We start from the raw sequence: 90,748 nt of genomic DNA on the forward strand, positions 1-90,748 counted from the left end.
ACCAGGCACAAACTTGCATCCCAATTAGGGCATAGCTTCACCCTAGTTAGGATGCCCATATTACAAGCTTGAAGCATACTGATAACCTCAATCAACGTTAGTTTCAATCTGAAAACTTGAGCTAACAATATTAAGAGAGGTGGATTCTAATGGCACTAGCACAGGCATATGGACAAGGGCAAGCAAACCCTTTTGATGGCGTTCTTGAGGCATACGGTATGGGGCAGCAATTTCGCCAAAACCGCGACCTATTACAAGCTCAACAAGCCGAGCAAGCACGCAAAATCCAAGCGCAGCAGCAATTAGAGCAATTAGACTGGAACGACATGGGCGCGGTTCGTCGTGTGGTTGCTCAATTCCCTGAATATACAAAAGGCGCAAAGGACTACTACGATGCGCTTGAGCAAAAAGAGCAACAATCTATGTTGTTCGATATGAGCACAAGCATATCAGCACTAGGTAGCGAACGGCCAGACTTGGCGGTTCAGAAAATGCGTGACAAGGCAGCAGCGTATAATGATATGGGGTTGCCTGACAAAGCAGAAGAATATTCACAAATGGCTGAATGGATGGCAACAGACCCACAGTCAGCTAGAAAGTCATTGCTGATGAATTACTCGCTACTAGCAGGCAAAGATGCAGGTGCAGCCTATGACTCATATTCGGGCGCAAATATCGCAGAAGATGCAGCGCCAGTTGATAGAGCCAAAACACAAGCAGAAGCGGATGAAATAACAACACTAACACCAGTCAGAAAAGACGAGATTGAATCTAAAACGGCAGGTAATTATGCGACCGCCAAGAAAGATTTGGCAACAGCAGGTGAAACTACGGCCTTAATCCCTTACAAGCAAGCTGTATTAACTTCTGAGGCATCAAATAACACGGCTGGTGCAACGCTAAAAACCACGCAAGCTGAAGATATACCTATTGCTAGGGCTGATGCTCAGGCACAACAGGCGGTCGCCAATCAGTTAGCGCAGCTTAAATTGCAGTTGCAAAGCGAGGCAAACCAAGTGACTAGAGATAGGCTTGGTGTTCAGATTAAAAACCTTGAGTTCAAACAAGCTCAGTATGCGGCTGGATTGACCACTAAGCAGATTGCAACCAACCAAAAGAACCAAGAGCGTTTAGCGCAATATGAAAGTCAAAAAGAGGGTTTGGCGCAATCTCGAGCAACTATTACTCGTCTGCTGAACAATAAAGGCGCCATGTATGGGCTATTTGGTGGTGGCGCGGTTGGCCCAATAGCGGGCAAGGTACCGTCAGTTAGAGCTGCTACAAAAGCGTTTGAAAAAGATATTGAAACATTAAAGAGTCAGGTGTTTTTGACACAAGTTGAAAAAATGCGAGGGCTTGGCGCACTTACTGACTTTGAAGGCAAGAAATTAGAAACCGCAATTGCTAGCCTTGATCTTGATATGGGTGAAAAAGAAATGATGAGAAACTTAGCTATCATCCATGACAGTACAAAACTAGCAGAGGAGCGTCTAGGCACTAAGTACAAAGACCTGCTAGGCGAAGTTAGCACAAATCAAACGGGCTCGACAGTAGGACGTAGTTATATGCAATATGCTTATTAACTATTTTGGCTTTATTCAAGCATAATAATAAGGCTAGCAAGTAAACTAAATTGCTGAACCTTATTGTTTTGTTTATAGTGCATAAATAAAACAAATATTGGTGATACGGATAGTGTTGGTTTGACAGCTCATACTATCCGTCATTAAAGGTCGACACATGGAATATCTATTACTCGCTATTGGAATTCTTGCTGGCATTACTGCTTTGGTATTACTATTTTATCTAGCAAAAATACTTTGGCGTTTTGGTAAATATTTAAAAGGTAGAGTACCTGCTCTTTGGTATATTTATAGCGGATTTTGGGCCCTAATACTATTAGCTATCTTGATAACTATTTTTGTAAGTACTATCAACGTCTATATAGAGAAAAAAGAAGTGAAAGCTAAAGACGGTTTTTTAAAAGCTAATTCTAATCTCATAGATAGCGCGGCAACTGACCTAATTGAGCTGAAGTATTTAACAGATAGAACGTTTTATGTGGATTCTGATGTTGATGAATCAGCACAATGCATACCAAGTCTCATTGAGCTAAAAAAACATTATGACGATAGCAGTAGTGGACATTTCGATTTAAGCTATGCAATTGCTGAACGAGCTGAAGAGCTGAAAGAAAATTCAATAGCTTGGAATAACCTAACTCAAAAAGAAAGAGATAGGATATCTTTAAAGATTATTGATTGCGATAAAGCGCTAGGGTTGCTGACTGATGATGAATATGAAAGACAAAAAAGACTTGTGTTAGTAAAATTACAACCAATACCTAAAAATGAAGTAAAGAAAGAAATTGAACGCCTACGAGAAACTGGTATGAGTGATGCAGAAATCATGGACACATTGCTTATCCATAAAGATTTTGGAGCAAACTTACAACTTCTTGCTCAACGTCTTGAAGACACAGGCTCAATAGATCCTTTATATGGCGTTGGTAATCGTCTCGGTTTGAACACGCATGATATGGGACCATCGGCTAGCATGACCAAACTGCAATCAAGACTTGATGAGCAGTATGAACGTTCAGAAGCTACAAGAGCTAAGATAGACAATATGATTACTAGTCCAGAAATTGATTACAGCCAATATAAAGCTACTGAACCTCCTTTAGTAAACATTGAAAGGCCAGAAATAAGCAAAGAAGATTATGTTCTGGCTAGTGATGAGGAAGATGCGATAGTGGTCGAATAACGGACGTATTAATACTTATGAAGTTTTGAATTAGTAGTTACATAAGTAGACGACTTAACAAGTAGAAGAATAACCCGCCCTTGAGCGGGTTTTTGTTTTTTATCGACTACAAACACTGATAAACACTTATCGCAAGACAAACTAGCACCCTAACTAGGATGCGAACTTACCCCAACTAGGATGGCAGCCCACTAAGCTTTTAGCATACTGATAACTCAAATCAACGCCAAGTAACGGCATGACACAGGAGTTAGCAATATGCTAAATGTATCAAACAATCCGCAAAGTTCAACCCAGTTACATCCGCAAGGGCAGACGCGCATTAAGACAGCGGCATCCCTAATAGGTGTTCATCATCAGACACTTCGCCGATGGTGGAAGGCTGACAAGTTCCCAAGACCGATTGATATCAACGGCATTCTACTATTTAGAAATGCCGATTTACTAGCATGGCTTGAACGCCAACACTCAGCTAGCAAGGGGGCTTAATCATGACTACTACAGCCACCGCCCCAGTGACCAACCAGCCAGCACCTAAAACACAGATTGACACTGTTAGAGCGCACCTGATGACAGGGGCAACAATCACTACTTGGGATGCTTACCGCCTTTATCAAATCACATGCCTAGCACAGCGCATTCATGACCTAAGAACCGCAGGGCTAACCATTCAAAGCGAGATAGTCACGCACAATGACAAGCGTTTTTCGGTCTATTGGCTTGATGAGCAGACATTACTTGAAAGCGAACTATCTAACAGCGAGGGGAACTAAATGAATAACCACCCTAGCATATCAATCGACACCCCAGCCAGCCGCCTAGTGACCGTGGATAGTCTGTACTTACGTCTTATGTATGACCGCATACAGGACATTTACCGCGATACTGACCACCTAGCCACCGCGCTAGATGCTATCAAAACAAAAGATGAGGTTAGCCAAGGCGTTCTTGTGGCAGTCAAAGCCGCACTTTATGCCAATAGCGAGCTGGCAGGTATTGTTAGCGACATGTTTTGTGACCACGCATTACCGTACCAAGCGGAGGCAACAAGCCATGAGTAATAACGATCTAGTAAACGAAGTTATAGACAGGTTAAAAAATGAAGGGTTTTTGATGATAACTGATGAATTTATAGATCAGCTAATCATTACCCTACATGCTAACGTGACCGCCATTAATAGTCTGACTGAGATAGTAGAAGTAGAAAATAAAATGCTAGCTCTACGCGGTTCACTACCTACAGGTAGCAGACAAGTGGACTCACTCAAAGGGCTATCCAAACGCATAGCAGAAATAGCATTCAACGTGGAAGGGGTGAGAGATGAGCAAAGATAAGAAAAACGACCTAACATTCTGTGATGTGGAGCACGATAGCCAGAATGTCACGAATTTGAGCCTTTATCATAAGAATTTGAGTGTAAATAGCCAAAATTTGAGCCTAAATGCTGCTATTTTGAGTCTTATTTGTGATATTACAAATAAGATCAATAAATTAGTGAAAAACATAAAAAATTGCCTGTTTTTTGGCAGTGAAAAAAAAGGATGTAACAGGGGAGATTACCCATTTTTAGGTAGCTTTTTGACATCTAGTAATAACGGAAACGATAGCTTTACAAGTCATGATAACAAGCGTTACTATAGGGTCCTCTCAAAACTTATTAGCGACTTGCCAAGTCGTAAACCTTTGGCTTTTTTTGTGCCTGATAATAGCGCAGCCTCTCAAGCTGTTACTATCCATTCAAGCATGGCCCCACAAGCGCACCTAAGCGCCACAAGGGGGCAAACCATCATATCTAAGGTAAGCAATTTACTGACCGACTATGACGGGTTGACGCTGCAAAATACAATAGCCGAAAGGCGAATATGCGGGGCGGTTTCTAATAAGACCGAGAGTAAGACCCGTCACCCTATACTTTTACCGTATAGCGTGGCATTCACTCAAAACTTATTAGGAGTTATCCATCATGGGTAAATCAATCAGCACGACCTCAAACACCCAAACTACTAACACCACACCAGCCACATTCAAGGCAGGTGACAGCGTTCTATGCCCGTCATTAAGTAGCAGCCCTTTTGTGCTTAGCAATGATCCACGCGGTAAACGTGACTTACTGGCACTTACTCACGATGGCAGTTATTTTTACTATGATGCTCAAGGCTATTTTGTCCCAGCATGTGACAAAGAAACAGGCGATTATCAGCCGTCACTATTTCACGACACGCCGGCCAACAGAGCAGCCATAACCACCTTGTATGCCGTTCCCGGTACAACCTCAATAAAGCTTATAGACCTAACCGATCATGACGATGATGAAGTTATTTTAATGTCGTCTTGTATGTTGTCCGATACTGCTTGTGAAGTCTTGGGCTCTGCTGAGGTTATGCATGATATTGGTCAGCTACTCTACCTAATCTATAACGAGGAGATATCTCCTAATCAAGCCAAGTCAATGGCGCGCCTTGTGCATGATACTACTGATAGATGGCATAACATTCTTTCTCGCCTACTCGATACGCTCAATAAGCCATTAGAACAAACTAAGTTTGGCAAGGTAGAGGGTTAAGAATATGAAAACAATCCGGCAATTAAGACAAGATCATATCGATAGCAAAATGGGCGAACAAACCCACCTAGATTGGTTCGATGCTTTATTCACTACTATCAAAGATGATCTTAGAAGTGGTGATATTCACAAAGCGCAAAAACTTGCAGACATAGGGCAATATTTAGCACAAGACTTTCAGCATTATTCTGAAGATGAGCTGGCTGGCCTAATTGCTGAAAAGGAGGGTTTATGAAGACTTACCCACCGAAGCAAAGCCGTAAGCACGCTAAGCGCAAAAGCTACTACAAGAAATACAGAGCTACGCGCAAGCCGAACCAGTCACAAGCAAGGGGGAACAGATGACCACCACATCAATAGACACCCATGAAAAAGCCCGCGCATTTAGCGCAGGCTTTGAGATGATAAGTAGGTTTAATGCAGCTACACGGCAAGAGCTGGCAGATGACAATACATTATTAAACTTATATAACCTATGTGAGCAGTTATGCTCGCAAGATAAGCTATTGCACCTTGATAGTAATATTAACATAACCACGGGCTTTGACATAGGCAAGACAGCACCCACAGCTGGCACGATAGGGCTAGTATTGAGTAATAACCAAGATCAACCCGTAACCCTTGCCAGCGTCACACCTAACAGCAATCATAAGCCGTTAATCATTGACCGTATGCAGCCGTCTGCCTTAATCATTGGCACGTTAGACAGTGGTAATGAGATTATAGCGATTGATGATGTACTAGAGGACGTTATAAAGCTGGCTTACTACCTCATAGCTGATAACGTTACGCTACTGGTAAGCCTTGATAAGCTGCTATTCAATAGCATGGTCAGTCATTTTGCCGAAGTTTATCCCGTGACTATCTTTACTACCTTAGATCAAAAAGACAAAGTTTGTAAGCCGTTCAAGGGCGAGAACGTCAAAGCCATTGTTACCAGTGATAGAAACGTACTAGAGCATTTAGAGTATGGCAATCTAAGCTATAGAGATATATTAGCCCTTCATGATACAACCATACTCGATCTACAAGCTGAGATATGGGGCGAACCTGAACCATTAGCCAATGATCCTAGCAAACCCACACCATACCCAATAAATGCTTTCACAGGACTACTAAGGCGAGTTATTGAGTTAGTGGCGTACTACGCACAAGTGCCGCTTGCCATGGCAGGTCAGTGCGTTTTAGGGTCACTAGCACACATGGGTCAGCGGTTTATTGATGCACCTTTTGGTCATAGCCATATGGCAGCTTGCTTGATATTAATAACGGAAGGTGAAAGCGGTAGCGGTAAAACTCAAGCAATGGGCTTAACTCACTTCAAAATTAAAGAGTATGAGCGCCAGAAGTACGCTAGCTATTTAGATGACGTATCAACGTGGGAAAGTGATAAAGCTAGTTTAAAGGGTAAAGAGTTATCTACATTCTTAGATGAAAACCCAAGGCCGCAAAATCCTAAGACATTATTTGATGATGCAACTATTGAGCCGATACTCGATAGGTTTATTAGTGGTGAAATGAGTAACGCATCGTGGACCACAGATGAAGCAGGGCAATTCTTCAATGGCCATACGATGACTGGTGACACTGCAGGCAGCGCATTGTCTGCAATTACTAAGCTATATAGTGATGGCGAAGTGTCTCGTTTACGCTCGCAAAAGTCTGCTTATGCCACGCCGCAAACAGATGCACATGGCGTACGCATGACACTACTGCTACAAGGTCAACGGGTAGTGTTAGAGCAGGCATTAACTGATCCTTTAATGAACGGACAAGGGTTTTTAGCCCGTGCCTTAATTGCTTGTCCTGAAGACTTACGCGGTCAAAGAACTTGGGACGATGAGCAGCGCAGGAATGACAGCCCCTATGATAATCCTGATTTAATCGCCTACTGGTCACGCTGTCATAGCTTACTTGATCCACTGCCAGCCAGCCTACCAAATGACAGTACAGGCACACCGCAGCGTATCAAAATGAAATGGGGAGATGGTGCGGAACAGGTCTTCTATAAACATATGCAGGCAATAGAGAATCGCCAAGCACAAGGGCAGACATTGGAGTACCTAAAAGCGTATGCATCACGGATGGCAGAGAATGCTAGTCGTATAGCATCATTGATGGCGTTCTTTGATGAGCGCAAGGTAGTAACCACTGATGATATAACGCGCGCCTTTATGCTAGTGGAATACTCAACAGCCGAACGCTTGCGCTATCTTGATGCAACGCCAGCAGGTGAGCAGAACGATAGTGAGAAACTAAGTAGCTGGCTAGTCGATAAAGTGAGGGGTAAAAACCCACCTATATTGAATAAGTCATTTGTTACCCAAAATGCACCCAATGCACTAAGAGGCAAGAAGCTTAACGGCTTACTTGAAGACTTACAAAGCGTAGGACATATCAGGTTGGAAAGTGACGGGCGCAGGCGTTTAGTTTGTATCAATCCTAAACTGATCAATTAACCTTAGCTAACCCTAAAAAGCTGCTAAACTTGCTAAACTTTACATAGCCCTTGCTAGTCAAGGGCTTAACTTTAGGTAGTGCGCTGCTAAGCATTGCTAAACTTGCTAAACTTTAGCTAAGAATGGCTAACTTTAGCGGAACTCTAGCAACTTTAGCAGGACGTTAGCAGATGCTAACTAAGCTACAGGCTATAATTGATAAGGCTTACGGGAACTTTAGCAACTTTAGCGACTTTTTCTAGGTATAAAGCTATATTGGTGGGCGTTTATCGTCTGCCTTTTTTGTGGCTGTAGCAATTAAAGCATTGTTTATGTAGGTATAAATTAAACCATGTTATAATCAAGGTTATAAATTGCCTAATGATTTAGATAACAACCAGAGATTAGACATGCCAGCAATTGCTATGACTCACAGCTTAGATGACTATCTTAAACTGAATATCTCACGCTATCGTGAGCAGCTGAGACAAGGCAATGCTCAGAGCATCGAATTCAATTACAGCTATCGCAGCAGATCCTACCAATACTCTGTTCAGTTATCTAAAACATCATGCAACTATGGCGGTCATCGCTACTGGTGGTTATGTCCTAAATGCCATAAAAGAACATCAACTTTATATTGTGCTGGCTTATATGTTTGCCGTCATTGCATTGGCGCAAATTATGGTAGTCAGCTACAACAACCGATAGACCGCCTATTCAGTCGTGCAGACGCAATCAGGCAGCGTCTAGGTTGGCAATCAGGCGTTGCATACGGTAATCAAGGCAGACCCAAAGGAATGCACTTCACGACCTACTACAGGCTAGTGAATGAGCATGACAGATTGACCGCTAAAATATGGCAATCAACACTTGATAAACTAGGGTGCACCAGTTGAGGCTAAGTAATGAAAATACCTGACTTAAATGACTTAATGCAAGATTTGCAGCTAGCTAAACAAATCGCTATCGATGAGCGCAACCCAAACGCTGTAGTTATAGCGACGATGAGTCAAGCGAAGTTATTGTCCCTCGATAGACCAGTGATTAAAGATGTTGTTGCTGACGATGTGACTACTCTTAATGATCTTATTAGTGAGATAGTAAGCGATAAACAGAAAAGAGCCGCATTTAATGAAAGGCTTGAGTATGTCCGTAATGAGTACTAAGAAGCTGACACGCTAACTGAATTAAGCTAAATGGGTAAGTTCAACCTTTGGGCTATCCATTCTTTCTGTGACTATACAAAAAGATAACCCCAAATGTGGTGATATCTATTTCAAGTGTAGGTCGCTTTCTACATTGTCAAAATCTGACATGCCCGCATAAAAAAACCATATAAAAAAATAAAAATTTTGAGCAAATGGTGGTCAAATTGGTGGTCAATTTACTATTTTTAAATATAAAAACTATATATATCAATGGTTTAATAGGCAAAAAAAGGCCCACAGAGGAGGTGCTGTGGGCTGAGGAAAACAGGTCATGTATGAGCTACACAGACCGTGGTCAAGAGTTGTTGTAATTATTGGTGCTCTCTACTGTTATTTATAAAGGTAGTAATTATCAATACAATAGACAGAAATGTTTAGCCATTTATATTTACTGATTTAAGTGTACAAGTGTTTTGGTACAGTTGCTATGATAGCGCAGTTTAATGCTGTCTGGCAGTTTTGGTTACAGTATATTACGTTGTAAAAATCCGAAAGATGCCAAGAACTGTATGAAGTACCGATATTTAGAGTAAGTAGCGTAGCTTTATGATGAAGTCATTGATAAGGGCTTCCAATAATTTCAATACGTTATGTCGATAGGAAGTCATAGAAGGTCACCTAGTCAATTTTGGTGCCTTTGATAACTCAATCACTGTAGAGATGGCATGACGCCTTGCCCGAAAAATGCTAAGCTATCTGCCATTATTATGTTCACATTAAACTGGGTTTGCCATGACTGACAGCACGCATTTGCATACGCAGGAAGAACCGCCAAGTTCGCAAAATACCAAGAGTATTTTTAACTTGCCCAACAACCTTACGATTGCGCGTATCCTAATGATCCCGCTATTTGTGGCGATTGCCTATTGGCCGCCAGCTATGGGTATTGGTATGCCAGCGATTTCAGACAATGTCATTGCGCGCGTTGGAATGAGCGAGTTTAGTGATAGCTTGTTACGCCATTTGTTATTGACCAGTGTCTTTATCATTGCCGCGATTACTGATTGGCTCGATGGGTATTTCGCTCGTAAACTAAATGTCATGTCAGCCTTTGGTCGCTTTTTAGATCCTGTTGCTGATAAATTAATGGTGGCTGTCGCACTGATCGTTCTCGTACAGTGGCATCCTAATATCATAATGGCGATAGCGGCTATCGTCATTATCTCTCGTGAAATTGCGGTATCGGCACTACGCGAATGGATGGCGGAGTTGGGTAAGAGCACTAGCGTCGCAGTCTCCTACGTTGGCAAACTAAAAACGACGTTTCAGATGGTGGCAATTACGGTACTATTGCTTAATTGGCAGTCGCTTGAAACCATCGGCTACGTACTAATGGTCGCTGCTGTGATTCTTACTTTATGGTCGATGATGATTTATCTAAGAGCTGCTTGGCCTTATTTGAAGCAAAGCGGTTAGCATTAAAATAAAGAAACAGAATATATAACAGAGAGAATAAACCACAAAAAACGCCAGTGATAAGTGCACTGGCGTTTTTTTAATGTTTGTTTTCAAGTTATTAATAAATTCGAGATGCCATCGATCCTAAAAATTATAGCTCTATAGAGAAATTATCACCTAAGCTTTTTTCTATGGCATTGTCTGTGACCGCTGCCGCTGTCATTTTGACTGCGCTAGCAATAGCATTACCGTTTGCCCAGTATTCAGCACCTTGCGGAACGACTTTGATTAATTGAACTTTTGGATCTTCTTTGCCTTGTTCAAAATAGGCGTTGTACGCCATCGACCATAGCTCATCCAGTTTGTCTTTATCTTCTACTAGCTCGGCCTTGCCTGTGATAGATAGATATTGTTTATCATCTTGACTGACATACGCCAAGTTTACTTGTGGGTTCTTCTTAATGTTATCCACTGTTTCAGAAGGACTGTGTCCAATGAACCAAATCTCTTTGGCACCAATGCTTGTCTCAGTCGTATTCATCGGGCAGGAATGTAAATGGTCTTCATGAGTGCGCGTGGTCAACATGGTATATTCGATTTCGTTTACCATCGCTTGGACTTTATCCATTTGTTGTTGTTTGCTCATAATAGTTATCCTTTACTATTTAGAATGTAGGGGAGAGTCATATTTAAAACAATTATTAAAAAACGCCAATAAACTGCTGCCTACTGACGTCTTAAGTTATTAAATCTTATAGTTAGACTATTAAAAACTACAGTGTGATTGAAAATTGCTCACCGATATCTTCGGCTGTTTTACCGTCTTGTACTGCTGCCGTTGCCATCTTAAACATATTGACAGTTGAGCTACCACTTAACCAACACTCGACACCATGTGGTATGACTTTGATCAATTGTACGTTTTCATCTTCTTTACCATGCTCAAAGAACGCATTGTAGACAGGTGACCATAATTCATCTAGTTTGTCTTTATCAGTTGGTAGCTCTGCATTTGCACTAACCGATACATAGTCTTTCTCATCTTGGGTGGCATAAGACAAGCCGACTTTTGGACTATCTTGGATATCTTTCACCACGTCAGATGTTTTGTCACCAATGAACCAAATCTCTTTGCCACCGATACTGGCTTCGCTGGTAGTCATTGGCCATGCATGAAGATCACCTTTGCTATTTACTGTGCTCATCATGGCAAATTTTACATCTTTGATGACTTCTTGAATTTTATTAATCTGGTCTTGCTTGCTCATAAATTATCCTTATTGCATTAAAATTTACGTTAGAATTATTTGAAGTGTTATTGGTATTTGTTTTTCTTATCTGCATACAGAATAGCGATAGACCATGACTCGTTTATATAGTTTGAGCGTAATGCGATGTTAGTGTTTGTAAGGTATATAAAGGTTAGGTAAAAATTGTGACAGTGCAAATTTATATCGTTTATGTCTGGGCAAATTATTTAAAAATAATCAAAAATCTTGTTTTGATAGCTCATTGATTCACAAATAATAAGTAGTGGTAGCACGTAACTTATCGGCAATTTATCTTGGTTTAGACCTGCTTATTACAGGGCTTCTTGTTATAATACCCAGACCATTTACTTAGCATGGCAGAGATGCCTTGATCTTACGGATTATGCCTTTATGATGACCATCGCCGGACAACCGTTTCTTACCGATTTTCAGACGCAGCAACTCATCAGTCAGTTCCAGCAAAAAACCGAGCTAAATGTCAGTCAAATAAGTACACAGCAAGTTTATGTGCTATCACGAGAGCTATCTGGTGATGAGCATAAAAAAGCGCTAGATTTGCTAGCGGTTGACCAGTCAACAACGCTCAATGCGCCGCAAAACAACCAACTACAAGTCATCGTTGGGCCACGTTTTGGTACGATATCGCCATGGGCAAGTAAAGCGACAGATATCTTTAATAACTGTGAAATCGAGATCAATCGTGTTGAGCGTGTCGTTGTTTATACGTTGACAATCGAAGGTGAGGCAAGCACGACTAATAAGCTACCGACTGCCGCCGAGCAGCTGTTGTTTGACCGTATGACTCAGAGCTTGGTTTACGACTTGAGCGATGTGAGTAAATTGTTTGACGATCAAGCGCCAGCATCACTGAATCATGTCGATGTGATCGGACAAGGTCAGGCAGCATTAGAATCAGCCAATACAGAGTTTGGCTTTGCGTTATCAAGTGAAGATATCGACTATCTGATGAATGCCTATGTCAATGAGCTAAAGCGCAATCCAACGGACGTTGAGCTGATGATGTTTGCTCAGGCTAACTCAGAGCATTGCCGTCATAAGATATTCAATGCTCAGTGGACAGTTGATGGCGCAGTACAGCCAAAATCACTGTTCCAAATGATTAAAAACACTTACCAGTCGAATCCGCAAGGTATCTTGTCTGCTTATAAAGACAACGCCGCGGTAATGGCTGGCTCTGATGGCATGCGCTTTTATCCTATTCCAACCGACGCGATGGATGCCAATGCTATTCATCCTTACGACTTCCATCAAGAAAACATCGATATCTTGATGAAAGTTGAGACGCACAACCACCCAACAGCGATCGCCCCTTATTCTGGTGCAGCGACAGGTGCTGGTGGTGAGATTCGTGACGAAGGTGCGACTGGTCGTGGCGGTAAGCCAAAAGCGGGTCTAACAGGTTTCCACGTATCACATCTACATCTCCCAGAGCTTAGTGAAAAATGGGAGCAGTCAGGGCAATTGAGCACGCAGGATTATGGTACGCCAGATCGTATGGCAACCAGCCTTGAGATTATGACTGAAGCCCCATTAGGCTCAGCCAATTTCTCAAACGAGTTTGGTCGTCCTAACCTATGCGGTTACTTCCGTAGTTTTCAGCTGGATACGTCAGCGGCAAAAGACGGCAGCGAGATGCGTGGCTATCATAAGCCAATCATGCTGGCAGGTGGTTACGGCAATATCAAACGCAACCTGATTGAAAAAAATGCAATCAAAAAAGGCGATTTGCTAATTGTTCTTGGTGGCCCTGCGATGCAAATCGGTCTGGGCGGCGGTGCCGCATCGTCGGTCGATAGTGGTGACCTTGATGAAGGCTTAGACTTTGCCTCAGTTCAGCGCGATAACGCTGAGATGGAGCGCCGTTGCCAAGAAGTCCTTGATCGCTGCTGGGCCCTCGCTGGTGATGATGTCGATGTAAGCAATAACAGTAAAGACGGCAACCCAATCGTCTCACTACATGATGTAGGGGCAGGTGGTCTGTCTAATGCAATGCCAGAACTGGTCAATGACCATGAAATGGGCGCGCATCTGAACTTGCGTAAGATTCCATCGTTAGAAGCTGGCATGTCGCCAATGGCTATCTGGTCAAACGAAGCACAAGAGCGTTATGTGCTAGCGATTCGCCCAGAGAGTAAAGATCAGTTCGATGCGATCTGTGCTCGTGAGCGCTGCCCGTATGCCATCTTGGGCGAGGCGACTGACATCCGTCAGCTAATCGTTGATGATGAGCTATTGGATGAGCAACCAGTCGATATGCCGATGCAAGTACTGCTAGGCGGTACACCAAAAATGCAACGTAGCTTTGGTCGTACTGATAGCACGTTACCTGCATTAGAGCTTGGTGACGTGAATCTAGCTGAATCAATCACCGATGTATTGCGTCATCCAACCGTAGCTAGCAAATCATTCTTGATTAGCATTGGTGACCGTTCTATCACGGGTATGGTCGTGCGTGATCAGTATGTGGGCCGCTATCAAGTGCCTGTATCGGATTGCGCGGTGACAGCTTCTGGCTTAGTGGCGCTAGATGGTCAGCCAATGACTGGCGAAGCCATGAGTGTCGGTGAGCGTACGCCTGTTGCGCTTATTAGTCCAAAAGCCTCTGCACGTCTAGCAGTCGGTGAAGCGATTACTAACATCGCTGGTGCGCGTATCGCTCAATTGTCTGATATTACGATGTCAGCGAACTGGATGGCCGCGTGTGGTGATGACGTAGAAGATGCGGCATTGTTTGACGCCGTCCATGCCGTTGGTGAAGAGCTATGTCCAGCACTCGGTATCGCTATCCCAGTCGGTAAAGACTCGCTATCTATGCGTGCCAACTGGACTGACAGCGATGGCGAAAGCCAAGACAAATCAGTTGTGTCGCCAATGAGTTTGGTCGTGACTGCGTTTGCCCCTGTCGTTGATGTGGCAAAAACTCTAACCCCTGAGCTAATCAATGGTGACAGCGCGTTCTACCGTATTGATTTGTCAAAAGGCAAGCTACGTCTAGGCGGTTCAATCCTAGCGCAGACAATTAGCCAATTGGGTAACGATTGCCCAGATTTAGCGCAGCCAAGCGACTTGATCGACTTCTTTAACTTTGTACAGGCAGGTAATGAGCAAGGCGTCATCAGCGCGTATCACGATATCGGTGATGGTGGTTTACTCGCGACCATCGCTGAGATGCAGTTCACCAGCCGTCAAGGTATCAAGCTGTCACTGACCGATGACAACTTACTCGGTCAGCTGTTCAGTGAAGAGCTGGGCGCAGTCATCCAAGTATTGCCAGAAAACGTCGCTACCTTGATGGAGCTGGCAGAGCAAAACAACGTGAGCGACATGCTAAGTCTCGTCGGTCAAAGCTCGGAAGAAGACAGCCTGCTTATTCAAACGCCAAGGCTCATGGGTGATGATACCCTACGCTTTAGCCGTAGTGAGTTACAGCAAGCATGGACACAGGTCAGCTATCAAATTGCAAGTCGCCGTGATAATCCAGCCTGCGTACAGCAAGAGTATGACTTAATCGCTGATGCGAGCCATCAAGGGTTAATCGCTGCGCCAAACTTTGATCTGAATCAAAAGGTTGAAGAGCCGTATCTAAATAGTCGTGAAGACAAACCAAGAGTCGCTATCTTGCGTGAGCAAGGTGTCAACGGTCAGACTGAAATGGCAGCAGGCTTCACACAAGCTGGATTCGAAGCGGTCGATGTACATATGAGCGATCTACTCAGTGGTCGTATAAATCTACGTGACTTCGACGGTCTGGTTGCTTGTGGTGGCTTTAGTTATGGTGACGTACTCGGCGCTGGTTCTGGCTGGGCGAACTCTATCTTGTTCCATGACGAGCTACGTATGCAGTTTGTCCGCTTCTTCGCTCGTCCTGATACCTTCTCACTAGGTGTCTGTAACGGTTGTCAGATGATGGCGCAGTTAAAAGACCTTATCCCAGGGGCAGAAAATTTCCCACGTTTCGTCGCTAACAAATCCGCTCGATTTGAAGCGCGTACGGTCAACGTAAAAGTTGAGCGTACCAAGTCTATCCTGTTTAAAGGCATGCAAGACAGCATCTTGCCAATCGCTGTGGCGCATGGTGAAGGCTACGCCACGCTAGACAATACTGAAATCGACGGTATGGCAAACCACGGTCAGCTGGCCATGCGTTATGTCGATAGCCAAGGTCATCCAACTGAGACGTATCCGCTAAATCCAAACGGTTCGCTTGGCGGTGTCACAGGCTTATGTAGCACCGACGGTCGCGTCACTATCATGATGCCACATCCTGAGCGTAATCTAAAAGCGTATAACCATAGCTGGAAACCAGAAGAGTGGGACGAAGATGGCGCGTGGATGCGTATGTTCCGCAATGCTCGCGCCTGGTTTAGATAGTCGCAAACCTCTAGCAATTGCTGATAGTTTTAGATAGCTGTTTGTTAAATAAGAAGGTGGGCTTAGGCTCACCTTTTTTGTGTTTGGGGTTTGGGTTTTTAGAAATAGGGGTTAGCATTTATATCGTGTTTTCACGGATATAAGTAATAACACCCATGCTAAAATTGCGGTGAACAAAGACTCAAAATAAGGAAGAATAAAATGTCAGAAATTACAGATATCAATGAGCTATTGAGTTCGATGCAGCCAGCATTGGTCGATGAGTTATTTGTGTTTTGTACTGTAAAAGGGGAGCTAGCAGAATATATAAAATTAGCGCCAATCGCGACGTTTATGGAATCAGAAGGGCTGACTTTGGTATTAACAAAAGACAAGGCTGACGAGGCGAATTTGCGTTATGAGGGCTTGTTTCGGCAAATCACTTTGACGGTGCATTCAAGTTTAGAAGCGGTCGGTCTAACCGCAGCCGTATCAACCAAACTGACCTCAAAAGGTATCAGTGCTAATGTGATAGCCGCCTACTATCATGACCATATATTTGTATCGGATGACAAAGCGGAGCAGGCGCTGTCTGCGTTAAAAGAGTTGAGTAATATATAGCATTTTTGACGATCGTTTTTCTCACAGCTATTCATCCTTTACCTCTCTTCTTAGCTTTTAATATTCAAAAAAAACGGCACTGAAATCAGTACCGTTTTATAAGTTGTGACAATTTAAAAGTTAACCACGATTCTTCAAATGCTAAATCGCCAAGATCAATCCCAGCTTAAAATCACCTTACCGCATTGCCCACTTTCCATGATGTCAAAGCCTTCTTGAAAGTCGTCAATGTGCATGCGATGGGTAATGATTGGTGTCAAATCAATACCGCTAATCAGCATTTGCTCCATCTGATACCACGTCTCCCACATCTCACGGCCATAGATACCTTTTAGGGTTAATGCCTTAAAAATAATCTTGCTCCAATCTACCGTGGTGGTGTTAGGTAAAATACCCAACAGAGAGATTTTAGAGCCGTTGTACATGTTATTGATCATCGAATCGAAAGCCTGAGGCGAGCCTGACATCTCAAGCCCAATATCAAAGCCGTGCATGTTTAACTCATCGATAGCACCTTCGATAGTTTCACCCTTGGCTGGGTTGATAGTCATCGTCGCGCCCATTTTTTTGGCAAGCTCTAGGCGATAATCGCTGATATCACTGACCACAATATTACGCGCCCCTGCGAAGCGGCAAATCGCTGTTGCCATTGATCCAATCAGTCCTGCACCCGTCACCAACACGTCTTCACCAAGGACAGGAAATGATAAAGCGGTGTGAGTGGCATTGCCAAAAGGGTCCATAATGGCCGCCATCTCATCGCTGATGCGATCATCGAGTTTGATGGCATTGTCAGCAGGTATCACCAAATATTCGGCAAACGCGCCATCGCGGTCGACGCCCACGCCTATGGTGTTTTCGCACACATGTAGCTTGCCACGGCGGCAGTTACGGCAATGTCCGCAAGCGATATGGCCTTCGCCTGTGACTCGGTCACCTACTTCTAGATGCTTGACGCCATCGCCCATTTCACTAATGACACCGACGTATTCGTGCCCGATGATCATTGGCGTTTTTATGGTTTTTTGTGACCACTCATCCCATTTATAAATGTGCAAATCTGTGCCACAAATGGCAGTCTTTTTGATTTTAATTTTAACGTCATTGATGCCGACCGTAGGTTCTGGCATGTCTTGCATCCAGATGCCTTTTTCGGCATGGGCTTTAACCAGTGCTTTCATACTTTTCTCTTTTTTAACTGCATTTTATTTTTGAATTTAGATAAATACCGAACGGCGCTTAATCAATCACTTTCATTTGCTTGGCGACTTTGATAAAGGCAGCGATACACTGATCGAGCTGCTCGCGAGTATGAGCAGCAGAGAGCTGCACACGAATGCGAGCCTCATTTTTGGGTACGACAGGATAAAAGAATCCAATCACATAAATGCCTTCTTCAAGCAGTGCATCTGCCATTTGCTGCGAGACATTGGCGTCATAGAGCATCACCGCACAAATGGCCGATTCGGTAGGCTTGATATCGAAGCCCGCATCTTGCATTTGCTTTACAAAATAGGCGGTATTTTCATGCAATTGGTCTTGTAGGGTATTGTCTTGCGATAGCATCTCAAAAGCTTTTACCCCAGCGGCAGCGACCATAGGAGGGATAGAGTTTGAAAACAAATACGGGCGTGAGCGTTGGCGCAGCATCTCAATCATTTCTTTTTTGCCAGTGGTAAAGCCGCCAATAGCACCGCCAAATGCCTTGCCTAAAGTACCAGTAATCAGCTCAACATCGCCACGTAGATCAAACAATTCAGTCACGCCGCCGCCAGTGCGACCGACCACGCCTGCTGAGTGTGACTCGTCAATCATCACCATGGCATCATATTTCTGTGCCAACGCATAAATCTCATCCATCGGCGCCACGTTGCCATCCATAGAAAACACACCATCGGTGACAATCAAACGAAAACGCTGTGCTTGCGCCGCTTGCAATTGCGTCTCTAAATCTTGCATATCTGCATTGGCGTAGCGATAACGCGCGGCTTTACACAGGCGTACACCATCAATGATTGAGGCATGATTTAACGAATCAGAAATAATGGCGTCTTCACTGGTTAGCAGTGGCTCAAAGGCACCACCATTGGCATCAAAACAGGCCGCATAAAGAATCGTATCTTCGGTATTAAAAAACTTAGAAATTGCCGCTTCTAATTGCTTATGTAAATCTTGCGTACCACAAATAAAACGCACCGATGACATACCATAGCCTGAGTCTTCAATGGCTCCGATAGCTGCCTTTTTAATCTCAGGATGGTCAGACAATCCAAGGTAATTATTGGCACAGAAGTTAAGCATCTCACGGCCATCAGCAATCTTGATGAGTGCATCTTGCGGAGAAGTGATAACGCGCTCGTTCTTATATAGCCCTGCCGCGCGTATGTCACTGATTTCTTGTTGTAGGTGTTTCTGAAAGGCTTGATACATAAATATTCCTTTTTTAATATTATTGGTGTTCGTTTGATAATAGAGGTATGGGGACTGGTAATAGAACTAGGCGATCAAAGCCAAGCTATCAAATCTGCGCAGCATCTTAGCCATTATTAAAACCAACGATAAAACTAAAGATGCGTGAAGCCCAACGAGATGGTGTGAGCAGTGAGACTATCTATAACCCTGTGAGCGGTGATTTTATCACTAGCCTATTGCAATAAATAGCCTAAATAGTTAGTAGATAGGCCTTCTCTTATAAAGTTATGTAGTGCTGTTTGGTTGTAGTATTGGTCTCATAGCGACTTAGCTATGTCTCATCAAACATAAGACCTCAATTTGCGCATTTTTATCATCTTGGTTGGTAAATACCGTCTATCCAATTATTCATCTTTGGGACGTTTCTGAGCCTCAGCGATCAACTCATGAATCTTGGCGCTTTCCTTTAGCACACAAGCATCATAAGCAGAGAGCTGCTCAGGTTCTTGTTCCTCTTTCTTCTCTTGCTCTTGTTTGGCCTTCTCTTCTAGATACTTTTGTAGATCATCTTGCTCATCTGTTTGAGAGTTATTCATAGTTTATGCCTCCTGATAACCTGTATTCTTTAATAAAAATCATCCCGACCAGCATACTTCTTATTTAGCGCCTGCAATATCGCATAGGTCTCGTTATCCATATTACCCGTTGGCTGCTGCGATCTGAAGTGCAGCTGAAACGCATAGACGACATCGCGACTGGCCTTGTCCCACGTATCGGTATCGTTAATTTGATAGCCGTATTTGCGAAATGCTTGCTTAATCTCAGGTATCGTGGCCGACGCAAATCCATCTTGATTTATAAAGAACTGCTTATCAAATTCATCATACCAAGCGCCAATGCCGTAATCGAAATACAGCTGCTTCCATGGGAATTTTGCACCAGGGTCTATCTTGCGCGAGGGTGCCATATCCGAGTGTCCGATGATATTCTTCGGTGAGATGTCATAGCGCGTGGCGATATCTTGCACCAGCTCTGCGACCTTTTTAATCTGCAATACATCAAATGCCACATAGTGCTCATAAGGATGATAGTCGAGCGTGCCCTCTTTTATCGCGTCTCGATATTCAGGTTTGATACCGCTATTGACGATCTCGATGCCGATAGAGGTATCGTTTAATATCGTCCGTCCTGCAAAGCCACCATCCCCTGCATGCCAAGCGCGCTCGTTCTCTGGTACTAGGTTATAGATTTTATTGTCATCATTGTCTAATACCAGATAGTGCGCGCTCACATTACCCATGGTCAGCGTCTTTATCGAGCGCTCATTATCCGAAACTGTATAGTGCAAGACGATGGTTTTGACACGCTCGCTTTTGCCAGTGGCTTGGTATGTTTTGCTATCCACGATGTAGCTGTCAGTAGTGGCTACTGGAGAGGTAGTCGTGACGCAGCCAATCAACGGCAGTGTTAGGCCAAATGCTAAGAAACTATTTTTTACCATGAAGTGCTCTGTATGGGAAAGTTGCGGTTATAGCATCGTTTGTATTTGATACTACTGGTGTTTATGTCGCTCGACAGGTAAATACTGCTTGTTATTAATTAGTATTAGGATTGACGTTAGGGTTAACCGCGATTTTTTTATAACCAATCGCCCCAAGCAGAATAAAAAGTCCTAGCAAGATATAAGCGTTGAACGATAGCGCTGCTGGTGAAAATGGTAGCAGCAATAGCGATATAAAGACCACACTGATGAATACAGAAACGTAGTTAAGCAAACCCGCCTGTTTCTTTCTTCGCTCATTGATGAGGTCGGCGGTCGTGACATAAGCAAAGCCAACCGTGATGCCCAAGGACGCCATCGTTACAATGTCGAGTAGATAGTTTCTACCTAGCCAAGGAGAGAGTAAGCACACCAAGCATATCAATATAATGGTCTTTTGCTTACTAAACTGATTGTTTTTATCTGTAAACACACTAGGCAATAACGACGTGTCGCCCATAGACTCTAAGAGCTTAACCGATGACAATATAAAGCCATTGATGCCGCTCATTATCGAGCCAATCATGGCTATCGATAGCAGCCAGATGCCGATACTACCAATCCGACTGTCTATGCCTTCACCTGTCGCCCAGTGGCTGTCCTTGATCGCTTGATAGTCAAAGCTCATGTTTAGCGCAGTAAAGTAGTTGATTAAAAAGTAAAACAATACACCAGCGATGAGTGAAATTAGGATAATGCTCTTGGTCTTGGTTTTTGAATCGCTAATAGCCTTTGAAATCTGCGGTGTGGTCTCAAAACCGACATACGCCCACGGCATAACGGCCAAGATAGGCAGCCATGCCAAGCTGGTGACAGAGCCGCTAGACATATCAGCTGGTAAAAATGCTTGGGTCGTTGGTGTCATCCAAAGTGACGCAAAAAACAGCGCAGTGACTGATAGAATCATAAAAAGGGCGATATAGAGCTGGATTTTTGCGCCAACTCGTACGCCTTTTAAATTGATATAACTGAATAAAATAATAGCCGCACTGCATAGAAATACTTCACTGGCGTAGACTTCCCAACCAGCAATCGTATATAGATAGCCTAATTGTAAGCCACTAGGCAATAAATATCGTAGCAGCAACGCAACGGCCGATATATTGAGCGCGATAATAGAAATATAGCCTATCGTAACGCCCCAGCCATAGATATAAGCATGTTTGCGATTGATGTATTTTTCAATCCAATAGATACCGCCTGACTCATTTTCTGGCGTTTGGGTCAGCAAATTAATATAGGCACGCGCAACCATATAAATGGCTAAAGTACCGATAATAATAGCGACAGAAGAGCCCAGTAGCTGTGACTGCGGCAAAAATAAATCGCCTGGCATGACATAAGCACCCCAGCCGATAATTGCGCCGACGCTAATCGCTATTGCTTGTAGATAGCTGATACTTTCTGTCTGTTCACTCATGGATTGCTCCTTCACGATCATAGATAGAAAAGGAGGGAGTGTTTATTATAAAGCTAACATAGAACATGAAAAACCTTTGATGCCATTACGCAGGGTAGTGGTTATCTCTTATAAATAGAAAAGTCATACTAAAGGTTTTTGTCGAGTGTTACCTTTTCAATCCTGTTGGATTTTTTTAGCCAGAACCTTTTTCCAACTGTCCTCTAAACAGTCAATCGCAAGCCAAGGTTCAATAATGTCTGCATGATATTTTTCTTTTGAATTAGATAGCTTCCACAGCTTTTCTAACGTAGCAAACGGATAAGGGCGCTCAACCAAATACACAGGTAAGTCAGCATCTATAATGCCATCTTGAACGACTTTGAAATACCAGCCAGAGATACCTTGCTTGCTGACCCATGCTGCGATATTTGGCACTTTGGTAAACTGGCCGATCTGATCGTTAATTTTGTAGCAGGGACGGCGCGGCTGGACGATACGTAGCTGGACGTTATTATCATTATTGCTATCTTGACCGTTTTCAACATGCCCACCATATTGAAAAACGTCACCAATACAAACGGTAGATTCGGTCATTTCAGGCAGACCATTGACGGCTTGGGTAGTGAGATTTTCGCCGAGCGTACCGACTCGTACCTTTAGGTCAAATTCTGTATTGATTTTCTCATAAGTTGCAGGTGCCAGTTGATGTACAGCTTTTAGTGGGCCACCATGATGTTTGCGATCAGCTTGCTCATCAGTGGTTAAGCCCATAAAGTTGACCGCAACAGGTGATTTGACTGGCGCTTTATCAATGGCGCTCATTTCTTCACGAGCGAATGGCATTACTTTGCCAGCGCGAACACAAGTGAGAGTAGCGATATGTAGAGGCAGGTCTTGATTAAAGTCTATTGGAGTTTGCTCAGGTGATGAAATTATCGATTCTTCGTTCATAAGATTTCCTAGTAGTTAGAATGAATAAGCGAGGGCTGTTTAACTTTAGCGGCTGATCTGTACTCAATGATTTATCTGATTATACTGGTTCATAACTGTAAAATTTATATAAAAAAAGACCAGAATAAATATTCTGGCCTTTTTAATCTAGTGCTTCTTGTATGACGCGATGTTGTATCTAATAGTCTTATTTGTTTTTGTTACGACGACCAGCGGTTTTCTTTTCGCGCGGTGTGGCAACCAGTTCAGCCAATTGGTCAGGTGATGACCATAGACCTTCTAAGTCATAAAACTCACGTGCTTGTGGGGTCATGATATGGACGACAACCGCGCCCAAATCAATCAATGTCCAGTCAGAGTCGATACCACCTTCACGGCCAAGCGGCATAAAGCCCGCTTTTTTAGCATCAGCGCCAACGCTATCAGCCATCGCACGTACATGGCGTTTTGAGGTACCATCAGCGATGATGATGCGCTCTGTTACGTCAGTCAATTTTTCTACATTCATTACAGTGATGTTTTTTGCTTTCATATCATCTAGAGCGTTTTGTACTAGGGTCAAGCATTCTGTTAGGCGTTCTTCAGTCATGGTGTTGGTCATAAATTTTAATCTCTTGAATCATAAATATGTAAAATAAAGGGGTAAAACGTCAATTTGTCTTATTCAACTGATCATAGGTTGTCAGTCACGCATAGAAACAGGATAGGCAAAAAGACACAGATAAGGCGATTTTAACGGAATTGGGCAGCAGAATATAGCTGATGGACGATAATATATTGATAAACAGCAGGACTTAGCCATTTAGCTAATGGATTAGATTCAGTATTGCTAATGATATCATTTATTGGTGCTATAGATGCGATTTGCCTCTCAGCGACTGGTATTTTATTTGTTTGATGCTCTAACTTATGCAACTGCTCGCGTATTTGCGTGCTCGATACAGCAGTAATAGGTCGTGTATCTATATAAATGCGTCCTTGATTGGTGTTTTTCAAGTCAGCTTTTAAGCCAGTACTATTTGGATCATTGCTATTTGTGTTTGAGCTATCCGTCGAGCGCTGAGTGGGTGGAATTAATAGCTCGATCATTGATTCTGTTGCATGTGGTTGCAGTGACAATGGGAGTTGCGACTTTAAGAAAGCAATATCTTGCGCGTTCGCTGTATGGTTTTTAGAAGGCATAGTGTTGTCAAAAGTTTTTTCGTTAACGCCAACACTCACATCGGTACTGCTCTGACGATTGAAAACCCATAGATTGACATGATCAGTGAGACGTAATCCATCTTTCCATTTATTCAAACTGTGGGCGCTGTCCATACCCATGATAAATATTAGATTATCATTAGGGTATTGCTGTCTCAGCGTACGTACGCTATCGATCGTATAGACAGGCGGCGCTTGCCACAGCTCTAGCTCGCTAATTTGTATCGGCGTATTTTTTATTGCTAGTTTCAACATCGCTAAACGATGGTTAGGGTCTGTACTCTGCGTCTTAAATGGTGAGCGGGCATTGGGCAGTAAAGACACATGTAGGGGGCGCTGTTCCTGCTTTGCGATTGGCAGTAGGTGCTGATAGACAGACATTGCTACTTCTAGATGACCATTATGTACAGGATCAAACGAGCCGCCAAGATAGGCACGAATGGCAGGTGCAGGTGTTGTTTCTTGATGGTTGTTGCTCGTATTTGGCATAAATAAATGTATAAAAGTAGGTATGGCGCACGTAAAGGTTTCTGCACCTTGCTCTTTTACTGGCTAACCTTGTTTAGGTGAAATGATTTAATGATAGCGCTATTGTAGAGGGCGCACGAACATCTGTCACCACGATGCTAATAAAAAACCGACCATCATAATGACAGTCGGTTTTGTATAGAACTTTAATTAGCGAGTTTTACAGCAATTAAATCAAATCGCTATATGCTTGGATAGCAGTCAGCGCGATGGTATAGACGATATCATCGACCAAGGCACCACGTGATAAATCATTCACTGGCTTATTCAAGCCTTGTAGCATAGGTCCGACACTGACGACATTGGCACTACGTTGTACCGCTTTATAAGTAGTGTTACCTGTATTTAGGTCAGGGAAGATAAAGACGTTGGCTTGACCAGCGACAGGTGAGTCAGGTGCTTTTTGTTTACCTACGCTCATGACTGATGCTGCATCATATTGCAGTGGGCCATCGACTTTGAGGTCTGGTGCGCGCTCACGAACGATTTGAGTCGCCCGAGCGACTTTTTCGACATCAGCGCCAGCACCTGATGAGCCAGTAGAGTAGCTGATCATCGCAACTTTTGGATCGATACCAAAGGCAGCGGCAGACTGTGCTGATTGAATGGCAATTTCAGCCAACTCTTCAGCGTTAGGATCTGGGTTGATCGCACAGTCACCATAGACGACCACTTGCTCAGGCAACAGCATAAAGAATACTGACGACACGAGTGAATACTGCGGCGCGGTCTTGATTAGCTGGAATGCTGGGCGTACCGTATTGGCAGTGGTATGAATCGCACCTGAGACCAGACCATCTACTTCGTCTAGCTGTAGCATAATAGTACCTAGATAGACGGTGTCTTTTAGATATTCGGCAGCGACTTCTGCAGTGGTTTTTCCATTACGGCGATCTACGACAGCAGCGACATATTTACTCATATCTATATTGTCAGGATCGATAATTTCTAACCCTTCAGGCAGCGTTAGATCACGGTTCTTGACAACCTGATCGACTTCACTACGCTTAGCAATTAGTACGCAGTTGGCGATACCGCGACTCTGACAGATACAAGCAGCTTCGATTGTACGTGGTTCAGCACCTTCTGGTAGTACGATACGTTTTTTAGCATGCTGTGATTTTTTAACCAACTGATGGCGAAACGCTGATGGTGACAAGCGTGGCTCATGGTCGCGACTGAAGTATTCTTTAATCCAGCTCAGATCCAAATGCGCAGCCACATAACGAGCGACTTCATCAGCGCGTTCTGTATCATCACTTGGAATTTCAGAGCTCATATGCATTAGGCTTTGTACCGTTTCATAACTGTCATTTTCGACACTCATAACTGGTATGCCAGTTTTGAGTGCTGACTGCCAAAGCTCAGCAACTGTCTCGCTTGGCGTGACACCACCGGTCAGTACCAGACCTGCCAATGGAATCCCATTAATACAGGCCAGTCCAGCAGCCAATAGCAGATCATCACGATCGCCAGGCACGACGACTAACGTACCACGCTTAAAAACTTCGTTGACGCGTGCCACGGAACGAGCAGTTAGGCTAATACGATTAATACGACGTATTTTTGCTTCTCCAACATTTAGCCAAGTAGCATCAAGCTCTGTTGCGATATCCCATGTGCGGGGTACGGACAGTGAGTCACTAAAAGGTACAACACCGATGAGACGGAATACTTCAGTGTTGAACGAAGGCGATAGGCGCTGAACTTCTTGTAGGAAATTCGGATCTAAGCTGACAACTGCCTCACCAGGTGCGACAGGCTGGTTATCAAACGTGTTGGGCACGTCTTGTACGCGCATCAATATCACACCAAGAGTACGTGAATTGACAATACCACCGAAATCACGGGCATGGACGTCCAGTTTGTCTGCTAAATAAGCAGGCTTACTGATATCAGCAGTACTGACAAATATAACCTTGGCATCTAGCGCGTGAGCAAGAGCACGGTTGACCTGCGAGGCATAAGAAGTCTCAGTAGTCGGCACTAGACCTTCACAGATAATGACGTCATGACCGTCATCGATGGTGTGATAATTGGCAATCACTTCTTCCATCAAGTCATCAAGATTGTCATCACCTAGCATACGCTCGACGTGTTGACGGCTGATAGACTCGGGTGGCTTCAGGCCAAATGCATGCATGGTCAAGGCACTTGAGCTGTCTAAGCTGTGCTGTTTGTCTAGCGTATCGTCTTGCAAAAACGGCTTCATAAAGCCTGCTTTACTACCGTTATAGTCAAAGGCACGGATGAGGCCCAGTGCGGCTGACGTCACACCGATACCGCGACTAATGGGAACAAGTAAAATGGTTTGCATAATAGGTCCTACAATTTATTTTATTTTAGGCTTCGAATCATTCTGAGCAGCATAAAAATGCCAAGCGCTTTATTTTATACCTTCTAAACGCTTTATAAGCGTCTAGAAGATAAGCGCAAGGCATGATAGTCGATAGGCTTATACTAATTTTAATGCGTCACGAGTTTCTTGGGCAATGCGGCACTCTTCATCGGTTGGTACCACCCATAGCTCGATGCTGCTATCGTCTGCGTGGAAGTTGCCCTCACTACCACCAAACAAGCTTGCATTCTTATCAGCGTTTACTTTGATACCGAAATGACGCATCACTTCTAAGATACTGGTACGAGTAGTGACTGAGTTTTCACCGATACCACCTGTAAAGATAATGCCAGTAAATTCTGGCAGTGCGCAGCTTAAGCTGGCAAGATATTTACCGACGCGGTAACAGAACATCTCGATAGCGAGCTTGGCATCTGCATGACCTTCGTTTGCTGCTTGTTCGACCGTACGTAGGTCATTAGACAATCCTGAGATACCCAATAGACCACTTTCACTATTAAGCATGGTATCCACTTCTTCCAAGCTCATACCGAGCTGGCGTTTTAAGTGGATGTGAAGGCTTGGGTCAACATCGCCACTACGTGTACCCATCATGAGTCCCTCAAGCGGGGTTAGACCCATACTGGTATCGAGACTCTTACCGTCATAAATAGCAGTTGCTGAGCAGCCATTGCCTAGATGGGCTGTTAGCCAGCCATGAGGTCCTTTTGACTCAGTGATCTCACTGGCGCGCTCTGAGACATAGGCATGAGACGTACCATGAAAGCCATAACGGCGAATTCTGTGTTCTTCGTACAGGGCCTTTGGTATTGGATAGCGGAAAGCAACAGGAGGCATGGTTTGGTGGAAAGCCGTATCAAAGACGACAACTTGAGGGATATCAGGATAAATCGCTTGTACCGCTTCGATACCTAAAGCATGGGCAGGGTTGTGTAGAGGTGCGAGTATTTTTAAGCGTTTTACTTCGTCCAGTACGTGTTCATCAACACGAACCGCTTCAGAGTACTCACGGCCACCATGAACCACGCGATGACCAACTGCGATAAAATGATACTGTTCTAATAGCTCAAGAATTTTTTGTAGTGCTAACTGATGACGACCACCTGAGATAGGAATTTCTAACTTCTCACCATTTAGTGTCGTGTGTTTGATACGGGCAGTATCGAGTCCTAAGTTTTCGGCAAGACCAGTGATACGAGTAGAGTTGTCGTCACTAATCAATGCGTATTTGATAGAAGACGAACCACAGTTGAGAACTAAAGTGGGGTTAGTTAGGGTTGATGTTTCACTGTTCTTATCATCAAAAGTGTTACTTAGGTTGGCGCTCATACTCTATCCTTAGATTGGTTTTTATAAAGGGCAAATCAATTATATCGTTTGCTTGATATAAAAAAGACGTCTATTGCCACGTCCTGTTTTACGATCATCAAGTTCTACATCGCTGATATCCCAGGTGCTGCAGTGAACAGTCACAGCTGAGACATAATGTTATTACTATATGGAATTGATGAGGCTGATAACCGTTAGATAAATAAAAGTCAGCCATATCCATGCTGAGCATATCAAGCAAGGATGTTGCTGATTCTATTTATATTGGGGTTACTATTTCTGACATTGCTATGCATCCATGCTTATGAATTAATGCGTATACATTTCAGGCTAGCATCCTATTGCCGCCGCAAACTGGGAATATAATGTAACACACTTTTGTTTCTACACCATGATAGGGGTAAGGTTTAAAGTGTGTGATTAATAAGGGGCTAAAAGAGAGATAAACTAATTGTAATCAGTAGGTTGTAGGTATGTTAAGGGATGAGTTGAATAGACGGTCGTGCAGTACTATTACAGATAAAATTGTAAGAAATATTGTCAAGACATCCCAATGTCATGCATTCATCTCTAAACCTGCAGACGATATTACTATAAAAATCCGAATGATGTTTTAGAAAATATCCAACATCACGCAAATTTATTCACCAATCATATTCAGTATCCTTACAGCTTTATGTAATAATGCTATGATTAAAATGGTCATAACGTCAGCACGGTAGCTGTGGGTTTGACCATCTGTTTAGTTTTTATTTATCACGATTTACTATCGTCATTATGCCGTTGTAAGCTCATAGGTTATCTATTATATGTCTACTACACACCGCCCATCAGCAGCTAACCATGCTAGCTCATACGTTCGTACCAGTCGTCAGATTGTCGCCACTTTGTTTATAGGTAGTGCGGTTATAGTAGGATTGTCAGGCTGCGGGCAAAAAGGCGATCTGTATCTGGCAGACTCCAGTAGCCAAACGATAGAAGGCAATGCATCTATACTGGATAGTACTAGTCATCCACAAGATGCTGCCTTTGCGGGCATCGATGATGATAACTATCAAAAAACTCGCTATCTAGAAGAGCAGATGGTGCTACCTGAGCCTAGTACTGACCCCAACGACTACTAATTTCTTAAGCCAGTAATCGCTAGGCTAATAATTGCTAAACTGAGCTGATAAGTAGCGGTTAAGTGCTTCTTAGTTAAACCGTTTAATTAACGGTTTAACTAGCTGTCGATTTTTTACTACTGAATGGGTTAAATAGTTTTGCTAGCCAAACCCTATCTCCACTGTTATTTTATTTCCACCCTTGATAATCTGATTATATTAGAGATGTTTATATGAGTCCTTCTGAACTACCTGCTGACTTGAGCGATTCTACCACTGGTGAGTCTGTTACTATCCAAACTGAGCAAGGGCTATATGTTGACCCTAAAGCGTTGAGTGCTCACTTGCCAGCGCTAAGCTATCGCGACGATGCGCTGTATATGGAGCAGGTCAATATTGATGAGTTGGCGAAACAATATGGTACACCATGCTACGTGTATTCAAAGCAGGCAATATTAGATGTTTATCAAGCCTATACCGATAGTTTTGCCAGTCTGAATCATCAGGTATGCTATGCCGTAAAAGCAAACTCTAATCTTGCCGTGCTTGGTGTCTTAGCGCAGGCAGGTGCTGGGTTTGATATTGTCTCTCGCGGTGAGCTGATGCGAGTGTTGGCAGCAGGTGGCGCAGCAGCACGTGTGGTATTTTCAGGTGTTGGCAAAACGTACAGTGATATCGAATATGCGTTGACTCAAGGTATCGGCTGTTTTAACGTCGAGTCTATCAGCGAGCTGACTTTGATCAATGAAGTCGCAAAGTCACTTGATAAGCCTGCGCCAATCTCATTACGCGTCAATCCTAACGTCGATGCCAAAACCCATCCATATATCTCAACTGGTCTCAAAGACAACAAGTTTGGTATCACTCACGAAGATGCACTAGCGGTCTATCAGCAAGCGGCTGACCTATCACATATCAACATCGTTGGTATTGATTGTCATATCGGTTCGCAGTTGACAGAGGTAGAGCCATTTGTTGCAGCATTAGATAAAGTTATTGAGCTGATACATAGCTTGCGTGATGCTGGCATTGAGTTACAGCATATCGATTTGGGCGGTGGTTTGGGTGTGCGCTATATTGATGAGACGCCTGTATCTATCGATGAGTTTGCTCAAGCATTATTGCCAAAGCTTAGCGAACTTGGTTTGACCGTGTTCTTTGAGCCAGGTCGTAGTATCGTTGCCAATGCTGGCGTGCTGTTGACCCAAGTGGATGTACTCAAGCCGACTGAGCATAAAAACTTTGCTATCGTTGATGCCGCTATGAATGACTTGATTCGTCCTGCATTATATCAAGCTGAAATGGCTGTGATTCCAAGTGTATCACCTAGTGCTGGTATCGATACAGATGGTACGCAGCCGTGGGATATCGTTGGTGCGATTTGTGAGACGGGTGATTTCTTGGCAAAAGATCGTTTGTTATCATTGACCACAGGCGATGTATTGGCTATCACTGGCGCAGGTGCTTACGGCTTTACCATGAGCAGCAACTACAATTCACGCCCACGTGCTAGCGAAGTAATGGTGTCTGGTGATAGTCATCAGCTTATTCGTAAGCGCGAAACGATTGAAGCATTATATGCAGATGAAATGTTGTGGCAGGATAAATAGCATCATAAGCAGTATTGAAGTTGCTAATATCGATATAGTCATCGACAGTTATATTTAATGACTATTTTGTTTAGATCATTTTTGTTTATAACTGTATTGATGAAAGAAAACCCACTGTGATGATAACAGTGGGTTTTTTTGTGCGTAATGCTAAGTCCAATCCCAAGCAAGTTAGTTGTAAGATAGACATATAACTCGATATTTGATAGTGGTGATAATTATGATTGTACCTGACAGCGTGCTAATATAAGGCATACATAAAAATAGGATAGGACATCAAAGATATGCTAATAGAGTTTACTAAAATGCATGGGTTGGGTAATGATTTCATGGTCATTGATTTAGTGACCCAACGCCTCGATTTGACCAAGGACTTGGTGCAGTTATTGGGCGATCGTCATCTAGGTATTGGTTTTGATCAATTGCTCGTGGTCGAGCCACCTATGCGCCCTGATGTCGACTTCAGTTACCGTATCTTTAATACTGATGGCACCGAAGTCGAACAGTGCGGCAATGGCGCGCGCTGTTTTGCGCGTTTTGTACAAGCACGTAAACTATCATTCAAGCAGCGTCTGCGTGTTGAGACAGCTAGCGGTATCATCTCTCTGACCACTGATCGCTACGGTTGGGTAGATGTCGATATGGGCAAGCCTAAATTTGAGCCAGATGAAATCCCATTTAGTCCAAGAGCGACGACTAAAATTCAAAACACTTATCATCTCGATGTAAATGGTACGCCTGTACAGCTGTATGTTGCCAATATGGGCAACCCGCATGCTGTAATAAGAGTTGATGACGTACTTGATGCAGAGGTTGAGACTCTAGGCAAGGCAATTGAGTCGCACCCTGCATTCCCAGACCGCGTCAATGTGGGCTTTATGCAAGTGATGAACCAGCGTCACATACGCCTACGTGTATATGAGCGCGGTGTAGGTGAGACACAAGCTTGTGGTACGGGCGCTTGCGCAGCAGTGGCCGTTGGTATACGTGAAGGTTGGCTTGATGAGGGTGAAGAGGTTCGCGCGCAGCTATATGGTGGCAGCATGATTATCAAGTGGCAGCCAGGCTATTCGGTCACGATGACGGGCCCGACCGCTTTCGTTTATGAAGGCGTGTTTAGTCCAGATGGCCTGATGGCACAAGCGGGTCTCAAGCCTAATGCTGAAGGCTAATACCTGTTGCTAGGTCAATCGTATAACTGCCAAGGATGGTTCTAATATGGTTATGTCTACTAATAAAGAAAGCCAAGCGGCTAGTTCATTACCTTGGCTATCTACTGAGCTGGCTGCCACTATAGAGTCCGATGCTGCATTACGAGAACTACTCGCACCTGTGCATCGCTGGCTCAATACGCTGTCTGTGCGCAACCATTCATCGCATACTTTGACTGCTTATTTCGCTGGTTTAAATCAACTAGCGTTATTTTTACGCGGGAAACGTTTGACGTGGACACGCTGTGATAAACGGCAGCTTGCCCAACATATCAGTCAACGCCTTGATGAAGATAAGCTAGCGCTTGCCAGTGTTCAGCAAGAGCTGTCTGCGATTCGGCATTTTTATGGCTGGATGATTGAAGAAGAGCTAGCACGTATCAACCCAACCACTGGCTATCAGCTAAAGCGTAGTCCTAGACCGCTGCCTTCTATCGCTGATGTCGATTTACTGACTCAACTACTTGATCAAGAGATTCCTGATACACCAGAGCAAGCGCGCCTATGGTTACGTGACAAAGCTATGTTTGAATTGCTTTACAGTAGCGGCTTGCGTGTTGGCGAGTTGGTCGCACTCGATATAGCAGATATAGATTTGTCTGACTTACGGGTACGCGTCACAGGTAAAGGAAATAAAACACGTTTAGTGCCATTAGGGGGAAAGGCAGCAGAAGCGATTAGACGCTATCTACCACATCGTAACCTGTGGGTAGAGCAGATGGATGACGCATTATTTATCAGTGAGAAGCTCGGTACCAGACTATCAACACGCGCAGTGCAGCAGCGCTTGAAAGTTGCTGCTACTCGCGCAGGTATTGCACAGAATATGTATCCACATTTATTGCGTCATTGTTTTGCATCACATATGTTGTCTGGCAGCGGCGATTTGCGCGCCGTGCAAGAGATGCTCGGGCATAGCGATATTAGTACCACGCAAATTTATACCCACGTTGATTTTGCAAAATTAACGCAAGTTTATGATCGCGCCCATCCACGAGCAACTCATACTCAGAATGAAGACTTGTCCTAGTAGTTAGGCACGACATCCACTAGATTCCATAATTTAAGCTAAACGATGGCAATCAAAAATAGGTAGTTTTTGGCGACCTTGCTCTTGCGTTTGCTTGTCTAATGACGCCATGACGATGGCATATTGTTTATCCAATTCACTATTGTCATAGCTTGCGATAATACTGCTGTCAAATGCTGTAATGGCTGCATGTCCCCATGTCTGGCGCGTGCTACCGTCTTTGTATAGATGATCGCCACCTTGTGCCGCGCCAATAACCATACATTGACTATCTAGCGCGCGAGCCTGTAACAGCAGTGACCAGTGTGCTTGTCCCGTTAAGTAAGTAAAGGCAGAGGGTGCACTCAATAGTTCAGCACCGGCTTGTCGTAGACGCTGCGCCAATGCTGGGAAACGCAAATCGAAACATACCATCATGCCGAGTTGATAGACTGCATTATCTACTGCTAGTGGCGCAATGACGGTCTGTGTACCTGGCTCAAAGGTCGCCGCTTCATTATAGCTGCCATGCTTATCAGCTACAGTTGCAGTAAACAGATGAATTTTGTCGTAACGAGCAACACGTGTACCGTCTGGTGCAAACAGCTGACTCACTTGGCGTAATCTACCATCAGGAACGATAGTACCATCGGGGCGATAATGACAGGGCAACGAACCCGCTAGTACATGTATACCGGCAGTGCGTGCGTAGTCTGCTATCGTCGCTGATAAGTCATCAAAGCGCTCGGCAGTAGTGGATTGCTGCCCCATGCTACAGCAGTTCTCAGGCAATACAGCGAGCTCAGCCCCTTGAGCTTGTGCGTCTGTGATGGCGGCTTGGATATCTGCTAAATTATTCTCAACATTCTGCTGACTATTCATTTGAATAGCAGCGACATTAAGTTGATGGTTGTTTGGATTCATGAAAATATTCCTATTGGGTGTGAGCTGTGTTACCCATTCAACCGTCGCTTATTTATTATAATATTTACGCGGAAATGAAGAGACTGCTCGTGTTTATAGATTGGTTATACTTATTAAGATAGTAGTCTGCTATAGACAGCACATCAAATGTATCCGGACAGAACATAAATTATCATAGCAAAATTGTGACAAAAAATGCTATCGTCATGTCCTGATAAGATTTAAGTCGTTACCTTAAATGACAGAATAAACAAAATATCACCAAAATCGGAGTGCAATAAGCCGCCCATGAGTATGTCGTTCGGATTGGCGACCACGCTGAGCAACTCACAAAAGCTAACCCCGCAGATGCAGCAAGCCATAAAATTGCTGCAGCTCTCTAGTCTTGAGCTTGCACAAGAGGTTCAGGCAAAGCTAGATAGTAATCCATTGCTTGAACGTATTGAAAACGATGACGAATACGATAATGGTAATGATGAAGCAGAGGAATGGAGTGAGTCATTAACACTAGATAGTTGGAATCAAAGTAGCAGTACTGACTCGTTTGACTCAGCGCCGGATACCAGTGCAGAGTATAGTGGTGATAGTTTAGATAAGCTTCAGCAGTCTAATATCGATGATAGTGCGATAGATATGGATGGCTACAGTAGTTTCAATACTGATAGCTTTGATACGGGTAACTATGCTTCTGCTACAACAGGAACCGGTAATAGTAGAGTGGCTGAAGATTTTGATAGTGATCAAGGTGGTACTTCGTCTACCATTCAAGATCATGTGCGTTGGCAGCTGAACTTTAAACGCCTCTCAGAAGCTGATACGTTGATTGCAGAGTATTTAATAGACTCCATGGATGATATGGGCTTCATTCGAATCGACATAGATGAGCTGCTGCAGAGCTTTGATACGATGGCAAATTTCTATCAATGGGATGAGCGTGTTGAGAAACAAGAAGTTTTAGCAGTATTACGTATTATTCAGTCCTGTGATCCAGTTGGTGTAGGGGCGCGTCACCTAAGTGAGTGCTTATCGATTCAACTATCAAAGCTAGATACTCACACCGAATACCTACCAGAAGCCCAAGCGTTGCTATCAGCAAGCGAGCATTTAGTCAGCAATAATATTAAAGCATTAACAGAACGTACAGGGCTTGCACCAGAATACATTACACCTGCTCTAACGCTACTACGTACTTTAAACGCGTCACCAGGGCTACTGTTTCAGTCAAGCCAGCCCGACTATGCCCAGCCGCCTGAAAGCTACGACATTCCTGATGTTTTAGTCACACCTGTCAGAAAAAATAAGACGACAAGCAACTCTGAAGCAGCAGAAGGTGGCTGGTATGTGCGTCTCAATCCAGACACTTTGCCAAAACTACGCGTAAACCAAGAATATGCCAACTTAGTCAAGCGCGGTGATGATAGCCCTGATAATCAATATCTGCGCGAAAATCTTACCGATGCTAGGCTGTTTATTCGTAGTATCGAAGAGCGTAATCAAAACCTATTAAAAGTAGCGACCAGCATCGTACGTTATCAGCAAGAATTCCTGCAGCATGGTGCAACCGCCATGCAACCTTTGATATTAAAAGCAATTGCTGAAGAAGTTGATCTACATGAATCTACGGTCTCACGCCTTACCACCAGCAAAACCATTTTGACGCCGCAAGGGCTATTTTCTTTGAAACACTTCTTCTCATCTCATGTGAGTGGTGCGGATGGAGATATCTCGTCGACTGCTATCAGTGCCATGATCAAAAAGCTTGTCGCTGATGAAGATCCCAAAAAACCCTTATCAGACAGTCGTATCAAAGATGAGCTGTTAACAGATGGTATCGATATAGCTAGAAGAACTGTCGCTAAATATCGTGAAGCGATGAATATTGGCTCGTCTACTCAGCGCAAACAGAAATACTAACTATATAAGCCTGTTTTTTACAACGCTAATGACTATCTGTCTATACGATATAAACGAGATATAAAAAATAAAATTTTTTGATTATATAGAAACCTAAAAGAAACAACAGTTTTTGTTACACTTAATTACAATTAAATGGCTTGCTACTGGACGACTTTCATGACAAATTAGAGTCATACCAACAACAAAAACCAAGTGCCGATTTATAGTATTCATTCACAACTAACAAAGGAGACGATAAAGGGATACGTCGACACATTACTATATGCATCGGCATAGTTGATGGTAAGGCAGGATGACAAGAGCAAGAATGCTACCTCATCTGTTGATTGTAAGTCATGAATAAAAGGACAACAATATGAATGTTTCTATCAGTGGTCATCATATCAGCGTTACCGAAGCTATGGACACAGCAGTACGCGAAAAGCTTGAAAAAGTAGAGCGTCACTTCGATCAGATACAAAGTATTCAAGTGATTTTATCGTTAGACAACAGCGGTGCTAGTGATGGCGGTAAAAAAAGCCATAAAGCTGAAGCGATTATGCGTGTCTCAGGTCAAGAAATGTTTGTTCAAGCGTCTGAAGATGATATGTATAAAGCCATTAACGAGATGGCAGATAAGCTAGATAGACAAGTGCGTAAGTACAAAACCCGTCAAGAGCGCAAAAAAACTCAGGGTGCAGGACGTGATGGTCGCTATCAGGATCTAACCCCTGCAGAAGCAGTACCAGCTGCATAGTTCAAGTTTTAAACTTTGAACGTTATTGTTACAATCTAGTGAAAGTAAACTAAGAGAATAAAAAATTTATAAGTAGCTGCTGCACTAGTTTGTAATCGACATAAAAAAGACCTCTAACGTATAAAACGTTGAGGTCTTTTTTAGTATTAAGGAATGTAAATGAGTAAAGGGTTGCCGTTTGCTTAAATTTAATTATCTAAATACTATTAACCACCACCAACAGCTTGTACTACTTCGATATCCATACCTTCTACCACACGTAATTGAGCAAGTTCACTTTTTGGCATTAGCTCACCATCTACTTCTACAGCGTAACGGCCTTGACTAAGCCCAAGTTCATTAATAACTAGCTGCACAGTTTGATGAGTGGTTTGTAAGCTTTTACCATTGACACTGATAGTGCTCATATCAAATACTCCCTAATATTTTAAAATTCCTGTTTATATGTTACGTATCTTTTGACTAATAAAATTTATTTTATAGATAACTAAGACTACGATCTAAAATAAACTTTGAACAGACTAGCTAACTGAGTCTTTTTAGTCGGAATGTAGAAACGGCAAGCCATAGCCAGCCTACAATCATAAGAATGCCACCAATAGGCGTAATCGCACCAAACCAACGCGGTGCACCAAGCGTCATTGCATACAAGCTACCAGCAAAAATAATAATGCCAATTTGCAACAACCATGCTGTCGTTTGAGTAATATATTTCAAACGAATCAGTAAACCGGCAAATAATAGTCCAAGCGCGTGTACAAACAGATACAGCGTTGCCGTATGCCACCATTCAAGCTGTTGGATGCTGACACGACCTTCTAGACCGTGTGCACCAAACGCACCTAGGGCCACGGCGATAGCCATATTAACTGCTGCAATACCGATCCAATTTAACATTGCACAACTCGTACCATTTTGAGGCTACTGAATATCATCTGGCAGAATTACACTATCAATAGTCATAGCATCACGAATCTTATCCATGGCATTTTTCTCAATCTGACGGACGCGCTCAGCTGAGATAGAGTAAACTGCTGCTAATTCATGCAAGGTGGATTTTTGCTCAGAGAGCCAGCGCTGTTCGACAATATCGCGTGAACGATCATCTAAAGTGCCCATAGCCGCGATGAGTGCCGATGAGTTGTTTTCTTCCCAGTCTTCTTCTTCTAACTGCTCAGCTGGATCGATACCATCTTCCAAAAATAGCTGAGGGGCGTAGCGACCATCGTCATCGTCGCTCGACTGCGCTTCAAACGAAGCGTCATAAGAGGTTAGACGTGATTCCATCTCCAGCACTTGTTTGCGCGTGACATTTAAGTCATTAGCGATAGCATCTGCTTCTTCTAGTGTCAGTTGGTTATTGGTCTTCTTGAGGCTGCGTAAGTTAAAGAACAATTTACGATGAGCCTTGGTAGTTGCAACCTTGACAATACGCCAGTTACGAATCACGAACTCATGAATTTCAGCTTTGATCCAATGTACAGCAAATGACACCAAGCGTACGCCTTTATTTGGGTCAAAGCGTTTGACCGCTTTCATCAATCCTAAGTTACCTTCTTGGATTAAATCTGCTTGTGGCAATCCGTAACCTGAATAGCTACGTGCAATATGAATCACAAAACGTAGATGCGACATCACCAATAGGCGAGCAGCTTCAACATCACCCTCATCATAGTAGCGATGCGCTAGCTCTTGTTCTTGTACTGTTGTCAAAATAGGAATTTGATGGACAGTATTGATATACGCGCCTAGGTTAACCCCTGGTGCTGACAGATGAGTTGGCATAGCGGGTACTAAGTCGCGCGTACTAGTATTGCCTAATGTACTCGCATCGTAAGGCGGTCGCTGGGCTGCGGCTTTCAATGCAGCATCGCGTGCATCGTTTTTTATAGGAGCTGCGTCATCTTTTGTATTTGTATTCACAGCATCAGTAGAATTATTAGCCATATTCTTGACCTTGGTTAAATAGTTAAGCAAATAGTCAGATAAAATCTTTATGATTTAATTGTAAAGGATAGCAGCGCTTAGTTGCTATCAGTTTTAGTAATGATGAAGTGATATATTGTAGCGAAACGCTGTAATGATGTGCCATCACCTGACAAGTGGTCAGTAACTTCATTAACCACCAAATCCAAACAGTCTGCCGCCTGGGATTGTCGGCTTTGTCTACAAAACGCTGCGATATCAGCTTGCGAATTAGGGTCAGTTGCAACCACATATAAAGAATCACCAGCTACTACATCACGTAGTGCGACTTTGGTTTTTAACAGTGGCATCGGGCATGCAAGACCGCGTCCATCAACAAAGTTTTTTATATTTAGTTCAGACGGCTCTGTGTTTACACTATCTGTTTCGTGACTTTTAGTCGGTAGCAGTTCTAGTAAACTAGCAATATCGTTCTGCTGTGTATCAGAAAAGTTCGCTGATAGTTGGATAAAATTCGATACACGTTCGATGGCTGGTTCACTATCAGCAGACATAATTTAAACCTTGTAGATATCTATAGTTTAATTAGTAGTATTAGCAATAGGCTTCGATATTAAGTACGAACATAATCTATCAATTATAAACTACGAGATCGTCATAACAGTCATCTAGACCTACTATCATTGTTACTTATTATACCAAATAGACAATGTATAGTTGCAGTTGAATATAATCAACGCTGCGTTCGGTTCACTAGAATCATCTGGCCAAGAATTACAAAATTGGCAATTACTCGATTAACCATCATACGGTTGAGACTGACCTAATAATCTAATAGACCTAATAAATAGTTACCTAATGAATAATTACATAGCCATGTTGCGCAATCGTGACGGGTGGCTAAGTTATTGGTAGTTGAGTGCATTGTAGAATTGACCTTATATAAACAAGCTCGTATAGTCGAAAAGAAGTCGTCAATCATCTTATAGGATATGCACTTGTACCACGCTAACAGAACGAAGCGACCTGACAGCAGTAATAAACCTTTAATAGCCAAAAATTCCGTAGGCTTGCCACTTATATTGTCTAAGCAAAAAGGTAACCATCACTTTATGAGTTTAGCTTTGCCAAATAGTATCAAAGTAGGGTTATCAGTGATGCTACTAGCCATAGCTAGTGGTGCGCATGGTCGTGATAGTCAGACGCAGCCATTTGCTGATAGTTCGTGGCAAGTCACAGATCCGCAAGCACTAGATTTACCAAATTTGCGCGGGCAGAGATTAAGCTTTGCTGAGCAATACCAAAACAAGATGCTTGGCGAATGGTCATTACAGAATATCAATGGCCGCGTCAAAATGGAACATGATCCTTGGGTGCAGGAAACGATAAAAAATATGACGTGGCGTCTCAATGCTCAAGCCCGCCAGCAAGCACCACTTGGCGTCGTCATACTCGATAACCCTAGTATCAATGCTTTTGCAGCGCCTGGTGGCGTAATTGGTATCAACACAGGCACGATACTGGCTGCTAGTAGCATGGATGAGCTGGCAAGCGTCGTTGCGCATGAAGTTGCGCATATCAGTCAGCGACATTATGAAAGTGGCGTTGACGAACGTAAAAAGGCCTTGCTGATGCAGATAGGCGGTATGCTAGCCGCGATTGCTGCCTCAGCAGTTGATGGTGATGCAGCCGCTGCGGTAATGGCGGGCAGTCAAACAGCCTCTATGAATAGCAGTATGGCGTTTAGCCGTAGTAACGAACGCGAGGCTGATAGAGTAGGTATGCAGATTATGACCCAAGCGGGTTACGACCCTCGTGCGATGCCAAGATTCTTTGCGACGATGAATCAACAGAGGCAATTAAACCAAGTTGAAAATCAGTTTTTACCGAGCTTTGTGCGCTCGCATCCGTTGAGTAATGAGCGACTGAGTGAATCGCAAAGTCGCGCCCAGCGTTATCCATCGCTCTCATTGAGCCAACAGCAGCGCCATCAAGCACTGTTTGATTTGTTGTATTGGCGCGTACAAGTGACTGGTAAACATGCCTCTGAAGTCACACTGACAACGGCTGCTAAAAACAGCCTTGGGGCCAAACTTGCGCTAATGCATTGGTATGGAGAGCAGCAGCGCTTTACAGATGCTAATAAGGTATTGGCTGAGATAAAAGCGTTATCAAGTACGCAACGTCAGAATTTGGAGCCGCTACTGTCGATTACGCACAGTCAGCTATTGAGTGAACAGGGTAAGTGGCAACAAATCGTAGACGTCTTAGAAAGCCAGCAGCGTCTATACCCTGAACGCCGAGACTTACGCCTTTATCTGGCTGAAGCGCTGACTAACAGTAATCAGCCGATAAAAGCTCAAGCGTTGTTAAAGCCATTAACAGAACAGCATTCAAGTGATCGTTACGCATGGCAAAGTTTGCAACTCGCCAACGAAAAACTTGCTAAGACCACTACGTCACCACAACTAGCCAATATCGCGACGATTAATACATTGCGCTATCGTAGTTATGATCAGCTATGGAATGGACGCTATGAGAGTGCACTGACCTCTTTGACGCAGGCCAAACAGTTGACGGAAGATCTGCAAATCACGGAACAAGCCAATAGTGCGCGTCCATTACTAGCGAATATTAATGCAGAAATTAAAGCAATAAAAACCGCCAGAGACTTTAAGCCCTAAGCGGTTAATGAAATAGGCGGTTTTTGGTAGCCAATCGTTTATAGGTCAGACAGCTAACTTTACGGTAGCAGTTTAGCTGTTGATGAATCACACAAACGCTATCGTCTGATAATTAAAGAGTATCTATTAGAAATTAACCTTGTAGCGCGTCTTTAACCATTTTAGAAATCAAGGCAGGATCAGCGCGGCCAGCTGTTTTGTTTTTGAGCACACCCATGACACTGCCCATATCGCGCATTGATGTAGCACCTTGCTCAGCGATTTCAGCCGTGACCAATGCCATAATCTCGTCTTGAGTCATTTGCTGCGGCATGAACTCGTTGATGATATCAATCTCAAACTGCTCTTTAGTAGCCAAGTCATCACGGCCGTTTTCTGTAAATATCGTAAGTGACTCTTGACGCTGTTTTAGCTGCTTTTGCAGAACTTCTAGTACTTGTGCATCATCAAGTTCTGTCTGACGGTCAATCTCGATTTGCTTCACTACTGACTGCACGTTGCGCAGTACTTTAACGCGCTCAAGATCACGAGCTTTCATGGAAACTTTGATATTGTCTGCTAACGTCTGTTTAAGTTGGCTCACTGCTATTATCCTTATCGATCCATTAAATGCTATTCGGTAGATGTTGATTGTTAAATTTATAGAATTGAACCTGCTGATGATGGCTTTAATAAAGAATTATGTCAGCAGTAATAATAAAAATTGTAGCATAAAAAACGCCACTGATATCAATTGATAACAGTGGCGTTAGTGTAGCGCTTGTACGTAGCTAAATCAGATTACTGATTAGTACATACGAGTGGTACGAATAGTTTCGCGTTGTAACTTCTTCTTATAACGCTTTACGGCAGCAGCTTTTTTACGCTTGCGTACTTGCGTTGGTTTTTCATAAAACTCACGCTTACGTACGTCTGACAATACACCAGCTTTTTCACAAGCACGTTTGAAACGACGGATAGCGATATCAACTGGTTCGTTTTCTTTAACCTTAACTGCAGGCATGAAGACTCCTCGATTAGGATGAGATATAAGGGCATTAGTTTGGCTGTGTATTAGTATTTAGCCGTAATATCTCAAGATTACAGGCATCAACTCAAACTAGGACAATTCTCACGCATTAGCGTAAGGGCAGGTATTCTAATAAAAAATACCAACAAAGTCAATGATTTTAAGGATTTATTGCCGATAAGTAATTCAATTAGATAACAATTTGAATTTAGCTATCAATCTATGAATTCAACATATATACAATGCATTATCAATAAAAAATCCCTACCGTCTATAACGGTTTGATTGGAGTTTATGCTATGATAATTCCCATATTGTAGTAAGCCTATTAACCGTTTTGTGTGTATTTTATTGAGGATGTTAGAATGAAAAAAACAGTATTTAACACGGTATTAAGCACGGCACTTATCGTAGCTTTAGGTGTGAGCGTGAGTGCTTGCGGCGGTGAAGAGCATGAAGAAGTACTAGCAATCGATCGCGTTGATGAAGCTGCTGAGCTTGCGATCAAAAATTCGCCACCAGTTGAAGATATGGACTTCCCAGAAACAGCACCAATGCCAGCAGCTGATGCAGCTGGTACAGAAGCTGAGGGTACAGCTACTGCAGAAGCAGGAACGGCTGACACTGAATCTGCGACTGCAGAAGCAACAGCTACCGATAGTGCGGATGCCGCTGCTGCTCCTACTGATAGCGCTGATATGGCGACTACTGACGATACAACGGCAGCCACCGCTGAGTAATCTAGTGCTGAGTTGACTATTAAACAGTCATTAGTAGTATACGTAAGTATTTTGAGCCTATATAACGCATTATTAACTGATTGCAGACTGACTAAGTAAGGGTAAAACTATGATTGATATACAACCGTATATGAACAAACTGAAATTGTCTGTAATCGGCATGAGCGTAGTATTTGCAGTGAGTGCGTGTAGTGGCGATAATACAGCGACTGAAGAGGCTGCATCAGCCAATGAACCAGCTACCGCTATGGAAGAAACAACTGTAGCTGAGGATACGATGCCTGAGCCTGCGGTTGAGCCAGAAACAGAGCCAAAAGCAGAAACAGAATCTGCTGATGTGATAGGTGAAGAGGTGGCGACACCGGAAACCCCTACTGAGCCTGAAGTCTTGGCTGCAGATGCGGGTGCCAAATTGTATGAATCAAACTGTCAGGTTTGTCATGCTGCTGGCTTACTCAATGCACCAAAATATGGCGACTCGGCGGCTTGGGCGGCTCGTCTGACCAAAGATAAAGAAACGTTGTATATGCACTCGGCGAAAGGTTTTAATAAAATGCCAGCGCAAGCGGTAAATGGTGTCAGCGAAGCACAAGTTAAAGCGGCTGTTGATTATATGCTAGCGTCGGTAAGCTGATACAGTATATTAGAAGATGTCAGCTATTGAAATTTGCTAAACTGGCCGTCATTGTGACTGACAATGACGGTCTTTTTATGCACGTTTTTTGTCATCCCTATTTTAAAAATATGACAGCTGTACTAAGCGAATTTGTGATACTAGTGCTAGGCTGGTTGTATTCGTTACCCAGTTTCTCAAATTGATGTAAGATAAAGAGTGCGGCAAAAATAGCACGAAAATGAAAGTATAAAGGCAAAAATATGAAAGTATTGGGCTTAGAGACCTCTTGTGATGAGACGGGGCTGGCGATTTTTGATAGCGAGCAAATAAACAGCGACAACCAAGGTCTGGTCGGGCAAGTGCTGTACTCTCAGATTGAGCTGCATGCACTTTATGGTGGCGTTGTGCCTGAGCTTGCCAGTCGTGATCATATTCGTAAGCTAGTGCCGTTACTCAATGAGCTTCTAGAACAATGCGATATGAAAAAAAGTGACATCGATGCGATTGCCTATACTAAGGGGCCTGGCCTGATTGGTGCATTGATGACAGGCGCGTTATTTGGTCGTAGCTTGGCGTATGGCTTAGATATCCCAGCGATTGGTATTCATCATATGGAAGGGCATCTTTTAGCGCCGCTGATGGGTGCGAACCCTCCAGCATTTCCTTTTGTCTCGCTACTGGTATCTGGTGGACATACGTTACTTATTGCTGCTCATAGTGTGGGGCAGTATGAGATCTTGGGTGAGTCGATCGATGATGCAGCAGGTGAGTGCTTTGACAAAGCCGCCAAAATGCTAGGTCTACCTTATCCGGGTGGTCCTAATATTGCCAAGCTGGCAGAAACAGGTAACCCTGATGCTTATGCACTGCCAAGACCGATGCTCCATCGAGGTCTAGACTTTTCATTTAGCGGTATGAAAACGGCCGTACATAATTTGATTAAAGACACACCACTGTCTGGTGGTTCAGGCAATAGTACTGATAGTGATCCACAAGTCCGTGCCGATATCGCCGCTAGTTTTCAGCATGCGGTAGTCGATACACTGGTAAAAAAATGCGTTAAGGCACTTAAGCAAGCAGATATGAGCCGTCTGGTTATTGCAGGCGGCGTCAGCGCCAACACCCATTTGCGTGAGATGCTAGAAGCTGAGTTGGCTAAGATCAATGCGACGGTTCATTATGCACCGCCTGCGCTATGTACGGATAATGGTGCGATGATTGCGTATGCAGGTTTTGAGCGTTTGCAAGCAGGACAGTCTGATGATTTGGCCGTTAGCTGCATTCCGCGTTGGCCAATGACAGAGTTACCAGCTGTATAAATGAGCATCTGGTCCAATACGTCTATATAAATTAAGGACTGTCTATGCAGTGGCTTGCTATTGGTTTGGGCGCAGCATTTGGTGCTTGCTTGCGGGCGTGGCTATCGCGTTTCAATGCCTTACACGGTTGGGTTCCACTCGGTACACTGAGCGCCAATATCCTAGGCGGACTATTGATAGGGCTTGCGCTAGTATGGTTTGAGCGTATGGGCAGCAACTTATCTGATCATGTACGCGTGTTTGTGATTACTGGTTTTCTGGGCGGATTGACTACGTTTAGTACGTTTAGTGCAGAGGTGTTTGGCTTTATCCATGACGGACGGTTACTAGCAGGCTTAGCGCTCATCGGTTTACATGTTGGGTTAACATTACTGGCAACCGCGCTGGGGTTTTATTTCTTTAAGCTAGTTGTATAATTTGTGTTTATTATGCGATCTGGTATTACTATACGGAGTCAGCCTACTCTGCACTAAACTCTTTAATATATAAAGAATAATTTTAACTATAGATATGTTCGTCCTCTATCGAGAATGGCAATATAATTCCTATCTTTTCAAATTCTGCATATAATTCATTTAGATCTAGAATTTTGTTTTTAGAACGAACTTCTAATCTTCCTTTCTTAGAACTAATGATTAGATAATGACCTGCATTATCATACCCGAAATTAAAAGGTGCATCGCTCGTTATTTTTTCAAACATATCTTTAGTAACCAAAGTATTTCGATTGTTTCGATCTATAAATATTAAGCTCATGGTAATCTTCCTATAGTTAACTTCATTGAATTAACAATAGCAGCTATTATCTTTGGACTACAAATTTAATTTTAAAGTATGGTTTTTTGCTAAGCTAAAATCATTCATACAGGTTTAACGATCCCTTCCAATAAACTGGCAAATCCCTGCATGTACGCTATATCTTGACCTGAGGTACGCGTCGCAGCATACAGCTGACAATGCACACCTTTTCCCAATGGTCGCGAGACGACCCAACCTTTTTTCTCGTATTCAGCAACTACCCAATCAGGCAATGCCGCTACGCCACGTTCACTAGCAACCAGCTGAATTAGCATCGCGGTTAGCTCTGTCGTACGAACATTATCAAAGCTTACTTGTGCTGGCGTCATAAAGTTGGCGATGATATCGAGGCGTTTGGCTTCTACCGGATAGGCAATTAATGTCTCGTTAATCAAGTCATTAGGGTCAATAAATTTCTGAGCAGCTAAATCATGTGTTGGTGACAGCACCAAGCGGCTCTCATACTCAAATAGTGGCTGATAACTGATACCGTCGAGCGGCAAATCACTGGTAGTGATAAGCAGATCAATATCACCTTCTATTAGCAAATGATGCGGCTCAGGCTCAAACCCTGTGGCAAAGTCTAATTCGACATCTGACCATTCGCGGCGATAGTGGTTAAGTATCGGCATGAGCCAATCAAAACAACTATGACATTCAGATGCTAGGCGTAATCTACCTGCTTGACCGTGTGCTAAGCGTTTAAGATTAGATTTGGTACGGGTAACTTGCGGTAGGATATTGTCTGCCAATGCCAATACTGCTCTACCTGCTGGCGTAAAGCTAAGCGGGCGCGTCCGGCGATTGACCAAGCTGATATCGTAATAATTTTCAAGCTCTTTTAATTGGTGCGAAACGGCCGAGGCAGTAACATGCAACTCATCTGCCGCTGCTGCAAGTGAACCGTGCGCCCGTAGCGCGGTTAATGTATTAAGATGACGTAGCTCAAGCATAATATAACCTAACCGCTAAGGTGAGAAAAATTCATTATAGTCAATATAGCGCTGACTTTCACTCATAGTCCATTATTAATAAGCAGTTAATAAGCAATTAGTCAGTAATCAACATCTAGCGCTTGCGTAACAGCAACTGTGAGATAACCACCAATACTAGCGAGGCAACCAGCAATAACGTACCAATGGCGTTGACTTCTGGCTTGAGTCCTACGCGCACCATAGAATAAATGCGTAGCGGTAAAATCTCATAGCTAGGCCCTGTGACAAAGGTTGACACCACTACATCATCTAGCGACAAGGTAAAGGCCAGTAACCAACCTGCCATGACTGCTGGCAAAATAACGGGAATCAAGACGGTGCGCACCATGGTTGATTCATTGGCACCCAAGTCACGTGCCGCCTCCATTAAACGCTCATCTAAACTACTTAATCGTGCAAAGACGGTAATCACAACAAAAGGCAGGCAAAAAGTAATGTGCGCCAATAGCAGTGAGACAAAGCCCAATTGCAAACCAATCAATAAAAACAATGCTAGCAATGAAATAGCCAATACAATCTCAGGCGACATCATCAGGACAAATAGTAGCCCGTTTAGTAAGCCTTTGCCGCGGAAATTATAACGGTGTAGCGCCAGCGCGGTGAGCGTGCCTATTAAAGTCGAAACAGTGGCTGCCACCAAGCCTAAGACAATAGAGTGCCAAAACGCATCGAGCATCGCTTGATTGTTAAATAGTGACTCATACCACTTTAAGCTAAATCCGCCCCAGTTGTAGCCAATCTTTGACTTGTTGAAGGACATCACCACCAAAACAATGATGGGCAGGTATAACAAAGCATAAATCAGTCCGAGATAGCCTTTGGCGGTGATACTACCAATCTTGAGCGTACGATTTTTTTTATTCGGTGAGCTATAGGACATTAGGCCACCTCATTAAAATCAGTTTTGCCAATGCGGCGGCTACTGGCGCGGTAGGCAAGTAATAATACCGCCATCGCCAGTGTCAATAATACGCTGGCTGCTGCACCAAAGGGCCAGTCTCGCGCATCCAAAAATTGGTTTTTGATGATATTACCGACCAATAAGTTACGAGAGCCACCCAAAATGTCTGCCACATAAAACATCCCCATGGCAGGCAATAGCACTAACAGTACTCCAGAGATAATCCCAGGTGTCGTTAATGGCAGTACCACATGCCAAAAAGTCTGTGCTCTAGTTGCCCCCAAATCTTGCGAGGCGAGTAGCATATCATTGCGCAAGTCAGTAAATACTGCATATAGCGGCAGTACCATAAACGGAAACAACAAGTAAGTTAGTCCTGCAATCACCGCGCCTTGAGTATATAAAATATCGATAGGGGTATCGATTACACCAATTGCCAGTAGTAATTTATTAATCAAACCATTATTAGCAAACAGTAATTTGAGTGCATACGTTCGTACCAAAGAATTGGTCCAAAATGGCAGTATTAGTAGCAGCATCAACAATGGCTGCCATCGCACCTTTACTTTGGAGATTAGCCATGCAAAAGGATAGCCAAGCAGTAGGCAAATAACCGTAGTGATACCTGCCATCCACAGTGAATGGACAAATACTTCAAAATACAACGGATCAATCATACGTACGTAGCTGTCGATGCTGACAGGTAAGCTGATGAATGCGCTGCTATCGCGGGTCAAAAAACTAACAGCGATGACTAATATATTTGGCAATAGCGCAAATATCAGGAGCCAACCCCAAATTAGCCAAAGCGTGACGGTACGAAATGGACTTTTACTACCTAAGTGGTTGCGATCCATCAGCTACCATCCTTTTGTACAGTCGTGTCTGAGACAGTTTTAGAGTCTTCTGGCAATACCCATTCCCAGCCATCTACCCATGAGACTTTGACACCTTCGTTTAGTTTGTAATCAAAGCTCGGGTCGTCTTCATCGAAAAACTCAGAAGCCTTAATGATATGACCATTTGCCAATTCGATAATTGAGTCTAACGTGCTGCCTTTATAGTTACTCTCGATGACACGGCCTATCAATCCACTATGTTCATTATCTTTTGGGTCATATATTCGTAAGTCCTCGGGGCGCAGTAATAAATTAACGATATCGCCCACTTGCACGTCATTGGCAAAACTGGGACGACGTAAGTTACGTAATGTGGTTAGCTCTTCTTGCGCCTGTGCTTCGCAAACTTCGACCTCGATACGTCCGTTGGTCACTTTACCATCGCGATCTGGCTGGTTTGGATAAACACCTTTGACCTCAGCTCTAAACAAATTGGTCTCGCCGATAAATTTGGCAGTAAATAGGTTGGCAGGAGTTTCATAAATCTCGATAGGCGTGCCGATCTGCTGGAAGGTGCCGTCTTTCATCACGGCAATACGATCTGACATCGACAGCGCTTCTTCTTGATCATGGGTCACGAAGACAAAAGTGATGCCCAGCTCACGTTGCAGGCGCTTCAGCTCAGATTGCATTTGTAGGCGCAGTTTATGATCGAGCGCAGATAATGGCTCATCAAGCAACAGCAGTTTAGGACGGTTAATCACTGCGCGTGCAATAGCAACTCGCTGCTGCTGACCGCCAGATAAATCTTGCGGCTTGCGGTTGGCTAGATGCTCTAGTTGTACCATCGCTAGCATCTCGCTGACGCGTCTTTGGATTTCATCTTTCGGTACTTTTTTTAGCTTTAGTCCATACGCTACATTTTGAGCGACGCTCATATGAGGGAACAACGCATATTGTTGAAATACGGTATTGACCGGACGCTTATCGGCGGGCAACCCTGCCATCTGTACACCGTCCAAATATATTGCCCCAGCATTTGGCTGCTCAAAGCCGGCAATCAAACGCAGCAACGTCGTCTTGCCGCAGCCTGATGGGCCAAGTAGGGTCAAAAACTCACCATGTTTGATATCGAGATTGATGTCTTTTAGAACTTCGGTTCGATCATAAGTTTTTTTTAGACCAGTCAATTGCAGCAGCACCTGATCATCATGAGATGACGCAGAGGTGTTATGTGTACGTTGAGATAAATCGGTCATAATATCTGTTCCTAAGCGTCCAATATCTATATACAGCTGACTGTCATCAAAGGGATTGGCATGAGCGTAAGCACGATCTGAATGCAGCGTATTATAACAAACCCTTGATATAAGTCAGTGCAAGTTCGTTATAAATTACGCGAGTCATACTGTCGTAGCAGCGATATGGACAGCTGTATTTTTGGATGTGATTGTATTCACGCAGCGATATTTAGACAAATTTTTTTACCGTTTTTTGGTTTTTATTCCTATACAATCACGTTATAGCTGACAAACATGGCTAGCCTAATATTTTGGCGATGATTAGCCGGTCTGTGCTTAAGTACATTTGTACAAAACAGCTTATAACTCTAATATTATTGATGATAAAGGATCTCTCATGCCTACCGATATACGTCCATCCACAGGTCAAGAAGCGCTTGAGCTTTTAAAAGCAGGTAATGCACGCTACGTTGATAGCCTCACCAGTACCGATCAATATATGCAGCGTCGTCCAGAGTTGGTCAAGGACCAAAATCCGTTGGCCATTATTTTGGGCTGCTCAGATGCACGAGTACCCGTTGAGATTGTTTTTGATCAGGGTTTGGGAGATTTGTTCGTTATACGAGTGGCGGGTAACGTCGTTGCACCATCACAGATTGGCTCAATCGAGTTTGCCGCTGAAGCCTTTGGTACACAGTTGGTGGTGGTACTTGGACACTCAAATTGCGGTGCTGTCACTGCTTGTGTTGAAACGCTGATTAATCCTGAGCAGAACTATTCACCTAATTTGCAATCTATCGTTGATCGTATTCGCCCAAGCGTTTACAACTTACACGAACTGGCAACTGCCAATGGTCAAGACGTCGATGCTGATGCACTGGTCGATCGCTCTATTCGCGCTAACGTACGTATGTCAGTCAGTCAGCTAAAACATGGGTCACGTGCACTAGAAGACCTGACCAATAGTGGTCAGCTACTTGTTGTCGGTGCTGAGTACGACTTAGAGACAGGAAAGGTGCGCTTTTTGGATAGCTAGGCAGTTTTAGATAGCTGGTCGGGGCGTAGAGAAGAACATACCTTGTTCATATTCTTACAAAACGCTATCAGTTATTTCGCTGTTTTTTATTATGATAAGAGAACGACGCAAATTGTGACGATCATGATTTGTGTGTTTATGCATTTATTTTTTGAATTATATTAGGATAATTATGTCTACTACATCTAACAACAATAATGACGCAATAGACCAGCCTGCTAGCAGCGTTAGTACGGACGGTGTCCAGCCAATTTCATCACAGACCACAGGTTTTACCTTTAACCACACCATGCTGCGTGTCAAAGACCCTGCTAAGTCATTAGCGTTTTACACTGGTGTCTTAGGTATGACATTACTTGCTGTCAAAAAATTCCCTGATATGGGATTCGATTTGTATTTCTTGGCTAAATTGACCGAGAGCGAGCGCGAAAACTTGCCAACAGGTGACGACCTAGAAATCTTTGCTTTCCGTCAGCGTGGCATTTTGGAGTTGACGCATAACTACGGTACCGAGACAAAAGCTGATTTTAGCTATCATGACGGTAATCAAGATCCACAGGGTTTTGGTCATATTTGCTTTAGCGTTCCAAGTTTGGATGAAGCGGTTGCTTGGTTTGATAAAAATGACGTCGAATTCAAAAAACGTCCAGAAGATGGCAGCATGAAAAACATTGCCTTTATCAAAGATGTAGACGGCTACTGGATTGAAATCGTGCAAGCTGATTTGATGGGTTAACTGTTAGGACGACCGCATCTATTGAAATAAATGTACTGATAGGAATAAATAAAACAAAGGAGTATCACCCAAATGCCTACTTCTGAGGCAGAAACAACGCTGAGTGCTGAGACAGCTACGCAGTCTACGACGACAGATGGAATAACGTATCAAAGCATCCTTGGCTCAGCAAACGATATATGGGTTAGCTTCGTTGAAAGAATCCCATATTTTGTTGCATCAATCATCGTTGTCCTAGTTTTTTGGTTCTTATCCATTGTCTTCAAAAAAATCGTTCACAAATTATTAGGTAGCCGTAGCCGACATCAGAACTTGGTGAAAGTATTTCAGCGGGTAGGCGGGGCACTCATTTTCTTTATTGGTTTTATGATAGCGATGGTTATTGCAGTACCAGGATTTACCCCTGCTAAGCTGATCGGAGCGCTTGGTATTGGTTCGGTCGCTATCGGTTTTGCTTTTAAAGATATTTTTCAAAACTTGCTCTCTGGTATTTTGCTATTGATCTCAGAGCCGTTTCGTATCGGTGATCAGATTGTCTCAGGAGAATATGAAGGAACGGTCGAAGATATCAAAATACGGGCAACCACCATCAAGACCTATGATGGTAGGCAAGTAGTGATTCCAAACTCAGATCTTTATACTTCAGCGCTGACCGTCAATACCGCTTATAAGCAGCGCCGTCTACAGGTTGCAGTGGGTATTGGTTATGAAGATGATATCGAAGCTGCCAAAGCTGAGATTATAAAAGCACTAGATAAGATAGAGAGCGTCTCAAAGAAAGCAACGCCAAGCGTGATTGCCACTGGTTTTGGTGGTTCGTCCATTGACCTAATGGTACGCTGGTTTATCGAAGACGGAACACAAGCTCATAAGGTCGCCTCTATTCATCAGGTAATTGTAGGTATCAAAGATTCGTTGGATGCAGCGGGTGTGAACATTCCATTCCCAATACGTACGATTGATTTGAGTGATCCTTCAGTAGGTGCTATCGTTAATAAAATGAACGAGCAGCAAGAAGCTATGAATACGAACAAAACAGTGGCAGAGTAGTGCGCTTATTGGATATTCAGTTGAGATCAAGAGTTTAATTTCTATAACAACTCAGACAACGAAAAAACCGCCATACCCAGTGATATGGCGGTTTTTTCGTATTTATTTATCTACTAAATTATCTATCTACTATAGGTATAAAGACTTATTCAGATTTTGCTCTAAAGTCAGTATGGCACGATTTACAGCTTGCACCAACTTGTCCAAAGGCAGGTTTGACGTCGTCCATGCTAGTAGCGTTTTGGGCGGCAGCATTTAGCTCAGCAGTGACTTTTTGGAAGTTTTCAGCTTCGGCACTGAAGCCGTCAGCATCAGACCAAACTGCTTCGGTAGCATTGCCTACCGCTTCTGGGTCTTCAAAATGGCTCCAAGGTTTGGCAGCATCTTCTGCCAAGAACGCAGCTTGTTCTTTAAATACTTCAGCATCAAAGGTATCAGGTGCTTTTGCCATATCACCCATGACGCCAACTGCGTCGCCCCAGTTTTTCATGCTATCTTGACGCGCTTGTACGTCGGGGTTAGTCCCTGTTGACGTGTTGCAGGCCGTTAGACCGAGTGCCGCCGCCATCAAAGTAACGCTAAACAGAGACTTGAAAGATTTGTTGGTATGAACCTGTGCCATATGACTTACTCCTTTAAACTTGGCTAATAGTAAGCGCAATTAGAAACGCTCGCTTTGACTTAAAATATAGTTATACAAAATACTGCCTAAAATTCTTTTGAGCACAGTTGCTAATAAAGAACGTCTTCTATTGTAACGGTTATCTATGCAATGGGGATGATATAGTTGTTATATCCTCGTAATATTTTAAATAAGCATAACTTAACATGGTTATGATTGGTTGTGGTGTTTGTTTGACAGTTACGCAACGTATTTCTGTACGATAACAACGTGAGAGTGGGTCGTTTAAATAGTGCTGACAATGAAAAAGGCCAGCGATAGAGGCTGACCTTCCCAAAGTTTTTAGAGATATGAATATCGCGATATTGATAAAACCTAATTTACAAAGCCTACAGTGCCAACCAATCACGCGGTTTTAGATAATAATCAGTCAACTCAAATTCAGGCGTCCCTTCAGTAGGCTCAAAACGATAATGCCAGCTGGCAAGCGGTGGCATACTGACTAGAATTGACTCGATACGTCCATTGCTCTGTAGCCCAAATAGCGTGCCACGATCATAGACCAAATTGTATTCGACGTAACGGCCACGGCGATAGAGCTGAAACTCGCGCTGCGCTTCGGTATAAGGCGTATTTTTACGTTGTTCAAAAATCGGCATGATACCGTCAAGATAACCGTTGCCCACTGCCTTCATAAAGTTAAAGCAGGTCTCAAAGTCCCAGCCGCGACTTTCAGTACTAACATCATCATAAAACAGACCGCCAATACCACGCTGTTCATCACGATGGCGCAGATGAAAATACTCATCACACCACTGTTTAAAGTCAGCGTAGATATTATCTCCGAATGGTGCGCACAGGTCATGACAGACTTGATGCCAATGTACGCAGTCTTCCAATACTGGATAAAAGGGCGTTAAGTCAAAACCACCACCAAACCACCAGATAGGCGCTTCGCCTTCCGCTTCTGCTACGAATAAACGCACATTGGCATGGCTCGTAGGTACGTTTGGATTTTTGGGATGGACTACCAGTGACACGCCCATTGCTTGAGCTTTGCGTCCAGCGATATTAGGGTGACGTGCAGTAGCAGAGGCAGGTAGGTTATGTACATGAATATGGCTGAACATGACGCCAGCTTTTTCGATGACTTCGCCATCAACCAATACGCATGACCGACCGCCGCCGCCTTCAGGACGTTCCCAGTCATCAGGAACAAAAGTCGCATGCTCGTTGTTATTAGTGCCGCCATCGCGCTCTTGTGCTTCTAGTGCTTCACAAATACGCGCTTGTAAATCAACTAAAAACTCGCGCACTTTCATAATGTCATCATGGGTTGGCGTCGTCACTGACGCGACCGTTGATAAGTCTGTTTCGTTATCTGTATTTGCAATACTCATATGATATCTATTTATTCAGGTGTATGGCTGTATTAAGGTCTGTGTCGTGAGAGACATCTTTATCAAGATTGATATTCTTATCAAACAAGTGGCCCATGCGATCACGTTTGGTTGCTAGATACTCAGCATTCATATCGTTGACACCGACCAATAATGGCACACGTTCAACAACATCAATACCATGCTCAGTCAGATAAGCAACCTTGTTTGGATTGTTGGTGATGAGCCTGACGGCATCAACCCCAACATGGGCAAGCATCGGACTACACATGTCGTAGATACGTGCATCAGCAGGCAAGCCTAACATGAGATTGGCATCCAATGTATCATGGCCTTGATCTTGTAGGGCATACGCACGAATTTTGTTGGTCAAGCCGATACCGCGACCTTCTTGACGCAAATATAAAATCGCTCCGCAACCTGACTCTTGAATCGCTTGCATGGCAGTATTCAACTGTGGTCCGCAATCACATTTCAATGAGCTAAATGCATCGCCTGTTAGACATTCAGAATGAATACGAATGAGCGGTACTTGCTTTGCTGCTGATTTGTCTTTTTGGCTCAGTATTGTGTCATTTGAGGGTCGGCTAGCCATATCAACTGTCTTTTGATCGACCACAGGCAGACCAACGGTCAGCATAACATGCTCTTGACCTTCGCTATTTTCGAAGATATGAATATCAAACTCGCCATGACGAGTGGGTAATTTGGCACTAGTGATAAATTGATATGACATTGCTGTCCTACATAAGCCTAAAGTTGTGGCGGTGAAAATTATGTTATTGCTGTTTGAAACGAACGCTGTTTGAGATAGTTACTGTTCGAGATAACGACTGTTTACGAGATAAATATTAGTCGAGATGAGTATGTCACCTCAACTTTACTGCTAATACCAAGATAATACCAGTATAACCTGCTCACAAGGACAGCGTGCTCATTGTGTTTGTTATAAAAACACACAAAGTTCACAGACGACGCACGATGATTAAAGCGACAATTAAAAAAAAATGCTATTATGCCATACTATTTTGACGGATACAGTGACAAGTCTTTACCCTTACATTACTATGTCGTCACTAACGTCCGCTATTGATGCGAAATAATAGGGCATAATGTCACCCCTTAGTAGTTAATAGCATAAACGCATCAATATTTTGATATCAAAAGGGCGGTGTTGACGCGTATTCTATTATGATAGCGTGTCACCTGTCGTAAGTAGCGCAGCTATACAAATACGAAAGTTGCATGAATAATTATATGGTCGATTACATCAATAATGATGTAGGTATTATTGACGTCCTTTAAATATAGTCATCGCTATATTTAAAAGACATGTCTTGTCAGCAGATTGGTAGGTATCGTACGGTTTATGCAGCAGTCACCTCATTCTCCAAAGTCTCAGTTCCTATCTACATCAGTGCTGGATTCTGCTGCTCAGCTATCGAGCTTACAGCAGACCTATACTGTGATTCCACGCGTGCGTCCTCATACGCCATTGCTTGATGCAATTGATACACCCACTGAACTTAGCACGCTTTCAACGGCCAATCTTGTTACGCTGGCTGATGAGTTGCGCCTTTTTTTATTGTACTCAGCTGGTCAGAGCGGTGGGCATTTTGGTGCCAATTTGGGCGTGGTTGAGCTGACTATCGTTTTGCATTATTTGTTAGATGCGCCGCAAGACCAAATCGTTTGGGACGTGGGTCACCAAGCCTATGCTCACAAAGTATTGACAGGTCGCCGCGAGCAGCTAGGTACTATCCGATCTAAGGATGGTCTGACAGCATTCCCTGAGCGCGCAGAGTCTGTCTACGATACATTCGGTGTCGGACACTCATCGACCTCTATTTCAGCTGGTCTGGGTATGAGTCTTGCACTGCGTTATCAAGGCCGTGAGCAAACTGTTGCCTGTATCATCGGTGATGGTGCGATGACAGGCGGTATGGCATTTGAAGCTATGAATGATGCAGTACAGCAAGATGCTGATTTGCTAGTCATTCTAAATGACAATGATATGTCGATATCTTGCTCTATTGGCGGATTTTCAAGACATTTGGCTATGCTTTGGGAGTCGGGCTACCAAGTGGATATCTCTGAGTCAGGCGAGCCAGTACTTTGTCATCGTCCTGATATGCAAGCGTTTGATCGCCGCAAGCGTCACAAAGAAATGCGCGACGTTCCGCAGCTAGAAGATAATTTATTTAAAGCCATTGGTTTTACCTATTTTGGTCCATTTGATGGTCATAATATCCCTGAACTACTGCGCGTATTGTCACTGGCCAAGCAAGTAAAAGGTCCAGTATTGGTGCATATCTATACTACTAAAGGTAAAGGATTTGCATCAGCAGAGTTAGATCCAGTGGGCTATCATGCAATCAGTAAACTGCCGGTCGAAAATCATGAAGAGCATAAAAGTTCTAAAGCTGATTCTATAGAGCAGCCAAAGAAACAGCCAAGCACAAAACCAACGTTAAAATATTCACAAGTGTTTGGGCAGTTTTTGTGTGATAAAGCGGCCGAAGACGATAAGTTGCTAGCCATCACACCAGCCATGGAAGAAGGCTCAGGGATGACAGATTTTGCTCGTCATTTTCCAGAGCGTTTTTTTGATGTGGCCATTGCTGAGCAACACGCGGTCACGCTAGCGGCTGGGATGGCGACTCAAGGCGTCAAACCTATTGTCGCGATTTATTCAACGTTCTTGCAGCGCGGATATGATCAGCTGATCCATGACGTGGCTTTACAAAACCTCGATGTTATGTTTGCCATTGATCGAGCGGGCTTAGTTGGCGAAGATGGTGCCACGCATGCTGGTGTGTTTGATTTTGGATTTTTGCGTTGTGTACCTAATATGGTGATTGCAGCGCCGAAAGACGAGAACGAATGCTACCATTTACTCAATACTTGCTATGAATATCCAGGCTGCACGGCCGTACGTTATCCACGTGGTACAGGTACAGGTGCTGATATTAAGCAGCCAGCCCAAAACTATAAAGTTGGTGAAGCGGTCGTTGAGTTAGTATTAGGTAAATCTGATGCGCCTTACAAATTGGCATTATTGGCTTTTGGTACGATGGTAGCAACTGCTCAGCAAGCCGCAGAAATCTTAGCAGACGATTCAGCGTTAGAATGTCAGATACATGTGGTCAATATGCGCTGGGTAAAACCGCTAGACACAGCAATGCTTGAAACGTTATTGGCGCAAGGGGTCACTCATATAGCAACCCTAGAAGAGCACATGATTATGGGCGGCGCAGGTAGTGCGGTAAATGAGTATTTACTCAACAAGTCGGACGCCTTTAAGACAAATCGTCCAGCTATTGCTAATATCGGTATTCCTGATCGCTTTATTGCACATGGTTCCCAAGCAGAGCAGTGGGCTGACTGTGGTTTAGATATTGAAGGCGTGCTCAAACAGTTTAAGATGCTGTTATCGTAGATACTATATTTAACGTTACAATATTATTTTAAAAATTAATGCGCTAAAAAGGCATTAATAAAAACAGATATATGCTCCTTAAACAGAGCAAACGCCTGCTAGCCGTAGGTGCTAACTTTTTTACAATTTGCGCAGTTTAGATGATCGCCAAAATACGGGCTTGGTCAGCGTGACGGTTTTTTCGTTTTTATCGAACAATTTTAGTATAATGCGGTTGTCGTTTATAAGTTTTTACGTATAAAAGACACGTTTTTAATCGCATAGATGTAGTGTGATGCGGCGGCTGTTTGGCATGTTGTGGGCACAGAGTTGGTCTTATTTTTTATATTCATTCATTAAGCAAATAGGTTATTTATGGAACCCATGGTCGTCATCGCAGCGCGTACTGCTGAAAAAGTTGGTAAAGAGATTTTATATGCGCATCAAAACCGTCACAAAATCGAGTTAGATATTGAGTCTAAAGGGCTTGATGGCTTGGTTACCCGCATTGATCGCTTTAGCGAAGAGCTTACCATTGAGACGCTAAAAGCCAGCTATCCTAATCATTCATTTTTGGGTGAAGAGTTTGGTATGCAAGAAGGTCGCGGCGAAGATGCTGACTGGTGCTGGATTATCGATCCGCTAGATGGCACTAAAAACTTTGTTCATGGTGTACCACAGTTCTGCGTATCCATCGCTGTACAGCACAAAGGCGTCACCCAGCATGGTGTGGTCTATGATCCTGTTCGTGATGAGATGTTCTCAGCGAGCCGTGGTAAAGGCGCACGTTTAAATAATCGCCGTATGCAAGTGAGCGAACGCAAAACTATCGACGGTGGTTTCTTTACGACAGGTCATCCGCTTGAGCGTAAGCGTAATGGTGAAGTAGTTTCTTTTGCCAAACAGCACTTTGAGAGCTTACAAAAGGTCTCTGAAGCAGGTGGTCAGGTTCGTCGTATGGGTTCAGCAGCGCTTGATTTATGCTATGTGGCTGCTGGTCGTTTTGATGGTTACTTTGAGATGTCAATTAAGCCGTGGGATATTGCGGCAGGTGAATTGATTGTGACTGAAGCACGCGGTGTTGTAGTGGATCATACTGGCGCACACAACTCTATGACCTCAGGCTCGATCTTTGCTTGTAACGTTAAGCTACTAAAACCATTGATGCAAATGGTTGTGCCAGCTTGGGGCGACGTTATTTAAAAGCGGCGTATCAAAAAGAAATATTATCTAAAGTTAATATACCTAAAAATGATTACAGCTGGTAGTCGCTTTCAGAGCACATACCAAAAAGCTGGTTCCATTATGGAGCCAGCTTTTTTGCTTCTTGACGTGTCTTATCTTTTACCGTGACACCTTGAAACTCAAGTTCTTTGCTGGTTGTCTCTAACAGGTCGAGCTCTTCTTCTATATGCATCAGCATGTCTTGCATATGTGGTAGGGCCTTACTACACGCTGTGATGCCAAATTCTATCTTATCTAAGTAACTGGCTAAAGTGATGTTCATCGCTTGACCATTAAAGACAATAGAAGCAGGGTACAAAGACTGCAGACGTGCGCCATTCCAGTACAATGGCTTTTCAGAGCCAGGTACATTTGAGATGATGAGATTGAATGCTTGTTTTTTAGGAAACAGACCAGTAGCCAGATTGATTCCTTGCCACAGATAGGAGACGACACTGTAGTTGATTACTTGCGCTTGATTCATGCGGCGAAAGCGACGTTTACCGTTGTTCATGCTACGGTGAATAAGTTCCATTCTGCGTAGTGGGTTGTCTAAATGGGTGCCCAAATTCGCTAAAACAAATGACAACTGATTACCAGATATACTATTGTCGGTACGTAGCGACATTGGAACAAAAGCAATAAGAGGCTTGGTTGGTAACGCATCCATCGCGATTAAGTAACGACGAATAGCGCCTGCACATACTGCTAGCACCACATCGTTCCTACTAATTTTGAGCCTTTCAGCGATATCGTTAAAACGCTGTATGTCATAAGACTGAGCAGCGACTCTTCTTGAGGCCGATATACGTCTGTTCAAAATACTCATTGGTGCATCAAAGGTACTAACATACCCTTCATCGCCGTAATTTTTTATATTGTCTATCACTTCTGCAAAGACAGGTTTGATGGTTGATATTTGTTCTTTTAAGATGCGTCTAAACGATCTTTCCTTGGGTAAGATAGCGTTTACTTGGTTGCGATGGCGCGCCATTAACGACCAGACAGGCAAAGTAACCGGTTCAGTCGGCGACTGTGACAGGGATTTTTTGACCAGACGCATCGCTGCGATTCCATCAACCAAAGAGTGATGAATCTTAAAGTACCAAGCAAAACGTTTAGGTCCGCCTTCAACTTCTGGCTGAATACCTTCAATAACGTGACATTCCCACAAAGGCATAGCACGATCTAACAAACGCCCATGCTCTCTTGAGACATACATCATTAGCTCGCGAACACGCCCAGGACTTGGCAAAGCGACATGATGCAAATGATGCTCAACATCAAAGTCTTTATCTTTTTTCCAAAAAGCTAAGTGTTCAAGTACCTGATTAAAAGGAAAGCTGGGCGGCACATCGGATTCTTGCATTTGTTTTACCAATTGATAGACAAAATCGCTATCAGCATTATCTGGTAATTCAAAGACAAACAGTCCACCAACGTGCATGGGCTGTTTACGCGACTCAAGAAGTAGGAATAACTGGTCGACTGCTGTGAGAAGTCGCATAATAAATCCTTTTATGACGATAAGTGTTATACGAAAACTATAACAAGTAGATATTCAATGAAATAACATTTTTATTATTTTATAGAGCGTATTAAGTAATCAAACATAGCACTGACAGCACTATGCGTAAATAATCAATACGCTCTATTATGACATGTCATCCATACTTCAAATTATTGAAAGAAGTAACCTGTCTGAGGTGAACTGGCCGTAGCCATCTTACGCATTGGCATACGACCTGCCAAAAACGCAGCGCGACCTGCCCACATAGCATGCTTCATTGCGTGTGCCATCATTACCGGGTTTTGTGCGTTGGCAATGGCTGAGTTCATCAGTACACCATCACAGCCAAGCTCCATGGCAAGTGCAGCATCAGACGCAGTACCGACACCAGCGTCAACCAATACTGGTACCTTGGCATTTTCAATTATGATACTAAGCGTGTGACGATTGAGTAGACCGAGTCCTGAACCAATCAAGCTACCAAGCGGCATGATAGCGACACAGCCCATGCTTTCTAATTCTTGTGCGACGATAGGGTCATCTGACGTATAAACCATTACTTCAAAACCATCATCGATCAATACTTTAGCCGCTTTTAGCGTTTCCATAACGTTTGGGTATAGGGTTTTTTCATCACCCAATACTTCAAGCTTAACCAAATTGTGACCGCCCAATAGCTCGCGAGCAAGCTTGCAAGTACGAATGGCAGTTTCGGCGTCAAAGCAACCAGCAGTATTAGGTAATATCGTATATTTATCAGGTGAAATTACATCTAATAAGTTGGGCTCATCACTATTTTGTCCAATGTTGACGCGGCGAATCGCAACGGTCACGATTTCGGCTGCTGAAGCGGCAATAGCTTCTCCAGTCTCTGTCATATCTTTGTACTTACCTGTACCGACTAGCAGACGCGAAGAAAAAGTACGGCTACCGACAGTAAAGGTATCTTGTAGAAGTGGTGTTGGATTAGTAATGCTAATGTTCTCTGACATAACGGAAAATCCTAATATCGAGCGGGAGAAGGGGACAGACAAAGTATGATGGGTAATCTAAGCGATCTAAAAGTTATAATAAATAATGGCAAGCTGTCTGCAAAAAAATCGCATGATATGCTAACTCTTATAGCCACAATATGTGATAGGTATAAAGCATCAATCACATAAAATAATACCCGTCTAAAACAAAATGCTATTATAACAAACTCATGCAACCTTACTGGCAGTCTTTTTTGATTCGAACTGTTAAGGACAAGGCATCCATCATGCTTGGCGTGCGTTATTTTTATCTTATCTTCATTTATTGGGTCGTCTTTATGATGCAGTTGCCATACAGTTTTGCGAAACGCCATCAGGTTTTGGCCATACTTGCGATAGATCCTGAGTTGCCACCGACATTGGTACTTACCAAAGCTACCTCATTATCAGCGATCAATGAAGCGGTGCGGTTTTTACAACAGCAAGGCGTTCGCGGTGTACCCACTTACGAAAGTGTCAGCGCGGATGATTTTGAAAAACGTATGAACGCGGTTTATGCTGGCAATACAGGAGAGTCACAGCATATTGCTGCTGGACTTGAAGACCACCCTGATCTCGATAGCTTGGCAGATAGCGTTCCTGAGACTGAAGACTTGATGGATCAGCAGGACGATGCACCTATTATTCGCCTGATCAATGCCTTGTTGTCCGAAGCTATTCGCTTAAGTGCCTCAGATATTCATATCGAAACCTTTGAAAAGCGCTTAGTTGTCCGTTTCCGAGTTGATGGTGAGCTAAAAGAAATCATCGCACCAAAACGCCAACTGGCTCCGCTGCTAGTCTCGCGTATTAAAGTAATGGCTAGATTGGATATCGCTGAAAAGCGGGTACCGCAAGATGGTCGTATCAGTTTAAGATTGGCAGGGCGAGAAGTCGATGTACGTGTATCGACCTTACCATCAAGCTTTGGTGAGCGTGTGGTGATGCGTCTATTAGATAAGCAAGCGGGTCGTCTTAATATGACGTATTTGGGGCTTTCTGATAATGACTATACTGAGCTAAAGCGCTTAATTCACCGTCCGCATGGCATTATTTTGGTGACAGGGCCGACTGGTTCGGGTAAAACCACGACGCTATACTCTGCATTGACTGATTTAAATGATCAAACTCGCAATATCTTAACTGCTGAAGATCCGATTGAGTTTCAGCTTGATGGTATCGGGCAAACACAGGTCAACAATAAAGTCGACATGACGTTTGCTAAAAGCTTGCGCGCAATGCTGCGCCAAGATCCTGATGTGGTAATGGTTGGTGAAATTCGTGATTTAGAGACAGCAGAAATTGCTGTACAAGCTTCTTTGACAGGACACTTGGTATTATCGACACTACATACCAATACTGCTATCGGTGCGGTCACTCGATTGCAGGACATGGGGGTTGAACCATTTCTGTTATCGTCGTCGCTGATTGGCGTAGTAGCGCAGCGTTTGGTGCGTACCTTGTGTTCACATTGTCAAAGCTGGCAAGATGCCGATACTGAGCAAGCCAAAATTTTTACTGAAATTGGCATTGGGTCAGTGCAAGAGAATAATGTCGAACCTATAGCAAATGAGTCGATTCGTTTGCCGAAACCAGTGGGCTGCGATAAATGTAACCAGTCAGGGTTTAAAGGACGTACCGCTATATATGAAGTCGTGCCAATCGACGATACATTACGCCGTATGATTCATAGCAATACAGCCGAGTATGAACTAGAAGAGTATGCACGCCAGCAAACCCCCTCGATTCGTGCAGATGGTTTACGTAAAGTCATAGAAGGGCGCACGACATTGGAGGAAGTGCTGCGAGTGACGAAAGAAAGCGCGCTAACGGACGACACGAGCTTGGTATAAATACTTGTAAAAAACATAGGCATAACAGATAAAAATAACTGACGTGAGTAGCCAGTTATTTTAATATTTTTCTGATTTTGAAGCTTTAGCGTTTTTAGTCGCTATTATTTTGCAGCCATACATTCAATTTCAACGCTTGCGCCAGCGGCTAGTTCTGACACACCAAAAGCAGAGCGTGCAGGATATGGTTTAGTCAATTCAGCCTTGTAGACTTTGTTAAAGTCACCAAAGTCATCCATGTCGGTCAGCATGACCATACATTTAACAATGTCAGACTTTCGGTAGCCATATTTTAATAGCGTGTTATCGATATTATCTAGCACTTGCTTGGTTTCAGCCTTGACACCACCTTTGACCAGCTTTCCATCCTTAAAACCAATTTGTCCCGACATATATAATGTATTGCCCACGCGTACGGCTTCTGAGAAAGGATAAGTACCGCCATCACCTAAGAAAACAGGGCTAGAATTAGCAATGCTAACAGCCGTCGTCGTGTTGGCATTAGCGTTATGAACAAAACCCAATGAGCACATAGCGACGAGCGATAGCGTAGATAGGGAAGTACTAAGTTTAGACATACTGTTTCCTCATTGAATTTATTAGTTATCAATTGTGTATTAACTACTGATTGTCACTATTCTGTTTAGTAGATGACGTATCATTTTCTTCGATTGGGGTCTCAGTGTCATCCTCTGCGACTTTTTCAGACGCTTTACCTTGGCGACGTGCCTCTAGTTCAGCCTTTGGTATCCATGCCCAAATCATCTCAACCACAATTGGGTCACGGTCACTGTCAGACTCACGATCTTTAATGACACAAGGGATAACCATCTCACCTTTTGGTGTGTTTAGAATATCCAAACGCTGTTCATCAGACAAGCTTGCCACAGCAGCAATTTGACCTTTTTTGATTGGACGATAGAAATTTACCGAGTAAGACTTAATCAGTAGAATACGATCAGAGGGTAAGTTTAAACCCAAAATAAACCCCGTAGCTGTTTCAGCCAGTAACGTGATGGCGACCGCATGGATAGAACCGATATGGTTTTGGACAGCTTTATTGTTGTTGAGACTGACGACGACTTGGTTTGGTTCTACCGTCTCATAATAAATGCCAGTGGTGCCGACATATGGGACGACCTTGCCAAAGGCTTTAGATAAAATACTTGAGCGTGCACCAGCAGGCAGGTATTTAGTAACTGATAACAGTTTAGTAAATTGATTGCTAATTGGTTTTAGCGTGCTACTGGGTTTCTCAACTGATGATTTTGTGCTGTCAGATGCTTTGGCTGGCAGTTTATTGGTCAACTTGGTGGGTAGTTTTTTTAATAATCCTGGCATACAAAATTCCTTGACGTAAATGAGTTGAATGACATTCTTAATACGGCTCTTTATGATAGTGGCGAAAAATATAGATTATAAAAGTCGCTGCAAATACTATGTTACATCAACCATTGTCTTCCTACTATTATTAGCATGAACTGCTGCGCTTATAAAACAATAGTAGCGTGGCTATGTTGCTAGGTTATATCATCAGTTTAGATCGCCACTTAAAGTAGCCTAGTTATCTTATATATCAGTATTATTTGGACATTAGCATTATTAAGTGATTGGTATAGGCAGTTCAATATAACTTAGATACAAGGAAGCCGAGAGAAAGGGCTACAAATAGTGGATTAAGCGAGACTGATACCGTATCTAATTTATAGAGGGCTGACTATAGTTACCATGCCAATAGACAGCCACGTTATAATGACAAAATGTTAGCATGTCTATTTTAAACCTGTTTTCAATGCCGCTGGATAACGTTATGCCTGATATGTCTGCTCATGAACCGACCAATATTATTTATACGGGTGTTGCTGGTACAGGTAAAACCTATAGATTGCTGCAAATCGCGAAGCAATATACCGACTATCTACCCAAGACTGAAAATGAGGACTTATTAGAGCAGCTACTACAAGGTCTAAGCTGGCGCGAAGTGTTATGTTTGGTATTTTTAGACCTACGTGCTGAACAGCAAGATTTGTTAAAGGTTCGAGAAATTATTGATCATCCTTTTTTTATGACGAAGGCTGCTCAGAACTCACGTGATAAAAATCTGGATAGTACAGCTTGGTTAGAGTTACGCAGACATAGTCCTACGAACTCTCAAACAGTCAGTTTTGATAATCGTGCTAGCCAAGCTTATTTTGATAAAGACAATAGTGGATCGTGGTATTTATTGCCTGAAAGTATGGTGCTACTAGAAGATTTATCACAGCAATTAGTAGAGTTTCAGCAGGCACAGCGTGACAACCAAATCCATCAGAATCAAAACATCGGTCAGCAGCGTTTTAGTATGGTGAGCTTCCATCAAGCCTATGGTTATGAAGAGTTTGTAGAAGGTATACGACCTGTCATGAGTGGCGCCACTCAAGCAAATAATAGCTCCGCTAATCAAACTCAAATGAGTTACGCGGTGCAAGATGGAGCATTTTTAAAACTATGTCAACGTGCCGCCCGTGACCCTCAGCAGCGTTATGTAATACTAATTGATGAAATTAACCGTGCTAATGTATCACGAGTGTTTGGTGAGCTTCTTAGCTTGATAGAGCCTGATAAACGAGCGGGCAAGCCGAATGCGATGACAGTGAGTTTGGCGTATTCTGGGCGTGCTTTTAGTGTTCCTGCCAATGTCGATATTTATGCCACTATGAATACCCAAGACCATTCTTTAGCACCACTGGATATGGCGTTACGCCGACGTTTTCGTTTTATTGATTGTCCACCGCAGCCTGATTTACTATCGACGATTTATGACAGCAATGACACTGATACTGGCCTATCTGACGGTTCAGAAGCAAGCGCGATAGATTTGAGTAAATTACTAACAGGCTTGAATAGACGTATCGTGCAGACATTGGGAGTAGAAGCGCAGTTGGGACATGCGTTTTTATTCGCAGTCACTCAGTTAGAGCAATTACAAACGGCTCTCGTTGAACAAATTATTCCCCAATTGGCTCAAGCAGCTGGTGGTCAAATGACTGTGCTGCAGTATATCTTTGGGGATGAGCAGCAACCAACGAGCAAGCAGTTCGTACAGGACGGACAAGCATTGATGAGTGACGACTTGTATAATCCGATGAGCCACCAAAACAACGCTTCTTCTGAACACCAAATGTTTGCAGGGCAGGGTTCTTTTCTTAGTCAATCTATGAGTATGAATAGTTATACTATCAATGCCGATCTGATCGCTAAAGATGGTGAGTTTAACAATGCTGCTATCTATCAGCGTTTGTACTAGCAGGGTGGCTGTTCAGTGATAACGAATAATCCATATTACGCCAAGGAACATTCTATTAGGGTAATTAGTCGTCAGACTCGTATTCCTAACAGTAGTGTCATTACGATGAATGTTATTACCGTGTTTGAGCATCAACGTCTGACCGTGCATGATTTTTTGCAAGCATCTGATTTCGATTGGCTAATAGCGCAAGAGTTTGCAGTATTTACTATCAAGCGTAAGCAAGGACAATGGCAGATTAAAGTTGGGCATTATATCGGGATTATTCTACTACCCAGTGGCATGACGCTTGAGATATTGCCAAAGCTAAACCAGTCTACTCAGACCAGCGATATTGTCCAGACCCGTTACTGGGTACAAGGTATGCTATCGGACTTGATACATCTTGATACGAGCAACAATCGTAAGCTACCCAATACGAAGAATTTTGGTCAATTTAGTTCTCAGTCCACTCCTTTACCGTTAAAAGCATTGCCTATATCAGACTGGCTGATTGAGCAATTTTTGCAGCGTTTGATTGATTATCAACCAACCAAGCATTATCAGGCTCAGATTGACAATCAGGCATCACTGCAAGGTCGACTGCTCATCAAAGAACAACTGCGTCACAATAGTATGCAACCGCATAAGTTCATCTGTGAAAGTAGTGTATTAAGTCATGACATGTTGGCCAATCGGTTGATTAAGAGTGCATTGGTTTACTTAATGCCTTTATTACCCCAGCTTGTTTCTTCAAAACTGTTGCAGCCATGGCAGCAGGTGTCTACGCTAAACAACCGTGAAATACAGCAGATAGCAGTAATATATGCTCAAGCAAAGCGTCAGCTAGACGTTCAACCACTTCAAAAGCAAAAACTGCATGCCGCGCAGCAGTTAGTAGACCTAGCATATTGGCTATTGAAACAGGCGACGGCTGCGACAGGCAACGGTATCGATCCAAGTAAACGAAGCTGTTCTCAGCTAAAATTGTGTTTGTTGATTGATATGAATCAAGCTTTTGAACAATGGGCAAGTCAGCGTATCGCATCAATGTTTCAGCAGATCAGTAGCAACTATCGTCCTTTGTATCAAACCCAAAGTGTCTGGCTAAACGATGCTGAGGGATTGGCGTGCTTATCTATACGGCCTGATTTACTGATATTCAAAACTGTCTCTGATGATTATCAAAACCAGAGTAATACAGCAGCTAGTCAAATTACAGCTCAAGACAAGACCAGAGGACGCTACAGTCACGTCATCGATATTAAGTGGAAACATTTACCGCATGCCGCTGCAATTAGTGCAAGCGACGCTTATCAATTGACCAGCTATGCACAAGCTTACTTAGCAGGACAGGTCTGGTTGGTTTACCCAGTGCTAGGAGGTGATAGGCAGCCAGCGGAACTCAAGCAACAAATTCACCGTGGCAGTGGTGATACTAAAGGCGACATTAGCAATGATGTCAAAAACAGTGCATCAGCTAATGCCTATTTATGGTTAATGCCGTTTGATGTTTTGACGGGTACACTCAACGGTGACGTGCTGCCACATCTGGACAAAATATAATACGGTTGTCAATGACAGATAGATAAACAAAGGGTCTTACTACCGCTATTTTGGCAAAATTGACGTAATTTTAAAAAAATTAGCGATTATTTTAAATTAATTGAAAATAGGTGTTGACACAATCGCCTTTACCCCTTAATATGTGCACCTCGATAGCGAGGAACATTAACAAGTTAGCGGTATTGCCAACAACGAGTTAATCAACAAATTATCGTGATAATAGAAAATTTCGGAGTGTGGCGCAGTTTGGTAGCGCATCTGGTTTGGGACCAGAGGGTCGTAGGTTCGAATCCTATCACTCCGACCATCTATTTCAAGAGCCTTACAGGCTTTTTTTTATGTATAACGGTTTAGTTTTTGATATAGTGAAATATATCGTAAATTAAGTTTAGTATATAAAAGTCCTCTAAGAGCGCCTGTAGCTCAGCTGGATAGAGCATCTCCCTTCTAAGGAGGTGGTCGCAGGTTCGAATCCTGCCAGGCGCACCACTTAGCCTGCAAATCTTGCCTATTCTTTGGCAATAATTATGGCGGTTGTAGCTCAGTTGGTAGAGCCCCGGGTTGTGATCTCGGTTGTCGTGGGTTCGAGTCCCATCAGTCGCCCCATATTTTGTTTTATCTGCATGTAAATCCTACCTTTATATGAAAATATAAATAATAGCACTCGCCCTTGATGGCGATTTTTTTGTGTCTATTTGATTTTAACTCTCTATTACTTCTATAAGAGTAAACATATCAAATTTAATAGTACTTTCAATACTAGATAAACTCCTACCCTTTTATTAAAATTTTATACAGACTTTCCTTAAGGTTTAGTATGACCGTGTCTACTTTATCACTATTTAGTAATGCTAATAAGTAATTAGACATGAAATTCTAAATCGTGCATCATATTTAAGTATTATTGCGCCATTGTATTGACTAGCAAATATCTATTGGAGTGAGCACTGGCATATGGCAAACCGACAGAGCATGATGTCGGGAACGTTATTACCTTTTTAGAATAAACCGTTATTAATCTGTATTGTTGAGGAATTGATTGATGGACGCACTAAGTGTATTGCTGCAAAACGTACATTTATTTGAAACTAAGTATTATCGTCTAAATGGTACTGGCAATTGGTCTTATTCTATCACTAGAAAAGACACTATTTTATTCTACTTAGTAATGTCTGGCGGGTTTTGCATCGATGTTGGAAATGGTCTACGAGAAGCTCACGCTGGTGACATGATCATGATTCCGAATGCGCATAAACACGTAAGCTACGCACTCAACTACCATGGTGAAGTTGCCGAACCGCTCGATAATCTACTAAGCAATTGCAAAGATGGTACGCTTGATATCAATGGTGATGGAGATCCCAATTCATCTTTGATACTGATTGAATGCAAATACGACAAAGAGATGATTAATCCTTTACTGTCGGTGCTGCCATCGATATTACCTGAGCTTAATGATGCCGCTGATGGTCGGTTTGAAGTGATTGATGTAGAGATTAAGCTGCTAACCCTAGAGTCTGAGCGTGAGCGTATGGGAAAAACGGCTGTGATCAACCATTGGGCAAGTATTATGATGATTGAGTGTTTGCGCGTATATATTGAAAGCTTGCCTGAAGCCACAGAAAACTGGCTCACAGCTATGAAGGATCCGTTTTTGACTAAGGCGCTAGCCGCGATGCATGGGGCACCGAGTGAAAGCTGGACCATTCATCAGCTTGCCGAAGTAGCAGGAATGTCGCGCTCCAGCTTTGCGCAGCGTTTCAAAGATACTGTCGGTATGCCACCACTGACTTATCTGATTGATTACCGCTTACGATTGGCCGCTCGCTATTTACGCTTACAGCAAAACAGTATTAGCCGTATCAGCGAGATGGTGGGTTATGCTTCAGATTCGACCTTTAGTCAGGCGTTCAAACGTGTATATGGTGTCTCGCCAAAAGCATATCGTCAGCAGTATCGACAGAACAACCTTGCATAGCTCTAGTGGCTGTTTATTCAAGTTATCTAAGTAGAATCTTGATTAGAAGCGCTAATGTCATTTATATGTCCTTGGCGCTTTTTTTTAATTTGTGAGTACATATCATTTATAAATGTTGAGTCACTCATAGATATAAGATCTCTGGTAACTTGCTATAGCTATTTTAGTTAAGGGCAGCTGACAATGAGTCTGTGTTCAGGTACTATGGATTGATGAGTCGTCGAGACAGAAACGTTGATTTTATAACGCATTATATGTCCTTATACGATGTGCATATATAAGGATCGAGACGATGTTTATTTTCGCTGCTAATGGTATGCTATGACTGAACCGACCGCAAAGCTAAATGTAGGAAACAAGGGCCAACAAGAGACTACTACAACTGCTAAAATAGAAAGTAATGTTAATAAGAGCACTGCTATAGAGAACCCGAATGTCGACAAAGAAACGCCAAAAAATGACACGGTAGAGACACTTGATAAAGCGGCACTCTTAAAGATGTTTACCTTGTTAGATGCCGACGAGGCAACAACTGAATTAGTAACGTCTGAAACATCCGATAGCCTTGCTGTAGCTGCAAAACCTGCTGCTCAAGAAACCGATGTCGCTACGCAGCGTGTTGCGCTTTATCATACTCAGCATGAGCGTACTCGATTGTTATATATGGCATCCGCCAATACGCGTCCTACTTATTTAGTACAGACCTTGAAGCCGCAATTTTCAGAATATCAGCAGTACTTACTGGCGCAGCAGCTTGATAAACGTGGCCTGATGGATACGGATAAGCTTGAAAGACTCTGGCAACAGCTACATGTGGTTGATGACATCATTGCAGATATCGTGCGTCATATGCCTGCACAGCAGCCCGCTGGGTGGCAACTGACGACTCAAGATGGTCGCAACCCATTGTGCTTTGCTACGGTTGGTAAGTTAAAGCATGGCAAGCCGATTCGCGATCAAGGCAGCCTTAACAGTTATGTACTTGGGCACTTTGGCGTGAGTAGTTTTACTTATGATCGAGGCTATTATATTGGTCATGTGGTTGGTTATTTATTTAGTTGTTATTACTGTGCTCATCTGTCGATCACTTATGGCGTTACAGCCCTTGGACAGCAAGTCGTCGCTGATTATGATTATGCCAGTCTGGAGACGCCGTATATGGTCAGGCTATTACAAGGTCTTGACGGTTATTGCAAAAAACGTATTTATCAGTTGGCTGTCATCTGTGCACGCTTGAGCGTTTTTGCGAGTGATAAACGCATTGAAAGAATGCTGATCGCTGAGGTCAATGATTTTGATAAGAAACTACAGCAGCAGCATTTGGATGTTTTGTTATTACAAGGTTTGATGCCTGATAGTAATGATTCAACGCCACTGTTTTGAGTTCGACATAACAAGCTAATAGATTGCTGTTAAATCACACATTATAACTGTCTAACTGTAAGCCCTTTAGGATATCTGTTGCCATGCCTGCCTATCACTTCAAAGCACTTGATGACCACGGTGTTGTCCAAAAAGGCTTGCTAGAAGGGGATTCTGCGCGGCAAATTCGCCAGCAGCTGCGTGATAAGCAGTGGACACCAGTTGAAGTCAACCCTGTCAACGACAAACAAAATCAAAGTAAAAGCCGCTATAAAAAACCATCTGCATACGAGCTGGCGTTGCTGACACGTCAATTATCTGTATTATTGGCAGCGGGTATCCCACTCGAAGAAACCTTAGCAGCGGTTGCTAAGCAATCACCAAAGACTCATATCAAATCCTTAATGCTTGCAGTGCGCTCACATGTCTTAGAAGGGCTGAGTTTAGCACGTGCCCTGCAACAAGCCGCTAGCTTTCCACCGTTATATATCGCCACGATTGCCGCAGGCGAAAAATCTGGGCATCTTGATCTTATCCTCAATCAGCTAGCAGACTACACCGAAAACCGTTTTGCCCTACAAAAGAAAATCCAAGGGGCAATGGTGTATCCGATTGTCCTAATGGTCATGGCAGTTGCGGTAATTATGGGACTAATGAGTTTCGTCGTACCCAAGATTGTCAAAGTCTTTGAGCAATCTGAGCAAGCGCTACCTCTCATTACCCAAGTCGTTCTCACGCTATCGAATATCATTACTCAGTGGTGGTGGTTGATACTATTGGTATTGGCAAGTACCGCTTTTTTATTCTACCGTTTTGCCCAAACGCAGGCAGGCAAATTATCAATTGATAGTGTGGTGCTTAGATTGCCCATATTAGCTAGATTGTCCAAAGGACTGAATGCCGCACGATTTGCTAGTACCCTTGCGATACTAGTACGTTCGGGAGTACAGTTAATTGAGGCATTACATATCGGTGCCGCGGTCACGACCAATTTACATATTCAAAAAACCATTATCACTGCTGCTGACAGGGTGACAGAAGGCTCTAGCTTGTCTAGTCAACTAGAGAAATCTACTTATTTTCCGCCGATGATGGTACAGATGATAAAAAGTGGAGAAAACTCAGGTGAGCTTGAAGGTATGCTTAGCCGTGCCGCCAATATGCAGGAGGCAGAAGCTACCAATTTTATCAGCACCTTATTATCACTACTTGAGCCTCTAATGCTGGTACTAATGGGTGTAATAGTCATGATTATTGTGATGGCGGTTATGCTACCCATCGTCAATATGAATGATTTAGCAGGCTAGGTTCATGCGCTAGCCAGTGAACTATCATATTCTTTACTTATAGCTAAATTTCAATCTCCAAAATCTCTATCTAACTATTTTTTATTCTATTCTGATCACTTAACTTGCTTACTAAACCTTGGATTAGCTTTCTTAAGGTTTGCTTACTGTTGTATATTGTTGACCAGACGATATTTCTACTATGGTGAATAAGCGACTCGCGCTATAGTAAGCGCGAGTTAATAATCGCACATTTGGGTCAGCCAACATTTAGCTTCGGTTAAAATAGTAAACCCAAACTCAAACTGGGCGCAGCGCTGGATAAAAATAAAACCATGGTTTATAGTGACGATAGTTTTAGAGCTCATTGATGAGAGCCACGATAGAACGCCACTTTTACTGTTTACATAACTGCGATGACCAAAGCGATGATTATGACTAATAAATTCCAAGTAAATATGACGCCAAAAAGTGCTATTCAGGATACGCAATCCCATTCAAATATTGCAAATGACCACAAGATAGCTGCTTCAGCCATGCACTGCAGTGCAGCGAGAGAGTCTGGTCAAGCAGGGTTCACTCTTATCGAGATTATGGTTGTTATCGTTATCCTAGCCATTCTTGCTGGCTTGGTGGTACCAAAAGTAGTCGGTCAAAGTGATAGGGCCCGTGTTAAAACAACTGAGACTGCGCTTGCTACTGTCTCAAACGCGCTAGATATGTACAAGGTTGATAATTCGCGCTATCCGACAACTGCTCAAGGTCTAGAAGCGCTTACGACACCGCCTGCTGATGCAAAAAACTATCCTGAAGGTGGGTATATCAAAGGTGGTTATCCAACCGATGGCTGGGAAAATGAGATGCAGTATGTTGCACCAGGTAGTGAAGGGCGACCTTATGATTTGTTTTCGTTGGGTGCTGATGGGCAACAAGGTGGCGAAGGGCAAGATACGGATCTTTATGCTCAGCTATAAAGCGTAATAATAGACGTATAGAGTATAAACTCTGATACTGATATAGCTTTGTAGAACGAAATACTCATTCATCAATGCGCTTTCAATAATTTATAAATATCAACCAATATCTCCCTATTGGTTGATATTTTTTATCAGTAGAAAAACTGCCTACTGTCCAATACAAGCTTGATAGTCAGTGCTATAAATATATCTAGATGTTCAGCAAAATAGTCATCGCAGACTGCAATTAAAGGTAATCACCTATGTCGATCCAAAAGCCTAATAAGTATTTTTCTAAAAACCTTTATAAATTGGTTCTAACCGTTGCAAGTACTTCATTGGTAACGGTTCTGTCAATGACATCGGTCAATGCACAAGCAGCAGGGCTAAATGACTTATTTAAAAATAGTTCCTCAGCAAAATCGAAATTCTTACCAGTGGATGAAGCCTTTCAGGTGGTTAGTAACACCAAAGCGACTTCCAAAGGTACACGGTTGTCGATCAGCTTTGAGATTACACCAGGGCATTATGTCTATAAGGATAAGCTTACGTTGAGCTTCCCTAAAGGAATAAGCGCCACGCCGTTCACTTTTAATCAAGCGCCAGTATCAGTCGATGATCCGACCTTTGGTCAGGTTCCTGTATTTACGCAAAGGAGTGTCATTGCAACCACGACGTTGACGACGAGTAATGGTAAGGGAGCCAAAAACGCACCTATTATTATTGGTTGGCAAGGGTGTGCAACCGCTGGACTATGTTATCCACCAGAAAAAGTTAAAACTAAGATAGATATTGCAGCAACACGCAGATAAATATCGAGCAGATTGATCCATATATCGGTAATAATAGGTAGCCATTCATGTCCATCAAGACATCACGAAAGTCCTCATCATCTAGCGTATCTACTCATTCAAAAAAATCCCGTATCTTAGCGCTTGCTATCGCTAGTGGTTCATTGTTGACAGGTTTATCAGCGACATCAACGGTACAAGCAGCAGGGTTAGGCGACCTTTTCGGTAGTAGTGAAAGCTCATCAAAGTCAAAGTTTTTGCCAGTAGATCAAGCGTTTCAGGTGAGTACGAATAGCACCCCTGTCCAATCTGGTACGCGGTTGGCCATTAACTTCGATATCACTCCTGAGCATTATGTCTATAAAAAGCAAATCAAGCTCACGCTACCCGCTGGCGTGACGGCTGCACCTTTTACTTTTAGTCAGACACCTTATTCAATAGATGATCCAACCTTCGGTCAGGTGTTGGTATTTGATCAAGCAAATATGGTCGCTACCACCACACTGACGAACAACAGTGGTAAGAATATAGAAGATGCTGCTATCGTCGTCGGTTGGCAGGGATGTGCAAAGGCAGGACTGTGCTACCCGCCTGAAAAGATTAATACGACTGTCAGTATTGAAGCAGCCTCGGCACAGGCAACGGTAAATAGCGATAGTACTGCAAATAGCGATAGTACTGCGAGTACAACTAATTCATCTGAAAATGATACCGAGACACCAGAAGAGCCAAGTACAGCAGTTCTTGATAACGCTGTACCTGATGATGCGCAAGCACTGACAGAAGATGGCGCTATTGATTACGACTTAATAGATGAAAGCGCTGTAGAGTATGATTCTTTAGACAGTAGTGCGGCGATGAGTACGATTTCTGCAGCAGACAGCAACGTATCAGGTGAGATGACTAACGGCGCAAGTGTCTCAGAAAATAGCTTTGTCGACGGCGATCCTTTTGGTTTGGCCTCTCATCCATGGCTAGCATTAGCTTTATTGTTTTTAGCAGGCTTAGGTTTAGCTTTGACGCCGTGTGTTCTACCGATGCTGCCTATTGTGGCGAATATTGTCGCCCGTGAAAAAAACCCAACGATCAAACGCGGTGTCGTCTTGACCACCAGTTACGCGATTGGGGTCGCGACTGCTTATGGTATTTTGGGTGCTGTTATTGCAGTCTTTGGTGAATCTTTAGGTATTATTGGTTGGCTACAAAACCCTGTTATTCTCATCAGCTTTGCCATTGTGTTTGTGCTGCTTGCGCTATACATGCTGGGTCTTTTCAGTGTGCGATTGCCACAAGCGATTAGTCAAAAAATGCAAGGATTAAGTCAAGCAGGCGACAGTAAGCTTGGTAGTACAGGCGGCAGTTTGATTGCTGGATTTTTATCAGCGTTAGTCGTCTCGCCTTGCGTTTCCGCACCATTGTTTGGGGCATTATTAGCGGTTTCTACTATTGGTAGTCCTTTGCTCGGCTTTGCCGCTTTATTTATGCTTGGGTTTGGTTTGTCAGTGCCACTTATTTTGATTGGTGCTACCCAAGGTAAGATTATGCCAAAAGCGGGCGAGTGGATGAATTGGGTCAAACAAGGTTTTGCTTTATTACTATTTGCTGTGGCCTTGTTATTGATTGAACGTGTCTTTATATCGCCAGTTATGCTTATGGTATGGGCGTTATGGTTTATGGTTGTGGCAACATGGGCGTGGAGTTGGCTGGGTAAAGGTCGTATGCTGACCCAAGCATTGAGCCTTATCGCCGGTATCTGGGCAGCCTGTTTAATTATTGGCGCTGCACTGGGCAATGACGATAGCTTGCGTCCATTAGCATCATTAGGTGCAGTACCGATGATGGTACAGTCAACATCTGGTCAACCAGTAAATAATGGTAGCACCACGGATAAAACGATCACTACGTTGGCTGAGTTAGATGCCATTGTAGCAGCCAATCCAAATGTGATTGTCGATCTGACAGCAGAGTGGTGTATTGAGTGCCGCATTATGGATAAGAACTTGTTTCATAATCGTCCAGCTCAAATGCAAGATTGGCAACTAGTGAGGCTTGATATCACAGAGACAACCGAAGACTCAAAAGCCATTTTGTCACGTTATAAACTGTTCGGACCACCCGCGCTGCTATACTATCAAGAAGGTCAGCTGACACAGCAACAAGTCGGTGAGATAGGTCGCATAGAGTTTGAGCAGACATTGGATGCGCTGAATGACTAATGTTTAACAACTAATACTTAAAAAATAAGCATGATTTTTTGAAAATTCTTAAGAGTTTTAACAAGGCCAGTATACTAAGAAAGAGTATGCTGGCTTTTTTAATGTCATTAAATTCATATAATAGAATATTTTCTAAGTACTTGTTATACAGGTGATTATATAGATAGGCGCTTATTTTAACTATCGATAAAGCTAGTATCATGCTTATATTTTCATTACAATAAAGAAACAATGAAGCAGGGGCAGTCATTTTCGCTTTTTCTGCTCCTAATATCTGCGATTAACTGACATGCTCAGTCAATTCTATTTTAGCGATAACGCTAATGGCTATATTAATTACCTCATATACTCTGCTAGCACTACGCTAGTTAGATAAAGGACACTTATGTTTGCCCATACTATTACTCAGCGTCAACATCAACCGTCTTACCAGAATGCAAATATGCCTCTTCGTATTGCAGTTGCTCTTGCGTTGAGTTGTACCGCGATACAAGTACAAGCTGCTGATGACTCTCAAACCTATAACGAACTGCCAGCACCCGAAGCTGCGTTTGAATATGAGGATCTTGACCTATCACAGGATCTCGATAACAATGTGATGTCTTCTAATGTGAGCACACAAAGCAGCAAAATAATCAGTAAAGAATTTATTGCTAAACAAGCCGAACTATTTTCTGAATGTACTCAAGTACAGTCTAGTGCGGCTCGTTTAGCCTGTTTTGACAAGGTAGCTGAGCAAGGTAAAACACCAAGTTATACCACAACCAAACAACCTGTTGATTTGGCAAAGACATTTCAAAGCACGATCTCAGGTAACCCAAAGGTGATCTTAGCTGAGTCACAAACAGAGATGAGTGGTACAACAGTTGAGAATGCAGACACCATCTTAATGACCAATCAGCAGTCCGCAGTCAGCAAACTGCAGGAAAGTGATAGTGTAGAAGTAGAGACTGACACGAAGACAGAGGCACAGATTTTAGAAAATGTCGGTGTTACTCAAACAGACATCGAAAAATTCTCACCACTTAGCCTATCTTATGACTTAGATCAAAACAGTGAGCGTGGTACTTGGACAGTAAGACCATATCGACCAACATATTTACTGCCGTTATTTTATACTTTAGACCCCAATTTAAGTCCAAGCACACCATCACAAGAAGCGGAGCCTTTTGATTCTAATGACATACGAGAAACTGAGCTAAAATTCCAGTTATCTCTAAAAACAAAGGTTGCAGAAGACTTATTCGATACCAGTGCTGATTTATGGTTTGGTTATACCCAAGAATCACATTGGCAAGTTTACAACGAAGATAATTCACGTCCGTTCCGTGCTACCGATTATCAACCTGAAATATTCCTAACTCAACCTGTGACAGCAGATCTGCCTTTTGGTGGACGTTTGCGTATGTTGGGTGCAGGTGCTGTCCATCATTCGAATGGACAAGATGATCCGTTATCACGTTCATGGAACCGAGCTTATCTGATGGCGGGGGCAGAATGGGGTAAGCTCTCAGTTATACCGCGCCTATGGACTCGAGTAAATAACGAAAGTAGTAGCGATGATGACAACCCAGATATCGAAGATTACATGGGCTATGGTGATATCAAATTCTTATATGACTTATCAGATCAGCAAAGTATTAGTGGTACGTTGCGTTATAACCCAAGTACCAATAAAGGTGCGGCGCAAATCGACTATATCTATCCTATATCAGATAATGTTAATGGTATGGTGCAGCTATTCCAAGGATATGGTGAATCGATTATTGATTACAATCATGAAAACACCTCTATCGGCTTTGGTATCGTACTCAATGATTGGAAAGGGATTTAATTTGAGAAAGGCATTAATATAGGTGAAATTTATTAAAAGTTATGACAAATAATAATTTATGCGCCGTTTAGCGCCTTATCAAACTGGACTATGGTTGGCAGAGTATATAGATATGCGCTGCCAACTATGCCGTATTTATCATAGTACACCACAATCTAAACTACTGCAGCATCAAGCGCCGTCTAGCCTACAGGGTATAACGGGTACGCCGCCCACACGGATAGCCTCAAAGAAACACTCTTTTCTGACTGATATCATCCATCAAGCGAATAGCTATTTAAGCAGTGGTTTACTTTGTGCTTACTGTCACAACGATATTACTTGGTTACCAAGACTTTTTGAAGTTGATATCGCTTCTAGCGTATCTCTATCTATTCAAGCCTCTACTTACTACGAGTATCCAATACGTCAAGCTATCCGAGCATTTAAGCACCAAGAGGATATGACAAAATTGCCGTTATTATTACATGCCTTACGTCAATTACCGCGTCCACACGGTTGTCATCGCAATAACAGCGTGATTGTTGCTATGCCAACGACGAACCAACGATTGGCCAAACGTGGGTTCGATCCTGTTAGTATCTTATCTGCCCAATTGTCTAAACATTGGCAAATTCCTATATGGCAAGGTGTTAAGCGTATTGATGATACAGTGAGCCAGCAAGGACTGACTCGTGCCGAGCGTCTTAGTAACTTAAATAATGCCTTTGCACTAATCAAAAAGCCTTCTGTAAAACGCCTACTACTATTTGATGACGTATCTACCACAGGTGCAAGCTTACAAGCATTAGCGCGAGCGTTCATTCCACCTGCAGCAGTAAAATCAACAACGGATAATAGCTACAGTAGTTATCAAATTTCTGCTTACGTATTAGCACATGGCAGCAAATCTTGAACCCAATATATCTTTATCAGTAATATCTAATTATTGCTATATTGTTATAGCTACATATATTTATTTGTTTTTCTTAGCTAAATATCAATTTGGCAAATTAGTTGATAAGTCAATGGTATCAGCCTTGCTTATAGGCTATTCCAAATAGTATTCATTAAATACTATGGAATGAAAATTGCATAGTATCGAAAAGGTGTATGTAGAAAATCATAATTGTAAGACAAAAATATATACTCACAATCAGTATGCTATATCTAAAAGACAGATAATTGTAGTTTTAAATAGGAACACGATGTGAATGCATCTTTGAACACTCTATTACCTAAGCTGAGGAACGTCAGTTCAGGTTTTACCTTGATTGAATTGATGGTAACCATTGCTGTGCTCGCCATTATTGTAGGTATTGCAGTGCCTAATATTAGTACTCAGCTTGCAAACCAGCGGGTTAAATCGACGGCGGCTACGCTTACCAGTGCATTAAAAGAAGCTAAGGTAGAGAGTCGTATTCTTCGTCAACCTTTAAGCTTAACATATGATAGTAGTACTAAGACCATCAACGTCCAGAACATAGTATCGACCCAAGTAGTTGCTACAATAGCTAGTTATAGGTATGACAGTAGAACGACCATAAACTCAACAGTTAATACTAGTCAGTTTAGGCCTAATAAAACTGCTGATGCTATTACCTATACTATTTGTGATATCAAAGAGATGGCTGACCCTAGACAAATTGAGGTTAGTAGCGTAGGTAATATCGTGAATAAAATGGGTGGAACATGCACATGAGTATGTATAGTTCTCAACGCGGTGTAGGTTTGATAGAAGCCATGGTTGCATTGTTACTATTAGCTGTGGCTGTCTTAGGGTTTAGTGCTATGCAACTAAACGCTGTAAAAGCTACTGATGAGAGTTTTATGCGTACTCAGTCAATCTCTGCAATAAAAACTCTATCAGAGAGTATGCGTATACTGCCTGATAGTAGTCCGCTTTATAGAAAGCAGATAAATGATATTTATAAAAGTAGTACTTATAGTAATGAAAGCATTATTGGCTCTTATTGTACGAAAGCTGACACTTATGCATCGACTGCAAAGAATTGCAACACTGCAAACTGTAATTCGGAAGAAATGGTCAAATATAATGTTAGTGCTATTGTAAAGTCAGCTTGCTCTAAAGATATTGCTCTAAACGTAGAGGTTTGTCCAAACACGAGTGGTGTCAATGAGCGCCAGTGTATTATTGCAAGCTGGAATCAGACTAAGCCAACCATGACAGATGAGAGTGCTTCGTGTACCGATGCGAATGGCAGTTATAAACCTGAAGCCTCATGTTTCATTATGGAGGCCTACTGATGTCCGTATTACATTCAAATATACCTAAACAATCGATGAGTAAGTTATTAAAAGTACAACAAGGTTTTACTTTAGTAGAGCTAATGATTTCTTTAGTTCTAGGGCTATTAATATCAGCAGCAGTTATGCAAATTTATATCGCTAATGTCAGATCTGCAACCCTGCAAGAAGCAGGATCTAGTGTTATTGATGCTAATGTCTTTGGGATACCAATAATAGAAGACCACATCCGCTTGGCAAACTTAGGACTTGCAGGAAAGGTTGATGATACTAGTGAGGGATCTGGAATAGTTTTAACTCAAACTGGCAATCTCAAAGGTATAAAATTAACAGGAAATAAAGAAGTTCCTATCGCTTTGTTGACTAATACAGGTGATGTAACAGCTGTAGGCTCAGGCAATCAATGGTCAGCAAAGACGGCAACCAATACTCCTAGTGGGCAACTAACCCTTCAATTTAGAGCACCTCAAGATATGTACGATTGTGAAGGGAACCTAGCCCTAGGACCTAGAGAGGTTACCATTAACAATGTTAAAAAAGTTATTGATGGTCAAATAGTTATCGAAAGGTATTACCTACAAGCACAGGATAGTGCTAAACCAAATAACTTATCTTTGTTCTGTGATGCCGGTAAGTATATCACTGAAGATATGGACAAATACGAAGAGCAAGGTAGGTCAGGTAAAAGTTCAACTGTATTTGTAGAGAAAAATGTCATAAAAGATTTTGGAGACAAAGGTGAGGTGATTATTCAAGAAATGGATTACTTCGATATTTTATTGGGTACTAAAGACGGGAGTGTCGTTAGGTACTATACCGTAAAGCAATATACAGACTCCATAACTAAGCCTGAAATTATATCTATAAAAATTGGTGGTATTATACGTTCTAATAATGTGGTGCAAACATCAGCGTTGACCAATGAATTCCAGGTTCTCGGAAAAACTATAAAATTGAAAACCGATGCCACCGATGTAGAAAAAAAATATTTACGCTTTGTTTTCCAAAATGAAATTGCTTTAAGAAATGCTAGGCTAAATCTCTAATGACAAGGTATAAACCCATGAAAAAGTTCTCATCTGTGCCCAGTAGTCAGCAAGGTGTAGCCTTGATCGTGGTTTTATTGTTTTTGATCTTAATTACTTTGGCAGGTGCGATAGCGGTAAAGAACAGTACTACTGATCTGAAGCTAGCGACTAGCGAGCAGGCTGACACGCTGATGTTAAACACTGCGGATAACACTAATAAAAGTATAGAGCAAATAATAAATATAGATCAAACTGACTCAAAAGCCGTGGTACAAAAGAGTATCGCACTTAGCTCAGCTGGTATGTTCGGTTACTTTATGAATTTGGGGGCAGAGGACAATAGAGGTGATCAAATAGTCTTCTGTTATCGACCACGCGATGCATATTTTTTTCAGATGAATGAAGCTACCGTGATAGATCCTAGGGGTGGTAGTAAGCTAGTTACAGGTGCTTCAAGTTCAGGTGGTTTCTGCAGAGTCAGTAACGTATCAGACTTTAGTAATGCTCGTAATAACGTTATGACACAGGTAGCAGTGACGAGACCTAGCAGTGACATGATTGCTTCAGAGCCGTTTGAGTATGTGCCGACGCAGCGCACTATTACCACGTCTGATGCCACTAGTACTTCACCAAATTTTCGCGTATTTAGTACCTCATTCTTACCTGGAATGACCCAAGCAGGTGAAAAAGAAATTTTAGAATGTCTAAAAAAGCCGAATCAAAACGCAGCTGATTACGGTTATGCAGAAAAAGATAAAGACGGCAATGATGTCACGAAATACTATGATCAGACATTAACCCAATGTTTAGCGAGTAAGGGCGTACCAGCAAAAACCTTAGTCGAAGATGTCAAACTAGACAATTTGCTGACATCTGAAAAGTGTTTAGATTATGGTAAAGGGAGTTCAAGTAATAAAATCAGTGCAGCCTGTCAAAAACTATTGAACATATCTGCTTCTGGAGCGCCTAAATGAGGATGTTGTCTAAAACTGTTCTACTTGATACTGCTTTAACCTATACTCCAAGGAGTACCCTATGAAAAACTTTAGCTCATCATCAGTATCACTATGTACTCCTCGGGTGACCTTTAGAGTATCGGCACTGGTTCTAGCTTTGTCTGCAGTTGCTCTCTTTACTACAACACATACCCAAGCTGCGGTTAGTTATGACTCAAAAGGTGCTGCCACATATAGTACCTTAGGAGACTTATCAATTTATCAACCGCCTGTAGGCGAGACGAAGCCCACTGTCATGTTGATGTTAGATAAGTCAGGCAGTATGGGTAACTTTACTCAGAATGGTATCCGTATTGATAGTTTATGGGATGATTATGGTAGCTCAAACTATCAACGATCAGATTATACGGTAACAGAACCTGTAGAGGTTACAAGAACTGAGCGCGTTTGTGTTGCTTATTTTTTGGGTTTTTGTTTTAGATATGAAGATCGAATTGTCACAGTGATTGAGAATGTAAATACTACTTATCGTTATCACACGCCTACATTACAAGACATATATGGTAAGCCTTGCTACTATAGCAATGATAGTAAGACAGTGGTGCAAACAGCTTTAAATGCTGGCGCCTATCCTGCAAACTTTAGAGAGAATTTTGTTAGAGAGAGTAGGATAGAAAATGGTGAAAACTACGAGATAACTTACTGTATAGATACTACTGTCACAGATACTCGAACTGTCGCTGAGATTGCTGCAGGTGACGTACCTACCAATTGGCGCTTAGATAGACTAAGTGCGCTTAAAGTAGCTGTATTCAAATTACTACGCAATCCAAAAATGGATGAGAATATAAGTATTGGGGCAGGGTCATATGGTTATAACAAGGATGTTTCAAGTACTGCTTCTAGGTTTGGAAAAATAGGAATAGCAGCGAAGCCGTTAACTACTGTGCAAAAAACAAGTTTAAGAAGTTACATAGCTAGGCTGGAACCACGTGGTGGTACTCCTACGGCTACAGCTTATACAGAGTCTGGAGCCTATGTCCTTGGTACGTCAACATCTAACGTAGGTAATGAATACAGTGGTTTTTTGAACATTAGCAATGATAATGTTATTCGTAATAGTACTAGTTACATTAAGCCTGAAAGCTCTCAATGTGCGGGTACAGGTATATACTTATTGACAGATGGTTCTCCAAATAATAGTACAAGTAATACGCAAACTTCAATGAGACAGTCGCTAAATACGAGTAGTTTTAGCTGTAGCTCAGCGATGACAAATGCCAGCGGCAATAGCAATGCTGGGTGGGACTGTATTGGTGACTATGCGAAAGCTATAGGAAACAAAGGTATCAAGACAGCTATGGTCGGTTTCGGTAGTAGCTTTAATGCCTTTGATAATTCTAGTAACTATAGCTCTATACAGTCAGTACTATCCGACGGTACTCCTTATGAAAAGAAATACTACCGCTGTGATCTATTAACTGATAAAGATGCTAAAAACTCCTGTAATCTAGGTATGGAAGCCAGTGACGACAAGACTGGATTTACTGGATTCTCGGGTGTTGGCGGTTTTGGTGAAGGTGGGTTTTATTATGCAAAAGATTCCAAAGATATCGTAAATAGCGTTTTATCATTTGTCTCCAAGCTTGATAATGATATAGCCAGTATTCCTTCTGGTACCATTACTATTCCTCAAGATCCACTTAGTGCTCAAAATATCCAACCTTATGCATACTTACCAATGCTAGAGCCAAAGGTGAATAGTAGTCTACTGGTATGGCCTGGTAATCTAAAAAAGTACGAAGTCAATCAGGGAACACTATACGGTAAGTCGGCTACAAGCAGTAGTGCCAATACACGACTGTATGTCAGTATGGATAAAGATGGCAATATAGATAATACAGGTAAGAAGTTTCCTGCAGATTTGAATCCTAATGCACGGGATCTATGGAGTAATAAGAACAATACGGCAGTGGATAAAGATGGTAATACGGTCAATGCCAATGATCGAATAACAGCAGGTGGTTTCTATGCTCAGCTTAAATCTCCTACTGCAGCTAGTAACTCGACTCGTTCGGTCTATGTAGAAAATGGCAATGCCTTAAAGAAGGTATCAGTCTTAAATGGTAAGTTAGTTGGTTTTGCAGATTTAGATAACAGTTATGGTGCAGAGCAAAAATTGTATTTACTAAGCTTTTTAGGCTACGATATTACTATCGACGCGGCATCTATTAAAAAGATTAACGATGCCAGTAATAAAGAGGCTGAGCTTGAGAAACTCATTACTACTCCTAGTGGCGAAGTAAAGGTATTAGGTGGAGTACTGCATTCAGAGCCTACGCTTGTGAGCTACGGCGGTAAGATTAACTCACCTACAAAAAATACTGATTCGGACCCTAACACGATAGATGCGGATGCAGGACAAATCTCGACAAATGATAGTGACCGAAACGATTATATTATGTTTGGCTCTATGGAAGGGGCATTACATCTTGCTAAATCTGATACAGGGGAGGAGAGCATGGCTTTCATTCCCAAACAATTCATTACTAATCAGGTGAAACTGAAAGCTCTAAAAGAAGATGTGGTTAGTACGAATATAACGACAGATAACCCACCCGTATTTGGTGTTGATGCGCCTTGGACTATGACAGGTAAATACGATTATAAATACAATGCTGATGGTAGTGGTAAGGTCACGGCCAATAGCATGAGAATCTATGGTGGGTTGAGTAAGGGTGGCACAGGTCTATACGGATTGGATATCAGTGACATCAATAATCCTAAGAAGTTATTTACCATTGATTCTAGTACCTCGGGTTATGGTCGTATAGGAATGATCATGTCGAAACCTGTAGTAGGTAAAGTTAAAATAGGTACGGCAGCCAAAGAAGTTATTATCTTCGGTGGAGGCTATGACAAATGTTACGAAGACCCGACTTTCAAACTAGGTTCTTCGACGAATAAGTTTAGTAACTGTAGCAATATCACGCAAGCAAAGGGTAATGCCGTTTATATTGCAGATGCTGAAACAGGCGATCTTATTCTGTCATTATCAAATGAAAACGCAGGTGGGAAAAATATAAATGTATCGTCTATGAAGCATAGTATAGTGAGTGAAATTACAACGCTTGACCGTGATAACGATGGATTTATTGATCACTTGTACTTTGGTGATTTAGGTGGACAGCTTTATCGAGTGGATTTGCAGAATGGTAGTAATGTGAGCTCAACGGCTGGTATCAACACCTTTGTACGTCGAGTAAGTCGGATACTCAATACCAGTGGCGATAGTAGCAGTGACGCGCTTTCTAAATCTTTGGCTAATAAAGGCTTACAGTATCGATTCTATGCTCAGCCTTCGGTAAGCTTTTTTGATGATGAGACCTCTAGTGGCAAACGATTAGCTGTAGTAAATATCGCATCAGGAGATCGCAGTAGTCCCTTATCACGTCATCGTAAGGAATTGTCAGAAGCCGATCGACTATTCGGTATTATAGATAGAGATTTGGTTAATAGTAATTTATACGGCAATAATTTTTCGTCTGTAATCAATGAATTGACATTAGATAAGTTGGCGTCTCTACCTTTTGATAAAGTGACTACACCTACAGGCGCAGCAACAGTAGCAAAAACTAAGTCGGGCGTATTGACAGCTATGAAGAACGGCGTCTTTTCAGGTTGGAGTTACCCATTAACCTACTTCGATGGTTACTCTAATATCAAGCACGTCAAGAGTATGGGTAAGGGGTTAGCATTGGGTGGTATCTACTATATGACCGCTTATAGCCCTGAGATGCAGTATGATACGACTATCAATACCTGTTCGGCACAAGTCGTTGGTGGGTCAGAACGTCAATTATATTGCTTACCTTGGGGTATATGCGAAGCTGACTCTTCTGCTAATGGTACAGGTGGCTTTGTAAGAGCTGGTAAGGGAATACAAGAGCTAGCATTGGGTGCATTCAGTAAAGATTCCACGAATGTCCAAGTGCTAATAGGTAATCAAACTTTTTCTGAGCAGGTAGTAACTGATAATCGTACTGGATATGGTGGTAGAGACTCTAATGCTACTGGTCCTAATGTACTGCCACATACGATTGATGGTAGTGGTACACCATCAAAAACAGCAGGGATGGGAACAGGTGGTATCTTTGGCAACATGAGTGGTTACAATCTAACGCCTCAGCGCTGGTATGAAAAATCTCCAGACTAGGATAAGGCATGACTATGCAGACCCAATACTACATGTGTATGAACAGTACTACTTACAAAAGCTATCATCGAGGATTTACTCTTATCGAGGTGATGATCGTCGTATTTATTATTGGTATATTAGCTGCCATTGCTATTCCCAGTTACCGCCAATATGTTGTGCGTAATGCTGAATTAGAAGCGCAAGCTCAGATGCAACAACTACAGATTGAGCTTGAACGCTGGCGGGCATCAGCGTTGACTTATAAAGGGTTTCGCCCCAAGAATATTGATAATACAAACAAGGTAGTCTACAAATACGATGATGCTAATTCTGTCATTTATATACCACGTGGTAGTACCGCCTCCAGTTATAACTATAAGATTACCTTAGTCGATGGCGGTAGTTCTACTAAGTCGTTAGTGACAGCAGCAGGAGTAGATAATGTGACAGGTAGAACTTGGAAGATGCTCGCTGAACCAAAAAAGTCTGGTACTACTGAGTATGCAGATTATTTCTTAATGACCAGTAGTGGAGTGCGTTGTAGAAATAGTAGCGAGGTAGCTATAGCGGCAACGAGCTGTGGTACGAATCAAGGAGATTGGTAATCGTGGTGAATATTAAGAATAATAATTTCTTAAATATCGACATTTATAGTAGTAGAGGTTTTACTCTAGTAGAGCTGATGATCATCGTTGCTATTATTGGAATACTAGCAGCGATCACCTATCCAAGCTACCAAGGCTACGTCGAGCGAACCAATCGAGCTGATATGATGAGTGAGATGCATAATATTGCTAGTACGATCGAAAGCCGAAAGTTGGTACAAGGAAAATATAGTAGCGTTGTTACGACAGATCTTGTAGGTAATTATCCTCAAAATGAGGCGCTTTATACGGTTGCAATATCCCCAAATCCGTTAACATCTGCATGGACTATAGTAGCCACACCCATACCTAGTAAACGAATGAAGAATGATGGCGCAATCAGTTTAGACTATCGAGGCATTAAATGTCGTGGCAGTGATACAAATAAAAAATGTGGTAAGAATGATGAATGGAGATAGTTCTTAAGTGTCATTTTGCGCATAAAGCTGACAAAAAATGTCATCTAACATTATACTAAATATCTGCTAATTACATAAACTGACAATTTTAAGTATTCTAGTAGTAATAATTATACTGGTTTTAATTAGATCAAAGCAAAAATCGTTTGGTATATATTTTATTGCATACAAATATACCTCTTACATCTAAAATCAGATTAACAGTGATAAGTTGGCACGTTATCTGCAACATTAATAATAATAAGGTTAGATGAGTAAGTTAAGTTACTACTCAATCTAACAAACCCTATATTTATGATAGATGGCAGATAGTGATACTAAATAGTGTATCAATCGATTTGTTATCACCTTACTCTAAAGGACGTACTATGAACGCTACCACTCAAAAAGGTTTTACCTTAATCGAACTAATGATCGTTATCGCTATTATCGGTATTCTAGCTGCGATCGCTATCCCTCAGTATCAGAACTATGTTGCTAAATCACAAGTTAGCCGCGTTATGTCAGAAACTGGTGCGATTAAAACTGCAGTAGAAACTTGTATTTTAGAAGGTAAAATAACGGCAGCTAAATGTGATCTTGGTTGGACTAATAGTAATTTATTAGCTGCTACTGATGATGCTGGTGGTGATGGTGATGCTGGTGGTGATACTGATACTGATACAACAACGCAGACAGGTTTTACAGTTGTCTTCCCTACTGATAGCACGTCTAACGCTACTATTACTGGTACATTTGGTCAAAGTGCTGCACAGACAATCACAGGTAAAAATGTTAAATGGACACGTACAGCAGCAGGTGCTTGGTCATGTAGTACTACTGTAGATGATAAATATGCTCCAACAGGCTGTAGTGTTGTATCTGGAACTTAATAATAATTTTTGAAAATTTAATAAAAAAAGAGAGGGCTAGTCCTTCTCTTTTTTTTTATTAAATTTTCAAAAGTACTCACTATCAAGATAAGTTTTCTAAAATGAACCGTAAGATAATAATTAAAAATAGTTTGATCATTATAGTTTCTTTGGCAGTTATACTGGAGATGACTTATTTGTATACTGCTAAGCACAAGTGGTTAGATCAGGCGAGCTATCATCTGCAATTACCTTATATTAAGTCTAGCATTTATTGTTCAGATGCTGCGCCAGATTTTATGTATGAGTTAATGGACAATCTTATCATTGAGCAGAAATCGATGAGTAATCAAATAGTCTATCAAAGTAAAAACGGTAAGCTCTCCCATTGTGAAAGTGGTTGGAAAGATGGCTTTCGTGGTGAACACTCAATAGATGTGGATAGTCGCTTTCGTTATGCCAGTGTATCTAAAGTTGTCACTTCAGCGATAGTATTGAATTTGATAAACCAAGATAAGCTAAATTTAGATCAGAAACTGATGAGTATTATTAATGTTCCAGAGCCTAAAGATAAGCGTATTCATGATATTACGATAGGTATGTTATTAGAGCATAGTGCTGGTTTTGATAGACTTAAAACCTATACCCCGATGTTGACTATGGGTGTTAAACCTTGGTGTCCTACTAATATAGAGAGACTTGCGGAAGTAGAGTTGGACTTTGATCCTAATACACAGTTTCAATACTCTAATGTAGGCTATTGCTTATTAGGAGCGGTAGTAGAAGTAATTACGGGCACTACTTTTCGTGAGGCTGCAGAAGATATATATCAACTTAATAATAAAGATATAAAATTTGTTGATGATAGTTTTTTAGTAGATGAGGTTACTTATGATTATCGTTATGAAAACTTCTATGGCGCAAGCTACTATAAGTATTTTGATTTTAGAGAATCATTATCAGCGGTAGGAGGGTTATCAGGCTCAGCTAAGTCTATGGTGCTACTGACTCGTGATATGTTAAATGAGCAGCCAATAAATATATTATCACGTGCTCAAACACCTTGTGCTATTGATAAGATTGGTGGTTGTTATGGCTATGCTTTAGAACCTTACCAAAAAAGTGGGCATAATTTTATTATATATAATAAATCTGGATTTTTTCCTGGCGTAAACACTGACATTTTCGTTGATGGCCAAGGCGGTATTTTAGCTTTATATCGTGGTGCTAGCACTCCGAGTTACAATGTCAAAAAACAGTTGCATCAGCAGATATATATAAGCCTTGAAAATTATTATGAAAACGATGGAAAGTAATCTTCATTATGATAAAAGCATTTGAAAGACT

General features: G+C 42.5%; 82 protein-coding genes and 3 tRNA genes. 54 read left to right on the forward strand and 31 right to left on the reverse strand.

The window, feature by feature from the left end; genetic code table 11:
• Nucleotides 1-149 precede the first annotated feature (149 nt).
• The 13 genes from ACT3QR_RS09560 to pgsA all read left to right on the forward strand — a co-directional run bounded on the left by ACT3QR_RS09560 (nucleotide 150) and on the right by pgsA (nucleotide 10,395).
• Complete coding sequence (locus ACT3QR_RS09560; RefSeq protein ID WP_444521121.1) at nucleotides 150-1,583, forward strand: hypothetical protein; 1,434 nt, start codon at nucleotides 150-152, stop codon at nucleotides 1,581-1,583.
• 157 nt (nucleotides 1,584-1,740) lie between these two features.
• The gene (locus tag ACT3QR_RS09565; protein ID WP_444521122.1) at nucleotides 1,741-2,766 is read left to right on the forward strand and encodes a hypothetical protein; all 1,026 of its coding nucleotides are present in this window, start codon (nucleotides 1,741-1,743) and stop codon (nucleotides 2,764-2,766) included.
• A gap of 258 nt (nucleotides 2,767-3,024) precedes the next feature.
• Nucleotides 3,025-3,255, forward strand: coding sequence for a helix-turn-helix transcriptional regulator (locus ACT3QR_RS09570; RefSeq protein ID WP_444521123.1), 231 nt, complete (start codon nucleotides 3,025-3,027; stop codon nucleotides 3,253-3,255).
• Between the two features lie 2 nt (nucleotides 3,256-3,257).
• The gene (locus ACT3QR_RS09575; RefSeq protein ID WP_444521124.1) at nucleotides 3,258-3,539 is read left to right on the forward strand and encodes a helix-turn-helix domain-containing protein; all 282 of its coding nucleotides are present in this window, start codon (nucleotides 3,258-3,260) and stop codon (nucleotides 3,537-3,539) included.
• The gene (locus ACT3QR_RS09580; RefSeq protein ID WP_102078599.1) at nucleotides 3,540-3,827 is read left to right on the forward strand and encodes a hypothetical protein; all 288 of its coding nucleotides are present in this window, start codon (nucleotides 3,540-3,542) and stop codon (nucleotides 3,825-3,827) included.
• Complete coding sequence (locus tag ACT3QR_RS09585) at nucleotides 3,820-4,101, forward strand: hypothetical protein (protein WP_444521125.1); 282 nt, start codon at nucleotides 3,820-3,822, stop codon at nucleotides 4,099-4,101. The genes ACT3QR_RS09580 and ACT3QR_RS09585 overlap by 8 nt, the downstream gene beginning before the upstream one ends.
• Nucleotides 4,088-4,738 (forward strand): hypothetical protein, encoded by a 651-nt coding sequence (locus ACT3QR_RS09590; protein WP_444521126.1) that lies wholly within the window; start codon nucleotides 4,088-4,090, stop codon nucleotides 4,736-4,738. Before ACT3QR_RS09585 ends, ACT3QR_RS09590 begins: the two co-directional genes overlap by 14 nt.
• Entirely contained in the window at nucleotides 4,731-5,330 is a 600-nt protein-coding gene (locus ACT3QR_RS09595) for a hypothetical protein (RefSeq protein WP_444521127.1), read from the forward strand. Before ACT3QR_RS09590 ends, ACT3QR_RS09595 begins: the two co-directional genes overlap by 8 nt.
• A 4-nt stretch (nucleotides 5,331-5,334) precedes the next feature.
• Nucleotides 5,335-5,565 (forward strand): hypothetical protein, encoded by a 231-nt coding sequence (locus tag ACT3QR_RS09600; RefSeq protein ID WP_444521128.1) that lies wholly within the window; start codon nucleotides 5,335-5,337, stop codon nucleotides 5,563-5,565.
• 106 nt (nucleotides 5,566-5,671) lie between these two features.
• Nucleotides 5,672-7,789: a DUF3987 domain-containing protein gene (locus ACT3QR_RS09605; protein ID WP_444521129.1), complete on the forward strand. Its 2,118-nt coding sequence runs from the start codon at nucleotides 5,672-5,674 to the stop codon at nucleotides 7,787-7,789.
• A 474-nt stretch (nucleotides 7,790-8,263) separates the two neighbouring features.
• Complete coding sequence (locus tag ACT3QR_RS09610; RefSeq protein WP_444521130.1) at nucleotides 8,264-8,479, forward strand: hypothetical protein; 216 nt, start codon at nucleotides 8,264-8,266, stop codon at nucleotides 8,477-8,479.
• A 197-nt stretch (nucleotides 8,480-8,676) separates the two neighbouring features.
• The gene (locus tag ACT3QR_RS09615) at nucleotides 8,677-8,937 is read left to right on the forward strand and encodes a hypothetical protein (RefSeq protein ID WP_444521131.1); all 261 of its coding nucleotides are present in this window, start codon (nucleotides 8,677-8,679) and stop codon (nucleotides 8,935-8,937) included.
• A 774-nt stretch (nucleotides 8,938-9,711) separates the two neighbouring features.
• Complete coding sequence (gene pgsA, locus ACT3QR_RS09620; RefSeq protein ID WP_444521132.1) at nucleotides 9,712-10,395, forward strand: CDP-diacylglycerol--glycerol-3-phosphate 3-phosphatidyltransferase; 684 nt, start codon at nucleotides 9,712-9,714, stop codon at nucleotides 10,393-10,395.
• A 133-nt stretch (nucleotides 10,396-10,528) separates the two neighbouring features.
• Here pgsA and ACT3QR_RS09625 read toward each other — a convergent pair whose 3' ends face one another.
• Together ACT3QR_RS09625 and ACT3QR_RS09630 are read right to left on the reverse strand one after the other, a co-directional pair.
• Entirely contained in the window at nucleotides 10,529-11,023 is a 495-nt protein-coding gene (locus ACT3QR_RS09625; protein ID WP_444521133.1) for a pyridoxamine 5'-phosphate oxidase family protein, read from the reverse strand.
• Nucleotides 11,024-11,150: 127 nt separating this feature from the next.
• Complete coding sequence (locus ACT3QR_RS09630) at nucleotides 11,151-11,645, reverse strand: pyridoxamine 5'-phosphate oxidase family protein (protein WP_444521134.1); 495 nt, start codon at nucleotides 11,643-11,645, stop codon at nucleotides 11,151-11,153.
• Nucleotides 11,646-12,038: 393 nt separating this feature from the next.
• On the opposite strand from ACT3QR_RS09630, the gene purL reads away from it, so the two are divergent.
• Together purL and ACT3QR_RS09640 are read left to right on the forward strand one after the other, a co-directional pair.
• On the forward strand, nucleotides 12,039-16,040 hold the full coding sequence (purL, locus tag ACT3QR_RS09635) for a phosphoribosylformylglycinamidine synthase (protein ID WP_444521135.1): 4,002 nt from the start codon (nucleotides 12,039-12,041) through the stop codon (nucleotides 16,038-16,040).
• A 201-nt stretch (nucleotides 16,041-16,241) separates the two neighbouring features.
• Nucleotides 16,242-16,640: an ACT domain-containing protein gene (locus ACT3QR_RS09640; protein WP_444521136.1), complete on the forward strand. Its 399-nt coding sequence runs from the start codon at nucleotides 16,242-16,244 to the stop codon at nucleotides 16,638-16,640.
• 155 nt (nucleotides 16,641-16,795) lie between these two features.
• Here the strand turns inward: ACT3QR_RS09640 and tdh are convergent, their stop codons facing one another.
• From tdh to ACT3QR_RS09690, 10 genes are all read right to left on the reverse strand, one after another.
• Entirely contained in the window at nucleotides 16,796-17,821 is a 1,026-nt protein-coding gene (gene tdh / locus ACT3QR_RS09645) for an L-threonine 3-dehydrogenase (RefSeq protein WP_444521137.1), read from the reverse strand.
• A gap of 58 nt (nucleotides 17,822-17,879) precedes the next feature.
• Nucleotides 17,880-19,070: a glycine C-acetyltransferase gene (gene kbl / locus ACT3QR_RS09650; protein WP_444521138.1), complete on the reverse strand. Its 1,191-nt coding sequence runs from the start codon at nucleotides 19,068-19,070 to the stop codon at nucleotides 17,880-17,882.
• A 386-nt stretch (nucleotides 19,071-19,456) separates the two neighbouring features.
• Nucleotides 19,457-19,648 (reverse strand): hypothetical protein, encoded by a 192-nt coding sequence (locus tag ACT3QR_RS09655; protein ID WP_444521139.1) that lies wholly within the window; start codon nucleotides 19,646-19,648, stop codon nucleotides 19,457-19,459.
• 29 nt (nucleotides 19,649-19,677) lie between these two features.
• Nucleotides 19,678-20,553, reverse strand: coding sequence for an N-acetylmuramoyl-L-alanine amidase (locus ACT3QR_RS09660; RefSeq protein ID WP_444521140.1), 876 nt, complete (start codon nucleotides 20,551-20,553; stop codon nucleotides 19,678-19,680).
• A gap of 94 nt (nucleotides 20,554-20,647) precedes the next feature.
• On the reverse strand, nucleotides 20,648-22,012 hold the full coding sequence (locus ACT3QR_RS09665; protein WP_444521141.1) for an APC family permease: 1,365 nt from the start codon (nucleotides 22,010-22,012) through the stop codon (nucleotides 20,648-20,650).
• Between the two features lie 156 nt (nucleotides 22,013-22,168).
• Nucleotides 22,169-22,945 (reverse strand): MOSC domain-containing protein, encoded by a 777-nt coding sequence (locus tag ACT3QR_RS09670; protein WP_444521142.1) that lies wholly within the window; start codon nucleotides 22,943-22,945, stop codon nucleotides 22,169-22,171.
• A gap of 187 nt (nucleotides 22,946-23,132) precedes the next feature.
• On the reverse strand, nucleotides 23,133-23,546 hold the full coding sequence (rsfS, locus tag ACT3QR_RS09675; protein WP_444521143.1) for a ribosome silencing factor: 414 nt from the start codon (nucleotides 23,544-23,546) through the stop codon (nucleotides 23,133-23,135).
• A 131-nt stretch (nucleotides 23,547-23,677) separates the two neighbouring features.
• Nucleotides 23,678-24,637, reverse strand: coding sequence for a nicotinate-nicotinamide nucleotide adenylyltransferase (locus ACT3QR_RS09680; RefSeq protein ID WP_444521144.1), 960 nt, complete (start codon nucleotides 24,635-24,637; stop codon nucleotides 23,678-23,680).
• Between the two features lie 208 nt (nucleotides 24,638-24,845).
• Nucleotides 24,846-26,993 carry a phosphate acetyltransferase gene (gene pta, locus ACT3QR_RS09685; RefSeq protein WP_444521145.1) on the reverse strand — a complete coding sequence of 716 codons (2,148 nt, stop codon included), beginning with the start codon at nucleotides 26,991-26,993 and terminating at the stop codon, nucleotides 24,846-24,848.
• A 138-nt stretch (nucleotides 26,994-27,131) separates the two neighbouring features.
• Entirely contained in the window at nucleotides 27,132-28,364 is a 1,233-nt protein-coding gene (locus ACT3QR_RS09690) for an acetate/propionate family kinase (RefSeq protein WP_444521146.1), read from the reverse strand.
• Nucleotides 28,365-29,173: 809 nt separating this feature from the next.
• Between ACT3QR_RS09690 and lptM the strand changes: the two genes are divergently transcribed.
• From lptM to ACT3QR_RS09710, 4 genes are all read left to right on the forward strand, one after another.
• Nucleotides 29,174-29,488 (forward strand): LPS translocon maturation chaperone LptM, encoded by a 315-nt coding sequence (lptM, locus tag ACT3QR_RS09695; protein WP_444521147.1) that lies wholly within the window; start codon nucleotides 29,174-29,176, stop codon nucleotides 29,486-29,488.
• Nucleotides 29,489-29,700: 212 nt separating this feature from the next.
• Nucleotides 29,701-31,077 carry a diaminopimelate decarboxylase gene (lysA, locus tag ACT3QR_RS09700; protein WP_444521148.1) on the forward strand — a complete coding sequence of 459 codons (1,377 nt, stop codon included), beginning with the start codon at nucleotides 29,701-29,703 and terminating at the stop codon, nucleotides 31,075-31,077.
• 284 nt (nucleotides 31,078-31,361) lie between these two features.
• Nucleotides 31,362-32,249, forward strand: a complete 888-nt coding sequence (gene dapF / locus ACT3QR_RS09705) for a diaminopimelate epimerase (RefSeq protein WP_444521149.1) — start codon at nucleotides 31,362-31,364, stop codon at nucleotides 32,247-32,249.
• A gap of 46 nt (nucleotides 32,250-32,295) precedes the next feature.
• On the forward strand, nucleotides 32,296-33,318 hold the full coding sequence (locus ACT3QR_RS09710) for a tyrosine recombinase XerC (protein ID WP_444521150.1): 1,023 nt from the start codon (nucleotides 32,296-32,298) through the stop codon (nucleotides 33,316-33,318).
• Nucleotides 33,319-33,351: 33 nt separating this feature from the next.
• On the opposite strand, the gene ACT3QR_RS09715 is transcribed toward ACT3QR_RS09710, so the two are convergent.
• Nucleotides 33,352-34,221 (reverse strand): nitrilase-related carbon-nitrogen hydrolase, encoded by an 870-nt coding sequence (locus tag ACT3QR_RS09715; RefSeq protein ID WP_444521151.1) that lies wholly within the window; start codon nucleotides 34,219-34,221, stop codon nucleotides 33,352-33,354.
• 288 nt (nucleotides 34,222-34,509) lie between these two features.
• Between ACT3QR_RS09715 and rpoN the strand changes: the two genes are divergently transcribed.
• Entirely contained in the window at nucleotides 34,510-36,135 is a 1,626-nt protein-coding gene (gene rpoN / locus ACT3QR_RS09720) for an RNA polymerase factor sigma-54 (protein WP_444521152.1), read from the forward strand.
• Between the two features lie 358 nt (nucleotides 36,136-36,493).
• The gene (hpf, locus tag ACT3QR_RS09725; protein WP_444521153.1) at nucleotides 36,494-36,874 is read left to right on the forward strand and encodes a ribosome hibernation-promoting factor, HPF/YfiA family; all 381 of its coding nucleotides are present in this window, start codon (nucleotides 36,494-36,496) and stop codon (nucleotides 36,872-36,874) included.
• 206 nt (nucleotides 36,875-37,080) lie between these two features.
• Here the strand turns inward: hpf and thiS are convergent, their stop codons facing one another.
• The 4 genes from thiS to ACT3QR_RS09745 all read right to left on the reverse strand — a co-directional run bounded on the left by thiS (nucleotide 37,081) and on the right by ACT3QR_RS09745 (nucleotide 39,354).
• Nucleotides 37,081-37,281 carry a sulfur carrier protein ThiS gene (gene thiS / locus ACT3QR_RS09730; RefSeq protein ID WP_444521154.1) on the reverse strand — a complete coding sequence of 67 codons (201 nt, stop codon included), beginning with the start codon at nucleotides 37,279-37,281 and terminating at the stop codon, nucleotides 37,081-37,083.
• Nucleotides 37,282-37,399: 118 nt separating this feature from the next.
• On the reverse strand, nucleotides 37,400-37,771 hold the full coding sequence (locus ACT3QR_RS09735) for a DUF423 domain-containing protein (protein WP_444521155.1): 372 nt from the start codon (nucleotides 37,769-37,771) through the stop codon (nucleotides 37,400-37,402).
• A 24-nt stretch (nucleotides 37,772-37,795) separates the two neighbouring features.
• Nucleotides 37,796-38,659 carry an RNA polymerase sigma factor RpoH gene (gene rpoH / locus ACT3QR_RS09740; RefSeq protein ID WP_444521199.1) on the reverse strand — a complete coding sequence of 288 codons (864 nt, stop codon included), beginning with the start codon at nucleotides 38,657-38,659 and terminating at the stop codon, nucleotides 37,796-37,798.
• 239 nt (nucleotides 38,660-38,898) lie between these two features.
• Complete coding sequence (locus tag ACT3QR_RS09745; RefSeq protein ID WP_444521156.1) at nucleotides 38,899-39,354, reverse strand: sulfurtransferase TusA family protein; 456 nt, start codon at nucleotides 39,352-39,354, stop codon at nucleotides 38,899-38,901.
• A gap of 558 nt (nucleotides 39,355-39,912) precedes the next feature.
• Here ACT3QR_RS09745 and ACT3QR_RS09750 point away from each other — a divergent pair.
• Nucleotides 39,913-41,484: a M48 family metalloprotease gene (locus ACT3QR_RS09750; RefSeq protein WP_444521157.1), complete on the forward strand. Its 1,572-nt coding sequence runs from the start codon at nucleotides 39,913-39,915 to the stop codon at nucleotides 41,482-41,484.
• Nucleotides 41,485-41,617: 133 nt separating this feature from the next.
• Here ACT3QR_RS09750 and ACT3QR_RS09755 read toward each other — a convergent pair whose 3' ends face one another.
• A complete protein-coding gene (locus ACT3QR_RS09755; protein ID WP_444521158.1) occupies nucleotides 41,618-42,067 on the reverse strand; it encodes a GatB/YqeY domain-containing protein in 450 nt (149 codons plus the stop codon).
• 204 nt (nucleotides 42,068-42,271) lie between these two features.
• A complete protein-coding gene (gene rpsU / locus ACT3QR_RS09760) occupies nucleotides 42,272-42,487 on the reverse strand; it encodes a 30S ribosomal protein S21 (protein WP_010195908.1) in 216 nt (71 codons plus the stop codon).
• 371 nt (nucleotides 42,488-42,858) lie between these two features.
• On the opposite strand from rpsU, the gene ACT3QR_RS09765 reads away from it, so the two are divergent.
• The 4 genes from ACT3QR_RS09765 (at nucleotide 42,859) to crcB (ending at nucleotide 45,584) form a co-directional block, all read left to right on the forward strand.
• Nucleotides 42,859-43,233 carry a hypothetical protein gene (locus tag ACT3QR_RS09765; protein ID WP_444521159.1) on the forward strand — a complete coding sequence of 125 codons (375 nt, stop codon included), beginning with the start codon at nucleotides 42,859-42,861 and terminating at the stop codon, nucleotides 43,231-43,233.
• 109 nt (nucleotides 43,234-43,342) lie between these two features.
• On the forward strand, nucleotides 43,343-43,867 hold the full coding sequence (locus ACT3QR_RS09770; RefSeq protein ID WP_444521160.1) for a c-type cytochrome: 525 nt from the start codon (nucleotides 43,343-43,345) through the stop codon (nucleotides 43,865-43,867).
• 242 nt (nucleotides 43,868-44,109) lie between these two features.
• Nucleotides 44,110-45,168 carry a tRNA (adenosine(37)-N6)-threonylcarbamoyltransferase complex transferase subunit TsaD gene (tsaD, locus tag ACT3QR_RS09775; RefSeq protein ID WP_444521161.1) on the forward strand — a complete coding sequence of 353 codons (1,059 nt, stop codon included), beginning with the start codon at nucleotides 44,110-44,112 and terminating at the stop codon, nucleotides 45,166-45,168.
• A 44-nt stretch (nucleotides 45,169-45,212) separates the two neighbouring features.
• Nucleotides 45,213-45,584: a fluoride efflux transporter CrcB gene (crcB, locus tag ACT3QR_RS09780; RefSeq protein WP_444521162.1), complete on the forward strand. Its 372-nt coding sequence runs from the start codon at nucleotides 45,213-45,215 to the stop codon at nucleotides 45,582-45,584.
• A gap of 82 nt (nucleotides 45,585-45,666) precedes the next feature.
• Here crcB and ACT3QR_RS09785 read toward each other — a convergent pair whose 3' ends face one another.
• The 5 genes from ACT3QR_RS09785 to potA all read right to left on the reverse strand — a co-directional run bounded on the left by ACT3QR_RS09785 (nucleotide 45,667) and on the right by potA (nucleotide 49,960).
• On the reverse strand, nucleotides 45,667-45,924 hold the full coding sequence (locus tag ACT3QR_RS09785; protein ID WP_444521163.1) for a hypothetical protein: 258 nt from the start codon (nucleotides 45,922-45,924) through the stop codon (nucleotides 45,667-45,669).
• Nucleotides 45,925-46,028: 104 nt separating this feature from the next.
• On the reverse strand, nucleotides 46,029-46,919 hold the full coding sequence (locus ACT3QR_RS09790; RefSeq protein WP_444521164.1) for a LysR family transcriptional regulator: 891 nt from the start codon (nucleotides 46,917-46,919) through the stop codon (nucleotides 46,029-46,031).
• A 115-nt stretch (nucleotides 46,920-47,034) separates the two neighbouring features.
• Complete coding sequence (gene potC, locus ACT3QR_RS09795; RefSeq protein ID WP_444521165.1) at nucleotides 47,035-47,841, reverse strand: spermidine/putrescine ABC transporter permease PotC; 807 nt, start codon at nucleotides 47,839-47,841, stop codon at nucleotides 47,035-47,037.
• A complete protein-coding gene (gene potB / locus ACT3QR_RS09800) occupies nucleotides 47,841-48,719 on the reverse strand; it encodes a spermidine/putrescine ABC transporter permease PotB (protein ID WP_444521166.1) in 879 nt (292 codons plus the stop codon). The genes potC and potB overlap by 1 nt, the downstream gene beginning before the upstream one ends.
• Complete coding sequence (potA, locus tag ACT3QR_RS09805; RefSeq protein ID WP_444521167.1) at nucleotides 48,719-49,960, reverse strand: spermidine/putrescine ABC transporter ATP-binding protein PotA; 1,242 nt, start codon at nucleotides 49,958-49,960, stop codon at nucleotides 48,719-48,721. Before potA ends, potB begins: the two co-directional genes overlap by 1 nt.
• Before the next feature lie 379 nt (nucleotides 49,961-50,339).
• On the opposite strand from potA, the gene ACT3QR_RS09810 reads away from it, so the two are divergent.
• The 3 genes from ACT3QR_RS09810 (at nucleotide 50,340) to ACT3QR_RS09820 (ending at nucleotide 52,764) form a co-directional block, all read left to right on the forward strand.
• Nucleotides 50,340-50,978, forward strand: coding sequence for a carbonic anhydrase (locus ACT3QR_RS09810; RefSeq protein WP_444521168.1), 639 nt, complete (start codon nucleotides 50,340-50,342; stop codon nucleotides 50,976-50,978).
• Between the two features lie 172 nt (nucleotides 50,979-51,150).
• Nucleotides 51,151-51,714, forward strand: coding sequence for a lactoylglutathione lyase (gene gloA / locus ACT3QR_RS09815; protein ID WP_444521169.1), 564 nt, complete (start codon nucleotides 51,151-51,153; stop codon nucleotides 51,712-51,714).
• A 72-nt stretch (nucleotides 51,715-51,786) separates the two neighbouring features.
• Nucleotides 51,787-52,764 carry a mechanosensitive ion channel family protein gene (locus ACT3QR_RS09820; protein ID WP_444521170.1) on the forward strand — a complete coding sequence of 326 codons (978 nt, stop codon included), beginning with the start codon at nucleotides 51,787-51,789 and terminating at the stop codon, nucleotides 52,762-52,764.
• 145 nt (nucleotides 52,765-52,909) lie between these two features.
• On the opposite strand, the gene ACT3QR_RS09825 is transcribed toward ACT3QR_RS09820, so the two are convergent.
• From ACT3QR_RS09825 to ribA, 3 genes are all read right to left on the reverse strand, one after another.
• On the reverse strand, nucleotides 52,910-53,386 hold the full coding sequence (locus ACT3QR_RS09825; protein WP_444521171.1) for a c-type cytochrome: 477 nt from the start codon (nucleotides 53,384-53,386) through the stop codon (nucleotides 52,910-52,912).
• 389 nt (nucleotides 53,387-53,775) lie between these two features.
• Entirely contained in the window at nucleotides 53,776-54,786 is a 1,011-nt protein-coding gene (gene hemF, locus ACT3QR_RS09830; protein WP_444521172.1) for an oxygen-dependent coproporphyrinogen oxidase, read from the reverse strand.
• A 7-nt stretch (nucleotides 54,787-54,793) separates the two neighbouring features.
• A complete protein-coding gene (gene ribA / locus ACT3QR_RS09835) occupies nucleotides 54,794-55,522 on the reverse strand; it encodes a GTP cyclohydrolase II (protein ID WP_444521173.1) in 729 nt (242 codons plus the stop codon).
• 633 nt (nucleotides 55,523-56,155) lie between these two features.
• Here ribA and dxs point away from each other — a divergent pair.
• Both dxs and ACT3QR_RS09845 read left to right on the forward strand, forming a co-directional pair.
• On the forward strand, nucleotides 56,156-58,225 hold the full coding sequence (gene dxs, locus ACT3QR_RS09840) for a 1-deoxy-D-xylulose-5-phosphate synthase (protein ID WP_444521174.1): 2,070 nt from the start codon (nucleotides 56,156-56,158) through the stop codon (nucleotides 58,223-58,225).
• Between the two features lie 354 nt (nucleotides 58,226-58,579).
• Entirely contained in the window at nucleotides 58,580-59,407 is an 828-nt protein-coding gene (locus ACT3QR_RS09845) for an inositol monophosphatase family protein (protein WP_444521175.1), read from the forward strand.
• 100 nt (nucleotides 59,408-59,507) lie between these two features.
• Here the strand turns inward: ACT3QR_RS09845 and ACT3QR_RS09850 are convergent, their stop codons facing one another.
• On the reverse strand, nucleotides 59,508-60,935 hold the full coding sequence (locus ACT3QR_RS09850; protein ID WP_444521176.1) for a WS/DGAT/MGAT family O-acyltransferase: 1,428 nt from the start codon (nucleotides 60,933-60,935) through the stop codon (nucleotides 59,508-59,510).
• Nucleotides 60,936-61,108: 173 nt separating this feature from the next.
• Nucleotides 61,109-61,930 carry a thiazole synthase gene (locus tag ACT3QR_RS09855; protein ID WP_444521177.1) on the reverse strand — a complete coding sequence of 274 codons (822 nt, stop codon included), beginning with the start codon at nucleotides 61,928-61,930 and terminating at the stop codon, nucleotides 61,109-61,111.
• A gap of 320 nt (nucleotides 61,931-62,250) precedes the next feature.
• On the opposite strand from ACT3QR_RS09855, the gene gspE reads away from it, so the two are divergent.
• On the forward strand, nucleotides 62,251-63,804 hold the full coding sequence (gspE, locus tag ACT3QR_RS09860) for a type II secretion system ATPase GspE (RefSeq protein WP_444521178.1): 1,554 nt from the start codon (nucleotides 62,251-62,253) through the stop codon (nucleotides 63,802-63,804).
• A gap of 104 nt (nucleotides 63,805-63,908) precedes the next feature.
• Here gspE and ACT3QR_RS09865 read toward each other — a convergent pair whose 3' ends face one another.
• Together ACT3QR_RS09865 and ACT3QR_RS09870 are read right to left on the reverse strand one after the other, a co-directional pair.
• On the reverse strand, nucleotides 63,909-64,382 hold the full coding sequence (locus tag ACT3QR_RS09865; RefSeq protein ID WP_444521179.1) for a RidA family protein: 474 nt from the start codon (nucleotides 64,380-64,382) through the stop codon (nucleotides 63,909-63,911).
• 43 nt (nucleotides 64,383-64,425) lie between these two features.
• The gene (locus ACT3QR_RS09870) at nucleotides 64,426-65,145 is read right to left on the reverse strand and encodes a DUF4442 domain-containing protein (RefSeq protein ID WP_444521180.1); all 720 of its coding nucleotides are present in this window, start codon (nucleotides 65,143-65,145) and stop codon (nucleotides 64,426-64,428) included.
• Between the two features lie 427 nt (nucleotides 65,146-65,572).
• On the opposite strand from ACT3QR_RS09870, the gene ACT3QR_RS09875 reads away from it, so the two are divergent.
• From ACT3QR_RS09875 to ACT3QR_RS09980, 22 genes are all read left to right on the forward strand, one after another.
• The gene (locus ACT3QR_RS09875) at nucleotides 65,573-67,090 is read left to right on the forward strand and encodes an McrB family protein (RefSeq protein WP_444521181.1); all 1,518 of its coding nucleotides are present in this window, start codon (nucleotides 65,573-65,575) and stop codon (nucleotides 67,088-67,090) included.
• A 15-nt stretch (nucleotides 67,091-67,105) separates the two neighbouring features.
• A complete protein-coding gene (locus ACT3QR_RS09880) occupies nucleotides 67,106-68,635 on the forward strand; it encodes an McrC family protein (protein ID WP_444521182.1) in 1,530 nt (509 codons plus the stop codon).
• 230 nt (nucleotides 68,636-68,865) lie between these two features.
• Nucleotides 68,866-68,942: transfer RNA gene (locus tag ACT3QR_RS09885), tRNA-Pro, on the forward strand.
• A gap of 105 nt (nucleotides 68,943-69,047) precedes the next feature.
• Nucleotides 69,048-69,124: transfer RNA gene (locus tag ACT3QR_RS09890), tRNA-Arg, on the forward strand.
• A gap of 41 nt (nucleotides 69,125-69,165) precedes the next feature.
• A tRNA-His gene (locus ACT3QR_RS09895) sits at nucleotides 69,166-69,241 on the forward strand.
• A 436-nt stretch (nucleotides 69,242-69,677) separates the two neighbouring features.
• Nucleotides 69,678-70,613, forward strand: a complete 936-nt coding sequence (locus ACT3QR_RS09900; RefSeq protein WP_444521183.1) for an AraC family transcriptional regulator — start codon at nucleotides 69,678-69,680, stop codon at nucleotides 70,611-70,613.
• Between the two features lie 321 nt (nucleotides 70,614-70,934).
• Nucleotides 70,935-71,996, forward strand: coding sequence for a hypothetical protein (locus ACT3QR_RS09905; protein ID WP_444521184.1), 1,062 nt, complete (start codon nucleotides 70,935-70,937; stop codon nucleotides 71,994-71,996).
• A gap of 83 nt (nucleotides 71,997-72,079) precedes the next feature.
• On the forward strand, nucleotides 72,080-73,282 hold the full coding sequence (gspF, locus tag ACT3QR_RS09910; RefSeq protein WP_444521185.1) for a type II secretion system inner membrane protein GspF: 1,203 nt from the start codon (nucleotides 72,080-72,082) through the stop codon (nucleotides 73,280-73,282).
• Nucleotides 73,283-73,797: 515 nt separating this feature from the next.
• Nucleotides 73,798-74,235: a type II secretion system major pseudopilin GspG gene (gspG, locus tag ACT3QR_RS09915; protein ID WP_444521200.1), complete on the forward strand. Its 438-nt coding sequence runs from the start codon at nucleotides 73,798-73,800 to the stop codon at nucleotides 74,233-74,235.
• A gap of 245 nt (nucleotides 74,236-74,480) precedes the next feature.
• The gene (locus ACT3QR_RS09920) at nucleotides 74,481-75,029 is read left to right on the forward strand and encodes a protein-disulfide reductase DsbD N-terminal domain-containing protein (RefSeq protein WP_444521186.1); all 549 of its coding nucleotides are present in this window, start codon (nucleotides 74,481-74,483) and stop codon (nucleotides 75,027-75,029) included.
• Nucleotides 75,030-75,076: 47 nt separating this feature from the next.
• The gene (locus ACT3QR_RS09925; protein ID WP_444521187.1) at nucleotides 75,077-77,224 is read left to right on the forward strand and encodes a cytochrome c biogenesis protein CcdA; all 2,148 of its coding nucleotides are present in this window, start codon (nucleotides 75,077-75,079) and stop codon (nucleotides 77,222-77,224) included.
• A gap of 385 nt (nucleotides 77,225-77,609) precedes the next feature.
• Complete coding sequence (locus ACT3QR_RS09930; protein WP_444521188.1) at nucleotides 77,610-79,058, forward strand: phospholipase A; 1,449 nt, start codon at nucleotides 77,610-77,612, stop codon at nucleotides 79,056-79,058.
• A 58-nt stretch (nucleotides 79,059-79,116) separates the two neighbouring features.
• A complete protein-coding gene (locus tag ACT3QR_RS09935) occupies nucleotides 79,117-79,953 on the forward strand; it encodes a ComF family protein (protein WP_444521189.1) in 837 nt (278 codons plus the stop codon).
• Nucleotides 79,954-80,247: 294 nt separating this feature from the next.
• A complete protein-coding gene (locus ACT3QR_RS09940; protein ID WP_444521190.1) occupies nucleotides 80,248-80,739 on the forward strand; it encodes a pilus assembly FimT family protein in 492 nt (163 codons plus the stop codon).
• The gene (gene pilV, locus ACT3QR_RS09945) at nucleotides 80,736-81,305 is read left to right on the forward strand and encodes a type IV pilus modification protein PilV (protein ID WP_444521191.1); all 570 of its coding nucleotides are present in this window, start codon (nucleotides 80,736-80,738) and stop codon (nucleotides 81,303-81,305) included. Before ACT3QR_RS09940 ends, pilV begins: the two co-directional genes overlap by 4 nt.
• Nucleotides 81,305-82,351 (forward strand): PilW family protein, encoded by a 1,047-nt coding sequence (locus ACT3QR_RS09950; protein WP_444521192.1) that lies wholly within the window; start codon nucleotides 81,305-81,307, stop codon nucleotides 82,349-82,351. Before pilV ends, ACT3QR_RS09950 begins: the two co-directional genes overlap by 1 nt.
• A gap of 17 nt (nucleotides 82,352-82,368) precedes the next feature.
• Nucleotides 82,369-83,307, forward strand: a complete 939-nt coding sequence (locus tag ACT3QR_RS09955; protein ID WP_444521193.1) for a hypothetical protein — start codon at nucleotides 82,369-82,371, stop codon at nucleotides 83,305-83,307.
• Between the two features lie 61 nt (nucleotides 83,308-83,368).
• A complete protein-coding gene (locus ACT3QR_RS09960; protein ID WP_444521194.1) occupies nucleotides 83,369-87,505 on the forward strand; it encodes a PilC/PilY family type IV pilus protein in 4,137 nt (1,378 codons plus the stop codon).
• Nucleotides 87,506-87,513: 8 nt separating this feature from the next.
• Nucleotides 87,514-88,092: a type IV pilin protein gene (locus ACT3QR_RS09965; protein ID WP_444521195.1), complete on the forward strand. Its 579-nt coding sequence runs from the start codon at nucleotides 87,514-87,516 to the stop codon at nucleotides 88,090-88,092.
• A gap of 2 nt (nucleotides 88,093-88,094) precedes the next feature.
• The gene (locus tag ACT3QR_RS09970; RefSeq protein WP_444521196.1) at nucleotides 88,095-88,550 is read left to right on the forward strand and encodes a type IV pilin protein; all 456 of its coding nucleotides are present in this window, start codon (nucleotides 88,095-88,097) and stop codon (nucleotides 88,548-88,550) included.
• A gap of 368 nt (nucleotides 88,551-88,918) precedes the next feature.
• Nucleotides 88,919-89,422 carry a pilin gene (locus ACT3QR_RS09975; protein ID WP_444521197.1) on the forward strand — a complete coding sequence of 168 codons (504 nt, stop codon included), beginning with the start codon at nucleotides 88,919-88,921 and terminating at the stop codon, nucleotides 89,420-89,422.
• A 101-nt stretch (nucleotides 89,423-89,523) separates the two neighbouring features.
• On the forward strand, nucleotides 89,524-90,717 hold the full coding sequence (locus ACT3QR_RS09980) for a serine hydrolase domain-containing protein (protein WP_444521198.1): 1,194 nt from the start codon (nucleotides 89,524-89,526) through the stop codon (nucleotides 90,715-90,717).
• Nucleotides 90,718-90,748 lie beyond the last annotated feature (31 nt).

Source organism: Psychrobacter sp. AOP7-B1-25, from assembly GCF_052376195.1.
Lineage (GTDB): Bacteria > Pseudomonadota > Gammaproteobacteria > Pseudomonadales > Moraxellaceae > Psychrobacter.

Bases quoted from the DNA above. Each gene is read 5' to 3' on its own strand.
- ACT3QR_RS09900 (WP_444521183.1), top strand. From the start codon at position 69,678: ATGGACGCACTAAGTGTATTGCTGCAAAACGTACATTTATTTGAAACT.
- ACT3QR_RS09625 (WP_444521133.1), bottom strand. From the start codon at position 11,023: ATGAGCAAACAACAACAAATGGATAAAGTCCAAGCGATGGTAAACGAA.
- ACT3QR_RS09640 (WP_444521136.1), top strand. From the start codon at position 16,242: ATGTCAGAAATTACAGATATCAATGAGCTATTGAGTTCGATGCAGCCA.
- ACT3QR_RS09770 (WP_444521160.1), top strand. From the start codon at position 43,343: ATGATTGATATACAACCGTATATGAACAAACTGAAATTGTCTGTAATC.
- gspE (WP_444521178.1), top strand. From the start codon at position 62,251: ATGATGCAGTTGCCATACAGTTTTGCGAAACGCCATCAGGTTTTGGCC.
- ACT3QR_RS09735 (WP_444521155.1), bottom strand. From the start codon at position 37,771: ATGTTAAATTGGATCGGTATTGCAGCAGTTAATATGGCTATCGCCGTG.
- rpoH (WP_444521199.1), bottom strand. From the start codon at position 38,659: ATGCCAACTCATCTGTCAGCACCAGGGGTTAACCTAGGCGCGTATATC.
- dapF (WP_444521149.1), top strand. From the start codon at position 31,362: ATGCTAATAGAGTTTACTAAAATGCATGGGTTGGGTAATGATTTCATG.
- potB (WP_444521166.1), bottom strand. From the start codon at position 48,719: ATGGATCGCAACCACTTAGGTAGTAAAAGTCCATTTCGTACCGTCACG.
- ACT3QR_RS09960 (WP_444521194.1), top strand. From the start codon at position 83,369: ATGAAAAACTTTAGCTCATCATCAGTATCACTATGTACTCCTCGGGTG.
- ACT3QR_RS09575 (WP_444521124.1), top strand. From the start codon at position 3,258: ATGACTACTACAGCCACCGCCCCAGTGACCAACCAGCCAGCACCTAAA.
- lysA (WP_444521148.1), top strand. From the start codon at position 29,701: ATGAGTCCTTCTGAACTACCTGCTGACTTGAGCGATTCTACCACTGGT.
- gspG (WP_444521200.1), top strand. From the start codon at position 73,798: ATGCACTGCAGTGCAGCGAGAGAGTCTGGTCAAGCAGGGTTCACTCTT.
- ACT3QR_RS09665 (WP_444521141.1), bottom strand. From the start codon at position 22,012: ATGAGTGAACAGACAGAAAGTATCAGCTATCTACAAGCAATAGCGATT.
- ACT3QR_RS09765 (WP_444521159.1), top strand. From the start codon at position 42,859: ATGAAAAAAACAGTATTTAACACGGTATTAAGCACGGCACTTATCGTA.
- rpsU (WP_010195908.1), bottom strand. From the start codon at position 42,487: ATGCCTGCAGTTAAGGTTAAAGAAAACGAACCAGTTGATATCGCTATC.
- ACT3QR_RS09875 (WP_444521181.1), top strand. From the start codon at position 65,573: ATGTCTATTTTAAACCTGTTTTCAATGCCGCTGGATAACGTTATGCCT.
- ACT3QR_RS09600 (WP_444521128.1), top strand. From the start codon at position 5,335: ATGAAAACAATCCGGCAATTAAGACAAGATCATATCGATAGCAAAATG.
- ACT3QR_RS09785 (WP_444521163.1), bottom strand. From the start codon at position 45,924: ATGAGCTTAATATTTATAGATCGAAACAATCGAAATACTTTGGTTACT.
- ACT3QR_RS09655 (WP_444521139.1), bottom strand. From the start codon at position 19,648: ATGAATAACTCTCAAACAGATGAGCAAGATGATCTACAAAAGTATCTA.
- ACT3QR_RS09790 (WP_444521164.1), bottom strand. From the start codon at position 46,919: ATGCTTGAGCTACGTCATCTTAATACATTAACCGCGCTACGGGCGCAC.
- ACT3QR_RS09680 (WP_444521144.1), bottom strand. From the start codon at position 24,637: ATGCCAAATACGAGCAACAACCATCAAGAAACAACACCTGCACCTGCC.
- ACT3QR_RS09870 (WP_444521180.1), bottom strand. From the start codon at position 65,145: ATGCCAGGATTATTAAAAAAACTACCCACCAAGTTGACCAATAAACTG.
- ACT3QR_RS09955 (WP_444521193.1), top strand. From the start codon at position 82,369: ATGAAAAAGTTCTCATCTGTGCCCAGTAGTCAGCAAGGTGTAGCCTTG.
- ACT3QR_RS09630 (WP_444521134.1), bottom strand. From the start codon at position 11,645: ATGAGCAAGCAAGACCAGATTAATAAAATTCAAGAAGTCATCAAAGAT.
- ACT3QR_RS09905 (WP_444521184.1), top strand. From the start codon at position 70,935: ATGACTGAACCGACCGCAAAGCTAAATGTAGGAAACAAGGGCCAACAA.
- ACT3QR_RS09850 (WP_444521176.1), bottom strand. From the start codon at position 60,935: ATGCGACTTCTCACAGCAGTCGACCAGTTATTCCTACTTCTTGAGTCG.
- gspF (WP_444521185.1), top strand. From the start codon at position 72,080: ATGCCTGCCTATCACTTCAAAGCACTTGATGACCACGGTGTTGTCCAA.
- gloA (WP_444521169.1), top strand. From the start codon at position 51,151: ATGTCTACTACATCTAACAACAATAATGACGCAATAGACCAGCCTGCT.
- crcB (WP_444521162.1), top strand. From the start codon at position 45,213: ATGCAGTGGCTTGCTATTGGTTTGGGCGCAGCATTTGGTGCTTGCTTG.
- dxs (WP_444521174.1), top strand. From the start codon at position 56,156: ATGCAGCAGTCACCTCATTCTCCAAAGTCTCAGTTCCTATCTACATCA.
- ACT3QR_RS09975 (WP_444521197.1), top strand. From the start codon at position 88,919: ATGAACGCTACCACTCAAAAAGGTTTTACCTTAATCGAACTAATGATC.
- ACT3QR_RS09825 (WP_444521171.1), bottom strand. From the start codon at position 53,386: ATGGCACAGGTTCATACCAACAAATCTTTCAAGTCTCTGTTTAGCGTT.
- ACT3QR_RS09670 (WP_444521142.1), bottom strand. From the start codon at position 22,945: ATGAACGAAGAATCGATAATTTCATCACCTGAGCAAACTCCAATAGAC.
- hemF (WP_444521172.1), bottom strand. From the start codon at position 54,786: ATGAGTATTGCAAATACAGATAACGAAACAGACTTATCAACGGTCGCG.
- ACT3QR_RS09820 (WP_444521170.1), top strand. From the start codon at position 51,787: ATGCCTACTTCTGAGGCAGAAACAACGCTGAGTGCTGAGACAGCTACG.
- tdh (WP_444521137.1), bottom strand. From the start codon at position 17,821: ATGAAAGCACTGGTTAAAGCCCATGCCGAAAAAGGCATCTGGATGCAA.
- ACT3QR_RS09610 (WP_444521130.1), top strand. From the start codon at position 8,264: ATGCTCAGAGCATCGAATTCAATTACAGCTATCGCAGCAGATCCTACC.
- ACT3QR_RS09710 (WP_444521150.1), top strand. From the start codon at position 32,296: ATGGTTATGTCTACTAATAAAGAAAGCCAAGCGGCTAGTTCATTACCT.
- kbl (WP_444521138.1), bottom strand. From the start codon at position 19,070: ATGTATCAAGCCTTTCAGAAACACCTACAACAAGAAATCAGTGACATA.
- ACT3QR_RS09935 (WP_444521189.1), top strand. From the start codon at position 79,117: ATGCGCCGTTTAGCGCCTTATCAAACTGGACTATGGTTGGCAGAGTAT.
- potC (WP_444521165.1), bottom strand. From the start codon at position 47,841: ATGTCCTATAGCTCACCGAATAAAAAAAATCGTACGCTCAAGATTGGT.
- ACT3QR_RS09615 (WP_444521131.1), top strand. From the start codon at position 8,677: ATGAAAATACCTGACTTAAATGACTTAATGCAAGATTTGCAGCTAGCT.
- ACT3QR_RS09690 (WP_444521146.1), bottom strand. From the start codon at position 28,364: ATGAGCGCCAACCTAAGTAACACTTTTGATGATAAGAACAGTGAAACA.
- ACT3QR_RS09570 (WP_444521123.1), top strand. From the start codon at position 3,025: ATGCTAAATGTATCAAACAATCCGCAAAGTTCAACCCAGTTACATCCG.
- rpoN (WP_444521152.1), top strand. From the start codon at position 34,510: ATGAGTATGTCGTTCGGATTGGCGACCACGCTGAGCAACTCACAAAAG.
- ACT3QR_RS09660 (WP_444521140.1), bottom strand. From the start codon at position 20,553: ATGGTAAAAAATAGTTTCTTAGCATTTGGCCTAACACTGCCGTTGATT.
- ACT3QR_RS09925 (WP_444521187.1), top strand. From the start codon at position 75,077: ATGTCCATCAAGACATCACGAAAGTCCTCATCATCTAGCGTATCTACT.
- pgsA (WP_444521132.1), top strand. From the start codon at position 9,712: ATGACTGACAGCACGCATTTGCATACGCAGGAAGAACCGCCAAGTTCG.
- tsaD (WP_444521161.1), top strand. From the start codon at position 44,110: ATGAAAGTATTGGGCTTAGAGACCTCTTGTGATGAGACGGGGCTGGCG.
- ACT3QR_RS09855 (WP_444521177.1), bottom strand. From the start codon at position 61,930: ATGTCAGAGAACATTAGCATTACTAATCCAACACCACTTCTACAAGAT.
- ACT3QR_RS09980 (WP_444521198.1), top strand. From the start codon at position 89,524: ATGAACCGTAAGATAATAATTAAAAATAGTTTGATCATTATAGTTTCT.
- ACT3QR_RS09965 (WP_444521195.1), top strand. From the start codon at position 87,514: ATGACTATGCAGACCCAATACTACATGTGTATGAACAGTACTACTTAC.
- ACT3QR_RS09590 (WP_444521126.1), top strand. From the start codon at position 4,088: ATGAGCAAAGATAAGAAAAACGACCTAACATTCTGTGATGTGGAGCAC.
- ACT3QR_RS09560 (WP_444521121.1), top strand. From the start codon at position 150: ATGGCACTAGCACAGGCATATGGACAAGGGCAAGCAAACCCTTTTGAT.
- ACT3QR_RS09745 (WP_444521156.1), bottom strand. From the start codon at position 39,354: ATGTCTGCTGATAGTGAACCAGCCATCGAACGTGTATCGAATTTTATC.
- ACT3QR_RS09950 (WP_444521192.1), top strand. From the start codon at position 81,305: ATGTCCGTATTACATTCAAATATACCTAAACAATCGATGAGTAAGTTA.
- pilV (WP_444521191.1), top strand. From the start codon at position 80,736: ATGAGTATGTATAGTTCTCAACGCGGTGTAGGTTTGATAGAAGCCATG.
- ACT3QR_RS09595 (WP_444521127.1), top strand. From the start codon at position 4,731: ATGGGTAAATCAATCAGCACGACCTCAAACACCCAAACTACTAACACC.
- rsfS (WP_444521143.1), bottom strand. From the start codon at position 23,546: ATGACCAACACCATGACTGAAGAACGCCTAACAGAATGCTTGACCCTA.
- ACT3QR_RS09750 (WP_444521157.1), top strand. From the start codon at position 39,913: ATGAGTTTAGCTTTGCCAAATAGTATCAAAGTAGGGTTATCAGTGATG.
- ACT3QR_RS09580 (WP_102078599.1), top strand. From the start codon at position 3,540: ATGAATAACCACCCTAGCATATCAATCGACACCCCAGCCAGCCGCCTA.
- ribA (WP_444521173.1), bottom strand. From the start codon at position 55,522: ATGTCATATCAATTTATCACTAGTGCCAAATTACCCACTCGTCATGGC.
- ACT3QR_RS09810 (WP_444521168.1), top strand. From the start codon at position 50,340: ATGCCTACCGATATACGTCCATCCACAGGTCAAGAAGCGCTTGAGCTT.
- purL (WP_444521135.1), top strand. From the start codon at position 12,039: ATGATGACCATCGCCGGACAACCGTTTCTTACCGATTTTCAGACGCAG.
- ACT3QR_RS09585 (WP_444521125.1), top strand. From the start codon at position 3,820: ATGAGTAATAACGATCTAGTAAACGAAGTTATAGACAGGTTAAAAAAT.
- ACT3QR_RS09845 (WP_444521175.1), top strand. From the start codon at position 58,580: ATGGAACCCATGGTCGTCATCGCAGCGCGTACTGCTGAAAAAGTTGGT.
- ACT3QR_RS09920 (WP_444521186.1), top strand. From the start codon at position 74,481: ATGTCGATCCAAAAGCCTAATAAGTATTTTTCTAAAAACCTTTATAAA.
- ACT3QR_RS09715 (WP_444521151.1), bottom strand. From the start codon at position 34,221: ATGAATCCAAACAACCATCAACTTAATGTCGCTGCTATTCAAATGAAT.
- thiS (WP_444521154.1), bottom strand. From the start codon at position 37,281: ATGAGCACTATCAGTGTCAATGGTAAAAGCTTACAAACCACTCATCAA.
- ACT3QR_RS09930 (WP_444521188.1), top strand. From the start codon at position 77,610: ATGTTTGCCCATACTATTACTCAGCGTCAACATCAACCGTCTTACCAG.
- lptM (WP_444521147.1), top strand. From the start codon at position 29,174: ATGTCTACTACACACCGCCCATCAGCAGCTAACCATGCTAGCTCATAC.
- potA (WP_444521167.1), bottom strand. From the start codon at position 49,960: ATGACCGATTTATCTCAACGTACACATAACACCTCTGCGTCATCTCAT.
- ACT3QR_RS09865 (WP_444521179.1), bottom strand. From the start codon at position 64,382: ATGTCTAAACTTAGTACTTCCCTATCTACGCTATCGCTCGTCGCTATG.
- ACT3QR_RS09565 (WP_444521122.1), top strand. From the start codon at position 1,741: ATGGAATATCTATTACTCGCTATTGGAATTCTTGCTGGCATTACTGCT.
- ACT3QR_RS09605 (WP_444521129.1), top strand. From the start codon at position 5,672: ATGACCACCACATCAATAGACACCCATGAAAAAGCCCGCGCATTTAGC.
- pta (WP_444521145.1), bottom strand. From the start codon at position 26,993: ATGCAAACCATTTTACTTGTTCCCATTAGTCGCGGTATCGGTGTGACG.
- hpf (WP_444521153.1), top strand. From the start codon at position 36,494: ATGAATGTTTCTATCAGTGGTCATCATATCAGCGTTACCGAAGCTATG.